Annotated in this window: 103 protein-coding genes, 3 pseudogenes and 1 riboswitch (1 of these 107 only partly in view); of the genes and pseudogenes, 62 read left to right on the forward strand and 44 right to left on the reverse strand. The window is 72.8% G+C overall.

Annotation, left to right across the window (positions count from 1 at the left end):
* The 4 genes from OJ997_RS05620 to OJ997_RS05635 all read left to right on the forward strand — a co-directional run.
* Positions 1 to 359: the 3' end of a plastocyanin/azurin family copper-binding protein gene (locus OJ997_RS05620; protein WP_270024071.1), read on the forward strand. The gene continues 1,408 nt to the left of window position 1, outside the view; 359 of the gene's 1,767 nt are visible here — the last part of the coding sequence; the start codon falls outside the window, past its left edge; the stop codon is at positions 357 to 359.
* Positions 356 to 1,834, forward strand: a complete 1,479-nt coding sequence (locus OJ997_RS05625; RefSeq protein WP_270024072.1) for a multicopper oxidase family protein — start codon at positions 356 to 358, stop codon at positions 1,832 to 1,834. Before OJ997_RS05620 ends, OJ997_RS05625 begins: the two co-directional genes overlap by 4 nt.
* A gap of 98 nt (positions 1,835 to 1,932) precedes the next feature.
* Positions 1,933 to 2,667 (forward strand): cupredoxin domain-containing protein, encoded by a 735-nt coding sequence (locus tag OJ997_RS05630; protein WP_270024073.1) that lies wholly within the window; start codon positions 1,933 to 1,935, stop codon positions 2,665 to 2,667.
* Positions 2,668 to 2,712: 45 nt separating this feature from the next.
* Positions 2,713 to 3,279 (forward strand): CYTH domain-containing protein, encoded by a 567-nt coding sequence (locus tag OJ997_RS05635; RefSeq protein WP_270024074.1) that lies wholly within the window; start codon positions 2,713 to 2,715, stop codon positions 3,277 to 3,279.
* A gap of 1 nt (position 3,280) precedes the next feature.
* Here OJ997_RS05635 and OJ997_RS05640 read toward each other — a convergent pair whose 3' ends face one another.
* Complete coding sequence (locus OJ997_RS05640; RefSeq protein WP_270024075.1) at positions 3,281 to 3,745, reverse strand: hypothetical protein; 465 nt, start codon at positions 3,743 to 3,745, stop codon at positions 3,281 to 3,283.
* Between the two features lie 266 nt (positions 3,746 to 4,011).
* Between OJ997_RS05640 and OJ997_RS05645 the strand changes: the two genes are divergently transcribed.
* The 4 genes from OJ997_RS05645 (at position 4,012) to OJ997_RS05660 (ending at position 7,082) form a co-directional block, all read left to right on the forward strand.
* Positions 4,012 to 4,953 (forward strand): hypothetical protein, encoded by a 942-nt coding sequence (locus tag OJ997_RS05645; protein WP_270024076.1) that lies wholly within the window; start codon positions 4,012 to 4,014, stop codon positions 4,951 to 4,953.
* Positions 4,954 to 5,141: 188 nt separating this feature from the next.
* Positions 5,142 to 5,429 (forward strand): hypothetical protein, encoded by a 288-nt coding sequence (locus OJ997_RS05650; RefSeq protein ID WP_270024077.1) that lies wholly within the window; start codon positions 5,142 to 5,144, stop codon positions 5,427 to 5,429.
* A gap of 11 nt (positions 5,430 to 5,440) precedes the next feature.
* On the forward strand, positions 5,441 to 5,797 hold the full coding sequence (locus OJ997_RS05655) for a hypothetical protein (RefSeq protein ID WP_270024078.1): 357 nt from the start codon (positions 5,441 to 5,443) through the stop codon (positions 5,795 to 5,797).
* 34 nt (positions 5,798 to 5,831) lie between these two features.
* Positions 5,832 to 7,082, forward strand: a complete 1,251-nt coding sequence (locus tag OJ997_RS05660) for a replication-associated recombination protein A (RefSeq protein WP_270024079.1) — start codon at positions 5,832 to 5,834, stop codon at positions 7,080 to 7,082.
* Here the strand turns inward: OJ997_RS05660 and OJ997_RS05665 are convergent.
* Positions 7,029 to 8,261: an MFS transporter gene (locus tag OJ997_RS05665; RefSeq protein ID WP_270024080.1), complete on the reverse strand. Its 1,233-nt coding sequence runs from the start codon at positions 8,259 to 8,261 to the stop codon at positions 7,029 to 7,031. The two genes, OJ997_RS05660 and OJ997_RS05665, sit on opposite strands and share 54 nt — an antisense overlap.
* Before the next feature lie 82 nt (positions 8,262 to 8,343).
* On the opposite strand from OJ997_RS05665, the gene OJ997_RS05670 reads away from it, so the two are divergent.
* Positions 8,344 to 9,252: a LysR family transcriptional regulator gene (locus OJ997_RS05670; protein ID WP_270024081.1), complete on the forward strand. Its 909-nt coding sequence runs from the start codon at positions 8,344 to 8,346 to the stop codon at positions 9,250 to 9,252.
* Here the strand turns inward: OJ997_RS05670 and OJ997_RS05675 are convergent.
* Positions 9,224 to 9,796, reverse strand: coding sequence for a TetR/AcrR family transcriptional regulator (locus OJ997_RS05675; protein WP_270024082.1), 573 nt, complete (start codon positions 9,794 to 9,796; stop codon positions 9,224 to 9,226). The two genes, OJ997_RS05670 and OJ997_RS05675, sit on opposite strands and share 29 nt — an antisense overlap.
* A gap of 88 nt (positions 9,797 to 9,884) precedes the next feature.
* Between OJ997_RS05675 and OJ997_RS05680 the strand changes: the two genes are divergently transcribed.
* The gene (locus OJ997_RS05680) at positions 9,885 to 10,403 is read left to right on the forward strand and encodes a cupin domain-containing protein (RefSeq protein WP_270024084.1); all 519 of its coding nucleotides are present in this window, start codon (positions 9,885 to 9,887) and stop codon (positions 10,401 to 10,403) included.
* Here OJ997_RS05680 and OJ997_RS05685 read toward each other — a convergent pair.
* Positions 10,400 to 10,897: a MarR family winged helix-turn-helix transcriptional regulator gene (locus OJ997_RS05685; protein WP_270024085.1), complete on the reverse strand. Its 498-nt coding sequence runs from the start codon at positions 10,895 to 10,897 to the stop codon at positions 10,400 to 10,402. The genes OJ997_RS05680 and OJ997_RS05685 overlap by 4 nt on opposite strands.
* 101 nt (positions 10,898 to 10,998) lie before the next feature.
* On the opposite strand from OJ997_RS05685, the gene OJ997_RS05690 reads away from it, so the two are divergent.
* Genes OJ997_RS05690 through OJ997_RS05705 form a run of 4 tightly spaced genes read left to right on the forward strand, consistent with a single transcriptional unit; the run spans position 10,999 to position 15,055 of the window.
* Positions 10,999 to 11,940, forward strand: a complete 942-nt coding sequence (locus tag OJ997_RS05690; protein ID WP_270024086.1) for an NADP-dependent oxidoreductase — start codon at positions 10,999 to 11,001, stop codon at positions 11,938 to 11,940.
* A 4-nt stretch (positions 11,941 to 11,944) separates the two neighbouring features.
* Positions 11,945 to 12,883 carry an alpha/beta hydrolase gene (locus tag OJ997_RS05695; protein WP_270024087.1) on the forward strand — a complete coding sequence of 313 codons (939 nt, stop codon included), beginning with the start codon at positions 11,945 to 11,947 and terminating at the stop codon, positions 12,881 to 12,883.
* Between the two features lie 39 nt (positions 12,884 to 12,922).
* A complete protein-coding gene (locus OJ997_RS05700) occupies positions 12,923 to 14,008 on the forward strand; it encodes a serine hydrolase domain-containing protein (protein ID WP_270024088.1) in 1,086 nt (361 codons plus the stop codon).
* Between the two features lie 9 nt (positions 14,009 to 14,017).
* Complete coding sequence (locus OJ997_RS05705) at positions 14,018 to 15,055, forward strand: ABC transporter substrate-binding protein (protein ID WP_270024089.1); 1,038 nt, start codon at positions 14,018 to 14,020, stop codon at positions 15,053 to 15,055.
* A 3-nt stretch (positions 15,056 to 15,058) separates the two neighbouring features.
* Here OJ997_RS05705 and OJ997_RS05710 read toward each other — a convergent pair whose 3' ends face one another.
* Positions 15,059 to 16,225: an FAD-dependent monooxygenase gene (locus OJ997_RS05710; protein WP_270024090.1), complete on the reverse strand. Its 1,167-nt coding sequence runs from the start codon at positions 16,223 to 16,225 to the stop codon at positions 15,059 to 15,061.
* A 6-nt stretch (positions 16,226 to 16,231) separates the two neighbouring features.
* A complete protein-coding gene (locus OJ997_RS05715; protein ID WP_270024091.1) occupies positions 16,232 to 17,773 on the reverse strand; it encodes an MFS transporter in 1,542 nt (513 codons plus the stop codon).
* A gap of 58 nt (positions 17,774 to 17,831) precedes the next feature.
* Between OJ997_RS05715 and OJ997_RS05720 the strand changes: the two genes are divergently transcribed.
* From OJ997_RS05720 to OJ997_RS05730, 3 genes are read left to right on the forward strand one after another with little or no spacing between them, the layout of a single operon-like run.
* Positions 17,832 to 18,272 (forward strand): MarR family winged helix-turn-helix transcriptional regulator, encoded by a 441-nt coding sequence (locus tag OJ997_RS05720; protein WP_270024092.1) that lies wholly within the window; start codon positions 17,832 to 17,834, stop codon positions 18,270 to 18,272.
* Between the two features lie 38 nt (positions 18,273 to 18,310).
* Entirely contained in the window at positions 18,311 to 18,802 is a 492-nt protein-coding gene (locus OJ997_RS05725) for a hypothetical protein (protein ID WP_270024093.1), read from the forward strand.
* A 54-nt stretch (positions 18,803 to 18,856) separates the two neighbouring features.
* Entirely contained in the window at positions 18,857 to 19,759 is a 903-nt protein-coding gene (locus OJ997_RS05730) for a hypothetical protein (protein ID WP_270024094.1), read from the forward strand.
* Here the strand turns inward: OJ997_RS05730 and OJ997_RS38060 are convergent.
* Complete coding sequence (locus tag OJ997_RS38060) at positions 19,701 to 19,826, reverse strand: helix-turn-helix domain-containing protein (protein ID WP_372517872.1); 126 nt, start codon at positions 19,824 to 19,826, stop codon at positions 19,701 to 19,703. The genes OJ997_RS05730 and OJ997_RS38060 overlap by 59 nt on opposite strands.
* A 180-nt stretch (positions 19,827 to 20,006) precedes the next feature.
* On the opposite strand from OJ997_RS38060, the gene rpiA reads away from it, so the two are divergent.
* Genes rpiA through OJ997_RS05745 form a run of 3 tightly spaced genes read left to right on the forward strand, consistent with a single transcriptional unit; the run spans position 20,007 to position 22,104 of the window.
* Entirely contained in the window at positions 20,007 to 20,663 is a 657-nt protein-coding gene (gene rpiA / locus OJ997_RS05735; protein WP_270024095.1) for a ribose 5-phosphate isomerase A, read from the forward strand.
* 26 nt (positions 20,664 to 20,689) lie between these two features.
* Positions 20,690 to 21,205: a CGNR zinc finger domain-containing protein gene (locus OJ997_RS05740; protein ID WP_270024096.1), complete on the forward strand. Its 516-nt coding sequence runs from the start codon at positions 20,690 to 20,692 to the stop codon at positions 21,203 to 21,205.
* 14 nt (positions 21,206 to 21,219) lie between these two features.
* Positions 21,220 to 22,104 carry a pyridoxamine 5'-phosphate oxidase family protein gene (locus OJ997_RS05745; RefSeq protein WP_270024097.1) on the forward strand — a complete coding sequence of 295 codons (885 nt, stop codon included), beginning with the start codon at positions 21,220 to 21,222 and terminating at the stop codon, positions 22,102 to 22,104.
* Here OJ997_RS05745 and OJ997_RS05750 read toward each other — a convergent pair.
* Genes OJ997_RS05750 through OJ997_RS05760 form a run of 3 tightly spaced genes read right to left on the reverse strand, consistent with a single transcriptional unit; the run spans position 22,092 to position 25,731 of the window.
* Positions 22,092 to 23,741, reverse strand: coding sequence for an SLC13 family permease (locus OJ997_RS05750; protein WP_270024098.1), 1,650 nt, complete (start codon positions 23,739 to 23,741; stop codon positions 22,092 to 22,094). The two genes, OJ997_RS05745 and OJ997_RS05750, sit on opposite strands and share 13 nt — an antisense overlap.
* A 37-nt stretch (positions 23,742 to 23,778) precedes the next feature.
* Positions 23,779 to 23,958, reverse strand: a complete 180-nt coding sequence (locus OJ997_RS05755; protein WP_270024099.1) for a hypothetical protein — start codon at positions 23,956 to 23,958, stop codon at positions 23,779 to 23,781.
* Positions 23,959 to 24,018: 60 nt separating this feature from the next.
* On the reverse strand, positions 24,019 to 25,731 hold the full coding sequence (locus OJ997_RS05760) for an MOSC and FAD-binding oxidoreductase domain-containing protein (RefSeq protein ID WP_270024100.1): 1,713 nt from the start codon (positions 25,729 to 25,731) through the stop codon (positions 24,019 to 24,021).
* A gap of 36 nt (positions 25,732 to 25,767) precedes the next feature.
* On the opposite strand from OJ997_RS05760, the gene OJ997_RS05765 reads away from it, so the two are divergent.
* On the forward strand, positions 25,768 to 27,306 hold the full coding sequence (locus OJ997_RS05765; protein WP_270024101.1) for an ABC transporter substrate-binding protein: 1,539 nt from the start codon (positions 25,768 to 25,770) through the stop codon (positions 27,304 to 27,306).
* Here OJ997_RS05765 and OJ997_RS05770 read toward each other — a convergent pair.
* Complete coding sequence (locus OJ997_RS05770; RefSeq protein WP_270024102.1) at positions 27,303 to 28,490, reverse strand: TerC family protein; 1,188 nt, start codon at positions 28,488 to 28,490, stop codon at positions 27,303 to 27,305. The two genes, OJ997_RS05765 and OJ997_RS05770, sit on opposite strands and share 4 nt — an antisense overlap.
* A gap of 128 nt (positions 28,491 to 28,618) precedes the next feature.
* Here OJ997_RS05770 and OJ997_RS05775 point away from each other — a divergent pair, with 128 nt between their 5' ends.
* Positions 28,619 to 29,044 carry a hypothetical protein gene (locus OJ997_RS05775; RefSeq protein WP_270024103.1) on the forward strand — a complete coding sequence of 142 codons (426 nt, stop codon included), beginning with the start codon at positions 28,619 to 28,621 and terminating at the stop codon, positions 29,042 to 29,044.
* Here OJ997_RS05775 and OJ997_RS05780 read toward each other — a convergent pair.
* From OJ997_RS05780 to OJ997_RS05795, 4 genes are read right to left on the reverse strand one after another with little or no spacing between them, the layout of a single operon-like run.
* Positions 29,041 to 29,823, reverse strand: a complete 783-nt coding sequence (locus OJ997_RS05780) for an ABC transporter permease (RefSeq protein ID WP_270024104.1) — start codon at positions 29,821 to 29,823, stop codon at positions 29,041 to 29,043. The genes OJ997_RS05775 and OJ997_RS05780 overlap by 4 nt on opposite strands.
* Entirely contained in the window at positions 29,820 to 30,761 is a 942-nt protein-coding gene (locus OJ997_RS05785) for an ATP-binding cassette domain-containing protein (RefSeq protein ID WP_270024105.1), read from the reverse strand. The genes OJ997_RS05780 and OJ997_RS05785 overlap by 4 nt, the downstream gene beginning before the upstream one ends.
* Positions 30,761 to 31,612, reverse strand: coding sequence for a DUF4097 family beta strand repeat-containing protein (locus tag OJ997_RS05790; RefSeq protein ID WP_270024106.1), 852 nt, complete (start codon positions 31,610 to 31,612; stop codon positions 30,761 to 30,763). The genes OJ997_RS05785 and OJ997_RS05790 overlap by 1 nt, the downstream gene beginning before the upstream one ends.
* Entirely contained in the window at positions 31,609 to 32,109 is a 501-nt protein-coding gene (locus tag OJ997_RS05795; protein WP_270024107.1) for a toxin-antitoxin system HicB family antitoxin, read from the reverse strand. The genes OJ997_RS05790 and OJ997_RS05795 overlap by 4 nt, the downstream gene beginning before the upstream one ends.
* Before the next feature lie 150 nt (positions 32,110 to 32,259).
* On the opposite strand from OJ997_RS05795, the gene OJ997_RS05800 reads away from it, so the two are divergent.
* The 4 genes and pseudogenes from OJ997_RS05800 to OJ997_RS38065 all read left to right on the forward strand — a co-directional run.
* A complete protein-coding gene (locus OJ997_RS05800) occupies positions 32,260 to 34,332 on the forward strand; it encodes a putative bifunctional diguanylate cyclase/phosphodiesterase (protein ID WP_270024176.1) in 2,073 nt (690 codons plus the stop codon).
* Between the two features lie 234 nt (positions 34,333 to 34,566).
* The gene (locus tag OJ997_RS05805) at positions 34,567 to 37,452 is read left to right on the forward strand and encodes a glycoside hydrolase family 3 C-terminal domain-containing protein (RefSeq protein WP_270024108.1); all 2,886 of its coding nucleotides are present in this window, start codon (positions 34,567 to 34,569) and stop codon (positions 37,450 to 37,452) included.
* A 120-nt stretch (positions 37,453 to 37,572) separates the two neighbouring features.
* A complete protein-coding gene (locus OJ997_RS05810; protein WP_270024109.1) occupies positions 37,573 to 40,245 on the forward strand; it encodes an OmpA family protein in 2,673 nt (890 codons plus the stop codon).
* Positions 40,246 to 40,509: 264 nt separating this feature from the next.
* Positions 40,510 to 40,581, forward strand: a pseudogene (locus OJ997_RS38065) (hypothetical protein); the annotation flags it as partial.
* Between the two features lie 25 nt (positions 40,582 to 40,606).
* On the opposite strand, the gene OJ997_RS37375 reads toward OJ997_RS38065, so the two are convergent.
* Entirely contained in the window at positions 40,607 to 41,188 is a 582-nt protein-coding gene (locus tag OJ997_RS37375; RefSeq protein WP_270024110.1) for a response regulator, read from the reverse strand.
* 17 nt (positions 41,189 to 41,205) lie between these two features.
* On the opposite strand from OJ997_RS37375, the gene OJ997_RS05820 reads away from it, so the two are divergent.
* Positions 41,206 to 42,234, forward strand: coding sequence for a sensor histidine kinase (locus OJ997_RS05820; RefSeq protein WP_270024111.1), 1,029 nt, complete (start codon positions 41,206 to 41,208; stop codon positions 42,232 to 42,234).
* A gap of 38 nt (positions 42,235 to 42,272) precedes the next feature.
* Complete coding sequence (locus tag OJ997_RS05825) at positions 42,273 to 42,737, forward strand: MEDS domain-containing protein (protein WP_270024112.1); 465 nt, start codon at positions 42,273 to 42,275, stop codon at positions 42,735 to 42,737.
* A gap of 323 nt (positions 42,738 to 43,060) precedes the next feature.
* On the opposite strand, the gene OJ997_RS05830 is transcribed toward OJ997_RS05825, so the two are convergent.
* Complete coding sequence (locus OJ997_RS05830; RefSeq protein ID WP_270024113.1) at positions 43,061 to 44,494, reverse strand: MFS transporter; 1,434 nt, start codon at positions 44,492 to 44,494, stop codon at positions 43,061 to 43,063.
* A gap of 90 nt (positions 44,495 to 44,584) precedes the next feature.
* Here OJ997_RS05830 and OJ997_RS05835 point away from each other — a divergent pair, with 90 nt between their 5' ends.
* Both OJ997_RS05835 and OJ997_RS05840 read left to right on the forward strand, forming a co-directional pair.
* Positions 44,585 to 44,986 (forward strand): MarR family winged helix-turn-helix transcriptional regulator, encoded by a 402-nt coding sequence (locus OJ997_RS05835; RefSeq protein ID WP_270024114.1) that lies wholly within the window; start codon positions 44,585 to 44,587, stop codon positions 44,984 to 44,986.
* Positions 44,987 to 45,149: 163 nt separating this feature from the next.
* Complete coding sequence (locus tag OJ997_RS05840; RefSeq protein WP_270024115.1) at positions 45,150 to 46,064, forward strand: helix-turn-helix domain-containing protein; 915 nt, start codon at positions 45,150 to 45,152, stop codon at positions 46,062 to 46,064.
* Here the strand turns inward: OJ997_RS05840 and OJ997_RS05845 are convergent.
* Entirely contained in the window at positions 46,061 to 48,154 is a 2,094-nt protein-coding gene (locus OJ997_RS05845) for an MMPL family transporter (protein ID WP_270024116.1), read from the reverse strand. The genes OJ997_RS05840 and OJ997_RS05845 overlap by 4 nt on opposite strands.
* Positions 48,155 to 48,262: 108 nt before the next feature.
* Here OJ997_RS05845 and OJ997_RS37380 point away from each other — a divergent pair, with 108 nt between their 5' ends.
* On the forward strand, positions 48,263 to 49,399 hold the full coding sequence (locus tag OJ997_RS37380) for a sensor histidine kinase (RefSeq protein WP_270024117.1): 1,137 nt from the start codon (positions 48,263 to 48,265) through the stop codon (positions 49,397 to 49,399).
* Positions 49,396 to 50,073 (forward strand): response regulator, encoded by a 678-nt coding sequence (locus OJ997_RS05855; RefSeq protein WP_270024118.1) that lies wholly within the window; start codon positions 49,396 to 49,398, stop codon positions 50,071 to 50,073. The genes OJ997_RS37380 and OJ997_RS05855 overlap by 4 nt, the downstream gene beginning before the upstream one ends.
* Here OJ997_RS05855 and OJ997_RS05860 read toward each other — a convergent pair.
* Together OJ997_RS05860 and OJ997_RS05865 are read right to left on the reverse strand one after the other, a co-directional pair.
* Positions 50,041 to 50,184: a hypothetical protein gene (locus OJ997_RS05860; RefSeq protein ID WP_270024119.1), complete on the reverse strand. Its 144-nt coding sequence runs from the start codon at positions 50,182 to 50,184 to the stop codon at positions 50,041 to 50,043. The genes OJ997_RS05855 and OJ997_RS05860 overlap by 33 nt on opposite strands.
* Positions 50,181 to 51,401 carry an MFS transporter gene (locus OJ997_RS05865; protein WP_270024120.1) on the reverse strand — a complete coding sequence of 407 codons (1,221 nt, stop codon included), beginning with the start codon at positions 51,399 to 51,401 and terminating at the stop codon, positions 50,181 to 50,183. Before OJ997_RS05865 ends, OJ997_RS05860 begins: the two co-directional genes overlap by 4 nt.
* 61 nt (positions 51,402 to 51,462) lie before the next feature.
* On the opposite strand from OJ997_RS05865, the gene OJ997_RS05870 reads away from it, so the two are divergent.
* The 3 genes and pseudogenes from OJ997_RS05870 to OJ997_RS05875 all read left to right on the forward strand — a co-directional run bounded on the left by OJ997_RS05870 (position 51,463) and on the right by OJ997_RS05875 (position 53,221).
* Positions 51,463 to 51,975: a winged helix-turn-helix transcriptional regulator gene (locus OJ997_RS05870; RefSeq protein ID WP_270024121.1), complete on the forward strand. Its 513-nt coding sequence runs from the start codon at positions 51,463 to 51,465 to the stop codon at positions 51,973 to 51,975.
* Between the two features lie 340 nt (positions 51,976 to 52,315).
* A pseudogene (locus OJ997_RS38070) lies at positions 52,316 to 52,471 on the forward strand (DUF6881 domain-containing protein); the annotation flags it as partial.
* Positions 52,472 to 52,729: 258 nt separating this feature from the next.
* On the forward strand, positions 52,730 to 53,221 hold the full coding sequence (locus tag OJ997_RS05875; RefSeq protein WP_270024122.1) for a hypothetical protein: 492 nt from the start codon (positions 52,730 to 52,732) through the stop codon (positions 53,219 to 53,221).
* 263 nt (positions 53,222 to 53,484) lie between these two features.
* Here OJ997_RS05875 and OJ997_RS05880 read toward each other — a convergent pair whose 3' ends face one another.
* Both OJ997_RS05880 and OJ997_RS05885 read right to left on the reverse strand, forming a co-directional pair.
* Positions 53,485 to 54,540, reverse strand: coding sequence for a calcium-binding protein (locus OJ997_RS05880; RefSeq protein ID WP_270024124.1), 1,056 nt, complete (start codon positions 54,538 to 54,540; stop codon positions 53,485 to 53,487).
* 340 nt (positions 54,541 to 54,880) lie between these two features.
* A complete protein-coding gene (locus tag OJ997_RS05885) occupies positions 54,881 to 55,453 on the reverse strand; it encodes a TetR/AcrR family transcriptional regulator (protein WP_270024125.1) in 573 nt (190 codons plus the stop codon).
* Positions 55,454 to 55,502: 49 nt separating this feature from the next.
* On the opposite strand from OJ997_RS05885, the gene OJ997_RS05890 reads away from it, so the two are divergent.
* The 3 genes from OJ997_RS05890 to OJ997_RS05900 are packed head-to-tail and all read left to right on the forward strand — an operon-like array spanning position 55,503 to position 58,561.
* Entirely contained in the window at positions 55,503 to 56,468 is a 966-nt protein-coding gene (locus OJ997_RS05890; protein ID WP_270024126.1) for a zinc-binding dehydrogenase, read from the forward strand.
* A 9-nt stretch (positions 56,469 to 56,477) separates the two neighbouring features.
* The gene (locus tag OJ997_RS05895) at positions 56,478 to 56,903 is read left to right on the forward strand and encodes a DUF1810 domain-containing protein (RefSeq protein WP_270024127.1); all 426 of its coding nucleotides are present in this window, start codon (positions 56,478 to 56,480) and stop codon (positions 56,901 to 56,903) included.
* The gene (locus OJ997_RS05900; RefSeq protein ID WP_270024128.1) at positions 56,900 to 58,561 is read left to right on the forward strand and encodes an FAD-binding dehydrogenase; all 1,662 of its coding nucleotides are present in this window, start codon (positions 56,900 to 56,902) and stop codon (positions 58,559 to 58,561) included. The genes OJ997_RS05895 and OJ997_RS05900 overlap by 4 nt, the downstream gene beginning before the upstream one ends.
* On the opposite strand, the gene OJ997_RS05905 is transcribed toward OJ997_RS05900, so the two are convergent.
* Positions 58,542 to 59,693: an acyl-CoA dehydrogenase family protein gene (locus OJ997_RS05905; RefSeq protein ID WP_270024129.1), complete on the reverse strand. Its 1,152-nt coding sequence runs from the start codon at positions 59,691 to 59,693 to the stop codon at positions 58,542 to 58,544. The genes OJ997_RS05900 and OJ997_RS05905 overlap by 20 nt on opposite strands.
* A gap of 42 nt (positions 59,694 to 59,735) precedes the next feature.
* Here OJ997_RS05905 and OJ997_RS05910 point away from each other — a divergent pair, with 42 nt between their 5' ends.
* Both OJ997_RS05910 and OJ997_RS05915 read left to right on the forward strand, forming a co-directional pair.
* A complete protein-coding gene (locus OJ997_RS05910; protein WP_270024130.1) occupies positions 59,736 to 61,109 on the forward strand; it encodes an NAD-dependent succinate-semialdehyde dehydrogenase in 1,374 nt (457 codons plus the stop codon).
* A 60-nt stretch (positions 61,110 to 61,169) separates the two neighbouring features.
* On the forward strand, positions 61,170 to 62,564 hold the full coding sequence (locus OJ997_RS05915) for an NAD-dependent succinate-semialdehyde dehydrogenase (RefSeq protein WP_270024131.1): 1,395 nt from the start codon (positions 61,170 to 61,172) through the stop codon (positions 62,562 to 62,564).
* On the opposite strand, the gene OJ997_RS05920 is transcribed toward OJ997_RS05915, so the two are convergent.
* The gene (locus OJ997_RS05920) at positions 62,561 to 63,133 is read right to left on the reverse strand and encodes a TetR/AcrR family transcriptional regulator (RefSeq protein ID WP_270024132.1); all 573 of its coding nucleotides are present in this window, start codon (positions 63,131 to 63,133) and stop codon (positions 62,561 to 62,563) included. The two genes, OJ997_RS05915 and OJ997_RS05920, sit on opposite strands and share 4 nt — an antisense overlap.
* Positions 63,134 to 63,221: 88 nt before the next feature.
* Here OJ997_RS05920 and OJ997_RS05925 point away from each other — a divergent pair, with 88 nt between their 5' ends.
* The gene (locus OJ997_RS05925; protein WP_270024133.1) at positions 63,222 to 64,130 is read left to right on the forward strand and encodes an NmrA family NAD(P)-binding protein; all 909 of its coding nucleotides are present in this window, start codon (positions 63,222 to 63,224) and stop codon (positions 64,128 to 64,130) included.
* A 40-nt stretch (positions 64,131 to 64,170) separates the two neighbouring features.
* On the forward strand, positions 64,171 to 65,559 hold the full coding sequence (locus tag OJ997_RS05930; RefSeq protein WP_270024134.1) for a fenitrothion hydrolase: 1,389 nt from the start codon (positions 64,171 to 64,173) through the stop codon (positions 65,557 to 65,559).
* Positions 65,560 to 65,592: 33 nt separating this feature from the next.
* On the opposite strand, the gene OJ997_RS05935 is transcribed toward OJ997_RS05930, so the two are convergent.
* From OJ997_RS05935 to OJ997_RS05955, 5 genes are read right to left on the reverse strand one after another with little or no spacing between them, the layout of a single operon-like run.
* Complete coding sequence (locus tag OJ997_RS05935) at positions 65,593 to 66,447, reverse strand: M56 family metallopeptidase (protein ID WP_270024135.1); 855 nt, start codon at positions 66,445 to 66,447, stop codon at positions 65,593 to 65,595.
* Entirely contained in the window at positions 66,444 to 66,818 is a 375-nt protein-coding gene (locus OJ997_RS05940; RefSeq protein ID WP_270024136.1) for a BlaI/MecI/CopY family transcriptional regulator, read from the reverse strand. The genes OJ997_RS05935 and OJ997_RS05940 overlap by 4 nt, the downstream gene beginning before the upstream one ends.
* Before the next feature lie 22 nt (positions 66,819 to 66,840).
* Positions 66,841 to 67,224, reverse strand: coding sequence for a hypothetical protein (locus OJ997_RS05945; RefSeq protein ID WP_270024137.1), 384 nt, complete (start codon positions 67,222 to 67,224; stop codon positions 66,841 to 66,843).
* A 60-nt stretch (positions 67,225 to 67,284) separates the two neighbouring features.
* The gene (locus tag OJ997_RS05950) at positions 67,285 to 68,121 is read right to left on the reverse strand and encodes an SDR family oxidoreductase (protein ID WP_270024138.1); all 837 of its coding nucleotides are present in this window, start codon (positions 68,119 to 68,121) and stop codon (positions 67,285 to 67,287) included.
* A 15-nt stretch (positions 68,122 to 68,136) separates the two neighbouring features.
* Entirely contained in the window at positions 68,137 to 70,152 is a 2,016-nt protein-coding gene (locus tag OJ997_RS05955) for a putative bifunctional diguanylate cyclase/phosphodiesterase (protein ID WP_270024139.1), read from the reverse strand.
* A 125-nt stretch (positions 70,153 to 70,277) separates the two neighbouring features.
* Between OJ997_RS05955 and OJ997_RS05960 the strand changes: the two genes are divergently transcribed.
* The 4 genes from OJ997_RS05960 to OJ997_RS05975 all read left to right on the forward strand — a co-directional run bounded on the left by OJ997_RS05960 (position 70,278) and on the right by OJ997_RS05975 (position 73,732).
* Positions 70,278 to 71,468 (forward strand): LLM class flavin-dependent oxidoreductase, encoded by a 1,191-nt coding sequence (locus OJ997_RS05960; RefSeq protein WP_270024140.1) that lies wholly within the window; start codon positions 70,278 to 70,280, stop codon positions 71,466 to 71,468.
* Positions 71,468 to 71,911: a MarR family winged helix-turn-helix transcriptional regulator gene (locus tag OJ997_RS05965; protein ID WP_270024141.1), complete on the forward strand. Its 444-nt coding sequence runs from the start codon at positions 71,468 to 71,470 to the stop codon at positions 71,909 to 71,911. Before OJ997_RS05960 ends, OJ997_RS05965 begins: the two co-directional genes overlap by 1 nt.
* A complete protein-coding gene (locus tag OJ997_RS05970) occupies positions 71,908 to 72,561 on the forward strand; it encodes a CE1759 family FMN reductase (RefSeq protein WP_270024142.1) in 654 nt (217 codons plus the stop codon). The genes OJ997_RS05965 and OJ997_RS05970 overlap by 4 nt, the downstream gene beginning before the upstream one ends.
* A gap of 70 nt (positions 72,562 to 72,631) precedes the next feature.
* Entirely contained in the window at positions 72,632 to 73,732 is a 1,101-nt protein-coding gene (locus OJ997_RS05975; protein WP_270024143.1) for an HD domain-containing phosphohydrolase, read from the forward strand.
* A gap of 102 nt (positions 73,733 to 73,834) precedes the next feature.
* On the opposite strand, the gene OJ997_RS05980 is transcribed toward OJ997_RS05975, so the two are convergent.
* The 4 genes from OJ997_RS05980 to OJ997_RS37385 are packed head-to-tail and all read right to left on the reverse strand — an operon-like array spanning position 73,835 to position 80,435.
* Positions 73,835 to 76,000: a winged helix-turn-helix domain-containing protein gene (locus OJ997_RS05980; RefSeq protein ID WP_270024144.1), complete on the reverse strand. Its 2,166-nt coding sequence runs from the start codon at positions 75,998 to 76,000 to the stop codon at positions 73,835 to 73,837.
* Positions 76,001 to 76,016: 16 nt separating this feature from the next.
* Positions 76,017 to 78,383: a response regulator gene (locus tag OJ997_RS05985; RefSeq protein ID WP_270024145.1), complete on the reverse strand. Its 2,367-nt coding sequence runs from the start codon at positions 78,381 to 78,383 to the stop codon at positions 76,017 to 76,019.
* A gap of 21 nt (positions 78,384 to 78,404) precedes the next feature.
* A complete protein-coding gene (locus OJ997_RS05990) occupies positions 78,405 to 79,853 on the reverse strand; it encodes an HD-GYP domain-containing protein (RefSeq protein WP_270024146.1) in 1,449 nt (482 codons plus the stop codon).
* Positions 79,854 to 79,892: 39 nt separating this feature from the next.
* Positions 79,893 to 80,435: a CGNR zinc finger domain-containing protein gene (locus tag OJ997_RS37385; protein WP_270024147.1), complete on the reverse strand. Its 543-nt coding sequence runs from the start codon at positions 80,433 to 80,435 to the stop codon at positions 79,893 to 79,895.
* 37 nt (positions 80,436 to 80,472) lie between these two features.
* Between OJ997_RS37385 and OJ997_RS06000 the strand changes: the two genes are divergently transcribed.
* The 4 genes from OJ997_RS06000 to OJ997_RS06015 all read left to right on the forward strand — a co-directional run bounded on the left by OJ997_RS06000 (position 80,473) and on the right by OJ997_RS06015 (position 83,475).
* Positions 80,473 to 81,468: an EamA family transporter gene (locus OJ997_RS06000; RefSeq protein WP_270024148.1), complete on the forward strand. Its 996-nt coding sequence runs from the start codon at positions 80,473 to 80,475 to the stop codon at positions 81,466 to 81,468.
* A 27-nt stretch (positions 81,469 to 81,495) separates the two neighbouring features.
* Positions 81,496 to 81,921, forward strand: a complete 426-nt coding sequence (locus tag OJ997_RS06005) for a MarR family winged helix-turn-helix transcriptional regulator (RefSeq protein WP_270024149.1) — start codon at positions 81,496 to 81,498, stop codon at positions 81,919 to 81,921.
* A gap of 79 nt (positions 81,922 to 82,000) precedes the next feature.
* Complete coding sequence (locus OJ997_RS06010; RefSeq protein WP_270024150.1) at positions 82,001 to 82,369, forward strand: VOC family protein; 369 nt, start codon at positions 82,001 to 82,003, stop codon at positions 82,367 to 82,369.
* Positions 82,370 to 82,449: 80 nt separating this feature from the next.
* The gene (locus OJ997_RS06015; protein ID WP_272599400.1) at positions 82,450 to 83,475 is read left to right on the forward strand and encodes an aldo/keto reductase; all 1,026 of its coding nucleotides are present in this window, start codon (positions 82,450 to 82,452) and stop codon (positions 83,473 to 83,475) included.
* Here the strand turns inward: OJ997_RS06015 and OJ997_RS06020 are convergent.
* From OJ997_RS06020 to OJ997_RS37390, 3 genes are all read right to left on the reverse strand, one after another.
* Positions 83,472 to 84,200: an SDR family NAD(P)-dependent oxidoreductase gene (locus OJ997_RS06020; protein ID WP_270024152.1), complete on the reverse strand. Its 729-nt coding sequence runs from the start codon at positions 84,198 to 84,200 to the stop codon at positions 83,472 to 83,474. The two genes, OJ997_RS06015 and OJ997_RS06020, sit on opposite strands and share 4 nt — an antisense overlap.
* Positions 84,201 to 84,274: 74 nt before the next feature.
* Positions 84,275 to 85,081 carry a glycosyltransferase family 2 protein gene (locus tag OJ997_RS06025; protein ID WP_270024153.1) on the reverse strand — a complete coding sequence of 269 codons (807 nt, stop codon included), beginning with the start codon at positions 85,079 to 85,081 and terminating at the stop codon, positions 84,275 to 84,277.
* 112 nt (positions 85,082 to 85,193) lie between these two features.
* Entirely contained in the window at positions 85,194 to 86,192 is a 999-nt protein-coding gene (locus OJ997_RS37390; protein ID WP_270024154.1) for a glycosyltransferase, read from the reverse strand.
* Between the two features lie 61 nt (positions 86,193 to 86,253).
* Between OJ997_RS37390 and OJ997_RS06035 the strand changes: the two genes are divergently transcribed.
* The 3 genes from OJ997_RS06035 to OJ997_RS06045 are packed head-to-tail and all read left to right on the forward strand — an operon-like array spanning position 86,254 to position 89,746.
* The gene (locus OJ997_RS06035) at positions 86,254 to 88,491 is read left to right on the forward strand and encodes an aminotransferase class III-fold pyridoxal phosphate-dependent enzyme (protein ID WP_270024155.1); all 2,238 of its coding nucleotides are present in this window, start codon (positions 86,254 to 86,256) and stop codon (positions 88,489 to 88,491) included.
* An 8-nt stretch (positions 88,492 to 88,499) separates the two neighbouring features.
* Positions 88,500 to 89,018, forward strand: a complete 519-nt coding sequence (locus OJ997_RS06040) for an RNA polymerase sigma factor (RefSeq protein WP_270024156.1) — start codon at positions 88,500 to 88,502, stop codon at positions 89,016 to 89,018.
* A complete protein-coding gene (locus OJ997_RS06045) occupies positions 89,015 to 89,746 on the forward strand; it encodes a hypothetical protein (RefSeq protein ID WP_270024158.1) in 732 nt (243 codons plus the stop codon). Before OJ997_RS06040 ends, OJ997_RS06045 begins: the two co-directional genes overlap by 4 nt.
* On the opposite strand, the gene OJ997_RS06050 is transcribed toward OJ997_RS06045, so the two are convergent.
* On the reverse strand, positions 89,743 to 91,140 hold the full coding sequence (locus tag OJ997_RS06050; RefSeq protein WP_270024159.1) for an aldehyde dehydrogenase family protein: 1,398 nt from the start codon (positions 91,138 to 91,140) through the stop codon (positions 89,743 to 89,745). The two genes, OJ997_RS06045 and OJ997_RS06050, sit on opposite strands and share 4 nt — an antisense overlap.
* Positions 91,141 to 91,149: 9 nt before the next feature.
* Here OJ997_RS06050 and OJ997_RS06055 point away from each other — a divergent pair, with 9 nt between their 5' ends.
* The 4 genes from OJ997_RS06055 (at position 91,150) to OJ997_RS06070 (ending at position 94,798) form a co-directional block, all read left to right on the forward strand.
* Positions 91,150 to 92,061, forward strand: a complete 912-nt coding sequence (locus OJ997_RS06055) for a LysR family transcriptional regulator (RefSeq protein ID WP_270024160.1) — start codon at positions 91,150 to 91,152, stop codon at positions 92,059 to 92,061.
* A 69-nt stretch (positions 92,062 to 92,130) separates the two neighbouring features.
* Positions 92,131 to 92,856, forward strand: coding sequence for an SDR family NAD(P)-dependent oxidoreductase (locus OJ997_RS06060; RefSeq protein WP_270024161.1), 726 nt, complete (start codon positions 92,131 to 92,133; stop codon positions 92,854 to 92,856).
* A gap of 8 nt (positions 92,857 to 92,864) precedes the next feature.
* Positions 92,865 to 94,115, forward strand: a complete 1,251-nt coding sequence (locus OJ997_RS06065; protein WP_270024162.1) for a flavin-containing monooxygenase — start codon at positions 92,865 to 92,867, stop codon at positions 94,113 to 94,115.
* A complete protein-coding gene (locus OJ997_RS06070; protein WP_270024164.1) occupies positions 94,112 to 94,798 on the forward strand; it encodes an SDR family NAD(P)-dependent oxidoreductase in 687 nt (228 codons plus the stop codon). Before OJ997_RS06065 ends, OJ997_RS06070 begins: the two co-directional genes overlap by 4 nt.
* Here OJ997_RS06070 and OJ997_RS06075 read toward each other — a convergent pair.
* Positions 94,795 to 95,409: a TetR/AcrR family transcriptional regulator gene (locus OJ997_RS06075; RefSeq protein ID WP_270024165.1), complete on the reverse strand. Its 615-nt coding sequence runs from the start codon at positions 95,407 to 95,409 to the stop codon at positions 94,795 to 94,797. The genes OJ997_RS06070 and OJ997_RS06075 overlap by 4 nt on opposite strands.
* 77 nt (positions 95,410 to 95,486) lie before the next feature.
* On the opposite strand from OJ997_RS06075, the gene OJ997_RS06080 reads away from it, so the two are divergent.
* Positions 95,487 to 97,589 carry an MMPL family transporter gene (locus OJ997_RS06080; RefSeq protein ID WP_270024166.1) on the forward strand — a complete coding sequence of 701 codons (2,103 nt, stop codon included), beginning with the start codon at positions 95,487 to 95,489 and terminating at the stop codon, positions 97,587 to 97,589.
* Here OJ997_RS06080 and sugE read toward each other — a convergent pair.
* The gene (gene sugE, locus OJ997_RS06085) at positions 97,586 to 97,903 is read right to left on the reverse strand and encodes a quaternary ammonium compound efflux SMR transporter SugE (protein WP_270024167.1); all 318 of its coding nucleotides are present in this window, start codon (positions 97,901 to 97,903) and stop codon (positions 97,586 to 97,588) included. The genes OJ997_RS06080 and sugE overlap by 4 nt on opposite strands.
* 30 nt (positions 97,904 to 97,933) lie before the next feature.
* A riboswitch (guanidine-III (ykkC-III) riboswitch) is annotated at positions 97,934 to 98,001 on the reverse strand.
* Positions 97,992 to 98,846, reverse strand: coding sequence for an NAD(P)-dependent oxidoreductase (locus OJ997_RS06090; RefSeq protein WP_270024168.1), 855 nt, complete (start codon positions 98,844 to 98,846; stop codon positions 97,992 to 97,994). It overlaps the preceding riboswitch by 10 nt.
* A gap of 91 nt (positions 98,847 to 98,937) precedes the next feature.
* Between OJ997_RS06090 and OJ997_RS06095 the strand changes: the two genes are divergently transcribed.
* Positions 98,938 to 99,789, forward strand: a complete 852-nt coding sequence (locus OJ997_RS06095; protein WP_270024169.1) for an alpha/beta fold hydrolase — start codon at positions 98,938 to 98,940, stop codon at positions 99,787 to 99,789.
* 68 nt (positions 99,790 to 99,857) lie between these two features.
* Entirely contained in the window at positions 99,858 to 101,531 is a 1,674-nt protein-coding gene (locus OJ997_RS06100; RefSeq protein WP_270024170.1) for an Ig-like domain-containing protein, read from the forward strand.
* Here the strand turns inward: OJ997_RS06100 and OJ997_RS06105 are convergent, their stop codons facing one another.
* On the reverse strand, positions 101,532 to 102,584 hold the full coding sequence (locus OJ997_RS06105; protein ID WP_270024171.1) for an NAD(P)-dependent alcohol dehydrogenase: 1,053 nt from the start codon (positions 102,582 to 102,584) through the stop codon (positions 101,532 to 101,534). It lies immediately after the preceding gene.
* 108 nt (positions 102,585 to 102,692) lie between these two features.
* On the opposite strand from OJ997_RS06105, the gene OJ997_RS06110 reads away from it, so the two are divergent.
* A complete protein-coding gene (locus OJ997_RS06110) occupies positions 102,693 to 103,556 on the forward strand; it encodes a helix-turn-helix domain-containing protein (protein WP_270024172.1) in 864 nt (287 codons plus the stop codon).
* 56 nt (positions 103,557 to 103,612) lie between these two features.
* The gene (locus OJ997_RS06115) at positions 103,613 to 104,767 is read left to right on the forward strand and encodes a patatin-like phospholipase family protein (protein ID WP_270024173.1); all 1,155 of its coding nucleotides are present in this window, start codon (positions 103,613 to 103,615) and stop codon (positions 104,765 to 104,767) included.
* Here the strand turns inward: OJ997_RS06115 and OJ997_RS06120 are convergent.
* The 3 genes and pseudogenes from OJ997_RS06120 to OJ997_RS06130 form a co-directional block, all read right to left on the reverse strand.
* Complete coding sequence (locus tag OJ997_RS06120; RefSeq protein WP_270024174.1) at positions 104,764 to 105,894, reverse strand: ScyD/ScyE family protein; 1,131 nt, start codon at positions 105,892 to 105,894, stop codon at positions 104,764 to 104,766. The genes OJ997_RS06115 and OJ997_RS06120 overlap by 4 nt on opposite strands.
* 47 nt (positions 105,895 to 105,941) lie before the next feature.
* Positions 105,942 to 106,361: a cupin domain-containing protein gene (locus OJ997_RS06125; RefSeq protein WP_270024175.1), complete on the reverse strand. Its 420-nt coding sequence runs from the start codon at positions 106,359 to 106,361 to the stop codon at positions 105,942 to 105,944.
* A 28-nt stretch (positions 106,362 to 106,389) separates the two neighbouring features.
* Positions 106,390 to 106,841: pseudogene (locus OJ997_RS06130) on the reverse strand (SARP family transcriptional regulator); the annotation flags it as partial.

The raw sequence follows: 106,841 nt of genomic DNA on the forward strand, positions 1-106,841 counted from the left end.
AGCCCAAGACGGCCCAGATGACCGTGGCCAAGTTCCTCGCGAACAAGCTCACGATCGACTCGCGCTGCGTGTCGGCCGGCACGGGGACGCTGACGATGACGATCGGCACCCAGCTCGCCGCCAAACGCCTGCGGTTGAAGAAGCGCCAGGGCTCGGCGGTCGTGCTGGCGACTGCAAACGCGACGTGCAACCAGTACGGCCGCTTCACGGTCAAGCTCAAACCGAACAAGAAGGCGCGTGACGCGCTCGAGGACTATGCCCGCGCGGTACCGGTGACGTTGACGTTGAGGCTCGCCGGCCCGCTCGGGACGACCACCGCAGTGCGGACGATCACGCTGAAGGGCAAGGGGCGCTCGTGACCGATTGGGAACGCGACGGCATGACCCGCCGCTCGGCGCTGTACTACGGCGTCTCGAGCTTGGCGCTGGTGTGCTCGTTCGACTTCGACAAGCGCGCGAAGGCCGCGCGCGGGAAGACGAGCGCCGCCGTGCGCTCGCAGCTCGCGAGCCCGTTCGAGCCGTTCCAGCGGGACCTGCCGCTGCCGCCGCTGGCCAAGCCGGTGCGGGCGAGCAAGAAGCTCGAGGAGTACGTCATCGACATGAAGCCCGGGACGGCGGACATCCTGCCCGGGCTCCAGACGCCGGTGCTCGGCTACAACGGCCTGTTCCCGGGGCCGACGATCCGCGCGCGCCGTGGGCGCGCCGTGCACGTCACGCAGCGCAACCAGAGCGGGCGGTCTCTGAACGTCCACCTGCACGGCGGCGTGACCGAGCCGCAGTTCGACGGGCATCCGCACGACGCGATCCCGACGGGCGCGGAGCGGCTCTACAAGTACCCGAACGTCGCCCACTCGGCGACCCTCTGGTACCACGACCACGCGCACGGCGAGACGGCGCAGACGCTGTTCGCCGGGCTCGCGGGCTTCTACATCCTCGACGACCCCGACGACAAGCACCTGGACCTGCCGCAGGGCGACTACGACGTCCCGCTGATGATCACGGACCGGTCGTTCAACCAGGACGGCTCGTTCCGCTACCGCTTCGACCTGGACCGCGGGTTCCGCGGCGACACGATCCTCGTCAACGGCGCGGTCGCGCCGCGGATGAAGGTGGAGCGGCGGCTGTACCGCCTGCGGTTCCTGAACGCCTCCAACGCGCGGGCGTACACGCTCAAGCTCGGCAACGGGCGCGAGATGATCCAGATCGGCTCCGACGGCGGGCTGCTCCCCGCGCCGGTGCGGCGCAAGGAGATCCCGATGGAGCCGGCGGAGCGCGTCGACGTGATCGTCGACTTCCGCCAGTTCGGCGTCGGGTCCAAGGTCATCCTCCACAACGAGGGCGGCGAGCCGTCGACGGACGCCGTGATGCGCTTCGACGTCGTCCGCGCCACCGGCTCCGAGGACGCGAAGATCCCGCAGCTGCTGCGCGAGGAGGAGGAGCTGCCGGAGGTCAACGCGGAGCGCTCGTGGCCGCTGACCTTCCAGGGCCTCGCGGGCGGCGCGTCGATGTGGCAGATCGGCGGCGGCGGGTTCAACGAGATGCGGATCGACTGCCGCCCGCGGCTCGGCTCGACCGAGCTGTGGACGTGGCGCAACCTCTCCCAGCGCACGCACCCGATGCACATGCATGGCTACCACTTCCGCGTGGTGAGCGTGAACGGCAAGCCGCCGCATCCGGGCGACCGCGGCTGGAAGGACACGGTCGCGGTGTATCCGAACGAGACCGTGGTCGTGCGGCCGTACTTCGACTACTTCGGCGGCCTGTACGTGTTCCACTGCCACGCCGCCGAGCACGGCGACATGTCGATGATGGGGCAGATGGAGGTCGTCGCATGACTCGCGCTTCGCGCTCGCATGCTTCGGCGGGAGCTCGCCGGGCGGCTCGTTCCCGCGGTGCACGCGTCCTTCTCGCGCTCTGCGGGGCGCTGGCCCTCGTGCCGGCGACCGCCGACGCCGCCGTCACCCGCTTCGTGCAGGCCTACGACACGCCGACGTTCAAGACCGTCTGGTGGCCGGCGGCGCTGCCGGCCCAGACCGGCGACACCGTCACCTGGCGGCTGACGCAGCCCGGCAACACGAACGCCGCGGTGCACGACGTCTGGCTCGTCCCGCCGGGCAGCACCGCCCCGGAGCGCCTCGGCGCGTCGTGGGAGACCGCGACGGCCAGCACCGTCGTCGCGGCGGCGGGCGCGTACCAGTTCTACTGCTCGATCCACGGTGGCCTCACGCCGGGCGGCATGAACGGCGTGATCAACGTCGGCGCCGCCGATCCGGGCGCGCCCTTGGACCCGGGCAAGCCGTGGGAGACGGGCGAGGAGCCGCCGGACCCGAACGCGCTGATCAACGACACGCTGCGGCCCCCGTTCTACGAGGAGGGCGACAACACGCCGCCCGAGCTGGAGCTGCTGAAGGCCACGCCGACCGCGAAGGGCGCCAAGGCCCGGGTCGAGGTCGCCGAGGCGGTCACGGTGACGGTGCGCCTGCTCAAGGGCCGCAAGGTCCTCGCCACCAAGCGCGCGGCGGTCGAGCCGGGCAAGGCGAACGTCGCGGTGGCGCTGCCGAAGCGGCTGCGGGACAAGGCCGCGCGCTACCGCCTGCAGGCGTGGGCGACCGACGGCGTGGACCTCGACTCCCCGATCGCGGCGGCCGTGATCGACTACACGCCGTAACACAATGCACCACTTAGGTGTCTGACCACTGTAGGCTCCGCGACCATGCCGATCGAGATCGAGCGAAAGTTCCTGGTGGACCTCGAGCCGGCTGCGTGGCCGGTGGAGCTTCTCGCCGCGTCGGCTGCGGACATCCTGCAAGGCTATGTGACGGCACCCGACGGCGAGACGGAGATCCGGTTGCGCCGGATCTGCGAGGTACCGGCGCCCGGAGGAGTCGAAGACGCGGAGCTCCCTCTGGCACCTCCGGTCTACAAGCTCGCGGTCAAGTACGACCTGCCGGGCTCCTCATGGAGCGGCGAGCGCCAGGAGTTGGAAGGCCGGATGACGGGCGAGGACTTCGAGAAGTCCTGGCCGTTGACCGCGGGCAGCAGCCTTGAAAAGCGTCGCGTCAGCTACGGATTCTGGCTGCCCAACGACAAGATGCTCGCCGTCGCCGTCGACACCTTCGGTGGACGCTTGTCCGGATTGCAGATGATCGAGGTGGAGTTCGAGACACGCAAAGAGGCCGAGGCGTTCGAGCACCCCTATTTCTTTGGACGCGAAGTGACCGACGACCGGCGCTATCGCAACCGCAACCTCGCGTCCGCGGACCGGCTTCCGTCGGATTAGCTCACCCGGAGACGGCCTCGAAGGAACCCGTGTCCGAGCCGCCTTCCGAGGCGGCCGGGGTGGCGGTCTTCGCCGCGCGGATCGCGACGATCAGGTCCGTCGCGGCCGCGATGACGTCGGTGGGCGTCTCGGCGATCTGATCGAGAGGGCGTTGACCCGTCGCGAAATCTCGGCTCGTGAACCAGCGTGCGACTCGGTCTGACGGCCACTCGCCGTCGACCAGCAACAGCAGCGCGACATAGCGCAGATCGTCGAGCGTGATCGCCGCGTCCGCGCGAGGCTCCGCCTGGCCGGAGGACCAGTTCCGCAACGTGCTGAGCTTGGCGCCGACGGCGTCCGCGAGCTTGTCGGGCGGGAGCCCGAGCGCGAGGAGGCCCTTGACGCGGTCGCTGGTGGTCGCCTCGACGCTGAGCATCTTCTGAAGCTCCTGGCCGGAGATCTTCCCCTGCCGAAGAGCATTGGCCATCGCCATAAAAGGGCCTCCTACGGGTGGGTCGGTTTCGATGAGACGGCGCTTGTGGTGCGAACTGGGCTGAAGGCTATGAACCAGACCGGACGGAAGTACGCCCCAGATATCGTCCTCGGAACGTCCCTAAGCGCGTGAAGACCGTAGCACCAGCCTGAACGTGCTGCCGGATTGCAGGACATCTGTATAGGCTCCTGTGCATTGCGGTCGCAAAAAGGATCGTATAAGCTCCCAAATAAGGACACTCTGAACTGAGAGGGGTCGGTGTGCGCACCTACGACGAGGACGACCTTGCACGTGACTGGCTCTACGGGGAGGACACGGAGCGAGCCGTGGGGCAGGCCAACCCCTATCTCGGGGCGGTGGTGCGAGGCGAGCGGTATCCGAGCGCTCGGTTCATCGCTCTAGCTCTGGATGCGGTGATCGACGGGCCGGGTGGCGAGCTGTGGCTCGCGGTGAACGCGATGCGGATGCGCAAGCTCGCGGCCCGCGAAGAGGAGGTCTCCATCGTCGATCCGCTCGGGCGGCTCACCCTTCGTGCTGAGCTCGTCGAGACGGAGGCGATGCTCAATCACCGGCTGGGCTACGCCCGTTCGGCGGCGGCGTCGGCCTACTCGATGCTGATGTACGTCGAAAGGAAGGCCGGTGGGGTCGACGCGCTGCGGCGAGCCTTGGCCAGTCCGGAGAGCAACGCGCTCGCTGAATGCGCCGTCCGTCACGCCGGCGTGTTCATGGCGGCCATGCGTCGGGCGGACTACGACGAGCACACCCGCGCGGTGCTCGCCGAGGAGTGCCGGCGGCTGTTTCGCGCGTACGCGTTCGGTGACGCACCGCCCCCGGAGCTGCGTGGGGCAGCGGTGGCGGAGTGGAACGCGGCGACGCGCAAGCCCGGAACCTTTGCGTACCGTCAGCCGGTGCGCTACCCGCGCAGCGACTCGCTCGCCGCACAGGCGTTCTTCATGCTCGCGCAGTCCGGGTGCCGGGACGAGAACACCGACGCGGCGTACCGGTTGGACTGCGAGACGCGCCCGCGGACGGCGCGCAGCCAAGCGACGATGTCCCTGGTGGAAGGGACGCAGGCGAACCTTCTCGGCGATGAGGCGACTGCACGACGGCACGACTCGAAGGTCCTGATCGCGCTGCAGTCCTTTCCGCTTCCTCGTCATCTCGCGGTGATCACGGCACAGGGTTGGGTCAGGGCGGCGTGATGTTCCATCCGGATCTCGCGGCGGCGGTGCCACCGGAGCGAAGTCGTGACCGTCCGCCGTCTGACATCGAACCGCGCCGCGATCGGAGGCGTGTGCGGTCTTGGTTGCGCCGACCCTCCGTGCGGCTGGTCGTGAGCGCCGTCGCGTTCGCCGGCGTCACGTGGGCGAGTGTGAAAGCGGGTGTCCCGGTGGACAAGGACGGCACCGAGAAGCTCCCGGGTGCCGCGCTCAATTGGGTACCGCTCTTTCACGTCCAGCGCGCAGGTGCGCTCCTAGGCGCCGTCGGGTTGGTCGGCTTTGTGTTCTGGCACACCTCACATGAGCGTCTGCCGCTCAAGGTGGGACCGATCGAGTTCGCCAAAGAGGCCGTGGGTGTGACCGCGGACGCGATCGAGAAGCTCAATCGGCGGATCGACCAGCTCGAGGAAGCGCTCGGCATCCGGTCACCCAGCGAACGTGGCAACGACGAGTCATAGGTCGGATCGACATGAACATCGAGACATACGGGAATCAGGTCGTCCTCGAGGTACTCGGCGACAACGAGTTCGAGTCGCCCGGTCGTGGCCGAGTGGTGTCGACCGGCGACCCGGCCTCGCGACTGCGCGAGGGGGACATCGTCGCATTCCAGCGGCCCGTGATCACCGAGGTCGCGCTCGATCACCGCAGGCTCGTCGTCCTCGACGAGGCGGACATCTCGTTCGCGCCGGACGCCCGAGGTCCGGAGATGCCAGTGAGCAAGCACATTCGCCAGGGCGAGGATCTCGACAACCTGCGCCGGCAGGCCGAGGTGCTCCGGGCGGGTGTCGAAGCCGACATAGACAAGTTGCGGCGGCTGGCCGGCTGAGGCGTCCGCGACGCCTCCTAACGTGCGCGGCGTGATGCTGTTCGACGACATCGAGCGAGCGGGTCCGTTCGCCCCGCTCGCGGAGCGGATGCGCCCGCGATCCCTCGAGGAGGTCGTCGGGCAGCGCGAGGTGACCGATCCGCGCGGGACGCTGCGGCGCGCGCTGGCCGACGGCCAACCGCACTCGATGATCCTCTGGGGCCCGCCGGGCTGCGGGAAGACCACGATCGCGAAGGCGATCGCGAGCGAGAGCTCGGCGGCGTTCGAGTCGCTGAACGCGGTCACGGACGGCATCGGCGAGCTGCGCAAGATCGTCGCCCGCGCGACCGAGCGGCGTGCGATGGGGCAGCGGACGCTGCTGTTCATCGACGAGATCGCGCGCTGGTCAAAGTCCCAGCAGGACGCGCTGCTCCCGCACGTCGAGGACGGGACGATCACGCTGATCGGCGCGACCACGGAGCATCCGGGGCACGAGATCGTGCGCGCGCTGCGGTCGCGGCTGAAGATCTATCCGCTCACGCCGCTGTCGGACGAAGACCTGCGCGCGGTGATCACGCGGGCGCTGGCCGACCGTGAGCGCGGGCTGGCCGGCTCGTACACGCTCACCGAGGCGGCGGTCACGCGCCTGCTGCTGCACGCCGACGGCGACGCCCGCTCCACGCTCAACGCGCTGCAGGACGCCGCGACCACGCTGCCCGACGGTGGCGAGATCGACGAGTCACACCTCCTCGCGGCGCTGGGCGCGCGGCCCGGCACCTACAGCGCCAAGGACGAGTACTACGCGATCATCAGCGCGCTGATCAAGAGCATCCGCGGGTCGAGCACCGACGCGTCGCTGTACTGGCTGGCCCGGCTCAAGCACGGCGGGGCCGACCCGAAGGTGGTGGCGCGCCGCTTGATCGTCGCCGCCGGCGAGGAGATCGGCACCGCCGCGCCCGGCGCGCTCGCGGTGGCGAACTCGGCCTTCGACGCCGTGGAGCGCGTCGGCGCGCCGGAGTGCTGGATCCCGCTCGCCGCGGTCACGAGCTACCTGGCGCAGTCGCCGAAGAGCTGGGCGGCGTACCACGGGCTCAAGGCCGCCGAGGCGCTGATCGAGGCCTCGCCCGCCTACCCCGTCCCGCCGCACCTGCGCAACGCGAGCACCTCGGTGGACTCGGAGCTCGGTCACGGCAAGGGCTACGTCCACGCCTCCCAGCCGGGCGGCGAGCAGGTGTCGTTCATGCCCGACGCGCTACGCGGCACGCGGCTGTACCACCCGTCGGGCACCGGCCGCGACGTCGGCTGAGCGCGCGTCGCGCAGGGCGAGCACGCACAGGCTCGTCGTGGCGCCGGCGATGACGAGCCCGAGCACGATCCAGCCGGTCGCGCCGGCGGCGAGGATGAGCGGCAGCGCGGCCAGCGGGCCGAGCACGCGCGCGACGGACGAGGACATGCCGTAGACGGCCTGGTACTGGCCCGGCGCCGTGGTCGGGATGCGGGTGAAGGCGAGGTGCCACATGCCCGCGCCGGCCGTGATCTCCCCCACGGTCAGCAGCGTGGTGCCGGCGAGCAGCGTGGCGGTGACCGCGCCGGTGGTCAGCGCGGCGGCGCCGATCAGGGCGCAGCCGGCGAGCAGCGTCGTGGCGCCGAGCGCGAGCGAGCCGGCGGCGCGCGTGTCGGACGAGACGCGCGCGGTCCAGCGCGTCTGGGTGCAGATCACCAGCAGCGCGTTGAGGCCGAGCGTGACCGGCGCCATCCAGTCGGGCGCGTCGAGGCGGTCCGTGATCCACAGCGGGAGCAGGACGGCGACGATCGGCATCGTCAGCAGCACGATCGAGGCGAGCCCGCAGATGCCGACGAAGCGGCGGTCGCGCAGCGCGATCAGACCAGGGCGCTGGCGCGGCGCGCCCTTGGTGCGCGCCGCGATCGGCAGGCGGGCGAGGATCGCGGTGCAGATCAGCGCGAGCCCGGCCGCGAACGCGAACGCGACCACGAACAGCGTGTCGCCGCCCGCGACCGCGGCGATCGTGCCGAGGACCGTTCCGAGGCCCATGCCGGCGTTGATCAGCGTCTGCATCACCGCGCGGCCTCGCACGCGCGCGTGCGCGTCCACGTTGTCGGCGACGATCGCCTGGCGGATCGCGCCGAGCCCGGCCTGGGAGACCATGAACAGGCAGGCGCCGACGGCGTACAGCCACAGCCCGTGGGCGACCGCGTAGGTGGCGAACGCGGCGACCACGAGCGTGCTCAGGGCGACCGCCGCGACCTTCAGGCCGATCACGTCGGCGAGGATCCCGATCGGCACGACGAGCGCGAGGGCCAGGAGTGTGGCCACGGTCAGCACGACGCCGATCGCGGCGGGCGCGAGCCCGACATGCACGCTGAAGTACAGGACCGCGGCCGAGAGCCCGACGCCCTCGATCGTCGAGCCGAGCCCCTGCGCGAAGTACACGCGCCGCAGGATGGTTCGTTGGTTGCTCTGCACACCTCCATCGTGGGCGCGGTTAGCGTGAAGTTCAAGCAAAGGTATCTGGACGACTCTTAAGCAGGGGCGTACAGTGCAAGTCGTGCTCGATCCTCGCCGGTTGCAAGCCCTGCACGCGGTCGCCACCACCGGGTCGGTGAAGGAAGCGGCGGCGGCGCTCGGCTATTCGTCCTCGGCGATCAGCCAGCAGATCTCCGCGCTGGAGCGGGAGACGAGCTCCGTGCTGCTCGAGCCGGCCGGCCGCGGCGTGCGGCCGACGCCCGCCGGCGAGCTGCTCTCACAGCACGCCGAGCGGATCTTCGAGCAGCTCGCCCAGGCGGAGTCCGAGCTGATCGCGCTCAACGCCGGCCAGCTCGGCAGCCTCCGGCTGGCCTCCTTCGCGTCCGCGGGCGCGGCGCTCGTCCCGCCCGCGCTGGCGCAGGTGCGCGCCGAGCTGCCCGCGCTGGAGGTCACGCTGCGCAACGCGGACCCCGAGGACGCGCTCGCGTTGCTGCGCCGCGGGCTCGTCGACGTCGCGCTGATCGAGCTGCACGGGCCGCCGGACGAGCACGAGGACGGCCTCGCCTACCACTTCCTGCTGCCCGACCCATACCGCTTGCTGCTCCCCAAAGGCCATCGGCTCGCCACGCGGGACGTCGTGCGGCTCGCGGACGCGCGCGAGGAGACCTGGGTCGACCTGCGGCTGCACAAGGGCTGCTGCCGCGTCGAGGCGCACGCGGCGTTCGAGCGGGCCGGGTTCACGCCGCACTGGGTCGCCGAGGCCGACGACTACTCACCGGCGCAGGGCTTCGTCGCCGCCGGCCTGGGCCTCGCGCTGCTTCCGTCGCTCGCGCTCGGCGTCCTGCGCGCGGACGTCGTCGTGCGCCCGCTCACGCCCGACAACGAGCCGCGCCGCGACGTCTACGCCGTCACGCGCTCAGCGCTGACCGGGACCACCGCCGTGCAGTCCATCCTCGCCGCGCTCACGGCCTCCGCGCAGCGAGTCCACTGAGCAGCAGGTCGATGTGGCGGCCCGCGCGCCGGTCCCAGTCGTCCACGGCGGGGAGCGGGCGTGAGAGCAGCGAGGCGCTGACGATCAGGTCCTCAGGGGTGAGGTCGGCGCGGAGGTCGCCCGCCGCCTGACCCCGGTCGAGCAGACCCTGGAGGTGGACGCGCACCTCGGCCTGCAGCGCGCGGATGGCGGGGTCGAACCGCACCGGGCCGCCGTGCAGCGGGAGGACGAAGCGGTCGCGGTCGCGCAGGGTGGCGGCGAGGAACGCGCGGACCCCGTCGAGCGCCGGGCCGGAGTGGGCGGCGGCCGCACGCGCGTTGGCGAGCGCCAGCTCGAACGACCGGTGCACCAGCGCGTGCAGCAGGTCCTCGCGGGTGGCGAAGTGCCGGTAGACGGTCCCGATGCCCACGCCGGCGTGGCCGGCGATGTCGGCCATCGGCACCTTCTCGCCCTCGCGCCGGACCAGCTCGGTCGCGGCGTCGAGCACCCGCTCGCGGTTGGCGGCGGCGTCCTTGCGTGGCTGGCGTGCGGCGCCCGGTGGCACGTCGGCGATTCTCGCAGCGACCCTAAACGGATGGTATCGTCCGGAACGGAAGCGGACGAAATCATCCGCAATACGACCGAGGACCTGCATGAGCGCCCTGCCTGACGACGATCCGACGCGCGGCCTGGCGGTCGCCCGTCCCGACGACCCCGACCTGCTGCACCTTGCCGTGGTCGGCGACACCTACACCGTGCTGTTGAGCGGCGAGCAGACCGCGGGGCGCTTCGCGCTGATCGACATGCTGATCCCCGTCGGCGCCGGGCCGCCGCCGCACCGGCACGACTTCGAGGAGTGCTTCCACGTGCTGGAGGGCGCGGTCGAGGTCACGCTCCGCGACGGCCCGCCGGTGCGCCTCGAGGCCGGCGGGACCGTGAACATCCCGGCCAACGCGCCGCACGCGTTCCGCAACGGCGGCGACGTCCCGGCGCGGATGCTGTGCACCGCGGTCCCGGCCGGGCTCGAGCGGTTCTTCGCGGAGTTCGGCGATCGCGTGGACTCACGCACGTCACCGGCGCCCGAGCTCACCGACGAGGAGCGCCAGGCACGGCTGCGGCGCGCGATCGAGCGGGCGCCCGACTACGGCATGGAGCTGTTGCCGCCGTCCTAGGTCCGTTTGCGCCGACGCGGAGCGGCCGACCGCGGCGGCGTCGCGCGCATGTGGTCGCGCACCGGCGTCAGCAGGCCGGCGAGCGTCTGCACGTCGTCGGCGGAGAGCGGCTCGAACAGCAGGCCCTTGACGATCTCGATGTGGCCGGGGAACACCTGCGTCAGCCGTTCGCGGCCGGCGTCGGTGATCGTGACCATCGTGCCGCGCTCGTCGTCCGGGTCGGGGGCGCGCGTGATCAGGCCCGACTTCTCGAGCAGGCCGGCTTGGTAGGTCAGCGCGCTGCGGCTGTAGACGACGCCGTCGGCCAGGTCGGTCATGCGCCGGCTGCCCGTCGGCGCGTCCCCGAGCGTGGCCAGCAGCTGGAACTGCACGTAGCTGAGGTCGCCCGCTTCGCGCAGCTGCTGCTCGACCGCGTGGCGCAGCAGGCTCGTCACCTCGATCAGCGCGAAGTAGGCGCCGAGCTGGGCGGGGTCGAGGGACGGCGAGTCGGCCATGACGAGAAGTGTACTTGCTTCAAATTTGAAGCAGTGCTACCTTGACCGAAAGATGCTTCGAATTTGAAGCACATCGAAACTCCACCGAAATGAGGCTCCCCATGAAGGCAGTGCGATTCCACGAGTACGGCGACGCCGACGTCCTCCGTTACGAGGACGTCGAGACCCTTGTCCCCGGCGCCGGCGAGGTGCTGGTCCGCGTCGCGGCGACGGCGTTCAACCCGGTCGACGCGAACATCCGCGCCGGCTTCATGCAGGGCCCGATCCCGACGACGCTGCCGCACACGCCGGGCTACGACGTGTCGGGCACGGTCGAGGCGCTGGGTGACGGCGTCGACGCCGTGGCGGTCGGCGACGCGGTCGTCGGCTTCCTGCCGATGACGGCCGACGGCGCCTCCGCCGAGTACGTCGTCGCTCCCGCCGAGAGCCTGACCGCGGCGCCCACGAGCCTGCCGCTGGCCGACGCGGCAGCGCTGCCGTCGGTGGCGCTCACCGCCGACCAGGCGCTGTTCGAGCTCGGCGAGCTGAAGGCCGGCCAGCGCGTGCTGATCACCGGCGCGGGCGGCGCGGTCGGCAGCTACGCGGTGCAGCTGGCCAAGCAGGCCGGCGTGCACGTGATCGCCACGGCCAGCCCCCGCAGCGCCGAGCGCGTCAAGGCGGCGGGCGCGGACGAGGTCATCGACCACACCACCAGCGCGCTGACCACGGCCGAGCCGATCGACGTCCTGCTCAACCTCGCCCCGCTCGACCCCGAGGCGTTCGCCGCGCTGGTCCCGCTCGTCCGCGACGGCGGCGCCGTGGTCAGCACGACCGCGTGGATGCCGACGCCCGGCGACGAGTCCCGCGGCGTGCGCGCCTCCACCGTCTTCGTCCGCAGCGACGCCGAGCAGCTCGCGCGCCTGGTGGCGCTGGTCGACGGCGGCGAGCTGCGCGTCGAGGTCGCCGAGCGCGTGCCGCTGGCCGAGCTGCCGGCGCTCCACGCGCGGGCCGCGGCGGGCGAGCTGCCGGGCGGCAAGGTCATCGTCGTCCCGGCCGGGGCCTGACGTCATGGCTTTCACCCTCGATCCCGAAGTCGCCGCGGCCCTGGCCCCGATGGCCGGCTTCACCCCTCCGCCGGTCGGCGACATCGCCGCCCGCCGGACCGTGTGGGAGCCGATCATCGGCGCCGCCGGCACGGCCCAGCCGATCCCGGCCGACGTGACCACGAGCGAGCACTTCGCCACCGCCGCGGACGGCACGCCGATCAAGCTGCGCTGGTACGTCAAGGACGGCGCGACGCCGGGACCGGCCGCGCTGTTCTTCCACGGTGGCGGCTACATCTTCGGGCACATCGACCTGTTCGACGGTCCCGTGTCCCGGTACGTGTCCGCCAGCGGCGTGCCGATGCTCTCGGTCGAGTACCGCCGCGCGCCCGAGCACCCGTTCCCGACGCCGCTCGAGGACGCGTACGCGGCGCTCCTGTGGCTGCACGAGCACGCCGCCGAGCTGGGCGTCGATCCCGACCGGATCGGCGTGATGGGCGACAGCGCCGGCGGCGGCCTGGCGGCGGCGCTGACGATCCTCACGCGCGAGCGCGGCGGCCCGATGCTCGCCCGGCAGCTCCTGCTGATGCCGATGCTCGACGACCGCACGCGGACCCCCGATCCGCAGATCGCGCCCTACGCGCTGTGGTCCTACGAAGACAGCGCGACCGCGTGGCCGGCCCTGCTCGGCGACGCGGCCGGCGGGCCCGACGTCCCGGCCACGGCGGCGCCCGCCCGGCTCGAGGACGCGACCGGCCTGCCACCCGCGTACATCGAGGTCGGCCAGCTCGACGTCTTCCGCGACGAGGACCTCGCCTACGCGACCAAGCTCAGCCGTGCCGGCGTGCCGGTCGAGTTCCACCTGCACCCCGGCGTCCCGCACGAGTTCGACTCGATCGCCTTCGACTCCGACGTCGCCCGGCGCGCGATCGCCGACCGCGTCCGGGTGCTCAAGTCGATCTAGAGTCGTGAACTTCTGAATCGCGACACTAGAGTCGGCGGGGTGCGGGACGTGCTGGAAGGCCTCGTCGCGGACGGCTCGCTCCCGGGCGCGGCCGTCGCCGTCATCCGCGGCGGCGACCGCGAGGTCGTCACGGTCGGGTTCGCCGATCTGGCACGCAGTGTGCCGCTGGGACCCGACACCCGGTTCCGGCTCGCGTCGCTCAGCAAGCCGATCGTCAGCGCGCTGGCGCTCGGGCTGATCGAGGATGGGGGCCTCGGGCTCGAGGACCCGATCGGGCGGTGGCTGCCGGAGCTCGCGGCGCCGACCGTGCTGCGTGGGGACGCCGTCGTGCCGGCGGCCGGGCCCGTGCGGGTCCGGCACCTGCTCGACGCAACCTGCGGCTGGGGCTTCCCGGGCGAGCTGACGGCGGGCTTCGAGCGGATGCTCGCCGCGGTCGGCGACGGGCGGCACCGCCACCGGATGCCCGTCCCGGACGTGTGGGTGGCGGCGCTCGCGAGAACGCCGCTGCTGTTCGAGCCAGGTGAGCAGTGGCTCTACGACACGTCGTACGACCTGCTCGGCGTGGTGCTCGCGCGCGCGGCCGGTCAGCCGCTCCCGGAGGCGTTGCACGCCCGCCTGCTCGAGCCGCTGGGGATGCGCGGCACCGGCTTCGCGGCGAGCGGGGCGCTGGTGGAGGAGGTCCGCGCGCAGGGCGGCGAGCTCGTCCCGGCGGGATACGACGAGGACGTGCGCCGGCTGCCGCGGTTCCCGTCCGGCGCCGGCGGGCTCTTCGGCACGGTCGAGGACCTCTCGCGCTTCGCGCACATGCTCGTCAATGGCGGCGACGGAGTGCTGGCCGCCGCTTCGGTCGAGGCGATGACCTCGGACCAGCTCGCGCCCGCGCAGCGCCGCGCGGGTGGCGCCTACCTCGCCGGGCAGAGCTGGGGCTACGGCGGTTCGGTCGACGTCGAGCCGACCGAGCCCTGGCACGCGCCGGGCCGCTACGGCTGGATCGGCGTGACCGGCACCTCGCTGCACGTCCGGCGCGAGGAGGGCACGGCGATCGTGGTCCTGACGGCGCGAGAGCTGCACGACGCCGCGGACATGGCGCTCATGGGAACGCTCTGGACCGCCGCTATAAGGTGACCCTAACTCGTGCCCTCATCCGTCGCCCGCCTGGCCGTCGCCGCGTTGTCGCTCGCGGCCCTCATCACCTTCAGCGCCTGCGGCTCGGACGCTGAGCGCCCGACCGCGAGCGCCGCCACGGCCACGCCGTCCGGCACGTTCCCGGCCACCGTCGAGCACAAGTACGGCACGACCACGGTCAAGCAGGCGCCCCAACGCGTCGTGGTCGTCGGCATCCGTGAGCAGGACGCGCTGCTCGCGCTCGGCACCGCCCCGGTGGCCACGACCGAGTGGTACGGCGAGGACCCCGGCGCGCTCGAGTCGTGGGCGAAGGCCAAGCTCGGCTCCGCGCCGCTGCCGACCGTCCTGCCCAGCTCGGACGGCATCGAGATCGAGCGCGTCGCCGCGCAGCGCCCCGACCTGATCGTCGGCATCGACACGGCGATGACCGACAAGGAGTACGCGCAGCTCTCGCGCCTCGCGCCGACGATCGCGCCGCCCGCCGGCACCGTGGACTACGGCGCCTCGTGGCAGCAGGACCTGCAGCTGGTCGGCGACGCGCTCGGCAAGCGCGCGGAGGCCGACAAGCTCCAGGCGCAGGTCGAGGACCAGATCGAGCAGACCGCCGCCGAGCATCCCCAGTGGAAGGGCAAGACGGCGATCAACGCGACGCTCAGCGACGGGTCCTTCTACGTCTATGGCCCCAAGACGGCCAACACGCAGCTCTTCGCGCAGCTCGGCTTCGCGTTCCCGCCCGCGCTGCGCGACGTGGGCGGCGGCGACGACTTCGGCGGCACCGTCTCCAACGAGCGCGCCGACCTCCTCGACGTCGACCTGATCCTCTGGGACCACCACGACGCCAAGGACCGCGCCGCGATCGGCAAGACGCCCGTCTATGCCGACCTGGCCGTGCACGAGCAGGGCCGCGAGGTGTTCGAGCAGGAGAGCTCCCCGCTCTACGACGCGCTGTCGAAGACGTCCGTGCTCAGCGTCCCCGTGGCGCTGAAGCTGCTCACCCCGCGCTTCGACGCGGCGCTCGACGGCGACCCGTCGACCAGCTCGGACTGACGCTCAGCGGGGCGGCGGCAGCTCGAGCTCGTCGATCGCGGGCGTGGGACTGCCGATCAGGCGCTGCGCGAGGTGCGCGAGCTTCTCGCCGGCGCGCAGCAACCGGACGCCGAGCCGGCTCTCCGGGAACGCGACGCGCGGCACGCCGGGCGGGAGCTGCTGCGCCGCCTCGACCGCCGGGCGCATGAACGCCTCGTAGGCCGCGAACGCGCGAGCGGGCTCGGCGTGCTCGGACAGCTCCCGCGCGAGCACGTACGCGTCGATCAGCGCCAGGCTCGTGCCACCGCCGCCCAGCGGCGTGACGCAGTGCGCCGCGTCGCCGAGCAGGACGACGCGCCCCTGGCTCCAGGACGGCGCGTGCACCATCGCGAGGTCCTCGAAGTAGAAGTCCGCGCCCTCGAGCGCGGCGAGGATCCGCGGGGTCTCCCAGCCGGCGTCGCCGAAGACGTCGCGCAGCAGCGCGATCTGCTCCTCGCGCGACCGCTCGTCGTGGCCGCGCTCGTCGGACAGGAACCCGAGCATCGCGCGGGTGGTGCCGAGGTTGTCCGGCCGCAGCGAGACCTGGCGGCCGCCGGGGGCGTGGTACCAGCGCCACGTCCTGCGGTCGTGCTCGGCGCGAGGGATCGTGGCGTAGGCGATGTACACGCCGAGCGGCTCGAGCGTGACGTCGCTGAACACGAGGTCACGGGTCGCGGAGCGCTGGCCCTCGGCGATGGCGACGACGTCGAACGTCCGCTCGTCCCCACCCGCGAAGCGCACGTCGACGCCGTCCGGCCGGCGCTTGAGCGCCTCGATGGTGTCGCCGAACCGCCACTCGACGATGTCCGGCGTGAGCTCGTAGAGCACGCGCGCGAGCTCGCCGCGCAGGACCTCGAGCTCGGCGGTCGGCCCGTCCTGCTCGCCGTCCTGGACGCCGAGCGCGGCCACGACCTCGCCGCCCGAGTCGACGAACTCGGTGCCCCGCTCGCCGGTGTTCGCCGCGCGGACCTCGTCCTCCAGGCCCATCCAGCGCAGGACGTCACGGCCGGCGCCGCGGACGTCGATGTTCTGGCCCTCCTCGCGCAGGGCGTCGGCGCGCTCGACGACCGTGACGTCCCAGCCGGAGGTGGCCATCCAGTACGCAAGGGCGGGGCCGGCGACGCTCGCGCCGGAGATGAGGATGCTGGGCATCACTGATCAGGTAGCCGGAACGGCGTCGGCGTAGACGGTGTCGGTGATCTCGGTCGCGCCCGATGGGGCAAGCAGCGCGCACGCCACGGCGCCGAGCAGGCCGGCGACGGCGCCGACCAGCAGCGCGACGTGGAAGCCGCCGATGTAGGCGTCGCGAGCGGCGGCAAGCAGGTCCGGGCCGGCCGGCCCGAGCTGACCGGCCGCGCTGCCGGCGCCGGCGATCCCGGCGGACGCCTGGTCGGCGACGCGCGCGGGGAGGCCCCGGAGCGCGCCGGCCAGGTCGGACTGGTAGGCGGCGATCAGGACCGCGCCGAGCACGGCGCCGCCGAGCGCGCCGCCGACTTCGCGCGTGAGGTCGTTGACGGCCGAGGAGACCGTGCGGCGGTCCGCGGGCAGGCCGCTGACGACGAGCGTGGTGCCGGGCGTCAGCGCCAGCCCGGACCCGGCGCCGAGCAGGACCAGGCCGACGGCGAAGCCCCAGAACCCGGCGTCGGGGGTGACCAGGACGAACACGACGAAGGCGGCGGCGAACACCGCCATGCCGATCGCGCCGACCCAGCGGGCGCCGAACGCGCTCATCAGCCGCGGGACGAACGGCGTGACGAAGGCGACCCCGATCGGCAGCGGCAGGAAGCACAGCGCGGTCTCGATCGCCGAGTAGCCCTGCACGACCTGCAGGTACTGCGGCGTGAGCAGGAAGAAGCCGAAGGCCGCGAAGAACTGGAGCGTGAGCAGCAGGCTCCCGGCCGCCAGCCCGCCGTTGCGGAACAGGCGCACGTCGAGCATCGGCTCGTCCGCGGCGAGCTCCCACGCCAGGAAGCCGCCGAGCGCGACCAGCCCGACCACGATCCCGGCGAGGGCCTGGGCGTCGCTGAGCGAAGCGTCGCCGGCGCGGATGACGCCGAACACGAGCGCGCCGAGCCCCACGACCGCCAGCGCGCCGCCGACGGGGTCGATCCGGATGGTGCGGTCGCCGCTGGGCCCGACGAAGCGCAGGACGCCCGGCACCAGCGCCAGCGCGAGCACGCCGAACACGACCTGGATGCCGGCCCAGCCCGAGATCTCCAGCATGCCTCCGCCGATGAACGTCCCCAGCGTCGCCGCCGCGCCGGTGACGCCCGCCCACACCGACACGGCCCGGGCGCGTCGCTCGGGCGGGAACGCGTCGATGAGCACGGACAGCGTGGCGGGGAACACGCCCGCGGCCCCGAGTCCGGCGACCGCGCGCAGGACGGCGACGAGCGTGGCGTCGTCGGCGAGCGCGGAAGCCAGTGAAGCGCCGCCGAAGACGGTGAGCCCGATGACGAGCGCCGGCCGGCGGCCGTACCGGTCCGCGGCCAGCCCCACGGGCAGCAGGACGGCGGCGAAGACGATCGAGTACGCGTTGAGGATCCACGTCAGCTGGGTTTGCGTCGCGCCGAGGTCCGCGGCCAGGTCGGGGAGCGCGATGGCGAGGGACGAGGTCGCGCCGACCACGAGGGCGAGCGCCAGGCACATGACCACCAACAGGGCGGTGAGGTGCTCGCCGCCGCGATCCTTAGTTTGCATTGTGATCAGGCTATCAAGTAGTTAGATAGTCTAAATATCAGCCAGATAGACTTGGCGCGTGCCCGACCCCTCGCTCGATCTCTCCGCCGTCACCCAGACGCTGCGGGAGCTCGTGGCAGCGTCCAACGAGTCGGCCTACCGGCTGGCGCGGGAGCGGAACTTCAACCTCACGGACTCGATGGCGCTCGAGGTCCTCGACCGGCGCGGCCCGCTCGGCGCGGCCGAGCTGGCGCGCAGCATCGGCATCCGCGCCGCGTCGGCGACGATCCTCATCGACCGCCTCGAGCGCGCGGGCCTGGTCGAGCGGCGGCGCGACCCCGGCGACCGGCGCCGGGTGACCGTCGTCGCGGTGCCGGAGGCGCTGGCCGAGAACCTCGCCCTGTGGGCGCCGGCGATCGCGGCCATCGACGAGGTCTCCCGCTCGCTCGACGCGGATCAGCAGCAGGTCGTGCAGGGCTACCTCGAGGCGGTCATCGCGGCGCTCGCGCCTGAGGGGTAGTCGCTCTAGACCTCCCGGCGGCTGCCGATAAGCAGACCATGCGGTGGATCGCCGTCCTCATCGCCTCAGGGCTGCTCGCCGGGTGCGGCGAGACCGTGGCCGAACCGAAGCCGCAGACCACCAGCTGGCGCATCGAGACGGTCGGCGACGCCGGCCCGCAGCGGAGCGTGGAGATCAAGCGCGTGGTCCGGGCGTTCGACCGCCACTGGCGGCGTGGCGACTACGAGCGCGTCTGCGCGCTGATGACGCCGGAGACCCAGGCGAACCTGGCGGCGTTGCTGAAGGCGCCGTCCTGCCTGCAAGCGTTCGGGAGTGAGCTGTACGCCGGTTCGGAGCCGCCCGCGGTCCGCCATGCCGCGGCGCGCGAGTACCGGAGCGTCCGCGTCGACGAGACCGGCACCAGCGCGACGATCACGTTCCCGGATTGCCGCACCTGGCGGCTCGTCCGGCGTGACGGCACGTGGCTGATCAACGACTTCCCGATCGTCCCGTCCGCGGTCCGCGTGACCGCGCCGCGCTGCGAAGCCTGATAGATCCGCTGCAGGCGTTGTCGCGCTCGCCTGGAGCGCCTAGGTTCTCGCGCCGTGCCGGGGATTCGTGAGTATTGGTGGGGCCTGCCCGCGCTGCTGGTCGGCGTGGTGGCGATGATCCAGGGAGACGTCGCGAGCTCCCGCCCGGCGGCGAACGTCGCGTTCTTCCTGCTCGGGTTCGGCGCCGTGCTGTTGATGCGTCGCGCGACGGTCAAGCCGGGAGCGTTCACCGGCGGCGTGCTGTGCCTCGTCCTGCTCGCGACCTTCCTGGGCGGTGGCAACGACGGCGTGCACCGCTGGATCGACGCCGGCCCGCTCTCGCTCGACGTCTCGATGCTCGTCGCGCCGTGGGTGCTGGCGGTGATGGCGCACCTGCTCGCGCGCGGGCGCGTGGCCGGGGCGGTCGCCCTCGCCGTGCTCGTGCAGCTCGCGCTCCTGCTGCAGCCCGACGCCGCGCAGGGGTCCGCGTTCGCGGCGGGCGCGGTGGTGCTGTTGCTGATGAGCGCGGAGCGGTCTGGCGTCGTCCTCACCGGCGTCGCCGCCGTGGTGGCGATGGCGCTCGGCACGTTCTCGCGCCGCGACCCACTGGCGCCCGTGCCGGAGGTCGAGGGGATCGTCGGGCTCGCGCGGGATGCCGCGCCGTGGCTGGGGGTGGCCGCCGTCGTCGCCTGCGCGCTGCTCGCCGTGCCGTTCGTGCGCGCGGCGCTGCACGGCCGCAGCGCGCGTGAGCCGGTGGTCGGCGCGGCGCAGGCGGCGCTGTGCGCGTACGTCGTCGTGCAGCTGCTCGCGCCACTCGGGCTGGACGTCCCGGTGCCGGTGATGGGCTACGGCGCGGCGACGGTGCTCGCCTACGCCGCGGCGTTCACGGCGAGCCTGGCGATGCCGCGGGACCGCGCGTTCAGCGGCCGGTCACGTGACCGGGCGGCTGTCCGGTCACGCGCCGGAACGCGGATGTGAACGCGCTCGGGTTGCGGTAGCCGACACGGCGCGCGACGGTCTCGACCGGCAGGCCGTCCGCGAGCATGCCGAGCGCGGCCGTCGAACAGCACCGCTTCGGCGCGGCGGCGCCGGGCCGGGAGCCACACTCGGCCACGAGGCCACCGAGCCGCTGGACGCCCGCACCGTCCCGTCCGCGGCAGGACGACGCGCGCGCGGCCGCGTTGCGAGGCGGTCGCCCAGCCCTGAGGCGTGCGACATTGTGGGGGTGAGCGTGACGACCAGCGAGGCGGAGAAGCACGCAGCCGCGACGTACGCCGCCGGCCTGGTGGAGGACGGGATGCGCGTCGGGCTCGGGACGGGCTCGACGGTCGCGCCGTTGATCCCGGTGCTCGCGGCGCGCGGGCTCAACCTGCGGTGCGTCGCGACGTCGGTGGCGACGGCGGAAGCCGCAGTCGCCGCCGGGCTGGTCGTCGAGTCGTTCGACGCGCTTCCCGAGCTCGACATCGCGATCGACGGGGCGGACCAGATCGCGCCGGGACCGTGGCTGATCAAGGGCGGCGGGCGCGCGCATACGCGGGAGAAGCTCGTGGCCGTGGCGGCCGCGCGGTTCGTGGTCATCGCCTCGCACGAGAAGCCGGTGCCGCGGCTCACGCCGCCCGTGCCGCTCGAGCTGCTCGCATTCGGGCTCGAGTCGACGCTGATGCGCCTCGGGCAGGCGACGGTCCGCGGTGGCGTGCTGAGCCCCGACGGCGGCATCATCGCGGACTGGACGGGCGCGTTCGACGATCCCGCGGAGCTCGCGCGCCGGCTGGACGCGGACCCGGGTGTGGTCGGCCATGGCCTGTTCGAGCCGGGCCTGGTCAGCGACGTCGTGGTCGCCACGGGCGCCGACGTCGAGCACACGCGGTTCGCTCGTCCGTAACCGGTATCAGCGCCTATGCTGGTGAGGTGACGCTCGAAGATCCTCGCCCGCTACTCGGCGAGCCGCTGCCGCTGGACCTGCTGAACACTACGTGGATGACCGAAGCCGGGCTGCGGGACCTGCTCGCCGACGCGGCCGGCACGCGCCGGTGGCTCGACCACCACGGCCTGCGGGACGCGCCTGCCGAGGCCGGCCCGCTGCGGGAGACGCGGGAGGCGTTGCGCTCGCTCCTGCTGGACCGCGACGCGGTCGCGGGCGTCAACGCGGTGCTCGCGCGGGGTGGCCAGCGGCCGGTGCTCCGCGCGGGTCACGTCGAGACGGAGGTGGACGCGGAGCCGCAGTGGCGGGTGCCGTGGACGTGCGCCGCGCAGCTCGTCGCGCTGCTCGAGGCCCACGGCGAGCGGGTGCGGCCGTGCGCGAACCCGGACTGCGTCCTCTGGTTCCTCGACACGTCACGGCCGGGAACACGCCGCTGGTGCTCGATGGCGGCGTGCGGCAATCGCGACAAGGCAGTTCGTCACGGCCGCGTGCGTCACCGGTAAATTCACTTATACTGGTGACCACGTGTAAGCTGGAAGGCATGGGCTATCACGCGGGAGAACTTGCCGTGCAGCGGCGGGCGGGCGTCACGGGCGTCCCCTTCGGTGCGGAGACCGAGCTGCCGGAGGTCGCGCGCGACTTCCTCGAGGAGCAGCTGTGGCTCGTGCTCGGCGCCGAGGACGCCGAGGGTCGTGTGTGGGCGAGCGTGCTCTACGGCTGGCCCGGCTTCATCTCTAGCCCGGAGCCGCACAGCCTCGTCATCGCCTCCGAGCCGCTGCCGGGCGATCCGCTCACCGGAGCGCTCGACGGTCCCGTGGGCGGGCTCGCGATCGAGCCGAGCACGCGCCGCCGCCTCCGGCTCAACGGGCGCGCCACGAGCGCGGACGGCGAGGTCACGATCGCGCTCGAGCAGGTCTACGGGAACTGTCCGAAGTACATCACCGCGCGCGACGTCGAAGCCGTCGTCGAGGCCACGCCCGCGCCACCCGCGGCGAGCGGCGCGATCGACGCACGCGCGCGGCAGCTCCTCGCGGCCGCGGACACCGCGTTCGTCGCCACGCGCGGCCCCGACGGCCTCGACGTCTCCCACCGCGGCGGGCGTCCCGGCTTCCTCCAGGTCCGCGACGAGCGCACGATCGTCTGGCCCGACTATCCCGGCAACCGCATGTTCAACACGCTCGGCAACCTCGCGGCCGACGGTCGGTTGGGGCTCACGGTCGTCGACCCCGAGGACGGCACGACGCTCTACGTGACCGGCCGGGCGTCGATCCTCTGGGACGAGGCGCGCGCGGTCGAGCTGCGCGTCGACGCGGTCGTGCGACTCGACCGGGCGGCGCCGCTCCGGTGGCGCTTCGAGCGCGCCGCGCGCAACCCGCCGCTCGAGACTGGTCAAGCGGCGTAGGCGACGGCGCAGCCCGTGATCAGGCAGCCGACCAGGATCGGCGCGCCGAACCGGGCGAACACCGCGCCCGTGTAGTTCCCCGGCCGCATCACCATCACGTTGGACTGGTGGCTGAGCGGGTTCAGCAGCGTCAGCGAGACGCACGTGCCGACGAGGGCGAGCACGGTCACCGGGTCCACGCCCAGGTCGGCGGCGACGGTGATCGCGACCGGCGTGAGGATCGAGGCCGTGGCGGCGTTCGTGACGAGGTTGGTCATCACCGTCGTGGTCACGGCGAGCACGATCAGCGTCGTGAGGCGGCCGCCTCCGGCGTCGGAGATCGCGTCGGCGATGGTGTCGGCGAGCCCGCTCCCGACCACGATCGCGCCGAGGCCGATCGACCCGGCGAGCAGCGCCAGGACCTTCGGCTGCAGCGCGTGCGCCGCCGTCCGCGGGCTCAGCACGCCGGTCAGGACCATCAGGATCGCGCCGCCGGACGCGGCCAGCTCCGCCGGGGTCAGCCCGAACGACGCGGCGACGATGACGCCCGCCAGGATCGCGAGCGCGACGCCGGTCTTGCCGGGCTGCGGGGCGCGGTTGGCGGCGTCCTGCCACAGCGCGACGACCGGGTTGCGGGTGATCGCGCCGGGATCGTCGGCCGCGACGAAGCACGTCTCGCCCGCGCTGAGGTGGGTCTCGTGGAGCGGGTCCTCGGTGCGGGCGGCGATGATCCGCACTGCCCCGTCGCGCTCGAAGTCGTGGAGCGTCGCCCCCTCACCCGCGCTGACGCTGGCCGCGTACAGCCGGTGCGACGAGAGGCCGAACAGCGGCACCTGCCAGAGCGCGGAGACGCCGGTCTCGGTCGCGGCGAACACGAGCACGTCGTCGGGCTCGATCGGCGTGTCCGGAGCGACGGTCGTGCCCCAGCGCTGGATCGCGGTTAGCTCGTAGTCACGGGTGTGCGTGAGGCCGAGGTCGGACGCCCGGCGCTCGACGGCCAGCGCGGACGCGCTGATCGGGATCTCCACCCGCCAGTGCTTGGCCTCGACGGCGTCGACCGACGCGCCGCGCAGCGCGCGCCCGGCCGTGAGGAAGATGATCACGGCGCCCACGAGCGCCACGGGCAACGCGACCACCGCGAACGAGAACATGCTCACGTCGACGCCGCGCTCGCCGGCGAGGCCCGCGATGACGAGGTTCGAGCTCGTGCCGATCAGCGTCACCGACCCGGCCAGGGTGGTGATGTGCGCGATCGGCAGCAGCACCTCGCGCGCCGGGATTCGCCGCGTCTGCTCGAGCTGCCGCGCCGCCGGGATCAGCATCGCCACCAGCGGCGTCGTGTTCATCAACGCGGAGGCGACGCCGATCGGCAGGGACAGCCGGCCGAGAGCGCCGCGCGCGCTGTGCGTCGAGGACAGCAGCGCCCACGTCACGCGCGCCACGACCCCCGTCTGGACGATCCCGCGCGCGATCACGAGCATCGCCGCCACGGTGATCACGCCCGCGTTGCTCAGCCCGGCGGCCAGCGCCTCCGGGGACGCGAGGTCGAGCACCCCCGCGAGCACCAACGCCGCGACCAGCGCCACGAGCGGATCGACCCGGCCCGAGGCCATCGCGACGAGCGTCACGACGACCAGCACCGCGGCCACGTAGATCATCGCCCGCACCGTACTCCTCGGTGCGGGCGAGGGAGCGCTACGACCCGTGGTTCGTGCCGATCGGTGGCGTGAACGGCTGCGCGTGGACCTGCCCGATCAGGATGGCGATGATCGCCGTGTCCGAGCCGGTGGCGGGCGGGCGTTCAGCGGCCGCGGCGGCGGCGGGAACGGCGGCCGCGGCGATCACGGCCAGCGTGCTGATGCGGATGAAGCGCATGGTTCCTCCTCGGTGGCGTCGCCAGCGAAGACGCTTCTCGCGGCGGGCTATTCCGTTCGCTCAGAGGTCGAGCACGACGCCGTCCCGCGGACGGGCGCAGCAGATGAGCGCGCGGCCGTCGCCCGGCGGCTCGACCGGAACCGGGTCGTAGTCGACGGCGCCGGCGATCACCGCCGTCTCGCAGCTGTGGCAGACGCCGGTGCGGCAGGACCAGCGGACGGGCACGTCGCACGCCTCGGCGAGCTCGAGCAGGCTCGCGTAGTCGTCGCTCCACGGGACGGACAGGTTGCTGCGCGCGAACTCGATCGTCGGGCCGGTACCGGGCTCGCCCGACGGGACGTGGGGCGCGCGGGTGGGCGTTGCCACGATGCCGGGCGTGAACCCGGCGGCCGGCCCGAACGGCTCGGTGTGGATGTGGGCGGCGGCGAACCCCAGCGCGGCCAGCCCGGCGCTCAGCTCGTCCATGAACGGGCCCGGGCCACACAGGTAGGCCTGGGCGTCGCGCGGCGGGTCGAGCGCGGCGAGCGCGGCGGCGGTGAGCCGGCCGCCGTGGTCGGGACGGCTGCGGAACACGTGCGCGTGCGCGTGAGGAAGGGCCGCGAGCAGCTCGCGCGCCTCGGCGGCGAAGGCGTCGTCGCGCGCGCCGTGGAGCCACCAGACCTCGCGCTCGGAGTGCTCGGCCGCGAGCGCGTGCAGCATCGCGAGGACCGGGGTGGCGCCGATGCCGGCGCTGATCAGCAGCACCGGCGCTTCGGTCTCGTCGAGGATGAACGTGCCGCGCGGCGCGGCGACCTCCACCGCGTCGCCGACCGCGAGCCGCGTGTGCAGGTACCCGCTGCCGACACCCTGCGGCTCGCGCTTGACGGTGATCCGGTACTCGGCCGCGCCCGGCGCGCTGGAGAGCGAGTAGTTGCGCAGCGCCGACGGCAGCCGCAGCGTCAGGTACTGGCCGGGCCGCGCGGGCGGCAAGGCCGCGCCGTCGGGGTCCGCGAACCGGATCGAGACCACGGAGTCGCTCTCGGGCTCGATCGCGGTGACCGTCAGCGGACGGAACCCGGGCCACGCGGGCGGCGGGCTCACCTCGACGAGACCGGCATTGCCGCCGCCCGCCTCGCCCTCGAGCATCGCCTTGAACGAACCCTGCCAGCCGGGGCTGAGCGCCGGGATGCGCAGGGCGCGGAGCAGCTGCTGGCGCGGGTGGCCGGGCAGGTAGAGGAGCGCGTCGACCTCGGCGACCGTCATCTGCTCCGGACCCGACGCGAGCTTGACGATCGCGTCCCCGGCCTCGACCTCGCCCTCCTCCAGCACGCGGAAGTAGAACCCGGGCCGGTGATGGGAGACCAGCAGCGCCGGCACGCGCGGGTCGTTCATCCGGAGGCCGACGCGGTAACACGTGACGCGCGGCTGCGTGACCTCGAAGACGGCGGTGCCGATCCGGTACCGGTCGCCGATGCAGACCTCCGCGTCGGCGAGCCCGTCGACCGTGAAGTTCTCGCCGAACTGCCCGTGGGAGAAGTCGTCGCGGCCGAGCTCGTGCTCCCAGTAGCGGTAGGACTCGGCCTGGTAGACGAACACGGCCCGCATCTCGCCGCCGTGGCCGCCGAGGTCGCCCTGGCCGTCGCCGTCGATGTTCAGCCGCCGCACGCGCCGCGGCCCGCTCACCGGCTCCTTGAAGACGCCGGTGAACACCGTCTTGCCCTGCCAGGCGACGTCCTTCGGCAGGCCGACGTTGACGGACAGGAGCGTCGCGGTGCTCTGGGGATGGTCGCGCATGGAGGTTCCCGCTCAGTCGTAGACTCGCGGGCACTGATGAGGAACGTCAAAGTGCTCGCGGGGCTCGTGCTCGCCACATTGTCCATCACGCCCGGCGTGGCGCACGCCGCGGCGGGCTCAATCACCGTCGGCACGACCGATCAGGTGGTGTCACTCGATCCCGCGGGGGTGTACGACCTCGGCTCGCAGCAGCTGATCGGCAACCTCTTCCAGAACCTCCTGAAGATCCCGGCGGGTGGCAACCAGCCCCGGCCGGACGCCGCCGAGCGCTGCGCGTTCAAGACCGCGAAGACGTACGTGTGCACGCTGCGCAGCGGGCTGAAGTTCTCCAACGGCGACCCGCTGACCGCGGCCGACGTGAAGTTCTCGCTCGACCGCGTGCGGAGGATCGCCGACTCCATGGGGCCGTACACGCTGCTGCGCAACCTCGACCGCGTCGAGGTGACCGGCACGAGGACGGTGACGATGCACTTGAAGAGCGCGGACGGCACGTGGCCGGCGGTGCTCACCCACACGGTCGGCGCGATCGTTCCGAGGCGGGTCTTCCCGGCCAAGCGCCTGCTGGCCGACCGCAAGGTGATCGGCTCCGGGGCCTACAAGCTCGACCGGTACGTCGCGCACCAACAGGCCGTGCTCTCGCGCAACGCGCGGTACTCGGGGACGAAGGCGAAGACCAAGCGGGTCGACGTGCAGTACTTCGAGCAGAGCACGTCGTTGAAGATCGCCATCGAGCAGGGCGACGTCGACGTCGCCTTCCGCGGCTTCTCCGCGGCCGAGATCGCCCAGCTGCGCACGCAGACGGCGGCGGGTGTGCGGGTGCTCGAAGGGCCGGGCTCTGAGATCCACTACCTCGTGTTCCAGACGGACAAGGCTCCGACGAACACCCTCGCCGTGCGCCAGGCGATCGCGCAGGTCGTCGATCGCGCCGCGCTCGCGAGCACGGTCTACGCCGACACGGTGACGCCGCTGTACTCGCTGCTGCCGGCGGCGCTCCACGGAGCCAAGCCGGTGTTCCAGACGGCGTACGGGGCGCCGGACGTCGCGAAGGCGCAGGCGATCCTCGCGGCCGCCGGAGTCACGACCCCGGTGGCGCTCGACGCCTGGTACACGCCGGCGCAGTACGGCCCTGAGGAAGCGGCCGCGTTCGAGGAGCTCCGCCGCCAGCTCGAGGCGAGCGGGCTGTTCACGGTCAAGGTGGGCGCAGAGGCGTGGGAGCCCTACAAGGAGTCGGCGTTCTCCGCGCACCAGTTCCCGCTCTACGGTCTCGGCTGGTTCGGCGACTATGTCGACGGCGACAACTACCTCTCGCCGTTCCTGCGCGACGGCGGGTTCATGGTCAACGGCTACGCGAACGCCGCCGTCAACGGGCTGCTCGACCGGCAGCTCGCGTCGCGCACGTCGAGCGAGCGGGCCGCGCTCTTCGGCCAGCTCCAGGACATCCTCGCCCGCGACGTGCCGGTGCTCCCGCTCTGGGAGCGCAAGCAGGTCGTCGTCGTCCGGGCCGGGGTGGAGGGCGCCGAGAAGACGTTCGACCCGGCGCTCCAGCTGCGGTTCGGGCTCCTGACGAAACGCTAGGCGGCGGCGTGCTGCTCGGCGTGCACCGCGTGCGCCTGACGCAGCAGGTCCATGAGCTGCTCCTCCTCGCGGATGCGCTTGCGGTACTTCTCGGGCAGCGTCTTGAGCTCGTTCTCCTCGGCGCACAGCGCGGCGAAGATCTTCTCGCGGTGCGGCAGGTCGTTCTCGACGACCTCCAGGTACTCCTTGGCGTGGCGGCGGGCGGCCGCGATCGTGTTCTGCGCGCGGCCCCAGCGACTCAGCAGCGAAGCCACGACGGTGATGATCAGCACGCCGAGGATCACGCTGAGCGAGAGGCCGGTGCTGATCTCGGTGACGTCGACGTGCTCGCCGTCGTTGATGAACGGCACGTTGTTCTCGTGCAGGGCGTGCAGGACGAGCTTGACGCCGATGAAGCCGAGGATCGCGGCGAGCCCGTAGCCGAGGTACACGAGGCGGTCGAGCAGGCCGTCGATGAGGAAGTACAGCTGGCGCAGGCCGAGCAGCGAGAAGGCCGTGGCCGTGAAGACGATGAACGTGTTCTGCGTGAGCCCGAAGATCGCGGGGATCGAGTCCAGCGCGAACAGGATGTCGGTGCCGCCGATCGCGACCATCACGAGCAGCATCGGCGTCAGGACGCGCTTGCCGTTCTCGATCGTGAACAGCTTGTCGCCGTCGTAGTGGTTGGTGGTGGGGAAGAGCCGGCGCGCGATCCGCACGACGATGTTGTCGCCCGACTGGCTGTCCGAGCCGTGCGGGCGCAGCATGTTGCCGGCGGTGATCAGCAGGATCAGCCCGAACAGGTAGAAGACCCACGCGAACGTGTTCAGCAGCGCCGCGCCGAGGAAGATGAACCCGGTCCGGGCGATCAGCGAGAACACGATCCCGAACAGCAGGACCTTCTGCTGGTCCGCCCGCGGCACGGCGAAGCTGGTCATGATGATCAGGAAGACGAACAGGTTGTCGACCGACAGCGCCTTCTCGGTCACGTAGCCCGCGAAGTACTCCGTGCCCATCGTCGTGCCGCCGAGGACCATGACGCCGACGCCGAACGCGATCGCGATCCCGATGTAGAGCGCCGACCACGTCGCGGCCTCCCGCAGCGTCGGCACGTGCGCTTTTCGCACGTGGAAGATGAAGTCGAACGCCAGCAGGCCGGCGATGCCGACGACGGTGAGGGCCCACGCGAGAAAGGAGACGTCCACACGCGCATGCTGTCAGTCCTCACGATCGGAGGGGGTCGAGGCGGTACGCTGCAAAGGGCACAAGCGCTCGGGCTCACCTCTTCTTCCTCGGCGTCTTCCTCTTCGAAGGGGTATGGAAGCGAGGCACCATGAAGTCCCCACGGAAGATGCTGCGAGACCTGGGCGGCGGTCGACCCGAGGCCCCCACGCGCGAGCAGGTGGTCTCGCGCGAGCAGGACGTCTCGCCGGTCACGCTCCCGCTCCCCCGCTACGACAAGCTGAGCGCCGACGAGGTGCTCGCGGCGCTGAGCGACCTCAAGCCGAACGACCTCGCCAAGCTCGGCCACCACGAGCGCACGCACCAGAACCGGACCAAGGTGCTCGCCGGGATCGACGCGTGGCTGGGCCACGAGCCGTGGCCGGGCTACGACGCGCTGGACGTGGACGGCGTGCGGTTCGGCCTCGACGGCGCGGCCCGCGAGCGGTTCGTCGTGGTGCTCGCGTACGAGCGGGCCCACAAGAACCGCGCCGGCGTGGTGCTCGCCGCCCAGCAGAAGTCCGGGCGCGACGCCTAGCGCACGGTCTTGCGCTCGTAGAGGAAGCGCGCCCAGAGCCAGCCGATCAGGCCGAGCACGAGGATCCAGACCAGGCTGAGCCACCCGTTCGAGCCGAGCTCGGTGTCGAACAGCAGCGCGCGGAGCGTCTCGATGAACGGCGTGAACGGCTGGTGCTCCGCGAACCACTGCAGCCAGCCGGGCATCGACTCGGTCGGCACGAAGCCGCTGCCCAGGAACGGCAGGATCATCAGCGGCATCGGCAGGTTGCTCGCGCTCTCGACGCCCTTCGCGAACACGCCGAACGCCGCGCCCAGCCAGCACAGCACGAAGCCGATCGCCGCGAGCAGGGCCGCGGCGGCCAGCACGTCCAGCACGGACGCGGGCGCGCGGAAGCCCATCAGCAGCGCGACGGCGGTGACGATCGCCGTGGCGAGCAGCACCTGCACGAGGTTGCCGAGGACGTGGCCCGTGAGCACGGCCGAGCGGGAGATGTCCATCGTGCGGAAGCGGGCGATGATGCCCTCCGTCAGGTCCTTGGAGACCGACAACGCGGGGCCGGTGACGCCGCCGGCGATGGTGAGCAGCAGGACGCCCGGCACGACGTACTGCAGGTACGCGTCCGTGCCCTCGCCGCCGATGCCCGCGCCGAGCGTGTCGCCGAAGACGTAGACGAACAGCAGCAGGAAGATCAGCGGCGTCAGGACCAGGTAGGTGATGACGGGGTAGCGGACCGCGTGCAGGAGGCTGCGGCGCAGCATCGTCCTGGAGTCCGCGACGGTGTGGGCGAGGGTGCTCATTGAGCGACCTCCTTCGGGGCGTCGTGACCGGTCAGCGCGAGGAACACGTCGTCCAGGTCGGGAGTGTGGATGGTCAGGGCGCGCGCTTCCACGCGGCCGGCTTCCAGGCGGTCCATCACGGTGCGGATGGAGGCGAAGCTGCCGTCGCTGGGGACGTCGAGCGCCAGCGCGGCGTCGTCGCGGGTGGCGTCCTCGAGCACGGCGAGGGCACCGTCGAACGCCGGCTGGTCCTCGAACTCGAGGTGGATCCGCCCGCCCGGCACGAGCCGCTTGAGCTCGGAGGGCGTGCCGTCGGCGACGATGACGCCGTGGTCGAGCACGGCCACGCGGTGCGCGAGCTGGTCGGCCTCCTCCAGGTACTGGGTGGTGAGGAAGATGGTGGTGCCGGCCGCGACGAGCTCGCGCACGATGTCCCACATCTCCGCGCGGCTGCGCGGGTCCAGGCCCGTGGTCGGCTCGTCGAGGAACACGATCTGCGGGCGCGAGACGAGCGTCATCGCGAGGTCCAGCCGGCGGCGCATGCCGCCCGAGTAGGTGGACAGCGGCTTGCGCGCCGCCTCCGCCAGGTCGAACCGCTCGAGCAGCTCCGCCGTGCGGCGGGCACCCTCCTTGCGGCCGAGGTGGCGCAGGTCGGCCATGAGCCGGAGGTTCTCCTCGCCCGTGAGCAGGTTGTCGACGGCCGAGAACTGGCCGGTGACGCCGATCAGGGCGCGGACCGCCTCCGGCGAGGCGACGACGTCGTGGCCGCCGACGCGGGCGACGCCGGCGTCCGGGCGCATGAGCGTGGAGAGGATGTGGACGGTCGTCGTCTTGCCCGCGCCGTTCGGCCCGAGCAGGGCGAACACGCGGCCGGCGGCGACGTCGAGGTCGAGCTGGTCGAGCACGACCTTCTCGCCGAAGGACTTGGTCAGTCCTTCGAGCTGGATGGCGGAAGTCATCAGGACCCTTCGGAGCGGTGGACGTCGATCGAGCCGTAGCCCGTGCGGATGTGGAGCTCGAGCGTGTCTTCGCCCGAGCCGGGACCGGAGTCGGCGGCGAGGTCGGTGCGCACGACGCCGTGCTGGGAGGTGGCGTCGAGCCAGACCGCGGTGCCGGAGCGCACACCGACGTCGACGCTGCCGTAGGAGCCGTCGATGCGGACGACGCCGCGGATCGCCTCGCGGACGTGGATGCCGCCGTACGCGGCGCGGATGGTGGCGTTGGCGGCGGTGGTGCCGATCTCCAACGAGCCGCTGGAGGTCTTGACCTCGGCCGGCCCGTCGACGCGGTCGACCGTGATCGGCCCGTCGGCGCCCGTCAGCTGCAGCCGGCCGCCGACGTGGCCGACGCGCATCATGCCGGACTTGAAGCGGAGGTCGGCGTCGCCGGCGACGTGGGTGACGCGGTAGTCGCCGTGCCCGCCCTTGAGCTCCAGCCGTTCGGCCGAGTCGACGGAGAGCTCGCCGAACGGCACCTCGGCGCGGACGGCGCCGAAGCGCCCCGCGAGCCGGGCGGAGCCGAACTTGACGACCGCCGCGACGTCGGACGCCTCGGGCACCTCGACGACCAACTCGACGGAGTCCTTGCCGGCGCCGAAGATCCTGGGCTTGTGCGGCCCGCGGACGACGATCTCCCCGCCCGTCTGGTCGACGCGGACCGCCTCGGCGGCCGCGCGGTCGCCGCCGCGGTTGGGGTTGCTGGGCGAGACGTCGACGGCCACGTCCTCGCGTGCACGCGCGATGACCCGGACGCTGCCGACCTCGATCTCGACCCGGACCGAAGCCGTGCCGTCGACGGAGTACGCGCTCATCGCACCCACCCCGTGAACGAGCTGCCGTGCGTCTGCGGGGTGCTGCGACGCGGCTCCAGCGCCGCGCCGACCGCGCGGACGAACCACGCGTTGAGCGAGATGCCGTCCGCGTTCGCCGCGGCCTCGGCGCGGGCCTTGAGCGAATCCGGCAGCCGGAGCGTGGTGCGGCTGGTCGATTCGTCGTCGGTGTCCTCAGGCGCGGGCGCGGGTGGGTCGCTCGCAGGTGACGTCACGGATGACACCACCGGTTCGCCGGTGGGCTTGGCGACGACGAACTCGACGTCGCGGCCACGGAGGCGCAGGTCCACGGACCCGGGAGCGAGTTCCCGCGTGATCTCGCCCGCCGCATCCGACAGCGCTTCCATGATCGCCAGGCGGGCGGCCGCGTCCAGCGCGACGGCCAGCCGGTCGGCGGTGGCCTGGGTCTCGGGATCTCCCGCCGCGGCGGCGGAGAGGAGCTGGCGCTGGAGCTCCTCGACGTACTGGCCGATCTGCATGGGCGTCAGTATGACACCACTCTGGTGTCATTGCAACACCACGGTGATGTCAATAGTTGACGCGTTCGCGTTCTGTCAGCCCGCGTACACCTGTAACGAATCCGGTATGACCCGCAGATCCTTCGCGAGTCGCCCATCGACTACGCCGCGCTGTTCTCGGCGGGGCCGACGCCGTGCCTGGTCCTCGACGCGGACTTCTGCATCTGCGAGGTCAACGACACGTACCTCGCGATGACCCGCCGCCGGCGCGAGGATCTGCTCGGGATCAACCTCTTCGACGCGTTCCCCGGCAACCCGGACGATCCGGAGGCCAAGGGGCAGCGCGACCTGCGCGCGTCGCTGCAGCGCGTGTTGCGGACCGGGCGCGCGGACACCATGCCGACCCTGCGTTACGACCTCGCGCAGCCGACGGCCGACGGCATGGTGTTCGAGGAGCGCTGGTGGCGCCCGAACAACACGCCGGTGCTCGGCGCCGACGGGCGGGTCGTCCTGATCAAGAACTGCGTGGAGGACGTCACCGCCACGCAGCGCGCGCGGCGTGAGCGCGAACGCAGCGAGCGCCGGCTGCGGTCGCTCGTCGAGCACGCCATGGACGCGATCCTGGTGATCGGCCTCGAGCGCGAGGTGACCTACGCCAGCCCCGCGACGAGCCGGTTCATCGGCCGGCGGATCGCCGAGCTCGACGACTTCCGCTGGGACACGTTCATCCATCCCGAGGACCTGCCGGCGGCGCTCGAGCTGCTCGACGCCGTGGAGGCGGTGGCGCGCGGGGAGACGGTCTCGGGCCAGCTCCGGGTCGTCCGGGCCGACGGCTCGGTGCGCTTCACCGAGGTGCGCGCCACCAACCATCGCGCGGACGAGGCGATCAACGGGGTCGTCCTCAACGTGCGCGACGTGACCGAGCAGCGCCAGGTCGAGCGCCTGCTCCAGCAGCAGGCGCTGGAGGACGTGCTGACCGCGACCCCGAACCGGCGCTGGTTCGTCGAGGCCGCCAAGAGCGCGACCGCGCGGTCGGCGCGGACGGGGCACCCGGTCGGCGTCGTGCTCGTCGACGTCGACCACTTCAAGCAGATCAACGACACGATGGGCCACCCCGCGGGGGACCGGCTGCTGATCGAGCTCGTCCGGCGGATGGCGAGCGCCCTGCGGCCTTCGGACACCGTCGCGCGGCTCGGCGGCGACGAGTTCGCGATCCTCAGCGAGGACCTGCGCTCCGAGCAGGACGCCTGGCAGATCGCGCACCGCATCGCCGCGGCCGCGACGGGCAGCTACGAGCTCGGGCCGGGGCTCGAGGCGCGCGTCACGCTGTCGATCGGCGTCTCCACCGACGAGGGCGGCGCGGACGCGGACACGCTGATCGCGCACGCCGACGCCGCCCTGTACAAGGCCAAGCGCGCGGGACGCAACCGCATCGAGGTGTTCGACCCCGAGCTGCGGCGCGCGCTGGTCGACCGGACGCGGACCGAGCAGGAGCTGCGCCGGGCGCTGGACGGGGACGAGCTCGTCCTGCACTGGCAGCCGATCGTCCGCACGAGCGATGGGGTCTTCGCCGGCGCGGAGGCCCTGCTGCGCTGGCAGCACCCCGACCGGGGCCTGCTCGTGCCGGCCGCGTTCCTGCCGGTCGCCGAGGAGGCCGGGCTGATGCACCGCGTCGGCGCGTGGGCGATCGAGCGGGCGCTGGAGCAGGCCGTCGCCTGGCAGCGCCTGGAGCACCCGCCGCGGGTGTTCGTCAACCTCGCCGCCGAGCAGCTGCGCGACCCGCTGCTCCCGGACGCGGTGAGCCGGCTCGCGGGCGTGCATGGCGTGCGGCCCGACGGCGTCTGCTTCGAGGTCAGCGAGCGCGTCCTCGCGGTCGACGTGGCCGCGATCCGCGCGCAGCTGCTCGTGTTGCGCGACCGCGGCTTCGGCCTCGCCCTCGACGACTTCGGGGCCGGCAACACCGCGCTCACGTGGCTCCAGCAGCTCCCGCTGGACGTGCTCAAGCTCGACCGGAGCTTCGCCGCGACCGCCACCGATCCGACCGCCCACGCGATCATCAGCGCGGTCGTCCAGCTGGCCCCGACGCTGGGCATGACCAGCATCGCCGAGGGGGTCGAGACGGCCGAGCAGCTCGCGACGCTCCGCGGCCTCGGCTGCGACTTCGCGCAGGGCTACACGATCGCCGAGCCGCAGGCGGAGCCCGCGGTGACGCCGCGGTTCCAGCGGCCGCTGTCGGCGCTCTGACCATCCCGTCCGCGCCGCCCGCCGCGCGGTGATCGACTGCCCGCGAGCAGTCGCCGCGATTGTGATGTTCGCGGTCAGGGACCAGCCCAGGGGAGGGCGTCCAGAAGGGCGGTAGGAATGCGGGGCAAGCTGGTGTGTGGCGCTCTGATCGGAGCGTTGGTGCTTCCGGCTGCGGCAACTGCGCAGCAGCCATGGGACGATCCGGCGCTCGGCCCGGACCGAAGGGCGGATCTGGTGATCGCCGCCATGACCCTGGAGGAGAAGGCCGAGCTGATGTCCACCAACACGGGCACGAGCTGGGCGTACTTCAACGCGGGCATCGAGCGGCTGGGGGTACCGTCGCTGCGCATGCTGGACGCGGGCGCGGGCCTGCGGCTGGGCGGGGTCACGCTGCCGGAGACCGAGAACCGGGCGACCGCGATGCCGTCGCCGCTGCTGCTCGGGGCGACGTTCGACCCGGGGCTGGCCGCCCGCTACGGGCGCACGGTGGCCGAGGAGGTCCGGCAGGTCGGCGGCAACGTCCTGCTCGGCCCGAACGGCGACATGATCCGGACCCCCTGGTGGGGGCGCGCGAACGAGACCGAGGGCGAGGACCCGTTCCTCACCGCGAGCCTCGTCGGCCCGTACGTGCGCGCGGTCAAGGACCTCGGCGTGATCGCGGACCTCAAGCACTACAACGTCTACACGCAGGAGATCAACCGCGGCGCGCCCTATGACGCCGTCGCGGACGAGCGCACGGTCCAGGAGATCTACACGCCGCCGTGGGAGGCGGCCGTGGACAACGGCCTGGGCTCGACGATGTGCTCGTTCAACCAGCTCAACGGCGAGTACGCGTGCCAGAACCGGCTGCTGCTGGTGGACATCCTCAAGCGCCAGCTGGGCTTCGACGGCTTCGTGATCACGGACTTCGGCGCCGCGCACTCGACCGTGCAGTCGCTCAACAACGGCCTCGACATGGAGACCGGCAACCGGCAGTTCTACACGCCCGAGACGATCATCGCCGCGGTCCAGTCCGGCCAGGTGACCGTCGCCACGGTCGACGAGCACGTGCACCGGATCCTGCGCACCATGTTCGAGCACGGCCTGTTCGAGGACGACCCGGAGCCGTCGGCGCTCTCGGTGGAGGAGCACGGCGCGGCGACGCGCGAGATCGCCGAGGCGGGCATCACGCTGCTCAAGAACAGCGACGCGGTGCTGCCGCTCAACGGCCGGCGACTGGGCTCGGTCGCCGTCATCGGCGGCGACGCCAACCGCGCTCGCGCCCAGGGCGGCGCGTCGCACGTCACGCCGACCTACGAGGTGTCGCTGCTGCAGGGCATCCAGGACCGCGCGCCGGGTGGCGTGGACGTCCGGTACGCCCCGGGCTCGGATCCCGTCGGCCCGACGTCGATGCTCGGCGGCCCGGCCGCCGCGCCGTCGTCGGTCTTCACGACGCCGACCGGCGCCGTGGGCCTGCAGGCCACGTACTTCACCTCCACGGACCTGACCGGCGCGCCGCTCGTCACGCGCACCGATCCGGGCGTGCGCTGGGACCAGGGCTTCATCGGCGGCGGGTCCGCCTTCGCGAGCCTCTACGGCTCGCAGCTCACACCGACCCCGGATACCGCCGGCTCGGGGCGCTTCACCGGCACGTTCACGGTGCCCACGACCGGCGCGTACACGTTCGCGCTCACGGGCTGGGGCGAGGCGCGGATGTTCTTCGACGGCGCGCCCGTCATCGACCTCGCGACCGAGGCGGGCGAGTGGGCGACGGAGAGCACCGCGACGCTGAACCTGCAGGCCGGCGAGGAGCACGAGGTCGTGGTCGAGTACCGCGCCACGCGGCCGTTCGTCGGGCTGGAGCCGGCGTCGCTGCAGCTCGGTTGGACGCATCCCGCCAACGCGTACGCGCCCGACGTCCGCGACGCCGTGGAAGCGGCGCGCGAGGCGGACGTCGCGGTGGTGTTCGCGGCGACGTTCGAGAGCGAGCAGCGCGACCGCTACTCGATGACATTGCCCAACGACCAGGACCAGCTGATCCGCGCCGTGTCCGGGGTCAACCCCAACACGGTGGTCGTGCTCGGCGCCGCCGGGCCGGTGCTGATGCCGTGGCTGTCGCGGGTCGACGGCGTCGTGGACTCCTACTTCGGCGGGCAGGAGCAGGGCAACGCGATCGCGAGCGTGCTGTTCGGCGACGTGAACCCGTCGGGCCGGCTGCCGATCACGTTCCCGCGCAGCGAGAACCAGCCCAAGCAGCTGGGGATCCGCAACCCGTGGGACACGCTCGACGACCTCACCGTGGAGCACGACGAGGGGATCTTCGTCGGCTATCGCGGCTATGACCGTGCCGGCCTGGACCCGCTGTTCCCGTTCGGGCACGGGCTCTCGTACACGAGCTTCACCTACCGCAACCTCGCGGTGACCCGCCAGGGCGCGAACGTGCAGGTGCAGTTCACGCTGCGCAACACGGGCGCGCGGACGGGCGCCGAGACCGCGCAGGTCTACGTCGGCCAGCTGCCGACGACGGTGCCGACGCCGCCGAAGCAGCTCGCCGGCTACGCGAAGGTGACGCTCGATCCCGACGGCCGCGAGCGCGTGACGGTGACGCTCGAGCGTCGGGCCTTCTCGTACTTCGACGAGGCCACCGGCGCGTGGGTCACCCCGGGCGGGCGCGTCCCGATCTATGTCGGGCGCTCCTCGCGTGACGTCCAGCTCACGGGCACGGTCACCGTGCCGGCCGCGCGCGAGGTCGTGTCGCCGCGCGGGCCGATCGTGGGGGTCGGCGGCAAGTGCGTCGACATCGCGGGCGCGAGCAGCGTCAACGGGGCGGCGGTCCAGCTCTTCGACTGCAACGGCACCGCCGCGCAACGCTGGAGCGTGACCGAGGACGGGACCGTCGAGGCGCTGGGCAAGTGCCTGGACGTCGCCGGCGGCGGCACGGCCAACGGGACCGTGGCGCAGCTCTTCGAGTGCAACGGGTCCGGCGCGCAGCAGTGGGTCGCGCAGGCGAACGGGACACTGCGCAACCCGCAGTCCGGGCGCTGCCTGGACGCCGCGGGCGGCGGCTCCGCCAACGGCACGCGGCTGATCATCTACGACTGCCACGGGGGCGCCAACCAGCGCTGGCAGTTGCCGTCGTAGGCCCGAAGCTCACGGGCGGCGCGCCGAAGCTCACGCGGACAGCGTCGGCGCGCCACGACCCCCCAGTTGGGTGAGGCAACGATCCCTAAACGGACGCGGCGGTCGAGTACGGGGGGACCTATGAACCGACGTCTCCGCCTTCCCGGGGTGCTCGTCGCGCTTGCCGCGGCCTGCCTTTTCGCCCCCTCCGCCGCAAGCGCTTCGCACATCCAGGGCGGTTCGATCAACTCCGAGATCACCGCAAACGGTCATCTCAAGGGCTTGGTCACGTTCCTCACGAGTGCCTACGGCTCGGCCTGCATCCCCGGTGAGCCCGCGGACGAGATGCCGAACATCCAGATCACCAACCCGAGCGGGCAGACCGCCGACATCTATCCCGACGGCGCGCTCACGCGCTGCCTGCCCAGCGTCTCGACGGCGACCGGCACGATCGACGTCGACCTCGTGGCCGAGTTCGGCTCCGCGGCGAACGGCGTCTACACCCTCAAGGGCACCGCGAGCGCGCGCGTGAACGGGATCATCAACGCGTGGGACCCGATGAACGGCGGCGAGGCGATCTTCAGCAGCCGCGTCACGAAGACAGGCACCACGCCCTCCTCCGCTCCGCGCATCAACTCCGCGGTGGCGAACGCCGTGGCCAAGAACTACGCCTTCAAGCAGAACCTCAACGGCGTCGACCCCGACGGCAGCGCCGTGACCTACTCGTCGCGCGCGACCGACCCGACCGGCCCGAAGTACGACGTGGTCACGATCGGCGCCAACGGCGTCGTGTCGATGACCGCGCCGCAGACGAACGCGTTCAACGACGGTGACTTCTTCTCCTACACCGCGCGCGTCACCGACGCCGCGGGTGACTACTCCGAGCGCGACGTGCTGCTCACCGTGACCGGCAACAACGCGCCGCCGTCGATCCAGGGCCTCCCGGGCTCCGCGATCGCCGCGACCGCCGGCGCGGGCGCGCAGAACACGAACTTCACCGCCACCGACCCGAACGTCGGCCAGACGGTCAGCCTCGCGGTCGCCGCCGGCGCCCCCGCCTGGGTCTCGCTCACCGCGCCCGCCGGCAACCCGGCGAACGCGACGCTGACGGTCAACCCGCCGGGCAACGTCCCGGCCGGGACCTACGCGTTCAACATCGACGGCGTCGACTCGCACCCGTCGGTCACGCTGTTCGCGTCCGAGCCGGTCGCGGTCACCGTGACCAACGCGGTCCCGAACACGACGGTCGGCACCAAGCCGAGCGCGGTCACGAGCGCGAACGCCGCGAACTTCACGTTCTCCTCCGACGAGGGCGGCGTCACCTACGAGTGCAAGCTCGACGCCGGCGCCTGGGCGAGCTGCGTCTCGCCGAAGGCGTACACCAACCTCGCCGAAGGCGCGCACACCTTCCAGGTGCGCGCGACCGACGCCGCCAACCAGACCGACGCCTCCCCGGACAGCTACACGTGGACGGTCGACACGACCGCTCCCGCCACCCCGGTGATCGCCTCCGCCCCGAGCGCGCTGGCGCAGAGCTCCACGTTCACGTTCACCACGCCCGGCGGCGAGACCGCCGAGTGCCAGGTTGACGGCGGCGCCTGGACCGCGTGCGCCTCGCCGTTCGTGCCCGCCGGGCTCGCCGACGGCCCGCACGCGTTCAAGCTGCGCATGGTCGACGGTGCCGGCAACCACTCGCAGCCCGCCGAGGCGAGCTGGACGCTCGACACCGCCGCTCCGGCCCCGCCGGCGCTGATCGGCGCGCCCGAGGGCACGATCACCGCCAAGACCGCCCAGTTCACCTGGACGGGCGAGAACGGCGGCTCGTTCGAGTGCTCGCTCGACGGCGCCGCCTTCACGTCGTGCGCTTCGCCGCTCGCGCTGACCAGCGTCGCCAATGGCAAGCACACGTTCCTCGTGCGCCAGATCGACGCCGCCGGCAACGTCGGCGCCAACCGCTCGATCGAGTGGACCGTCAAGGACGCGACCAAGCCGACCGACGACAAGCCGAAGGCCGAGGACCCCAAGACCGACGCGCCCAAGACCCCGACCACGCCGACGACGCCCGCGCCCGCGCCGGCCAAGGTCGAGGCCATCACCGGCACGAGCGCCTCGGTCGCCGTCCAGGGCGACACCGCCTCCGTCGGCTGCCGCGTCAGCGGCGGCACGCTGTCCTCCTGCTACGTCGACGTGTACGCGTACGACAAGGCGGACGAGGCCGGCGTGAGCGTCTCCGACAAGGCCAAGGCGAGCGCCGCCGCGGCCAAGAAGGCCAAGCTCGTCCTGATCGGCCGTGGCCACGTGAAGGCCGACGCCGGCGACAGCGCCAAGCGCCTCGCCGTCGACATCGAGCTCAACGCGGTCGGCCGCCGGCTGGTCGCCGAGCAGATCACCGGCATCAACGTGGTGCTGAAGATCGAGGCCCGCACGATCGAGGGTCCCAAGCTCAACACCCGCACGACCGCCAAGCTCGTCCCGCAGACGCAGCTGATCGTTCCCGAGAGCGGCCTGTTCGCCTCGGGCAGCGCCAAGATCGCCAAGTCCGGCACCAAGCTCGTCAAGTCGCTCGGTGACCGCCTCGGCAAGGTCAAGACCGTCACGTGCGTCGGGCACACCGACTCGGTCGGCTCCGACGCTGCCAACCAGCAGCTCGGCGTCGCCCGCGCGAAGGCCGTCTGCGCCGCGCTCAAGCAGCACGGCGCCCGCGGCAAGCTCGTGGTCGAGTCGGCGGGCGAGAGCCGCCCGCGCGCGACCAACGCGACGGACAAGGGCCGCGCCCTGAACCGGCGCGTCGAGATCAGCGTCCGCTACCGCTAGTGCGAGGGCGCGACCGGGTGACCGGTCGCGCCTTCAATCATCCGTTTGGGCGATGGCACGGGTCCTGATGCTTCATACGGTCCGGCGGTGCTCGCAGCACGCATCGACATCGTCTTCGCGGCCGCCTTCGCGGCCTGCGCCGATCACGAGGCCGCGGCCGAGGCCACCCGCAGGGTGCTCGTCGCGGACCCGGACGGCGCCCCCGACTCCTTAGCCGCCCGCGCCGCGCTGCTCGCCGCAGCGCGCGTCGCGGTCTACCGCCCGATGGATGCCGACGCGCGTGACGCGATCGTGCTCGCACGGGCGCTGGGCTGGACGACCGACCGGATCGCCGGCCAGCTCAACACCACCCAGGCGGACGTCAGGTCCCGAGTCGCGCGCGGGCTGCGAACGCTGCTGCCTCGGCCCGATTACGCAAGCGCAGCTTCTCCAGCACGTGCCGCACATGGGTCTTGACGGTCGCCTCGCTCACGACGAGCCGCTCCGCGATCTCCCGGTTGCGCAGGCCCTGGCCGAGCAGCTCGAGCACTTCGCGCTCGCGCACGCTCAGCGCGTCCGGCGGGACCTCGGCCGACGCCATCACCACGGGGGCGTCCGACAGCACCGCGGCGACGAGCGCGCGCGGCGGCATGTCCTTGAGCAGGTAGCCGCTCGCCCCGACCTTGAGCGCCGCGCGGACGTCGAGCGCGTCCTCGGACACGGTCAGCATGAGGACCCGCACGTCGGGGGTGCGGGCGCGGATCGCCGCGCACGCCTCGACGCCGCCGATGTCCGGCATCTCGACATCGAGCAGCGCCACGTCCGGGCGCACGCGCGCGGCCAGCTCGACCGCTTCCCGCCCGCCCGCGGCCAGGCCCACGACTTCGATCCGGGGCTCGGCGGCGAGCAGCGCCGCGGTCCCTTCGCGCATGAGCCGATGGTCGTCGGCGATGATGACGCGCACCGCTTTAGTATCGCGCTGTGATCGAGCCGGCGGTCCTCTCCGGCCTCGCGGCCGTCTCGCGCGTGTCGCGCGCGCTCGTCGCCCCGAGCGAGTTGCCGGTGCTCGCCGCGGCCGCGTTGCGGGAGATGCGTGAGGCGCTCGCGCTCGACCGCGCCGTCCTCTACTTACCCGACGCCGACGGCCTGCCCGTGCTCCGGCGCCTGGTCGGTGACGAGGCCGCGCCGGAGCTGAGCTTCGACGACGAGGCCTGGCGGCTCGCCACGGGCGCGCCGATCGTGCTTCGCGAGCCCGCCGGGTGGCTCGTCGCGAACCCGTTCGACCCGCCCGCGACCGACTGGGTGATCCTCCCGCTCGTCGAAGGCGTCGTGATCGCCTCCTCGCCCGCGCCGATCGCGCTCGACCCGCTCTCCAGCACCGTTCTCAGCCTGCTGTGCTCGCAGCTCAGCGCCGGCATCACCACCGCGCGCCTGCGGCGGGAGCTGCAGGCCGCGGCGATCGAACGCGAGCGGCGGACGCTCGCGGCCGAGGTCCACGACGGGCTCGCGCAGTACCTCGCGGTCGCGCAGCGGGAGCTCGCGCTGCCCGAGCCCGACCGCGCACGGCTGACCGAGGCCGTCGCGTCCGCGCACCGGCTGGTGCGCGAGCGGCTGCGCACCCTCGCCGACGACACGCCGACGAGCCTGCGGGCCGCCTTGGAGTCCGCCGCGCGGCGCGCGCGCACGCCCGTGCACCTGTCCGGCACCGGCGACGCCGGCGCCGAAGCCATCACGCTCGCCGCGCGCGTCGTCAGCGAGGCCCTGGCCAACGCCGACGCACACGCACGGGCGCAACGCGCCGAGATCGTCTACACCGCCGACGACGACGCGCTCGAGCTGACCGTCCGCGACGACGGCTGCGGCTTCGACCCCGCGCACGTGCTCGGCGTCGGCGACGGCCACCTCGGCCTCACCGTGATGCGCGAGCGCGCCCGCGGCTACGGTGGCGAGTGCACCGTGACCTCGACCCCCGGAACCGGCACGGAGGTGCAGTTGTGGCTTCCGCTCTAGAGGGCGCGATCGAACCGGGCGCCTGTCCCCACGTCGCGATGTTGCTCGCCTCGCCACAGGAGGTCGCACCCACCCTCGCCTCCTTCTACGCCCTCGGCGCCAAGCGCAACGGCTGGCTGTTCCACCGGTCTCTCGAAGGTGAGGCGGACGCCGACCGCACCGCGCTGAGCGCGGCCGGTCTGGACGTCGCCGGGTTGGAAGCCGCGGGCCGCATGGTCTTCAGCGAGATCTCGATCGGCATCACCGTCGAGGACTACGTCCACGCGTGGGAGCCCGAGTTCGAGGGTGCGCTCGCGCGAGGCTTCGACGCCGTCTGGTGGGCGCGGTTCCCGATCGGTCCGGACGCGGAGATCATCGACCGGTCCGTCGAGTACGACGCGGCGTGGGACGCGCACTTCCACGGGCGGCCGTGCGTGTCTTTGTGTCTCTTCATCGTGCGCGATGTGGAACGGGGCGCGCGGCGGGATCAGGTCGCGGTGAACCACGACGCGGTGGTGGGGTAACCGGTCTTCCGTCTTTGTGGGCCCGGGTGCGCGGCGGGTACTGCGGCCACCGAGGGGGAAGGGAGCTCTGGTGCCACCCGCGCGCCCGGGCTCAGCGCCTCCCGGGCTCCGCGCGGCGGTGAAGCGGCGCCGTGCAGGCCTACCGTCAAGTTACGGTCATCGAAGATCGTCCCTCGGCCGTCCCGCTTGGGCTCGTTGTGATCGATTTCCGGTCGACGAACGGGCGCGGAGAGGGGGTGCCGTCGGAACCTTTCGCATAGCGATAGTTAGCGACGGCACCCCCCTTTGTTCAGAGCGCGGTCGTGCGCGACCGTGGTTGAGATCTACGCCGCGCTTGCTTCAGCGACCATCGCCGCGTCCGGACGGATGCGCGGCGCGCGCACCGCCCCGATGACCAGGTTCGCCACCGCCAGCCCCGCGGCGATCAGCATCCCCCGCTCGAAGCCCCCGGCCAAGGCGTCCGTCTGAACCGCGCCGGCGGCCAAGAGATCCCCCGTCCGCGTCGTCGCCGTCGTCGAGATCAACGCGAGTCCCAACGCGCCGCCGACCTGGAAGGCGGTCGTGATCACACCCGAGGCCGCGCCCGCGTCCTCGTGCGGGACCTCCGCGACCGCGGCGATCTGGTTCGCGACGCCCACCAAAGGCAGCCCGAGGCCGAAGACGATCAGGCCCGGCAGTAGGCCGCCGGCGAACGTGGCGTCCGCGCCCGCCTGGCTCAGCAGCAACAGGCCGACGGCCCCGACCGCGCTGCCACCCAGGTACGCGGCACGCGTCCCGAAGCGCGTCACGAGCTGCGCGCCGATGACCGCCGACAGGATCGCCGCACCGCCCATCGGCAGGAAGTGCGTGCCGGCCTCCAGCGCGCTGTCGCCGTGCACCTGCTGCAGGTAGAGGGCGGTGAGGAAGAACATGCCCAGGAACGCGCCGCCGTTGAGGGCGAGGGCGATCGCGGAGACGCTCAGGCCGCGCACGCGGAACAGGCGGAGCGGGACGAGCGGGTCCTTGGCGCGGGCCTCGACGAAGAGGAACGCGCCGATCAACACGACGGCGGAGCCGAAGAGCGCGAGCACCTGGGTCGAGCCCCAGCCCGCCGCTTCGGTGCGGATCACGGCGCCGACGAGGGCGAACAAGCCGGCGGTGCCGAGGATGGCGCCCGCCACGTCGAAGTTGGAGTGCTCCCCCTGGACGCGGCGGCTCTCGGTGATGAACGCGGGCGCGGCGAGGATCGCGACCACGGCGAAGGGCACGTTGACGAAGAAGATCCACTCCCAGCCGAGGCCGTCGACGAGCACGCCGCCGGCGACGACGCCGAGCGTGCCGCCGATGCCGGCGAGCGCGCCCCAGACGCCGAGCGCGATGTTGCGGTCACGCCCGGCGGGGAAGATGACGGTCAGCAGCGCGAGCGCGGCGGGGGAGAGCAGGGCGCCGCCGATGCCCTGGATCGCGCGGATCGCGATCAGCGAGCCCTCGGACGTGGCGAACCCGCCGGCGAGTGAAGCGGCGGCGAACAGCCCGAGGCCGATCAGGAACAGGCGCCGGCGGCCGAGGATGTCGCTCATCCGGCCGCCCAGCAGCAACAGGCCGCCGAACGTGAGCGTGTAGCTGTTGACCACCCACTGCAGGCCCTCGGCGCTGAAGCCGAGGTCGGTCTGGATGGCCGGGAGCGCGACGTTCACGATCGTGACGTCGAGGACGACCATGAACTGGGCCAGCGCGAGCACCGCCAGCGCCAGCCATCTCGATCGTGAATCATTCATGCGGTGAACGGTCATGTCGGGCACTGTAGGTGTATCCTGTGAATCATTCAAGTCATGAATAATTCTTGTGAAGCACTACCCTCCGCTCCGGTGCTGCCCCGCGGAACGCTCGATCGCCCTGCCCTGCTGCTGGTCAAGATCGGCCACGACGTCGCGGCGCGTGGCGAGGACGCGCTCGCCGAGCTGGGCCTGAGCGGTCGCCAGTACATGGTCCTCGGGGTGCTGAGCGCGGACACGCCGCCGTCGCAGCAGGAGCTCGCGGGCCTCTGTGGGCTGCTGCCCGCGCAGGTCGTGATCGTCGTCGACGAGCTCGAGCGGCGCGGCCTCGCTGAGCGCCAGCGCTCCGAGACGGATCGCCGGCGCTCCGTGGTCTCGCTCACCGAAGCGGGTGCGACGGCGCTCGCGCGGGCGGACGAGCTGGGCAAGCGGCTCGTCGCCGAGCTCGACCCGCAGGCGCGGCAAGCCGCCATCGACGCCCTGTCGCGTCCGTAGTACGCTGCGCAGGCGGGCTCGCGTCGACTCCAGCGGGAGAGGCGGGCAAGCACGACAGAGGCGGCACGTGGTGCCTTCCCAACAGGGCTATCACCGGTCGCCGGTTCAGTTCGGCTGGGCGGACTCGATGTCGTTGATGTGCTTGTTGGACCTTGACCAGGATTTGGGTCGACTGCTCGATCGGGAGCGCTGGGAGCTCGCGCGGCACGCGATCCGCGTGCGCGTGGCGGCGCTGCCCCTCGGCGCGTGGGACATCCGCGCGCTCGACGAGGTGAGCCCGGCCAACGTCGGGCTGCTGGTCATCGACGGGGTGATCGCGCGCGAGCTCACGTTCGAGGGCGTCGTCAGCACCGAGCTGTTCGGTCCGGGTGATCTGGTGCGTCCGTGGGCGCTCGACGACTCCACCCGGCTGCTGGAGTCGGCGACGTGCTGGAACACGCTGGCGTCGCTGCGGGTGGCGGTCATCGACCAGGCGGTCGCGGCGCGGCTGAGCTCGTTCCCGGAGCTCAACGCCGTGCTCGTCGATCGCCTGAACGAGCGGGCGCGGCGGCTCGCGATGATGCAGGCGATCGCGCACCTGAACCGCGTGGACGCGCGCGTCGAGGCGGTGTTGTGGCTGCTCGCCGAGCGCTGGGGCCGCGTGACGTCCGCGGGCATCGTGGTCGACCTCACGCTCTCGCACCGGGCGCTGGGCCAGCTCATCGGCGCTCGCCGACCGACCGTCTCGACGGCGCTCGCGAGCCTGGCCCGGACCGGCCGCGTCTCCCGCCGGCCCGACGGGGCGTGGCTGCTCGATCCGGGGTCGCGCCCGACCGCCGGCCTCGCGACCGACGGAGCGATCCGCCAGCGGCGCCGCCTGTTCCCGGCCCCCGAGCCGGAGCTGGCGTTCGCGGACGAGCCGCCGGTGCCGATGGACGACGTCTGGTCGGCGATCGAGGCGCTCTACGAGAAGTCCCGCGTCCAGGGTGAGGACGTCGAGGCGCTCCGGGGAGAGATCGCGGCGCTCCGCCAGCGCGCCCGCCTCGCCGCGTCGCACGAGACCCGGCGCCGGGGCGCCGGATCTCGCGTGGCGCACTAGGCCGGCTGTGCGACGGGCCGCAGTGACGAGCCTTCGATGTCGACGTCGGGCAGTAGCCGGTCCAGCCAGCCCGGCAGCCACCACGCGCGCTCGCCGAGCAGCGCCATCACCGCGGGGATCAACGTCATCCGGACCAGGAACGCGTCGACGAGGATCCCGAACGCGAGCGCGAACCCGACCGACTTGATGATCGCGTCCTGCTCGAGGATGAAGCCGGAGAACACGGCGCCCATGATCAGCGCCGCCGCGGTGACGACGCGCGCGCCGTGGCGGAAGCCCTCGGTCACGGCGCGCGTCGGGGCGGCGCCGTGGACGTGCTCCTCGCGCATCCGTGAGACCAGGAACACCTGGTAGTCCATCGCGAGCCCGAAGAGGATGCCGATGACGAGGATCGGCAACATCGAGATGATCGGCGCGGCCTGCGCGACGCCGAGCAGGTCCGCGCCGAAGCCCTCCTGGAAGACCGCGACCAGCGCGCCGAACGTCGCGCCGATCGTCAGCAGGAACCCGGCGATCGCGGTGAGCGGGACGAGCACGGAGCGGAAGGCGACGGCCAGCAGCACGAACGCGATCCCGACGATCACGGCGAGGAACGGGATCAGCGCGGCGCCGAGCCGGTCGGCGACGTCGATGTTGACCGCGGTCTGCCCGGTCACGAGCACGTCGTCGCGCACGCGGATGCGCTCCACGAGGTCCTTCGTCTCCTGGGTCGAGGGCCCGCTGCGGGCGATCAGCGAGAGGATCGCGGTGTCGCCGGCGGGGTTGAGCGTGGGCTCGCCGACGCTGGCGACGTCCCGGTCGGCGCGCAGCTCACGCGCCACCGTCGTGGCGTCCGCGGGGTCGTCGACGACGATCATCAGCGGCCCGTTGAAGCCCGGCCCGAACCCGTCGCTCAGCAGCTCGTAGGCCTGGCGGTTGGTGGCGTCCGGCGCCGCGGTCGAGTCGTCGGGCATGCCGAGGCGCATGTCGAGCATCGGCAGCGCGCAGGCGCCGAGCGCGACGACGGTCAGCGCCACGGCGGGGATGCGGTGCCGGAGCACGGTGCTCACCCAGCGCGAGCCGACCGTCGGTCGCGCCGCCCGTGGACCCGTCTCGAAGTTCTTGCCCTTCGCCAGCCGCGTCCCCGCGAACCCGAACAGCGCCGGGACGAGCGTCAGCGCGACGAGCACCGCGACCGCGACCGTCGCGGCGGCGGCGACGCCCATCGCGGTCAGGAACGGAATGCCGACGACCGACAGCGCGGCCAGCGCGATCACGACGGTCGCGCCCGCGAACACGACCGCGCTGCCCGCCGTCCCGACCGCGCGGCCGGCGGACTCCTCCGGGTCCATCCCTTCGAACAGCTGCGTGCGGTGGCGGGAGAGGATGAACAGCGCGTAGTCGATGCCGACGGCGAGGCCGAGCATCAGCGCGAGGGTCGGGACCGCGTCGCTGAGGTCGACGAAGCCCGTCGCGGCGGTGATGCCGGCGAGGCCGATCCCGACGCCGAGGGCCGCGGTCAGCAAGGGCAGGCCCGCGGCGAGCAGGGTGCCGAACGTGAACGCGAGCACGAGCGCGGCGACGCCGAACCCGAGGAACTCGCCGATCCCGGACCCGCTCGCCTCGATCACGGCGTCGCCGCCGAACTCGACCTGCACGCCGGCCCGCTCGGCCTGCTGCGCGGCGCGCTGCACGGCTTCGAGCGAGCCGACCTCCAGGTCGTCGGCGGGCCGGTCGAAGCTCACCTGCGCGAGCCCGATCCGGCGGTCCTCGGAGAGCTGGGGAGCGCTCGCGTCGGCGACGTCGGGCGCCTTGGCGACCTGCGCGAGCGCCGCGTCGACGGCCGCCTTGCGCTCGCCGGTGAGCGCTTCCCCCTCAGGCGCGGCGAAGACGATCCGGCCCGAGCCGCCGTTCGCCTCCGGGAACCGCTGCGCGAGCCGGTCGATCGCCTCCTGAGACTCGGTGCCGGGGATCGTGAAGGAACCTTCGGTCGGGCCGCTGAGCGTCGCCGCCCCGAGGAAGATCGCGCCGAAGAGGGCGAGCCAGACGGCGAGGACGAGTCGACGGCGGCGGTATGCGGTGCGGCCGAGTCTGTAGAGCGCTGAAGCCATACCCAGAGCGTCGGGCGTGAGCGCCGCGTTGCCGAGCACCCCAGGACGCGATCGATCTGCGCCTTTAGGAGCAGGTGGCCGCGCGCACGGCTTCCTAACCTCTGCCACATGACCCGGGAGCGGCCGACCGCCGGCGACGTCATCACGACCGTCCTCGCCACGGCCGCCTGCATCGTCGTCACGCTGCTCGTGCGCGGGGACGTGGACGACACGCGGCGCGACGTCGACGCGCTCGCGGTCGCGCTCATCGTCGTCGGCTTCGCCCCGACCGTGCTCTGGCGGACCCGACCGATGGTCCCGGCGATCGCCGCGCTCGTCCTGCTGCTCGTGGGCACCGCGATCGGCTACATGTTCGTCGGCCCGATCGTCCTTGCCATCGCGTTGGTCGGGTGGGCGGCATGCCGCGCCGAGTCGTCGACGACGTGGTCGCTCGGCCTGTTCGCCGGCGTCACGTTCGCGGTGGTGATGTTCGTCAAGTCCGACCTGGAGTCGGTGCTCGCGGCCATCGGCGGGTTCGCCATCGGGATGGTGCCTGCCCTGGTCGGTGAGCAACTGCGCGCGGAGCGGCTCCGCGCGCGCACCGCGCAGGAGCTCGCGCGGCGGGTCGAGGAGCTGCGCGACGGAGACGTGCAGCGGGCCGTGGCCGAGGAGCGGTTGCGGATCGCGCGCGACGTGCACGACATCACCGGCCATCACTTGAGCGCGATCGCCCTGCAGTCGGCGGGCGCGGGGCGGATGACCAAGGACCCCGGCGCGCGGGAGGCGTTCGAGCGCATCCACGGTCTGACGGTCGAGGCGCTGGGGCAGACGCGGCGCTCGCTCGGCGTACTGCGCGCGTCCGAGCCCGCGGAGCTCGCGCCGCCGCCGCGCCTCGAGCACCTCGAGCAGCTCCTCGCACCCGTGCGGGCCGCGGGGCTGGACGTCCAGCTCGCGATCGAGGGCGACGTGCGCGCGTTGTCGGAGACCGCGGAGATGTCCGCGTACCGCGTCGTCCAGGAGTCGGTCACCAACGTCATCCGCCACGCCGGCGCCGACGCGGTGCGGATCGCGGTCGTCTACGGCTCGGCCGTGGTGACGATCACGGTCGCCGACGACGGCCGCGGTGGTCCGTCGGCGCGGACCGGCAGTGGCATCGAAGGGATGCGCGAGCGGGTCGCGCTGGTCGGCGGCTCGCTCACAGCGGGCACGACGAACGGCCACGGGTGGACGGTCCGGGCGACGCTGCCGCTCAAGGACTCCGCGTGAGCATCCGCGTCGTCATCGCCGACGATCAGGCGATCTCCCGCCAGGGCATGCGGATGATCCTCGAGAGCGCCGGCGACATCGAGGTGGTCGGCGAGGCGATCGACGGCCTGGACGCGGTCGGCCAGGCGGAGCGGCGCAGTCCCGACGTCGTGCTGATGGACATCCGGATGCCGCGGATGGACGGCATCGAGGCCACCCGCCGGCTGCGCGAGTCGCCGGTCGAGGTGATCATCATCACGACCTTCGACCTCGACGAGTACGTGATCGAGGCGCTGCGCGCCGGTGCCGTCGGCTTCCTCGTCAAGGACTCGCCGCCCGAGCGGATCATCGACGCGGTCCGCGCCGTCGCGCGTGGCGACGCGCTGATCGCGCCGGAGGTCACCCGCCGCCTGCTCGGCCGCTTCGTCTCCACGATGCCCGCGCGCGCCGGGGACCCGCGCCTCGCCCAGCTCACCCCGCGCGAGCACGACGTGCTGCTCGAGATCGCCGCCGGGCGCAGCAACGCGGACATCGCCGCGCGACTGCACCTCGAGGAGAGCACGGTCAAGGGCCACGTGCGGCGGATGCTGGCCAAGCTCGACCTCGCCAGCCGCGTCCAGGCCGTGATCTTCGCCTACGAGACCGGGCTCGTCGCGCCCGGCTCAGTGCAGCGGGCAGATGAGCTGCGGGACTGAGCCATCGGCGTCCTCGGCCATCGCCTCGTTCACCTGGTAGAGCACGCCGAGGAAGCTCACGCCCGTGATCAGCAGCCCGACGAGCAGGTAGATCACGCCCTGGCGGGTCATGCCGTGCTCGGCGCGACGCTGCCCGCGGCGCGCTCGCGGATCGGGAGGTGCACGAGCGCCGCGGCGACGCTCAGGACGATGCAGAGGATCCACATCAGGTCGTAGCTCCCGGTTGCCTCGTAGACCGTCCCGCCGAGCAGGGCGCCGACGAACGCGCCGACCTGATGCGAGAGGAAGACCACGCCGAACAGCATGCCCACGTGGCGCGTCCCGAACATCAAGGCGACGAGCCCGGAGGTGAGGGGCACGGTCGAGAGCCACAGCAGGCCGATCAGCGCGGAGAACACGAGCACGCTGCCGACGGTCACCGGCAGCAGCAGGAAGATCGCGAAGGCGACGGCGCGGCCCGCGTAGATCCCGCTCAGCAGCAGCCGGCGCGGATGGCGCCCGCCGAGGATGCCCGACGCGTACGCGCCGATCACGTTGAAGAGGCCGATCAGCGACAGCGACCACGCGGCCAGGCCCTTGCTCAGGCCCTGGTCGGTGAGGTACGGCGGCAGGTGCGTGGTGATGAACGCGATGTGGAAGCCGCAGACGAAGAACCCGCTCGTCAGCAGCAGGTAGCTCGGGTGGTGGACCGCGGCGCGCAGCGCCTCGCGGGCGGACACGGGCTCGACGTCGGGGTCGTCGACGTCGTCGCCCTTGCCGGACAGCGAGCGCGCCAGGATCGGGACCAACAGCAGCACGGTCGCGAGCAGGAAGAGCGCGGTCTCCGCGCCGTACTGGTCGATGAAGCCCTGGCCGAGCGGCGCGAACAGGAACTGGCCCATCGAGCCCGCGGCGGTCGCGAGGCCCATCGCCCACGAGCGCTTGGCCGGCTCGACGAGCCGCGCGAAGGCCGCGATCACGATCGTGAACGAGCCGCCCGCGACGCCGAGCCCGACGATCACGCCGCCGGTCAGCGTCAGCGCCGCCGTAGAGGTGCTCACCGACATCAGCGCGACGCCCGCCGCGTAGACGAGCCCGCCGAGCGCGAGCACCCGGCCCGCGCCGAAGCGATCGGCGACCGCGCCCGCGAACGGCTGCCCGAGGCCCCACAGCAGGTTCTGGACGGCGATCGCGAGCGCGAACGCCTCACGGTCCCAACCGCGCAGGTCCGTCAGCGGCGCCGTGAACAGGCCGAACGTCGTCCGGACGCCGAACGTGAGGATCGCGATCAGGCAGCCCGCGACGACGATGACCGTCGGGCTGCGCCACCAAGGACGGCGCGCAGACATGGGCGACGACGGTACCAGACTTGGTTCATTCAGTGAACTGACTCTGGTACCGTTGGCCTCGATGGCGCTGCCCCGCGAGTACGAGACCCAGGCCTGCGCGCTGGCCCGCGCCCTGGAGGTGGTCGGCGAGCGCTGGACGCTGCTGATCGTGCGCGACCTGTTCTTCGGCGTGACCCGCTTCACGGACATCCAGGCGCACCTCGACGTCCCGCGCGCGGTGCTGACCGCGCGCCTCGCGCTGCTCGTGGACGCGGGCATCGTCGAGCGCCGCCCCTACGCGCCGGGCCGCTTCGAGCACGTCCTCACCGACGCGGGCCTCGAGCTGTGGCCGATCGTGCACCAGCTGATGGGCTGGGGCGAACGCCACCTCGTCGACTCCGGCCCGGTGCGCCTCTTCGCGCACGCGAGCTGCGGCACCGACCTCGCGCTCGACGGCGGCTGCCCGACGTGCGCCATCGTCCCGCTCCCCGCGGACGTCGAGACGCGCCCCGGCCCGGGCACGCCGAGCGTGCGCCGCACGGACCCGATCAGCGTCGCTTTGCGCGAGCCGCACCGGCTGCTGCAGCCGGTCTAGCGCTCCGGGCGAGCGCGCTCGGCGTGCGCGGCGGCCTTGGCTGGCTCGGGCGTCGTCGCGCGTCGCGCCCAGCCCGGCGAAGTTCGACAGCCGTCTACAAGAGCGCTTATCCACGGAAACGCTCCTTCGATCGGAGTCGGAGTCGCGCTCTTCCGCGACGCGCCAGTCCGCTTCGTCGAACGCCGCGATCGCACGCCCGAACGTCCTCAGCCGTGGTCCCGCCGAGAGTGTTCCTCTTCGACGATGCGCCACGTCAGTCGGCTGCCGACTCGACGCTCGCCTTGCTGCAGAACAGTCGTGACCAGTCGCGGCGACTCCGACGGCTGGGAAGGTCGATGAGTACGCCGACGGGCGGTTGCACTTCGCTGACGACGTTCTCGAGGTAGGCAGCACGTGGCTGGCTGACCAGCCGGCCGATCTCAGCGTGGACGAGATCAATGCCCTGCCCGAGTTCGCCGCGAGATGGATCTCAATCGAAGAGCCGGTCGTCGAGTAGTCGCGAGAGGAGCTCAGGAAAGGTTCCTTGAGGTACCGCGTCCGTGAGGTCTCCGATCCACGGCACGAGGACAACGTGGCCTGTGACGTCAAAGGCGAGGTTCACGCTACGCGATCCGGGACGCGACCCGCTGTGGTCCTGTTCGACGCTCTCGCTCGTTCGACGGGCGGCCGATGGACTGAGTGCTCGCCGCTCCGTTCAGGCGAGTGCGGCAGTGTGCGAGAGCGTCGCTCTCACGGTGTGGGAAGATCAGTTCGCTTGTCTTCAGATGCGCAGAAGGAGTGGGAAGCCCTTTGGAACGTCGAGGGCCTGAGGACTGCACGCGAGGCGGCATATAGGGGCGCGCTCGCGCGGGTTCGGAGTCGAGGCGAAGCGGGCGAGGTCGGTCGCCGTCGGCCCGAGAACGAGGTTGTCACGCCAGAGCTTGCGCAGGCCGAGGTGATCTTCCTGCGCCAGGCGATCGGGTGCATCTGGGGTGGTCCGGCGAAGATGACCGACGAAGTCGCCGCGCTGCTGGGTTACGAGGACAAGGCGGCCTTCAATCAGGACCAGGAACGACTTGAGCACTGCGTAGCCGGCGCACTCCCCGCCAGCCGCGGAGATTGGCGCCGAGTTCTCCTGGCCGCCGAACTGGCCTTCGCCAGCTACGAGTTGGGCGGTGCGTGGGACTGGGAGACCGTGACCGGCATCAACGAGGAGGCCGCCATCCTCGTCCTGCGAGCCGTGCAGTCCAAGCTCTGGCTCCTCTAGCTCCACTTCCGATTTGGAGCTCGAACGATGCAGCGCGACTGGGGCTTGTTCGCCATTGGGCTTGGAATCGTCGTGCTGAGCGTGTCGGTCGCCGTGCCGGCGCTGCTCGTGTACGTCTCGTTCGCACTGTTGCTCGTCGCGCTCCTGGTAGTGCACCGCGGGCTCACGCGTCCCCGTCAGCGCTCAGAGCACCCGTGGGCTGACGCCGGAGAAATCCGTTCAAAGAGACCAAAGGACTGTCAACACCCCGCTGTGCCACCGCGTCAGCGCGCGACCTTCAGGATCGAGCGGACGGTCCGCGCCCCCTGCTCGCCGCGCTCGCGGATGCGCACGGTCGCAGTGCCCGGGCGCGCTGCGAGGCGGACGGTCGCCGTGCGCCTGGCCTTGATCGAGAACGTCTTCGAGCGAGGACGGCCCTTCACGGTCAGCGAGACCGTCCCGGCGCAGCGCGTCCGCGTCGTGCAGCGCACCTTCACGCCGGTCGTGCCTCGTCGTAGCAGCAGTGACCGGCTGACGAGGCGCGCGGCGGTCCGCTCGCCCTTGGGTGCACGGTCGACGGTCTGGCAGCCCTGGGCGATCAGCGTGGCGTCGTCGGGTGTGTCGAGCAGGTCGACGATTGCGGTGCTCCCGCGCCGGCTGGTGCCGTCGCCGCAGCTCACCTGCTCGCCGATGCCGTCGCGTGCGTCGATCAGGACCCGCGCACCGTTGGCGGCGAAGGAGTCCGTGCCGTCGCCGCCCGTCATCGTGGTGGAGGCATCGGGGTCGGCGGTCAGTGTGTCGTTGCCCGGGCCTCCGACCAGCGGGCCGGTGGTGCCGCCTAAGGCATGCAGCCGGTCGTTCCCCGTTCCGCCATCGATCCGTCCGCCGGTGCTCGAGAGGTCATCGTCACCGGACTGGCCGAGCACGGTGTCGAGCCGGTCCGCGCGCGCGACGTCCGCGCCCGCGCCGAGCGTGAAGACGTCGGGACCGATGCCGCCGTCCTGGACGTGGATCGGGTCCGGGAAATTCGGGTCGGTCACGAGCGTGTCGCGCATCGGGCCGAAGCTCACGTGGCTGACCACGGGGTTGATCCGGTCGCACAGGGCGACGTCGACGCCCTGCAGCGTGGAGAGCTGGGTGCAGCCGGGCCCGAAGCCGATCCCTCGGCCGCCGAACTGAGCCATCTCGACGCGGTACTTCAGTCCGCCGGAGTCGACGAGGGAGAGCTTTACGCGGTTGAGGATGTTGTCGGGCTCGCGCATCTGCAGGCCGTTCGCATCCGAGGAGACGACGAGCGCGCGGGCTTCCTGCGCGCCGGTCAGGCACGCGATCGCTGCCACGCCGGCCGCAAGGCCGAGCAGGCGGCGCTGACCCGTCCGGTCGAGGCCGCGAGCGGCTCGTGTCTCATGCGCTGAAGAACAAGGTTCCATGTGACGGCGCCGATCTCTGTCGTAACGGGGATGGGCTGCGGCGCAGCCCCGGTCCATTCCAAGACGCGGCGACGCGGGCGCGGCTTACGCTCCTTCGCGCAGTCCGTCGTCCGGCCGCGCCATCGCGCAGCGCACAACGGATCCGAGCCACCCCCGATCTCGGTGTTGGACATCGACTCAAGATCAACGAACCGGGTCAACCACCGACCAGCGGTACCTGCCGCTCGGCCTCCAAGGCGTGCCGGCCCGTCTAAGTCGACTGGAAGGCTTGGATCGCGAGCGTCGCGAAGCGCCGTGAGGCGGCGAGGCGGGCGTCCGTCGTGCCGGCGCGCAGGCCGCGGTGGGCGACCATCACCAGGACGAGGTCGTTCAGGGTGAAGTCGGACCGCAGCTCGCCGGTCGCCTGCGCGCGGCGCGCGAGCTCGGCGACGGCCTCCAGCGACGCGCGGCGGTCGGCGGCGAAGTCCATCGCGTCCGGGAAGGCGGACATGAACGCCGCCGGGAAGCCGCGGTCGCGGGCGTGCAGGTCGAACACCTTCTCGATCACGAGGCGGAAGCCGGCCCACGGGTCGGGGTCGGCGAGGCCTTCGTGGACGATCGCCTGGCAGGTGCGCGACTGGTCGAGGTAGACCGCGTGGGCGAGGTCCGTCTTGGTCGGGAAGCGGCGGTAGACGGTGGCGGGGCTGACGCCGGCCCGGCGCGCGATCTCGCGTATCGGCGCGTTGAGGCCGTCGGCGGCGAAGGCGGCGCGGGCCGCGTCGAGGATGCGCTCGCGGTTGTCCTGCGCGTCGGCGCGCAGGGTGTGAGGCAATTGCCCGGCCACGGCTCTCACTTTAGTTGCACGGGCGACGATCTGGGTCACCGTCGTCGGCATGAAGGCGATTGCGATCCAGGCGTTCGGAGGCCCCGAGGGCCTCGCGGTCATCGAGGTGCCGGACCCGGTGCCGGGCGACGGGCAGGTGCTGATCGAGACCGAGGCGAGCGGCGTCGGCGGGGTCGACCAGCTCATCCGCAGCGGTGTGCTCGGCGCCTACGGGTTCAAGCCCGGACACATCCTCGGGAGTGAGGTCGCGGGCACGGTGTCCGCCGTCGGCGACGGCGTGGATCCGGGCTGGTTCGGGCGGCGCGTGTGGGCGTTCGTCGGCCTGCAGGGCGGCTACGCGGAACGCGCGGTCGCGCCGGTGACCGCGACCGTGCCGCTCCCCGACGGCCGCTCGGCGGTCGACGCGGTGACGCTCGGCAGCTCCGGCGCGGTCGCGCACTTCGCGCTCCGCCACGCGCACTTCGCACCCGGCGAGTCGGTGCTCGTGCGTGGCGCGGCCGGGGGCCTCGGGACAATGGCGGTCCAGCTCGCGGCGCGCGGCGGTGCGAGCGCGATCGCGGTGACCACGTCGTTGGCCGAGCGCGGCGAGCGGTTGCGGGCACTGGGCGCGACCCACGTGCTGGACCGCGCCGGCGAGGCCGAGGACGCGCCAGAAGGCTTCGACGTGATCATCGACATCGTCGCCGGCCCGGACCTGCCGGCGTTCCTGGACAAGCTCAACCCGAACGGCCGGCTCGTGGCCATCGGCCTGATGGGCGGACCGCCGCCCGCCGACTTCGGCCTGCGCCTGTTCGCCGCCTTCCAGCAGTCGCGCTCGTTCGCGACCTTCAGCCTCGACACGGTCCCCGACGCCGACCGGTTCGCCGCCACCGCCGACGTGCTCGCCGGCGACCTGGAGGCGGTCGTCCACGCGGTACTGCCGCTCGACCACGCCGTGCGGGCGCACGCGCTCCTGGACGCCGGCGGCGTGTTCGGACGGCTCGCGCTGACGCCGCCGGGGCGCGATGGCGCTTAGGATCAGCGGATGGCCGACGCCGCTTCCCTCAGCCGGTTCGTCGACGCGCAGCGCGGCGTCTACGACTCAGCGCTCGCTGAGCTGCGCGCCGGCCGCAAGACGTCGCACTGGATGTGGTTCGTGTTCCCGCAGATCGCCGGGCTCGGCCGCAGCGCGATGGCGCAGACGTACGCGATCGAGTCGCTGGACGAGGCGCGCGCGTACCTCGCGCACCCGGTGCTGGGTCCACGCCTCGTGGAATGCGCGACCGTCCTGCTCGGCCTCGATGGCGGTGACGCTGAAGCCGTCTTCGGCGGCATCGACGCCATCAAGCTCCGCTCCTCGATGACCTTGTTCGCGCATGCGGCACCGGACGAGCCGGTCTTCCGCGCTGTGCTGGACCAGTACTTCGCCGGTGCCGAGGACCCCGCGACGCTCGAGCGCCTGGAGCGATGAGCGACGCGGACGTCATCGTCGTCGGCGGCGGGCTCGCTGGGCTCGTCGCCACCGCCGAGCTGGCCGACGCGGGCCGGCGTGTGCTCCTGCTCGATCAGGAGCCCGAGGCGTCGCTGGGCGGGCAGGCGTTCTGGTCGTTCGGCGGCCTGTTCCTGGTCAACAGCCCGGAGCAGCGGCGGGTGCGGATCAAGGACTCGCACGAGCTCGCGTGGCAGGACTGGCTCGGCACGGCCGGGTTCGATCGCGACGAGGACCTCTGGCCGCGCCGCTGGGCCGAGGCCTACGTCGCGTTCGCGGCGGGCGAGAAGCGCGCGTGGCTCGCGCAGCAGGGCATCAAGCTGATCCCGAACGTCGGCTGGGCCGAGCGCGGCGGGTACGGGGCGATCGGGCACGGGAACTCCGTGCCGCGCTTCCACGTCACGTGGGGCACCGGGCCGGGCGTGGTCGAGCCGTTCATCCGGCGCGTGCGGGCCGCGGCGGCCACCGGCCGGGTGCAGCTGCGGTTCCGGCACCGCGTCGACGGGCTCACGCTCACCGACGGCGCCGTCGACGGCGTGCGCGGCGCCGTGCTCGCGCCGGACCCCTGCGCGCGCGGCGTGTCGTCCAACCGCGAAGTGACTACAGAGTTCGAGCTGCGCGCGTCCGCGGTCGTGATCGCGAGCGGCGGCATCGGCGGCAACCATGAGCTCGTGCGCCGCAACTGGCCCACGCGGCTCGGCACCCCGCCCAAGCACATGGTCAGCGGCGTGCCCGAGCACGTCGACGGCCGCGGCATCGAGCTCGCGCAGGCCGCCGGCGGCGAGGTGATCAACCCGGACCGCATGTGGCACTACACGGAGGGCATCCAGAACTGGGCGCCGATCTGGCCGATGCACGGCATCCGGATCCTGCCCGGCCCTTCCTCACTGTGGCTCGACGCGACCGGCCAGCGCCTGCCCGTCCCACTGTTCCCGGGCTTCGACACGCTCGGGACGCTCGCGCACATCATGGGCACCGGCCACGACCACACGTGGTTCGTGCTCACGCAGAAGATCATCGAGAAGGAGTTCGCGCTCTCGGGCTCCGAGCAGAACCCCGACATCACCGGCAAGTCGATCCGCGAGCTGCTCAAGACGCGCGTCGCGTCGGGCGCGCCCGGGCCGGTGGAAGCCTTCAAACAACACGGCGCGGACTTCGTGGTGGAGACGGACCTGCGCCGCCTCGTCGAGGGCATGAACCGGCTCACGGACACGCCGCACCTGGACTTCGAGCAGGTCGAGCGCGAGGTCGTCGCGCGCGATCGCGAGATGGACAACCCGTTCACCAAGGACCTGCAGGTCACCGCCATCCACGGCGCGCGCCGCTACCTCTCCGACCGCATCACGCGGGTCGCCGCGCCGCACAAGCTGCTGGACCCGGCGGCGGGCCCGCTGATCGCCGTCAAGCTGCACATCCTCACCCGCAAGTCGCTCGGCGGGCTGCACACCGACCTCGAGGCGCGCGTGCTGCGCGCGGACGGCGAGCCGCTGCCCGGCCTGTACGCCGTCGGCGAGGCGGCCGGCTTCGGTGGCGGTGGGATGCACGGCTACCGCTCGCTCGAGGGGACGTTCCTCGGCGGCTGCCTGTTCAGCGGGCGCACGGCCGGGCGCGCGCTCGCGGCTACGTTGCGCGGCGCTTGATCACGGTCTTGCCGACGGCGATCAGCAGCGCGTCGTTGGCGCCCTCGCCGATCTGCGTCTGCGGCGCGTCGCGGCGCAGGCGCGTGAGCTCCTTGTCGCCCGTGTAGGAGCGGCTGGCGGCGAGCCGGGAGGCCTGCTCGACCGCCCACACCGCGCTCTCGGACGCCATCGTCTTCGCGGCCGTCGCGCGTTCGGCCGCATCACTGGCGCCCGCGTCGACCGCCTCCGCCGCCGCGCGGATCGTCGCCTCGATCACCAGCTGGCGACTGCGCAGCTCGCCGATCCGCAGCTGCGTGTGGCTGTGGTCGCCGAGCATCCCGGGCCCGATCGGCCGCTCGGTCGCCTCGTCGAGCGCGCACTCCAGCGCGCGGTCGATGATCCCCAGCCCGCGGCACGCGACGTTCACCCGTCCGACCGCGAGCACGTCGACCATCTGCCGCGCGCCCTGCCCCACGCCGGCCTTGCCGCCGAGGATCTCCGCGCCGGGCGCGTGGTGGCCGTCGAACGTCCACGTGGCCGACTCCACCCCGCGGTAGCCGAGCTTGTCCAGCGGCCCGGTCGTCCACGTCGCGCTGCCACGGCCCTCGGCGGGCAGCAGGAGGCACGACGGCCGCGACTGGCCCTTGACCGTGGCGAGGACGGCCGCGAGCGGGAACGAGAACCCGCCGGCGATCCAGCGCTTGCGGCCCGTGATCACGAAACCCGCGTCCACCGGCTCGACCACGGTCTCCAACCGCCGCAGGTCGCTGCCCGCACCCGGCTCGGTGATCGAGAACGAGGACCAGATCGCGCCCGTCGCGATCCCCGGCAGCCAGCGCTCCTTCTGCGCGTCGGTGCCGTAGCGGACGAGCAGCTGGGTGGCGAGCGCCGTGGTGTTGACGGCGCCGGTGATCGAGATCCAGCCCTGGGCGAGCGTGCGCCAGACGTCGACCATCGCGCTCACGGGCAGCTCACGCCCGCCGTAGGCCGCCGGGACGAGCGCGCCGGGCACGCCGAGCCGGCCCAGCTCGTCAAGGACGCCCTGCGGCAGCACGTCGTCCCGATCCCACTGCTCGACGTTCGGCAGGACGGTGTCGTCCACGAGCCGCCGCACCGCGTCGGCCATGGCCTGGTTCTCGAACATCTCAGGCATGATGGGTAGAGAGGATCGCTGAAAGCACAACCCGAGGAGACCATGAGCGCCACTACCTACGCGGTCGTCAACCCCGCCACGGGCGAGACGGTCAAGACCTACGAGACGATCAGCGACGACGCCCTGAAGGACGCGATCGGGCGCGCGCACGACGCGCACGAGGGTTGGGGCCGCGGGACGAGCGTCGAGGAGCGCGCGAAGATCATCGCCCGCGTCGCCGAGCTGCACAACGAGCGCCAGGACGAGCTCGCCGAGATCATCGTCCGTGAGATGGGCAAGCCGATCGAGCAGGCGCGCGGCGAGGTCGAGTTCAGCGCCGCGATCTACCAGTACTACGCCGACAACGGGCCCAAGCTGCTCGCCGACGAGCCGATCGAGCTGCTCGAGGGCGACGGCTCGGCGTTCATCCGCCGCTCGTCCGTCGGCCTGCTGCTCGGGATCATGCCATGGAATTACCCCTACTACCAGGTGGCCCGCTTCGCCGGCCCGAACCTGGTGACCGGCAACACGATCCTGCTCAAGCACGCGCCGCAGTGCCCCGAGTCGGCCGCCGTGATGGAGGAGATCTTCCACGCCGCGGGCGTGCCCAAGGACGCCTACATCAACGTCTACGCGACCAACGAGCAGATCGAGTGGGTGATCGGCGATCGGCGCGTGCAGGGCGTCTCGCTCACCGGCTCCGGTCGCGCGGGCGCCGCGGTGGCGGAGATCGCCGGCCGCAACCTGAAGAAGGTCGTGCTAGAGCTCGGCGGCTCCGACCCGTTCATCGTGCTCAAGGCCGACGACCTCGACGCGGTCGTCGAGCAGGCGGTCGGCGGGCGGCTGGAGAACAGCGGCCAGGCCTGCAACGCCGCCAAGCGCTTCATCGTGCTCGAGGACCTCTACGACGGGTTCGTCGAGAAGTTCACGGCCGCGCTGACGGGCGTTCAGCCCGGCGACCCGACCTCGAAGGACACCACGGTCGGCCCGCTGTCCTCGACGGCCGCCGCGGACCGGCTGGAGTCGCAGGTCAAGGAGGCGCTCGACAACGGCGCCGAGCTGGCCGCGGGCGGCGGTCGCGACGGCAACTTCTTCAAGACCGCCGTGCTGACCGGCATCACCAAGGACAACCCGGCCTACACCGAGGAGTTCTTCGGGCCGGTCGCGCAGGTCTACAAGGTCGGCTCGGAGGCCGAGGCGATCGCCCTGGCCAACGACACGCCGTACGGCCTCGGCTCGTACGTGTTCACCACCGACGACGAGCAGGCGCTGCGCGTCGCCGACCAGATCGAGGCCGGCATGGTCTTCATCAACGCGGTCGGCGCCGAGGGCGTCGAGCTGCCGTTCGGTGGCGTGAAGGCGTCCGGCTTCGGTCGTGAGCTCGGTCGCTTCGGCGCGGACGAGTTCGTCAACAAGAAGATGATCCGCGTCGGCTAGATCCGGACCGTCGCGTTCTATAGGCTCCTTCGGCAAACGTTTGCCGCGCTGGAGGAGCCTATGAGCGTCGAGTGGTCCACCGTCACCGTCGTCGATCCCGCGACCGGGGAGGAGCTGGCCGCCTACCCCGAGCACGGGCCGGCGGAGATCGAGGCCGCGCTGGCCGCTGCCGACGCGGCGTTCCGCGCGTGGCGGTCACGGCCCGTGGCCGAGCGCGCGCAGCTGCTCGACGCGGTCGCGCGCGTGCTGCGCGAGCGCGCCGACAACCTCGCGCGGCGGATCACGGCGGAGATGGGCAAGCCGCTGGCGGAGGCGCGGTTCGAGGTGGAGAAGTGCGCGTCGGCGTGCGCGTACTTCGCGGAGGCCGGCCCGGCCGCCCTCGCCGACGAGACGATCGACGCCGGCCCGGGCCGCTCGATCGTCACCTACGAGCCGCTCGGCGTGATCTTCGCCGTGATGCCCTGGAACTTCCCGCTCTGGCAGGTCATCCGCTTCGCCGGCCCGGCGATCCTCGCGGGCAACACGGCGCTGCTCAAGCACGCGCCCAACGTGTCCGGCACGGCGCTCGCGCTCGAGGACGTGTTCCGTGCTGCCGGTGCGCCCGCGGGCGTGCTCACGAGCCTGATCGTCGCGCCGCCCAACGTGCCGCGGGTGTCCGCGGACCTGATCGCCGACCCGCGCGTGGCGGCCGTGACGCTGACCGGCTCCGACCGCGCGGGCGCCTTCGTCGCGGCCGAGGCCGGTCGCGCGCTCAAGAAGAGCGTGCTCGAGCTCGGCGGCTCGGACCCGTTCGTCGTGCTCGCCGACGCCGACCTCGACGTCGCGGTCCACAACGCCGTCAAGGGCCGGCTGATGTGCGCGGGCCAGACCTGCATCGCGCCCAAGCGCTTCCTGGTCGACGCGACGATCGTCCGCGAGTTCGAGTGCCGGATGGTCGACGCGCTCGAGATGGTGCGCGTCGGCGACCCGCGCGAGGAGGGGACGCAGCTCGGCCCGCTCGCGCGCCTGGACATCCTCGAGACGCTCGAGCGCCAGGTCGCCGAGACCGTCGAGCAGGGCGCCGTGCTCAGGACCGGCGGCCGCCGGCTGGATCGGCCCGGCTACTACTTCCCGCCGACCGTCCTCACCGGCGTCCGGCCCGGGATGACCGCGTTCACGGACGAGACCTTCGGCCCGGTCGTGGCGATCACCCCGTTCGCGGACGAGGACGAGGCGGTCGCGCTCGCCAACGACACCCGCTACGGCCTCGGCGCGACCGTGTGGAGCACGGACACCGAGCGTGCGCACGCGGTCGCGCGCCGGATCGAGTCCGGCGCGGTCTCCGTCAACACGCTGGTCGCGTCCGACCCGCGGCTCCCGTTCGGCGGCATCAAGCGCTCGGGCTACGGCCGCGAGCTCGCCGCGGTCGGCGCGCGCGAGTTCACGAACATCCGCACCTACAAGCTCGCGGACTAGCTGGGGCTCAGTCCCGCCACGGTCAGCCGGAAGAGCCGGTCCGCCTCGCGGGCCGGATCGGCGTGCTGCTCCGTGGCGAGGACGATGCCGACCAGCAGCGTCACGAGGTCGGCGAACGTGACGTCGCCCGCAACCGCGCCGTCCTCGATGGCGCGGCGCAGCAGCGGGGTGCCCGCGGTCTCCAGCGCCGTCGCGCACGAGTCCGAGTTCTCGTACAGGTCGTCCGGCGGCGCGCCCTCGTAGGCCAGCGCCGCCGCCAGCCCGCGGGAGCGTGCGGAGGAGGCGATGACCTCGCCGAGCCAGTCCAGCAGCGCGGCGCGGCTGGACTCGGCCTCGCCGGCCAGCACCTCGGCGCGGGCGCACAGCACCTCGATCCGCTCCTTGGCGACCGCGTCGAGGAGCGCGCGGCGCGTCGGGAAGTGGCGGCGCACGGTGGCCGACCCGACCCCGGCGACGCGGGCGATCTGCTCGAGCGAGGCGCCGGCGCCGTGCACGGCGACCTCCTCCTCGGCGACGGTGAGGATGCGGGCGTAGTTCCGCCGGGCGTCGGCGCGTTGCGGTGCGGTCATGGCTAAGTGGCGGACCCCGCCATATAGTACCGTCGAGAAAACGGCGGGCCCCGCCGTTTATCTCCGACTCGACGCTCAAGGAGCTCCAATGTCCACGTCATCCGCACCCGTGCTGGTCACCGGCGCCACCGGCCGGCAGGGCGGCGCCACCGCCCGCGCGCTGCTCGCCGCGGGCGTTCCGGTTCGCGCCCTGGTCCGGGACCCCGACCGCGCCCGCGCCGTCGAGGCGCTCGGCGCCGAGCTGGTGGTCGGCGACTTCGACGACCGCGACTCGCTCACCCGCGCCGCGACCGGAACTCGTGCCGTCTTCTCGGTGCAGATGCCACGGTTCACCGGCGACGGATTCGACTACGACGGCGAGGTCCGGCAGGCCGTCAACCTGATGGAGACCGCCGAGGCGGCCGGCGTGCCGCAGTTCGTGCAGACTTCGGCGTCGGGCGTCGGCCGGCAGACCGAGCATCCCGACTGGCAGGACGGTCGCTGGCCGCTGATCGAGGCGTCGCTGGGCGCCAAGCAGGCGATCGAAGAGCGGCTGCGCGCGACCGGCTTCCGGCACTGGACGCTGCTCAAGCCGAGCTTCTTCATGGAGAACCTCGATCCGGGGATGGCGTTCCTGTTCCCGCGTGGCGTCGAGGGCGGGCTGGTCAGCCTGCTCAAGCCGGCGACGATGATGTCGCTGGTCGCCGCGCACGACGTCGGCGTCGCGGCCGCGGCGGCGATCGCGGAGCCGGAGCGCTTCGACCGGCTCGAGCTCGAGCTCGCGAGCGACTACCGGTCGATGACCGAGATCGCCGCGGTGCTCTCCGAGGTGCTGGAGGCGCCGCTCTCCGCGCCGGACATGAGCACCGAGGAGGCGCTCGCGGCCGGGATGCCGCTGATGGGCACCGGCCACGACTTCCTCAACGCCGGCCAGCCCGCCCGGCCGGAGTTCGCTCGCGAGCTGGGGATTCCGCTGACGCGCCTGGAGGACTGGGCGCGGGAGCACCTTCGGCCATAGACCGACTACACGCGTCGTAGATCGACTAGGCTGCGCGCCGATGTCGCCCCTGCGTCTGCTCAGGCCCGCGCTGGTCGCGGGCCTCGTCACCGCGCTGGCGGTCCCGGCGGTCGCGGAGGCGCACGGGCTCGTCCAGCGCCAGCAGCTGCCGATCCCGCAGTGGCTGTTCGCATGGTCGGCGGCGGCCGTGCTGGTGATCTCGTTCTTCGCGCTCGCGGTGCTGTGGCCGCAGCCGCGGCTTGAGCACACGGGCTGGCGGCCGCTGCCGGGTGGGCGCGTGCTTGCGGGTCGCGCGGTGCAGGTCGTGTGCGGCGCGGTCGGCGTGGCGCTGCTGCTCGTGACCATCGTCGCCGGCTACGCGGGCAGCGAGTCGGCGCTGGACAACTTCGCGCCGACGTTCGTGATGATCATCTTCTGGGTCGGGCTGGTGTTCGCCTCGATCCTGCTCGGCGACCTCTTCCGCGCGTTCAGCCCGTGGCGGGCGCTTGGCCGCGTGCTGCCGTCGCTGGACCGTCCCTACCCGGCGCGGCTCGGGCGCTGGCCGGCCGCGGTCGGGCTGTTCGCGTTCGTGTGGATCGAGCTGGTGTCGGGTTGGAGCGAGGACCCGCCGATGCTGGCGACCGCGATCATCGGCTACACGGTCGTCACGCTCGCGGCCCAGGTCGTCTACGGCGTCGAGACGTGGACGACCCGCGGGGAGGCGTTCGCCGTCTACTTCGGCCTGTTCGCGCGGCTGTCGATCTTCGAGACGCGCGACGGCGTGCTCGGCGTCCGCCGCCCGCTGACCGGGCTCACCACGCTCGACCGCGCGCCCGGGACGGTGGCGCTGCTGGCCGTGATGATCGGCACGGTCAGCTTCGACGGGCTGAGTCAGGGGCCGCTGTGGCGGGACGTGTCGACGAGCATCGTCGACGCGCTGGACTTCCTCGGCACGCTGACGGCGGCGAAGGTCGCGGGCACGCTCGGGCTGGCGCTCGGCGTGCTGCTGATCGCCGGCTTCTACCGGCTCGGGATCGAGGGTGCGCGCTCGGTCGGCGGGGGCTTCTCGGTCGACCGCCTCGCGAACGCCTTCGTGCACTCGCTGGTGCCGATCGCGGCGGTCTACGTCGCCGCGCACTACCTCACGTTCCTGCTCTTCGAAGGCCAGTCGGTGACGTACCTGGCGTCGGACCCGTTCGGGCGCGGCTGGGACCTGTTCGGCACCGTCGACGGCGGCATCGACTACACGATCTTCCCGCAGGAGGACACCTGGTACGTGCAGGTCGCGGTCGTCGTGCTCGGCCACGTGGCCGGCCTCGTGCTCGCGCACGACCGGGCGCTCACGCTCTACAAGGACCGCACGCTCGCGGCCCGCTCGCAGTACTGGATGCTCGGCGTGATGGTCGGGTTCACCTCGCTCGCCCTCTGGCTGCTGGCGCAAGCGGCCTGATCGCGCTGTGGCTGCTCTCCGAGCGGCTGAGGGTTAACCCTCGCGCAGGCGCCGCTCGGCCGCGCGCCCGAGCAGGCCCGCCGGGACGCACGCCGCGGCGAGGACGAGCAGCGCGAGCGGCGCGCCGAGCGCCGTCGACAGCGGCAGGCACAGCTCCGTCGGCACGGGGCGCAGCAGGTAGACGGTCGCACCCGCGAGCGCGAGCAGGATCGCGCCGGTGACGAGCAGCGACAGCGCGTGCGCCGGCCGCTCGATCTCGCCGAGCAGGAAGCGGACGCGCTCGGTGCTCGCTCCCGCGCCCGCGGTGCCGTGCGCCTCGAACGCCAGCAGCGCGGAGGCCAACGGCTGCGCGCCCGTGCGGCGCATGGCGAACGCGTCGGCGGCGAGCTCGGAGACGGTCGCGTGTGTGCGCGCGGTCTTGCGCAGCGCGGGGATGAACCACAGGCCGTCGGCGATCGCCTGCACGAGCGCGCGGCGGAGCGGGTCGCGCCGGCGCGCGTGGTGGCGCTCGTGGGCGAGGACGCACTCGAGCTCGGGCTCGCTGAGGAGCTCGAGCAGGCCCTCGCTGACGAAGATCCGCGGGCGCAGGAAGCCGAGCGTGAACGCGTGCGCGCGGCGGCTCGCGATGACCCGCACGTCCGTGCCGAGCAGCGTCCGCGGCGTGCTCGGCAGCCGCGCCGCGAACGCGCGCCGGCGCAGCACCTGGCGCGCGAGCGAGCCCGCCATCGCCGCGAGCACGAGCGCCTCGACCGCCAGCACGGTGGCCGCAAGGCCCGAGCCGTGGAACCGGAGCGCGTCGACGCCGATCAGCACCATCGCGGCGAGCACGGTCGCGCCCAGGGCGCAGACCGCGAGCTCGAGGCCGAGCAGGTGCCGGCGCGCGGTCACCGGCGCGCGCGGCGCTGGAGCGCTCGCCGGTGCGCCGGGTCGAGCTGCGAGAAGCGGCGCGCGAACTCAGTCAGCGCCAGGTCGCCGTAGGCGTCGACCAGCGCGTCCACCTCGGCCTCCGAACGCGCCTGCATGTACTCCTCGCGCGGGACCGCCGCGACGTAGATGTCCTTCTTGCCCTCGCGCCGGCGGCTGACGAAGCCCTTGCGGTCCAGCCGCTGCAGGACCGTGAGGATCGTCGTGTACGAGCGCGGCGGGTCGGCGTCGTCGGCGAGCGCGTCGGTGACCGAGCGGACCGTCGCCTCGCCCTGCGCCCAGACCTCGCCCATGATCTTCGTCTCGAGCTCGTGCAGCGCGGGGTGCGTCGGCATCCAGCGCCAGCGTACCCGCCCGTCAGTCGTCGCTGCCGCGCCCGCGGCCACGGCCGCCGTGGTCGTCGCCGCTGTCGTCGTCGGAGCCGCCGCCGTGGCTGCCGCCGCCGCCCGAGCGCTCGACCTCGACCGCGACCCAGCGGCCGCTGGAGCGGCGCACGATCGTCTCGACGTTGCTCAGCCCGGCGCGCAGGCCGGCGAACCCGTCGATGCGCTCGAAGCGCGTGCGGCTGGTGACGCGGACGCGGATCGTGCCGCGCTCGGAGTCGTTGATGCGGAACGTGCGGGCGTCGCGGTCGACGGACACGATCGTCCCCTCGTACTCGCGGGTCTGGGCGGACGCGGCCGGCGCGGCGATCCCGGACGCGGCCGTGGCGATGAGCGCGATGCGCAGCAGCTTCTTCATGCCCGTCACTGTGCGCGCACCCGGGTCCGGACTTCCATGGGACCTTCGTCGCCCCGCGGCTCAGACGTCGCGCAGGTACGCCTCGAGCGAGACCGGGTCGCGGCCCGTCAGGCGGCGCACGCCGTCGCTGACGCGCTCCAGGCTGCCGTCGCGGATCGCCCAGTACGAGCTCACCCAGCCGAGCACCTCGAAGTCGGGCGCGCCGTAGCTCGCGCGCGAGGCGAACGCCTCCTCGTCGGTCTCGTCGTGGAAGCGGACAGGCCTGCCGTCATGGGACATGAGCGCCGCGGCTTCCGCGAGCGTGAACGCCGACGGTCCCGTGAGGTCGTAGCTCTGGCCGTCGTGGCCGTCGCTCATCAACACCGCGGCGGACGCGGCGGCGACGTCGTCGCGCAGGATCGCCGCGAAGCGCCCGTCTCCCGCCGGACCGCGGATCACACCGTCGGCGCCGACCATGCTCGGCACGAAGTCCATGTACAGGTTCATCCGCAGGAACGTCCACGGCACGCCCGTGGCCAGGATCGCCTGCTCGGTGTGCCAGTGGTCGCGCGCGAGCGTGAACGTCGTGTCCGGGGACGCGCCGAAGAACGAGAGGTAGACGATCCGCCGCACACCGGCCGCGACCGCCGCGTCCACCGCGGTGAGGTGCTGCTCGACGCGGTCGGGCGTCTCGGACGCCGGCAGCAGGAACAGCACGTCGGTGCCCTCCAGCGCCGCGCGCATCTCCTCGCCGGCGCCGTAGCCGGACGCCTGGCGGACCTCTGCGCCGGCGAGCTCCGGTGCGCGCGCCGGGTCGCGGACGACCAGCCGCAGCTGCGCCCCGGCCGCGTCCAGCCGCGCCGTGAGGCGGGTGCCGACCGCGCCGGTGGCGCCGGTGACCGCGATCAGGGGATCCATGAGGTGCGAACGAGACTAGACGGGCGAGCCGACGCGGAGCGCGTGCGCGAGCCGGCCGGGCAGCGAGTCGCTCGGGCCCGGCCGGGCGAGCCCGTAGCCCTGCGCGGCGTGGCAGCCGGCGTCGCGGACCGCCGCGAGCTGGGCGGGCGTCTCGATCCCCTCGGCGACGACGCGGATGTCGAACGCGTGGGCGAGCCCGACGACCGCCTCGAGGATGCGCGCGCTGGCGGCGTCGTCGGGCAGGCCGGCGATGAACGAGCGGTCGAGCTTGAGCGCCTGCACGGGGAGGCGGTGCAGGTACGACAGCGAGGAGTAGCCGACGCCGAAGTCGTCGATCTCGAGCTGCACGCCGAGCGCGCGCAGGCGGGTGGCCACGGCTTCGCTCTGGTGCATGTCGTCCATCAGCACGGTCTCGGTGATCTCGAGGGTGAGCCGGTCGGGAGCGAGACCGCTCGCGTCGAGCGCGTGGCAGACGTCGGTGATCAGCTGGTCCGGGCGGGCGAGCTGGCGCGCGGAGACGTTGACGGCGACGCGCACGTCGAGGTCCCAACGGGCGCACTCCGCGCACGCCAGCGCGAGGACGGCGCGCCCGATCGGGGCGATCAGCCCGGTGGCCTCGGCGACGGAGATGGCGTCCTGGGCGGGGATCGCCGGGCCGCCCGGGCGTTGCCAGCGCAGCAGGCTCTCCACGCACGAGCGACCGCCGTCGAGCGCGACGATCGGCTGGAAGTGCAGGTGCAGCCCGTCGCCGCGCAGGCCGGCGCGCAGCTCGGCCTCGATCTGCGTGCGCTGCTGCAGGCGCGCGCGCAGGTCGTCGTCGAAGACCTCGACCACTCCGCCGCCGCGGGCCTTGGCGCGGTACATGGCCGCGTCGGCCGCGCGCAGGACCTGCTCGGGCCCCTCGTCGTCCTCGGGCTCGACGATCGAGACGCCGATCGACGCGGACGGGTGCACGCGCTCGTCGGCCGCGAGCGGCGCCTCCAGCGCGTGGCACAGCCGGACGGCGACGTCCACGGCTTCCTCACCCGTGTCGAGGCTGTCGCAGATCACGGCGAACTCGTCACCGCTGAGGCGGCTGACGACGTCGCTCGGCCGGACCGTCTCGCGCAGGCGCACGGCCACCTCGCGCAGCAGCGCGTCCCCGGTGTCGTGCCCGAAGCGGTCGTTGACGGACTTGAAGTGGTCCAGGTCGATGTAGAGCACCGCCGCGCAGTGCCGGCGCCGGGTGAGGATCGCGTTCAGGCGTTCCAGGAACACGGCGCGGTTGGGCAGCGCGGTCAGCGGGTCCACGGACGCGGCGCGGCGCAGCGCCGCCTCGGCCGCCACCTGGATCGACAGGTCGTCGACGACGCCGATCCACTCCTGCACGGCGCCGTCGTGCCAGACCGGCACGCCGTGCATGCGCAGGTGCATCCAGTGCCCGTCGGCGTGGCGGAAGCGGCAGGTGTGGTCGAGCTCCGTCGCGGTCGTCAGCGCGATGCGCCACGCGTCCGAGAGCGCGTCGACATCCTCGGCGTGGACCACCTTCCGCCATTCGGGTGCCTCGCCCGGAGCGATGGGGTGGCCGGTCAGCCCGGCCCAGTCGACCTCGCGGGTCGGCTGGCCGGTCGCGTCGGAGTGCCAGACCGCGGTGCCCAGCGCGTGCGCGAGCACCCGGTACCGGCGTTCGCTGCGGGCGAGCTCGAGCTCGCTGCGCTTGCGGGCCGAGACGTCCTGGATGATCGCGATCAGATGGGTCGGCGTCGGGTGCAGCCGGACCTCGAACCAGCCGTTCAGCGGCGCGACCTCGCCCTCGAAGGTGATCGCGGTCTGCTCCTCGATCGCGCGTCGGCAGGTGAGGTGCAGCGGCGTCCCGGCGGCGTACGGGAACAGCGTCAGCAGGCTCTGGTTGAGCACCGTCTCGGTCGGGCGGCCGAGCCGGTGCGCGGCGCTGCGGTTGAGGTAGACGCAGCGGAAGTCGTGGTCCAGGACCAGCAGGGCCTCGCTGATCCGCTCGAGGATCCCGCGTAGGACGGGCGGATCATCGGTCATCACTTCTCGATCGATCTGCCGACTCTATGTGGCGGCGACCAGCGGCGACACGCCAAGCCGAAATTGCATGACGAGTCATGCAGTTTGCGCTATAGTTGCCCTAGCAACGAACTAAGGCGGACACCATGCAGTTCGGAATCTTCTCGGTCAGCGACATCTCAAAGAACCCGGTCACCGGCTACACGCCCAGCGAGGCGGAGCGCATCGACGCGAGCGTGCAGATCGCCAAGCGCGCGGATGAAGTCGGGCTGGACGTGTTCGCGATCGGCGAGCACCACAACCCGCCGTTCTTCTCCTCCTCGCCGACGACGCTGCTGGCCAACATCGCCGCGCAGACGGAGCAGATCGTGCTCAGCACGGCGATCACGCTGATCACCACGAACGACCCGGTGAAGATCGCCGAGGACTACGCGATGCTCCAGCACCTGGCCAAGGGCCGGATGGACCTGATGCTCGGCCGCGGCAACACCGTGCCGGTGTATCCGTGGTTCGGCCAGGACATCCACAAGGGCCTCGAGCTCGCGCTGGAGAACTACAACCTGCTGCACCGCCTCTGGCGCGAGGACGTCGTGGACTGGGAGGGCAGCTTCCGCACGGCGCTGCAGGGCTTCACGTCGGTCCCGCGGCCGCTCGACGACGTCCCGCCGTTCGTCTGGCACGGCGCGATCCGCACGCCCGAGATCGCCGAGCAGGCGGCCTACTACGGCAACGGCTACTTCGCCAACAACATCCTCGCCCCGAACTTCCACTTCCGGCCGCTCGTCGAGCTCTACCGTCGCCGCTACGAGCACTACGGGCACGGCACGGCCGACCAGGCGATCGTCGGGCTCGGCGGGCAGACGTTCATCGCCAAGAACTCGCAGGACGCCGTGCGTCGGTTCCGGCCGTACTTCGAGGGCTCGCCGCTGTACGGCACGAGCTACCGGCTCGAGGACTTCATGCACGGCACGCCGCTCAGCGTCGGCAGCCCGCAGGAAGTGATCGAGAAGACGCTGACGTTCCAGGCGGGCTTCGGGGACTACCAGCGCCAGCTGTGGGTCGTCGACCACGCCGGCCTGCCGCTGGAGGAGGCGCTCGAGCAGGTCGAGCTGCTCGGCACGGAGGTCGTGCCGGTCCTGCGCAAGGAGATGGAGTCGCGCCGCGCGCCGGGCGTCCCGGACGCGCCGACCCACGCGACGCGCGTGCGCGAGAAGTACGGCGACGCCGAGCCGCGTCAGCCGCGCCCGAACCCCAACCGCGGCGACAACGTGACCGGCACCTCGCCCTACCAGGACACCGACCCGTCGATCGTCGCCGACCTGCCGCTGGTGGGCTGATGTCCCCGAGTCGTACTCGCGTCGCCAACGAGGCGTGGGAGGCGCTCTTCCGCGCGCAGTCGACGGTGATGCGCGAGCTCACCGCCGCCGACGTGTGGGAGGGCGTCAGCCCGAGCGAGTACGACGTGCTCTACACGCTGTCCAAGGCGCCGGACGGCCTCCGGATCACCGAGCTGACGCGGGACATGCTGCTCACCCAGGGCGGCGTGTCCCGCCTGGTGGCCCGGCTGGAAGCCACGGGGCTGCTGGAGCGCGTGGCCGACCCGGCCGACGGGCGCGCGTCCCGCATCCGCCTGACCGAGGCCGGCGCGAGCGCCCAGCGCCGCGTCGGCCTGCGTCATGGCACCCACGTCGCCCAGCTCATGACCTCCACCTTCAGCGTCGAGCAGCTCGAGCAGCTGCGGACGCTCTGCGAAACCCTGACCGAAAGCACCCGAACATGAAGCGTCTCGTCGTTGTTAGCGCCGGCACCGGCAACCCGTCCTCGACGCGCCAGCTCGCCGACCGGATCGCGCAGAAGAGCCTGGACCGGCTCGAAGGCGCGACCGTGAGCGTGATCGAGCTCGGGCCGCTCGCGGTCGACACCGCACGCGCCGCGGTCGCCGGCTTCCCGGGCGCGGAACTGCAGGCGGCGATCGACAAGCTGGCCGCCGCCGACGCCGTGATCGTCGCCACCCCGATCTACAAGGCCGGCATCAGCGGGCTGCTGAAGACGTTCGTCGACGTGCTTGACAACGATCTGCTCGTCGCCAAGCCGGTCCTGCTCGCGGCCACGGGCGGCTCGCCGCGCCACGCGCTGGTGATCGACGACCAGCTGCGGCCCCTGCTGGCCTTCATGCGCGCGTTCACGCTGCCGACCTCGATCTACGCCGCGCCGGAGGACTGGGGCTCGAGCGAGCTCGGCGCGCGGATCGAACGCGCCGCGACGGAGCTGGCCGTGCTCGTCGGCGCGGGCGTCGAGGCCCAGGTCACCGACACCGCGTGGTCGGGCTACCAGCATCAGTTCGGCGGCAACGCGCGCCGCGCCGAGCGCACCGCGGCCGACGTCGACTTCGACTCGCCATTGATGCGCCTCGCTACGGGCGGCGCATAGGCGACGATCACCAAATCATCCGGGTGAACGGTCCCGGGCCGGGGGTTGGCGCTTCTACGGTCGCCGCCCCTTGCCCGAGCCGCGCGCCCATCTCCACCGGATCAGCCGGTACTGCGCGCTGCTCGCGGAGCCGCTCGGCCTCGATCCGGAGCTCGTCCGCGGGGCGAGCTGGCTGCACGACATCGGCATGGCGGGCCTGCACTTCGCGCGCCGGCCCGGGCCGCTGAGCGTCCTCGAGCGGCGGGCGCTGGAGCGCCACCCCGAGCGCGGCGCGGTGCTGCTGCGGGCGAGCGGCTCCGAGTTGCTGGACCTGGCGGCCGTGATCGCCCTCACGCACCACGAGCGCTTCGACGGCGACGGCTACCCGCAGCGGCTGGGCGGCGAGCAGATTCCCCTCGTCGGCCGGATCGTGGCGGTCGCCGACGCCTACGACGCGCTCACCACGGACCGTCCGTACCGGCTGGCGATCCACCCGGAAGGTGCCGTGGCGGCGCTGCACCACGAGCGCGGCCGGCAGTTCGATCCCGCGGTGCTCGACGCGTTCCTGGAGCGGCTCGACGCGGTCGAGGCGATCCGCGCGCGGCACCCGTCCCCGCCGCCGCAGCTGATCACGCCGGAGGAGGCGGGCGCGCTGCTCGGCTGGTCCCCGTCGAAGCTGCGCCGCGCGGCGAACAGCGGCCGGTTGCCGGTCACGCGCACGTCCGGCGGTCACCGGCGCTTCGTCCTGGAGACGATCCTCGAGCTCGTCCGGACCGCGGGCGCGCCGGAGGTCCGCCCGCTCGACCCGCCGACCGTCGCGTTGCCCCAGCTCGCGCGGCTGCTGGACGAGCTGGGACCGGCGCTGTGCGCGCACGCCGCGGGGGTCGTCTACGGCGACGGGCCTCCCGGCTGGTTCGCGTCCCGCGGCGCCACGCCGACGCTCGTCGCGTGGCTCGAAGCGCTCGCGCACGCCTGCGCGACCGGCGTGTACGCGCCGGTGCACGCCGCGACCCGGGCGCTGATGACCCAGGCCGAGGCGCACACGGCCACGCTGCTCGAGCGACACGCGTTTCTCGAGCGCTTCGGCCAGCTGCTCGCGCGGGCACTGCACGGGCGGGGGGAGACCGCCGAGCTGGCGGACGCGCGGCGGCTGATCGCGGCGCTGCAACAACGCTTGCTCGCGGAGCGCTAGGCGCGACGCGGCGAGGGCCCCTCGGGGGACGCCGAGTGGAGCGGCGACGAGGGGCGGAGGGGGCGGGTGCACGGCGGCGGGGCGATGAGGAGCGCCCCGCCGTCACGCCTCGTCGAGCACGATCAGGCCGAGGGCGTGCGCGCGGGCGAGCGCGTCTTCGCGCGTCGCCACGCCGAGCTTGCGGTAGATCGCGCGGATGTGGGTCTTGACGGTGTTCACCGACAGATAGAGCGCGGCGCCGATCTCGCGGGCGGTGCGGTCCTCGCCGAACGCCAGGAGCACGTTCAGCTCGGCCGGTGAGAGCGGCTCGACGGGCGCCGGGCCGGCTTCGCGCAGCGCCGCGACCTCGCGCCCGGCGTGCTCGACGCGGGCCGCGACCGCGCCCGCGTCCCGACAGACCGCGAGCACGGCCTGCGCCTCGACGAGCGAGCGCTCGGCCTGGCTGAGGCGGCCGCGGGCGGCGAGGATGCGCGCGACCGTCGCCAGCTGCCAGGCGTGCAGCGCGCCGCCCTCGATCGCGGGCTCCATCTTGCGGGCGCGGCGCAGCGCACGTTCGGCGTCGGCTGGGCGCCCGTCGCCGAGCGCGCCGAGCGCCGCGCCGAAGTGCGCGCAGCCCGCCGCGGTGCTCTCGAGCACGCCGGCGCGGCCCGCCTCGTGCAGCGCCTGCACGGCGTAGCGCTCCGCCATCACCGGGTTCGCGCGCTCGGATGCGACGATCGACTGCACCGCCAGCGCGCCGACGACGCCGAACGGCCGCGCGGCCGCGTCGGCGCGGACCACCGTGTCCTGCGCGATCTGCCACGCGGGGTCGAGGTCGCCCGCGAGCATGTGCGACCAGGCGAGCATCGCGAGCGCGGGGGCTTCGAGCGTGTGCGCGTCGGCCCGCGCGAGCTCCACCGCGCTGCGGGAGAGCGCGAGCGTCGCGGCCACGTCGTCGTCGCCGTAGAGCGCCGCGAGCAGCAGCCGCGCGGTCTCGTGGAACTCCGTCCAGCTCGGGTCCAGCGTGCGGACGCGGTCGGCCTGGGCGAGCACGCGGCGCATGTCCACGCGGGCGTACGCGATCCCGCCCGCGGTGAGCGCGGCGGCCGTCAGGATCTCCGGCCGGCTGCGGATCAGCTCGCGCGGCAGCAGCTCGAGCCAGCGCCGGATCGTCCCCGCGCGGCCCGACCGTGACATCGGCAGCTGGTGGCGCTCCAACGCCCGCGCGATCAGGTCGAAGTCACGGGCCGCGGCGGCCTGCTCGACGGCGTCCTCGATCAGCCCCTGCTCCTCGAACCACTCCGCGGCGCGGCGGTGCAGCGCCTCGGCCGGCCCGAGCCGCGAGCGCAGGTACTCCGCGAACAGCGCGTGGTAGCGGAACCAGCGGCCCTCGTCGTCGAGCGCGACGATGAACAGGTTCGCGCTCGCGATCTCGGCGAGCCAGGCGGCGGAGTCCGTGCGCTCGAGCACGTGGTCGCACAGCTCCGCGCTGAGCCGCGGCAGCACCGAGCTGCGCAGCAGGAAGTCCTGCTCGACCGGGTCGAGCGCGCCGACGACCTCCGCGGTCAGGTACGCCGCCACGTCCTTCCGGCGGCCCGTGACCGGCGCGCCGTCGCCGCGCAGCGCGCCGAGCTGGAGCGCGACCGGCCAGCCTTCGCTGCGCTCGTACAGCTCCTGCGAATCCGCGGCGCGCAGCAGCGCGGCGGCCTCCTCGCGCGTGAACGCGAGGTCCGCGTCCCGCAGCTCCGCCAGCAGGCCGTGGCCGCGCATCCGCGGCAGACCCCGGAGCGGCGGGTCGACGCGCGTGACGAGGATCAGCCGCACGTTCGGCGGGAGCCGCTGCTCGGCGTAGTCGATCGACTCCAGCGCCCGCCGGTCGGTCAGGGCGTGCAGGTCGTCCAGCACGATCGTCAGCGGCTTGGGCTGTTCCGCGAGCGCGGCCAGCAACGCCTCGATCGCCGGTTCGGCCGTGCCCTCCGCGTCGCTGACGCGCCGGCTCGGCTCGTCGTCGAGCCCGCGCAGCGCGAGCTCGGCGGCACCGATCACGTACATCCACAGGTGCAGCGGGTCGTTGTCGTGTGCGTCGACGGACACCCACGCCGTGTTGATCCGCCGCTCGGCGAGCCACGTCGCGACCGCGATCGACTTGCCGTAGCCGGCCGACGCCGACACGAGCGTGAGCGGCTTGCGCGCCGCCGCGTCCAGCAGCGCGTGCACGCGCGGGCGGACCACCGGCGCCGAGGGCAGCCGCGGCGGCGTGATCTTGCTGCGCCGGACGATGTCGATCATGGCGACATCGAGCGGATCATCGCGCACTGGCCCGCAGCAGCGCCTCCCCGGTGCGCGCGAACGCGTCGACGAGCGCTTCGACGTCCGCGGGCTCGCGCGTCTGCTCGAGCCGGGTGGCGATCACGGTCATCGCCTCGGCCCCGACGTTGCGGCAGCTGCCCTTGACGTTGTGCGCGGTCCGCCGGATCGCCTCCTCGTCGCCGCGGTCGACGGCCTGGCGCAGCTCGTCGAGCAGCGGCGGCGTGGTGCTCAGGAAGAGCTCGACGAACTCGTCGAGCGCCGGCCCGAACTCGGTGCGCAGCGCGGCGATCCGCGCCTCGTCGACGAGGGCCTCGGCCGGGGCCGGAGCGGGCTCGGCCACCGGGGCGGCCGGCCCGGGCGCGTCGTCGTCGAGCAGCCGGGCGAGCGCCGCGCCGAGCCGGTCCGGCCGGAGCGGCTTGGTCAGGTAGTCGTCCATCCCGACCGCGAGGCAGCGCTCGCGGTCGCCCTTGGACACGTTGGCGGTCACCGCGACGATCGGGAGGTGGGTCGCTCCGGTCTCGCCCGCGCGGATCGCGGTGGTCGCCTCGTAGCCGTCCATCACGGGCATCTGGCAGTCCATCAGCACGAGCGCGTACCGCTGGCGCTCGAGCATCGCGAGCGCCTCGCGGCCGTCGCCGGCGACCGCCACCTGGTAGCCGAGGTGGTGCAGCATCCGCTCCGCGACCCGCTGGTTGACGAGGTTGTCCTCGACGACGAGCACGACCTCCTCGCGCTCGCGTGCGGCCGCGGGCGCCGCCTCGGGCGCGGGCGCCGCCGCGCCCATGACCTGCGCGATCACGTCCAGGAGCCGCGCGCGGCGGATCGGCTTCTGCAGGCAGTGCTGGATGCCGGCCGCGCGCGCCGCGCTCCGCTGCTCCGGGGCCGAGGTGAGCATGATCATGCGCGTGTCCGCCAGCTCGGCGTCGGTCCTGATCCGCTCCGCCAGCTCGTAGCCGTCGATCTCCGGCATGTCGCCGTCGAGGAGCACGAGCGCGAACGGCTCGCCGCCGGCGGCCGCGGCGTGGAGCAGCTCGAGCGCCCGCCGCGCGCTCGGCGCCGTCGCCACCGCGGTCCCGACCCCGGCCAGGTGGGCCTTGATCACCGCGCGGTTGGTGGCGTTGTCGTCGACGGCCAGGACCTTCAGCGACGCGGGGAAGACGTGCGGCTCGCGCTCCGGGGCGGACGCCGCGACGACCAGCGGGACGGTGAACGAGAACGTCGAGCCCTCACCGCGCGCGGACACGACCTCCAGCCTTCCGCCCATCAGCTCGACGAGCTGGCGGGCGATCGTGAGGCCGAGCCCGCTGCCCCCGTAGCGACGGGTCGTCGAGCTGTCGGCCTGCGTGAACGGGTCGAACAGGTCGTCGATCTGCTCCGGGTCGATGCCGATGCCCGTGTCGGCGACCGCGACGTGGATCACGTCCTCGAACGTGCGCACGCGCACGCTGACGCCGCCCTCCTCGGTGAACTTGATCGCGTTGTTGATCAGGTTCGTGAGGACCTGCCGCAGCCGTCCCCGGTCCGCGTGGACCGCCGGCGGAACGCTCTCGTCGATCCACGAGGACAGCTCGATCCCGCGCTGGTGCGCGTGCGCCGAGAGGACGTCGCACACGCCCTCGACGAGCTCGTGCAGGTCGAAGTCCTGCGGGTCGAGCTCGAGCCGGCGCGACTCGATCTTCGAGAAGTCCAGGATGTCGTTGATGACCTCCAGCAGCGCGTCGCCGGCGCTGGACGCGGTCTCGGCGAACTCGCGCTGCTCCTCGGTCAGCGGGGTCCGCAGCAGCAGCTCGGTCATCCCGATCACGCCGTTGAGCGGCGTGCGGATCTCGTGGCTCATGTTGGCCAGGAACTCCGATTTGGCGGCCGACGCCTCCAGCGCCTGCGCGAGCGCACGGTTGCGCTCGGTCACGTCGTTGCCCATCGTCACGATCGCGACCACGTCCCCGTCGTCCCCGAGCAGGGGGAACTTCACGAGCTGGTAGACCTGCCCGTTGGGCACCTCACGCTCGTACTCGAGCCGCTGGCCGGCCAGCACGCGGGCGTCGGAGCGCTCCGTCGGCTCGGCGATCTCGAGTGGGAACAGCTCCCGGTCGGTGCGGCCGATCAGGTCGACGCCCTCGTTCGCCGTCGCCCACCGCCAGACGTCGTTGACGAGCACGTAGCGGCCCTCGACGTCCTTCACCGCGACCGACGCGGTCGTGTGCTCGAGGATCCCGCGCAGCCGTGCCGTCTGCATCCCGAGCTCGGAGCCGCGCACGTCGAGGGCCCGGCTCATGCGCGTGTTCGCCGCACGCAGCCGGACCGCCAGGAGCCCCACCGCCACGGCGACCGCGATGGCGACGCACAGCGCCACGGTCAGCACCACTGGAGCGTACTGCTCCTCCTACACGGTGCGCGGCACGCGGGGCTGCGACTGCTCGAGCGCGGCGGCGAGGTTCGCGCGCCAGCCGACGACGTCCTGCTCGGGCGCGACGACCGCCTTCAGCGCCGCGACGCAGTAGCCGTCGAACGCGGTGCCGGTGTCCTCGTCGAGGATCGCGAGCGCGCGGTCGGTCGGCCACGCCTCGCGGTACACGCGGTCGGCGGTCAGCGCGTCGTAGACGTCCGCGACCGTCAGGATGCGCACCTCGAGCTCCAGCCGCGCGGCGGTGGCGCGGTTCGGGTAGCCGCGCCCGTCGAGGCGCTCGTGGTGGCTCTCGACGAGGTCGAGCACGAGCGGCGGGAAGCTGCCCAGCTCGGTCAGCAGCTCGCGCCCGGCGCTCGGGTGGCCCTTGATGACGTCGAACTCCTCGTCGGTGAGCTTGCCGGGCTTGTTGAGGATCGCGTCGGGGATCGTGAGCTTGCCCATGTCGTGCAGCAGCCCGCCGAGCGCCAGCAGCCGCAGGCGGGACGCGGGCAGGCCGAGCTGCTCGCCGATCTGCACGGCGAGCGTCGCGACGCGCCGGGTGTGGCCCTCGGTGGAGCCGTCCTTCTCCGCGAGGCGGTGCAGCAGCGCGTGCACGCGGCCGCCGAGGAACGTCTCCTCGTCGGCGACGAGGTGCTCGGCGCGCAGGTCGCCGACGAGCGGCCGGGAAGCGGTCGCGTGGCGCAGGTCGAGCGCGGCGGGGATGCCGACGAGGCCGATGCCGGCGACCTCGAACGCGTGCGCCGTCCACCAGCCGAGGTCCATCATCCCGTACCGCAGCAGGCCGAACTCGGCGCCCGCGAGCAGCACGACGCCGAACGCGACGACCGCGTCCGAGCGCCGGCGGGTGAGCAGGAACGTGCGCGCGGCGCGGTGGCCGAGCAGCGCCAGCAGCGGCGCGGTCGCCAGGAAGATCAGGGTCGCGACGGTCGTGCCCGGGCGCGGGACGGCGGGGATGAGCCCGGGGTTCAGCAGCGCGGCGCCGCCGGCCACGGCGAGCACGGCGAGCGTCACGAGCTGGAGCTGCAGGAGCTGGAGCGCCTTGAGCGGGCGGCGCAGGCTCGGCAGGGCCGACGCGCACAGGATCAAACCGCCGATCGGCACGTTCAGCGCACCCGCCGCCTGCACCAGGCCGTTGTCGTCCACGAGCACGCCGGGCGTGGCCAGCGCGTGCAGCAGGAGCAGCATCGCCATGACCGAGAACGCGAACCCGAGCAGCACCGCGCGGCCGTCGTTGAGCCGCACGCCCACCACCGACATGGCGACGGCGGCGCCACCCGCCAGCGCGCCCGCAACGGCGACGACCACGAGGTGGACCGTCATCGGCACGTGCACCATCACGCCGGCTCCGGCGAGGTAGACGACGACCGGGAGCAGGGCGGCCACTGCGAGCGCGGCGACGCTCGGCCAGGAACGACGGAGGGGCATACCGGGGTACTCGGCCCGGCGCGGCGATCTTTGAGGTACTCAGGTGTCCGCGCGCTTGCCGCGGGCGCGGTAGGCGGCGACCGCGTTGCGGTTCGCGCAGGTGGTGCTGCAGTAGCGCCGCGAGCGGTTGCGCGAGAGGTCCAGCACGAGGCACTCGCAGTGGCCGTCGACGCACACGGAGAGCCGCGAGAGCTCGTCCGCGCGGATCACGTCGATCATCGCCATGGCCGCCTCGACCGCGACGCGGCGGTCGAGCGGAGCGTCGAGCGGGACGGCGTGGATGTGCCAGTCCAGGCCGTCATGGCGCTTGAGCTGCGGGAGCGCCTGCGCGTCCGCGAGCAGCCGGTTCACGAGCCCCGCCGCGTGGTCACGGTCGGACGTGAGCAGCTCGCGCAGGACGGGGCGCAGCGCGCGCAGCGCCTCCAGCTCGGCCGCGTCGGAGTCGTGGCGGCCGCTGAAGTTGTGCTGCTCGAACCACGCGTCGAGCTCGGCGACGTTCGTGAGCGTGTCCGGCTCCTCGGCCGTGTTGATCAGCGCCACCGCGGCCCGGAGCGACCATTCGGTGTCATTGGCAAAGAGCACGTTGACATCTTACGCAACTCGGGTAAGGTCATTGCCCATGGCGGCGATGACGAATGACACACGGGTGGGCTCCGACCTTGGCGTCGGGTTCGCCTTCGCGATCGCCTCGGCGGCGGCGTTCGGGCTCTCCGGCTCGTTCGCGCGTGGGTTGCTCGACGCGGGCTGGTCGGCGGGCGCGGTGGTGCTGGTGCGCCTCGCGGTCGGCGCGCTCGTCGTCCTGCCGCTGGTGATCCGGGCCCTGCGCGGTCGCTGGGGCGCGCTGCGGGCGAACTGGAAGTTCCTGCTGGCGTTCGGCGCGATCCCCGTCGCCGGCGCGCAGTTCGGCTACTTCTCCGCCGTCCAGCGGATGGACGTCGGTCCCGCGCTGCTGATCGAGTACACCGCGCCCGCCGCGGTCGTCCTCTGGCTCTGGCTGCGCAACGGCGAACGTCCCGGTCGGCTGACCGTGGCGGGCGCCGCCATCGCCGCCGTGGGCCTCGTGCTCGTGCTGGACCTGCTGTCGGGCGCGGACCTCGCACCGCTGGGCGTGTTCTGGGCGCTGTTCGCGATGGTCGGGGCCGCTACCTACTTCGTGCTGGCCGCCAAGCCGCACGCCGACCTGCCGCCCGTCGCGCTCGCGGGCGTCGGGCTCGCGGCCGGTGCGCTCGTGCTCGCCGTTTTGGGCGCCGTCGGCCTGCTGCCGATGGAGGCGAACACGGACTCGCCCGCCTACTCGGGCACCGAGGTCGCGTGGTGGTTGCCGCTGCTCGGGCTCGGGGTCGTGACGGCCGGGTTCGCCTACTGCACCGGGATCGCCGCGAGCCGGCGCCTCGGCTCACGGCTGTCGTCGTTCGTCGCGCTGCTCGAGGTCGTCGCGGGTGTCACCTTCGCCTGGCTGCTGCTCGACCAGCTGCCCGGCCCGCTCCAGCTCGTCGGCGGCGCGCTGATCATCGCGGGCGTGGTCGTCGTCAAGCTCGGGGAGCGCCCGCCCGCCGTCGAGCGACCGGCGGCGCCCGCGCTCCAGCTCAAGCCGCTGGCTCAGGAGTCGGCGTAGGCCGGTTGCGCATGTCAAGCTCTTGACGTGCAGCGAGTTGATGTCGACACCTCGATCGGCTACGCGCTGAAGCGGACCGCCACGGCCCTGCGGACGGCGATGGAGGCCTCGCTCCGGTCGTTCGGGCTGAGCGTGCCGCAGTACTCCTGTCTGGAGATCCTCAGCGCCAAGCCCGGCATCTCGAACGCGGATCTGGCTCGCGGCGTGTTCGTGACGCGCCAGGCGATGCATCAGCTCCTCGGTGGCTTGCAGGACGCCGAGCTGGTCAGCGCCGACGGCCACGGGCGCGTCCAGCGCTACTCCCTGACCGAGGAAGGGCAGCGGCTCATCGTCGCGGCGTCCGCGGCGGTGGCCGCGGTGGAGGAGCGGATGCTGTCCGGCCTGCAGGTGCCGGAGCGGCAGCGGCTGCTGGACGACTTGGAGCGGTGTACGGCGGCGCTCGCCGAAGGGTGACGCCTACGTCAAGACCTTGACAACTGTCAAGGTCTTGACGTAGGCTTGATCGAGTGAACCCCTTCTCGAGGAGCCTCTGATGCCCGCAGTCGGACCTGACTTCATCTCACTGCAAGTGCGTGACCTCGAACGCTCCGCGGCGTTCTACGAGCGGTACCTGGGGCTGGTCCGCAACCCCGCGGGTCCGCCTCACGCCGTGGTCTTCGACACCAAGCCGGTGGCCTTCGCCGTCCGTGATCTGCTGCCCGGGGTCGATCTGAGCGCCGTCGAGCAGCCGGGGCAAGGGATCGCGGTGTGGATGCGTGCGCCTGACGCGCAGGACATCCACGACGCGCTGGCCGGGGCCGGCGTCGCGATCGTGACCGAGCCCTTCGATGGGCCGTTCGGCCGCACCTTCGCCTTCGCCGATCCGGACGGCTACCAGATCACGCTGCACACCGACGGCTAAAGCTCGGCCTCCGGTGTAAGCGGACAGGGTATCCGCTACTCTTGTGGACACCCTCTCCGTTTCTTTGATTGGAGCACCGCATGGAGTACCGACCCCTTGGGCGCACCGGCGTCCACGTGAGCCAGCTGACCCTTGGCGCGATGATGTTCGGCGCCTTCGGCAACGCCGATCACGACGACTCGATCCGGATCATCCACGCGGCGCTCGACGCCGGGATCAACTTCATCGACACCGCCGACTTCTACTCGGCGGGTGAGTCGGAGGAGATCGTCGGCAAGGCGCTCAAGGGGCGCCGGGACGACGTCGTGCTGGCCACGAAGGTCGGCCTGCCGTTCGGCGAGGAGCCCAACCACCGCGGCACGTCGCGGCGCTGGATCACGCGCTCGGTCGAGGACTCGCTGCGCCGGCTCGACACGGACTGGATCGACCTCTACCAGGTGCACCGCTTGGACCCGACGACGGACATCGACGAGACGCTCGGCGTGCTGTCGGATCTCGTGCACGCCGGCAAGATCCGGGCCTTCGGCGCCTCCACCGTGCCGGCGTCGCAGATCGTCGAGGCGCAGTGGGTGGCCGAGCGTCGCGGCCGCGAGCGCTTCCGCACCGAGCAGCCGCCGTACTCGCTGCTCAACCGCGGCATCGAGCACGACGTGCTGCCGACCACCCAGCGCTACGGCATGGGCGTGCTCGTCTACAGCCCGCTCGCCGGCGGCTGGCTCTCCGGCCGCTATCGCAAGGGGCTCGAGATCGAGGGTCCGACCGCCGCGGCGCGCCAGCGGTTCGCGGCCATGTACGACACGAGCTCGCCGGCGAACGCGGCCAAGCTCGACGCGGCCGACGCGCTCGGCGCGCTCGCCGACGAGGCGGGCCTCACGCTGATCCAGCTCGCGATCGCGTTCGTCACACGCCACCCCGCGGTGACGTCGGCGATCGTCGGGCCGCGCACGATGGCGCACCTCGAGTCCTACCTGGCCGCCGACGGCGTGACCCTGTCGGACGAGCTGCTGGACCGGATCGACGCGATCGTCCCGCCCGGCGTGACGCTCAACGTCGCGGACAACGGCTGGACGCTGCCGACCGCTCCGGAGCGGCGCCGGTCCGCTTAGGCGGCGGTGCGCCCGCCGTCGACCGCGAACGTGCCGCCGGTCGCGTAGCTCGCGCGCGGGGAGGCGAGGAAGACGATCGCCTCGGCGATCTCGTCCGGGTCGGCGACGCGGTTGAGCGGGAGCGTCGGCGCGTAGGTGTCCATGACCTCGCGGGTCGCGGCGGCGGTGTAGGTCGGGCCGGGCGCGACGCTGTTCACGCGCACGCCGAACGGGCTGTACTCGGTCGCCCACGCGCGGGTCATCGACTCCAGCGCCGCCTTGGTCGCGCCGTAGGCGGCCGAGCCGGGCAGGCCGACGCTCCCGGCCATGCTGCCGAGGTTGACGATGCTGCCGTGCCCGCGGACCGCCATCCCGGGCGCGAACGCGGCGACGAGGAAGAACGGGCCGCGCACGTTGGTCGCGAACAGCGCGTCGAACACCTCGACGGTGACCTCCGCCGTCGGCCCCCACACCGCGAGGCCGGCGTTGTTGACGAGGATGTCGATCTCGCCCGCGTCCTCGGCGAGCACGCGCACGCTGTCCGGGTCGCTGACGTCGGCGGTGATGAAGCGCGCGCGACCGCCCGCGGCGTGGATCGCGGCGACGGTCTCGGCCCCACGCGCCTGGTCACGGCCGACCGCGATCACGTCCGCGCCCTCGGCCGCGAGCCGCAGCGCCACCGCGCGGCCGATGCCGGAGGTGGCGCCGGTGACGAGCGCGGTGCTGGAAGAGAGGTCCTGGTTCATGGCGAGGCGAAGCTACCGGCGCCCGCGCCGGGTGTCGTACGCCATTGGTTGCGCGCGTGTCCTCCTTCTGGTGCTCAGGTGAGCACCCAGCGGTCGGCCGCGGCGTCGCGGCGGACCAGGCCGCGCTCGGCGAACGCGGACAGCCAGCCGCCCATCGGCCACCAGCCCCAGCGTCGGTGGAACAGCGCGCCGTTGCGGACGATGTCCGCGAGGTGCTGGACCGGCGGGGACTGTGTCGCGTGGTGCTGGTGGTAGGCCCAGGCGCCGCCGACCCAGACGAGGTCGACGCCGGCGCGCGCGGCGAGCTGCCCGAAGTCGGTGTCCTCGCCGCCGTAGCCGACGTAGGCCTCGCAGAACCCGCCGATCCGCCGCCAGGTGGGCGCGGTGACGGCGAAGGAGAGCGTCCAGAACAGGGTGTGGTCGCCGCTGCGCTGGACCCCGTCCTCGGGCGGGACGGGGCGCGCGGGATGCGGCTTCGCGAGCGCGTCCAGCCCGGTCGACGGGTAGCCGCCGGGCGGCGCGGGCGGAAGGTAGCTCACCGGCCCGCAGAGCAGCGCGGGGTCGTCGTCGGCGACCGCCGCGTAGCGCTCGAGAAGCGCGGCGCCCGGGATGCAGTCGACGTCGAGGAAGACGAGCAGCTCCGCGCCCGCGGCCAGCGCGTGCTCCGCCCCCGCGTTGCGCGCTCGGGCGAGTGGCAGCCCGTCCGGCTCGGCGTCGACGCCGATGACGTCGCTGGCCTCGCCGAGCAGCGCCCGGCAGCGTGCGGCCTCGCCGTCGCCCATCGCCACGACGACATGGTGGACGCCGTCCGAGAGCGCCGCGCGCTGGCGGACGAGGTGCTCGTGGCGCCCGGCGACGAGCGTGATCACCGCGGTGCGCACGCGCGCTCCTCGTCGGCGCGGCGGCGCCGGGCGGCAGGCGCGGTCAGCGTGACGCGCACGCCAGCTCCCGCAGCATCGCCGCCGCGCGTTCGGCACCGGGCGGCCGGCGCGGTCAGCGTGACGCGCATGCCAGCTCCTGCAGCACCGCCGCCGCGCGTTCGGCGCCGGTTCCGGTGCGCCAGCGCGACCAGCCTTCGCCGCCGAGCTTCAAGGCCGCGGCGAGCACGGCGTCCCACTCGTGCGGCTCCGGCCAGCGCGTGCGCACGACGGCGAGGCGCGCCTCGTCCAACACCCGCGCGGTCGCGTGCTGCTCGTCGTACGGGCGCGGCTGCGGGATCACGACCGCCGGGCGACCGCTCGCGGCGACGTCGGCGATCGCGTTCTGCCCCGCGTGCGTGACGATCACGTCCGCGGCGCACAGCAGCGGCCACGGGTCCTCGACCCAGCGGTGCGAGGGTGGGCCGAGTGCGGTCCACGTCCAGCCGGGCGTCGCGGCTTCCGCGGCCGTCAGCTGGTCGAGCGTGAGCTCGGTGCCGCCGCGGCCCGAGAGGACGACCACGCGCGGCGGTCCCTGACCCGCGGCGACCCGCGAGCGCGCGTCGAAGCGCGAGATCGCCCCGACCGCGTGGACCTTCGCCGCCCACGGCTCGGCGCCGCGCAGCACGCCCGCCCACTCCGGCCAGGGCGCGATGATCGCGTCCGCCAGCTGGAAGCCGAGCTGGTGCGCACGGTCCTCGCGCACGCCCGGCATGCCCATCACGATCGTCGGCACACCCATCGTGCGCGCGAGGACGGCGACCTCCACCGACACGTCGACCACCAGCAGCCGCGGCGTGTACGTCGCGATCCACGCGGCGAGCTGCGCCATCCGCTCGCGCAGCCCCGGGTGTCCGGTCGGCGCCCAGTGCAGGGTGCCGCCGGCGGTCGGGTGCGCGTCCTCGGCCGGCGCGGGATCGTCGTCACGGGCGAGCTGCACCCACATCCCGGGCCAGCGGTCCGGTCGCGGGCGGGAGCTGAGCCCCGTCACCACCTCGTCGCCGAGGTGGGCGGCGATCGAGCAGGCGCGTGCCAGGTGTCCGTCGCCCTGGTGGTGCACGTAGTAGCCGATCACGCTCGGTTGCTCTCCACCACGGCGCGGCGATCAAACACCGCGTCGCGTAGCCTCGCGACTCGTGGACCGAGTGCTGACCGGTGCGACGCCGAACCTGACGACCGAAGACGCCGTCGAGATCGCCGCGACGCGGTTCGGGGTCCGCGCGCGCACCGCGAAGGACCTCGGTAGCGAACGCGACCGCACGTTCCGGCTGGAGGCCGACGGCCCCGTGGCGATCCTCAAGGTCTCCAACGCCGCCGAGGACCCGGACGTGCTCGACATGGAGGCCGCGGCCGCCCTGCACGTGACCGCGGTCGATCCAGGGCTGAGCGTCGCGCTGCCACAGCACCCGGGGGACGACGCGACACAGCTGCGCGCGCGGTGGCGCGAACACTGGGTGCGGCTCTATGACGTGCTGCCCGGGAGCAGCCGGATCGCCGCGACCGACCTCTCCGACGCCGCGCTGGCGCACTGGGGCGAGACGACCGCACGGCTGGGGCAGGCGCTGCGCGGGTTCACCCACCCGAAGGCCGTCCGCGTGATGCCGTGGGACGTTCAGCACGCGCTCCGGGCGCGCGCGATGCTCGGCGACGTCCGCGACCCGCGCGCCCGGGCGACGGTGGAGCGGGTGCTCGACGCGTTCGAGGAGCGCGCGACGCCGCGCTGGCCGCTCCTGCGCGCACAGGTGGCGCACACGGACCTGACCGTCGACAACGCGCTGACCGACGACGCGGGCCTCATCACCGGGATCATCGACTTCGGCGACATGAGCCACACCGCGCTCGTCACGGACCTCGCCTCCGTGCTCGACTCCGTGTGCGGCGGCCGTGAGGGCGACGAGCTGCTGCGCGCCGCCCGGCTCGTGCTCGACGGCTACCAGCGCCGCGTCCCGCTCGAGGACATCGAGCTTGAGGTGCTCGGCGTGGCCTGGGCCGCGCGCGCGGCGCTGACGATCGCGATCAGCTCCTGGCGTGTCGCCCAGGGCCTGGAGGACCAGGCGTGGGCCGAGCGGTACAACGCGCTCGCGCTCGGCGCGATCGAGACGCTGGAGACGACCGGCTGGGATGCGGTCACCCGCGCGCTGGGCGGCGAGGGAGCGCGCGCGCCCGACCCCTCGCTCCAACCACGCCGCGCCCAGGCCTTCGGTCCCGCGGTCGACCCGCTGTTCTACGCGGAGCCGATCGAGGTGCTGCGCGCCGAGGGCGTGTGGATCACCGACACCGCCGGGCGCACCTACCTCGACGCCTACAACAACGTGCCGTGCGTCGGGCACGCGCACCCGCGAGTTACGACCGCGATCGCGCGCCAGAGCCGCCGCATCAACACGCACACGCGGTACCTGCACCCGAACGCGATCGAGCTGTCCGAGCGGCTGATCGCGACCTGCCCGCCGGAGCTCGACACGGTGCTGCTCGTCAACTCCGGCTCGGAGGCCAACGACCTCGCGTGGCGGATGGCGACGGCCGTGACCGGCAACCGCGGTGGGCTGTGCACCGACTTCGCCTACCACGGCATCACCGAGGCGATCGCCGCGCTCTCGCCCGAGGGCTGGTTCGGCGCGCCCGGCCCGGACCACGTGGCGACCTGGGCGCCGCACGAGGCGCTCGACGCCGCGATCGAGACCCTGCACGCGCGCGGCCACGCGCCCGCCGCCGCGATCCTCGACGGCGTCGTCACCAGCGACGGCATCCACGACCTCGACCCCGCGCACGTCCGAGGCCTCGTCCAGCGCACCCGCGCTTCCGGCGGCCTGTGGATCGCCGACGAGGTCCAGTCCGGCCACGGCCGCACCGGCAGCCACCTGTGGTGCTTCGAGCGGTTCGGGATCGTCCCGGACTTCGTCACGCTCGGCAAGCCGATGGGCAACGGCCACCCGGTCGCGGCGGTGATCACGCGCAGCGAGATCGTTGCGCAGCTCGTCGGCCGCACGACGCTGTTCAGCACGTTCGGCGGCAACCCGGTCAGCGCCGCCGCCGCGCTCGCCGTCCTGGACGTGCTCGAGGACGAACGCGTGCTGGACCGCGTCCAGCGCACGTCGAAGGCACTGCTCGACGCACTCGAAGTCATCGATCACCCCGCGATCGCCGAGGTGCGCGGGGTCGGCCTCGCGGTCGCCGTCGAGCTCGACACCGAAGCGCGGGCGAAGGCGGTGCGCGATGAGATGCGCCGCCTCGGCGTGCTCATCGGCACCACCGGGCGCGGGGGCAACGTGCTCAAGATCCGCCCGCCGCTCGCGCTCGACGAGCCGCACGTCCCGACGCTGACCGACGCCCTGGCCCGCGCGCTTGCAAGCATTCAGGGAGGCCCGCGCTCTTAAGGAAGTAGATGTCGGACACGGACGCCCAGGCCCTTCGCGCCCTCACCCTCGCCACCCGCACGGCGGTGGCGATCCTCGGACCCGGTGACCAGGCGCGCGAGGTCGCGCAGGAGGTCGCGATCCGGGTCCTCGAACGCCGGACGCAGCTCCGCGACCCGGACAAGTTCGACGCGTGGGTGCACCGGATCGCGCTCCGCGAGACGTTCCGCGCCCAACGCGGAACCCGCAGGCGCCGGGCCGCAGAGGCGACCCTCGACGACACGGCACTGGAGCTTCCGGCGCCGGCCACCGACCACGCCGGCCAGCTCGACGCGGCCGCCGCCTCCCGGCTGGCCCTGCAGCGGCTCGGCGAGCGCGAGCGGATGGCGATGGTCCTGCGCTACGTGCACGACCTCCCCGACAGCCAGATCGCCGCGGTGCTCGACTGCCGCCGCGGCACCGTCAACTCCCTGATCTCCCGCGCGCGGACCCGACTGCGCGCGATGCCTGACCTGGAACGCCTCACGACCGCGGGGGAGCCCCGATGACCGCTGACCAGCCCGTGGTCGACTACCTGCAGACGCTGCGCGACCTGGACCCCGACCCGGCCGCGATCAGCGCGCTCCGGGCCGTGAAGCCGCGCCGGCGCCGGCTGCGCAACGCGCTCACGCTGTCGCTGGTGATCGTGGCGGGGAGCTCCGCGCTGGCCGCCGCGACCGGCGTCCTGTCGCGCAACCCCGACCCGATCCCGCCCGCGCGCGTGGTGCACAGCTCCGTGCCCGCGGAGGTCACGGCCGTGCTCTCGGTGTTCGACCGGCCGCAGGATCGCTCGGCCGAGGCGCGCATCGCGCTCACCGCCCTGCGCAGCCCGTTCGTCGTCGACGCCGGGTCCATCCGCGCGGTCGGGGACACGGCGTACGTCGCGTTCGCGCGTACCGACCTCGACGCGCTCCCGCCGAAGCTCCGTCAGCACGAGCCGCCGGGCGGCACCCAGGGCGTCTACGTCGTCGCACGCGACGGGGTCGGCGACGGGCCGTTCCCGCTCGCGGACATCGAGCGCGGCACCGCCTGGGGCATCAAGGAGCTGCCCGCCGGCGGCCGTCGCTTCACGGCCGTCGTCCCGGACGGCGTGGCGCGGGTCGAGCTGCGGCTGGAGAGCGGGACGCGCACGACGCACGCCGTCCAGGCCAACGTCGTGCTCGCCCCGGTCGACGCCGAAGGGCTGGACGGCTGGAGCTGGCTGGACGCCGACGGCAGGACGTTGCGCAGCTTCTAGCCCAGCCCGATGGTGATGCTCTTGCGCTGCGTGAAGCTCTCCAGCGCGCCCTCGATCGAGTACTCCGAGCCGAGGCCGGACAGCTTCTTGCCGCCGTAGCTCATCCCGGGCAGCTGGCCACCGCTGCGGTTGACCTGCACCCACCCGGCCTCGATCGCGTGCGCGGCCCGCAGCGCGCGCTCGATGTCACGGCAGAACACGAACGCGGCGAGCCCGTAGTGGGTGTCGTTGGCCCAGCGGATCACCTCGGCCTCGTCCTCCCACGGCATCGCGACCAGCACCGGGCCGAACACCTCCTCGCGCGCGACGCGCCAGGACTGCTCGACCCCGGTGAGCACGGTCGGCGGGAGCTGGTAGCCGGGGCGCGAGCCCGGCAGGCCACCCGTCAACGCCACCGCGCCCTGGTCGAGCGCTTCCTGCACGAACCTGCAGACCCGCGCGTCCTGCGTGCCGTTGATGAGCGAGCCGATGTCAGAGGCCTCGTCGAGCGCGTCGCCCACCACGAGCGTCTCCAGCGCCGCGGCCAGCTTCGCCGTGAACGCCTCGAAGATCGACGCGTGCACGAACAGCCGCGAGCCCGCCGTGCACGACTGGCCCTGGCGGGCGAAGCGCATCGCGGTGATCACGTGCTGGACGGTCGCGTCGTCGTCCGAGTCGGGGTAGACGATCGCGGGTGCCTTGCCGCCGAGCTCCAGCGATACGGGCAGGATCCGCTCGGCCGCCGCGCGCATCGCGATCCGGCCGACCTCCGTCGAGCCCGTGAACGTGATCTTCGCGATCCCCGGGTGGTTGAGCAGCGCGCCACCGGTCTCCTCGCCGTAGCCCGTGACGACGTTCAGCACGCCCTCGGGCAGGTGGCGCCAGCAGACCTCGGCCATCTTCAGCACGCCGAGCGGCGCGTCCTCCGCGGGCTTGAGCACGAGCGTGTTGCCGGTGCACAGCGCCATCGCGACCTTCAGCGAAGCGAGCAGGACCGGCGCGTTCCAGGGCACGATCGCGGCGACGACGCCGAGCGGCTCGCGCAGCGTGTAGCTGAACAGGCCGTCGCCGAGCGGCAGCGTCTCGCCCTTCTGCTCGCTCGCGACGCCGCCGAAGTAGCGGAACACGTCGGCGGCGGTGGCGGCCTCGCCGCGCGCCTGGGTGCGGATCGCGTTGCCGGTCTCCTCCGCGATCGTCCGCGCCAGCTCCTCGCCGATCGCCGACAGGTCCTCGGCGATCCGCAGCAGACGTACGCCACGCTCGAGCGCCGGGAGCGCGCGCCAGGCTCCGAAGGCGGCCGCGGCGGCGCGGACGGCACGGTCGACGTCCTCGGCGCCATGACGCGGCACCGTGCCGATGACTTCACGCCGCGACGGGTTCTCGACCTCGATGACCATCCCCGCAGTATCGGGCATGCTTGGCGCGTGGTCGTCACGCTCCAGCAGCTGCGGTACTTCCTGGCGGCGGTGGAGCGCGGGTCGGTGTCGGCGGCGGCCGAGGCGTGCTTCGTCTCCCAGCCGAGCCTGTCCGACCAGCTGCGACGGCTCGAGCAGGGACTGGGCGTGGCGCTGTTCGTGCGCACGAACCGCGGCCTCGTGCTGACGGACGCGGGCCGGCTGCTCGTGCCCCGGGCCGAGCGCGCGGTCGCCGCGGCGCGCGACGCCGAGGAGGCGGTCCGCGAGGCCGGCGCGATCGTCTCCGGCACCGTCGCTTTCGGGACGTTCTCGACCGCGCACCACCACGTGATGACGGCCGCGATCGCCGCGTTCCGGCAGCGCTATCCCGGCGTCCGGCTGCGGGTCATCAGCCGCAACTCGACCGAGACCGCCGACGCCGTCCGCCGTGGCGATTTGGAGGCCGCGCTCGTGGCGCTGCCGGTCGACGGGCGCGGGCTCGTGGTCGGCGAGCGGGTGTGGACGACCGAAGCCGTGTACGTCACTGCCGACCGTGGCCGGCTGCGGGGTGAGCCGCGCTCGATCCAGCAGCTCGCGGCCGCGCAGCTCGTGCTCCCCGAGGTGTTCTCCGGCGACGCGGACCCGACCCGCCGGCAGCTGCGCGAGCGCGCCGACGACGCGGGCGTGCGGCTCGCGCCGGTGGCCGAGGTCGAGTCGCCCGAAGCGGCGCTGGACCTCGTGCTGAGCGGGGTCGGCGACTCCGTCGTCTCGCTCGCCCTCATCCGCGAGCTGGGGCTGACCGACCGGCTCGCGTGGGTCTCGCTGGAGCCGCCGCTGCACGAGCGCTACGCGTTCATCACCCGCCGCGGCGCGCCGCCCTCGAAGGCGATGGCGGCGCTGATCGCGATCGTCGAGGAGCAGCTCCGACTCGACCCGGTATAGGCGCAGCCGATAGCCGGAGGCGAAGATCGGCAATGGTCAGAAGGCCGCGCACGGTGCACGCTTCTGGGCATGAGCAGGCTCTCCGGCCGAGTGGCCATCATCACCGGCGGCGCCCGCGGTCAGGGCGCCTCGCACGCCGAGCGCCTCGCCCGCGAAGGCGCGAAGGTCATCACCGGCGACGTCCTCGACGACGCCGGCGAGGCGACCGCCGCCCAGCTGCGCGGCGAGGGCCTCGACGTCACCTACCGCCACCTCGACGTGACCGAGCCCGCCGACTGGGCCGCCGCGGTCAGCAGCGCCGACCGGCTCGACGTGCTCGTCAACAACGCGGGCATCATCCACGTCAACCCGCTGGTCGAGGAGACGCTCGAGGCCTGGAACGGGCTGCTGGCGGTCAACGTGACCGGCACGCTGCTCGGCATGCAGGCCGCGATCCCCGCGCTGCAGCGCGCGGGCGGCGGCTCGATCGTCAACGTCGCGAGCATCTTCGGCGTCACCGGCTCCGAGGGCTACGTCGCCTACACCGCGAGCAAGGCGGCGATCATCGCCATGACCAAGACCGCGGCCCTCGAGCACGCGGTCGACAAGATCCGCGTCAACGCGATCTGCCCCGGCGGCGTGTCGACGCCCATGAACGAGGACGAGCCCGAGGGCGGCGTGGTGCCGCTCACGCCGCTCGGCCGGCGCGCGCACGTGAGCGAGATCTCCGGCGCGGTCACGTACCTGGCCTCTGACGACGCGAGCTTCGTCACCGGCACCGAGCTGATCATCGATGGGGGGTATCTGGCGCGATGAAGGTGTGCGTGATCGGAGCCGGCGCGGCCGGCCTGGGTGCGATGGAGGTCCTGCAGCGGCAGGGCATCGCGTTCGACTGCTTCGAGGCGACGGACCGCGTCGGCGGCCACTGGCACACGGACTACGAGTCCCTGCACCTGATCACCTCGCGTGACCTGTCGGGCTTCGCGGGCTACCCGATGCCGTCGAGCTATCCCGTCTACCCGAGCCGCGACCAGATGCGCGACTACCTCGAGGGCTTCGCCACCGAGACCAGCGTGCGGGCGCACGTGCGCTTCGGGGTGCGCGTGGAGCGGATCACGCCGCTCGGCGCGGGCGGCCAGGACGGCTGGCGCGTGCAGACCGACGACGGCGAGACCCGCGAGTACAGCGGCGTGCTCGTCTGCAACGGGCACCTCCAGCACCAGCACGTCCCCGACTACCCGGGCGAGTTCACCGGTCGTCAGATCCACTCGGGCGCGTACCGCTCGATCGACGACATCGAGGGCACGCGCGTGCTCACGGTCGGCGCGGGCAACTCGGGCTGCGACCTCGCCGTCGACGCGGCCAACGCGCGCTTGCAGTCGACGATCTCGATCCGGCGCGGGCAGATGTTCCAGCCCAAGGCGGTGTTCGGCCGCCCGCGCGCGGAGATCGGCTGGCTCGCGAAGCTGCCCGTGAAGGTCAACGAGCGGATCGCGCGGCTGCTGTCGGACATCGTGATCGGCCCGCCCGAGGGTTACCGCGGCCTGCCCAACCCGGCGACGCGCAACCTCAACGAGCAGCCACCGGTGGTCAACAACCTGCTCCCGTACTGGATCCAGCACGGCCGGATCGACGTCGCGCCCGGCATCGAGCGCCTGGACGGCAGGACCGTGCACTTCACCGACGGCACGAGCCGCGAGTTCGACACGATCCTGTGGGCGACGGGCTTCGACGTGACGCTGCCGTTCCTGGACGCGGAGCTGATCCGCTGGCGCGACGGCGCGCCGCTGCGCACGGCTGGGCTCACCCTCCCGGTCGGCGTCGAGAACCTGTACTTCATCGGGCTCGCCGCGCCGCGCGGGCCGCAGCTGCCCGTGTACTCGACGCAGACCGAGCTGGTCGCGCGGATGCTGCGACTGGAGCCGGAGCGCCGGAGCGCACTCGCCGCGCACTTCGCGGAGATCGACGTCCCGGACGCGCGGATCGACATCGTCCGCGCGCTCTGGAACCGGCAGATGAAGGACGCGCACCGCGCGCTCGACGCCGCCGCGAAACCCGTCCCGGTCGGGCGATGAGCGTCGCGATCGTCACCGGCGCCGCGAGCGGGATGGGCCGCGCGTGCGCCGAGCGCTTCCTCGCGGAGGGGTACGAGGTGGCGGCGCTCGACCGTGCGGAGGCCGACTCCGGCGAGGCGCTCGCGATCGAGCTCGACGTCACGGATGCGCCGGCCGTGACCGCGGCGGTCGCGCACGTGGCCTCCGAGCTGGGCCCGATCGACGCGGTCGTCAACGCCGCCGGCATCTACCCGCCGACCACGCTCGAGACCGCGACCGTGGAGCTCTACCGCCGCACGTTCGACGTCAACGTGCTCGGCACGCTGCTCGTCACGCAGGCCGCCGCGCCGCACTTCGCCGACGGCGCCGCGGTCGTCAACTTCGCCTCGATCGACGCGTTCGTGCCCTCGCCGGGGCAGTTGCTGTACTGCGCGTCGAAGGCGGCGGTCGTCGCGCTCACCCGCTCGCTCGCGCTGGAGCTGGCGCCGCGGGTGCGCGTGAACGCGCTCGCCCCGGGCTGGGTCGACACGCCCGGCAACCGCACGACCGGGCGGATGGAGGAGGCGCTGGCGGCGGTGCCGCTCGGCCGCGCCGCGACGCCGGAGGAGATGGCCGACCTCGTGTGGTTCCTGGCCGGCGGCGGCGGGGCCGCGTACGTCACCGGCGAGACGCTGACCGCCACCGGCGGCAGCGCCTTCCGCTAGCGGCGACGCACCGCCGCGATCCCCGCTTCGGCGAAGGTCACCGCTTCGCCGAGCAGCTCGGCGAACTCCGCTGGGGCGAGCTCCCGCCGCTCGTCGCGCATGCGCCGGGCGGCGGTCTCCTCCGCGGTGCTGACCGCGGCCATCAGCGCCGCGGCGGCCAGCGCCGCCGCGAGCCGCTGATCGGGCCCGAGCTCCGCCTGCAGCGCCTCGGCGACGACCCGCTCGAAGTCCCGGTGGAGCGCGAGCCGGTGGGCGCGGACGGTCGGCACCTCGTCGGCGAGCTGGAGCTGCAGCACGAGCTCGGGCTCGATCCAGCCCCCGAGCTCCGCGAGGCCGAGTAGCCAGTCGCGGAACGCGGCGGCCGTGCCGACGCCTTCCGGGCGTTCCGCAAGCGCGGCTTCGAGCGCCGGCACCGCGGAGGGCGCGTCGCCGAAGACGATGTCCTCCTTGGTCGCGAAGTAGCCGAACACCGTCGCCCGCGAGACCGTGGCGGCGTTCGCGATCTGGTCGATCGTCGTCGCCGTGAAGCCCTGCTCGGCGAACAGGCGCATCGCGGCGTCGCGGATCGCGATCCGGGTCGCCTGCTTCTTGCGCTCACGAAGACCAGACATCTGGAGCAAAAAGTAGCACTCAGGCGAAAATTAGATGCAGTTGATTTTTAGACTGAGTCTATGTACCTTGCCGAGCTATGACCTCCCTGCTCTCCTGGCTCGCCAACGTGATGGGGCGCCGTCCGCGCGCCGCCACCCTCGCCGTCCTGCTCGCGCTCGTCGCCGTGATCGGCGGCGGGGTCGCCGCGGGCGGCGCCTTCAAGGACGACTTCACGGTCCCGGGCATCGAGTCCCAGACCGCGCAGGACCTGCTCGCAAAGCGCTTTCCCGCCCAGTCGGGCACGAGCGCCGTGGTCGTCTTCAGCGCGCGGGACAAGCTGGAGGCCAAGGACCTCCAGGGCGCGCTGCGGACGATCGAGCGCCAGCCGCACGTGGTGGCGGTCGAGCCGCCGTTCGACACGCCCGACCGCGTGTCCGAGGACGGCCGGACCGCGTTCGCGACCGTCAGCTACGACGAGGACGCGACCGCGCTCGGCGGCGACGCGCGCACGGGGCTGGAGCGGGCCACCGCCGCGCTCCCGAAGGCCGGCGTGCAGGTCGCGATGGCGGGCGAGCCGATCGACGGCGCCGCCACCGGTGGGTTCCCGATCGGCGAGCTCGCGGGCCTGCTGATCGCGGTCGCGCTGTTGATCGCCGTGCTGCGCAACCTGCGCGCCGCGCGCAACGCGCTCGGCACGGCGCTCGCCGGTGTCGCGGCCGGCTTCGGCGTGCTGCTGTGGGTCGCCGCGCTCACCGAGGTGCCCGGCCTGGCGCCGACGCTCGGCGGCATGCTCGGCCTCGGCGCCGGCATCGACTACGCGCTTTTGATGACCGCGCGCCAGCAGGAGGAGCTGCGGGCCGGGCACGAGCCTCGCGAGGCGGCGCGGCGGGCCAACGCGCACGCCGGCCACTCCGCGCTGACCGCCGCCGGGATCGTGCTCGTCTCGATCTCCGGGCTGCTCGTCACGGGAATTCCCTTCGTCGGGCGCGCGGGCGTGGCCGCCGGTCTGGTCGTCCTGGTCTGCGCCGTCGTCTGCGTGATCCTGCTCCCCGCCCGCTTCGCCAAGGCCGGCGATCGCCTGATCCCCAAGCGCGAGCGCAAGGCCACCGAGACGCGCCCGGCCAAGCCCGTCAAGGCGCCGTGGGCGACGAAGCGCCCCGTGTTCGCGCTGCTCGCCGCCGGCCTCGTCACCGCCGCGCTCGCCGCTCCCGCCGCGGGCCTGCAGCTCGGCCAGCCCGACGACCGCAACCTGGGCCCGGACGCCACCCAGCGCCAGGCCTACGACCGCCTCGCGGCCGGGTTCGGCGCCGGCGTGAACGGGCCGCTCGCGGTCGCTGTCTCGCTCCCCGAGGACGGCGACGAGGCTCCGCTGCAGGCGCTCACCGGCAAGCTCGAGGCCGACCGCGAGGTCGCGCGCGTGGACGAACCCGTCGTGAACGAGGCCGGCGACACGGCCGTGATCACCGTCGTCCCCAAGCACGGCCCGCAGGAGGACGCGACGCGGGCGCTCGTCGAGCGCATCCGGTCGTCGGTCGTTCCGGCCGCGCTCAGCGGCACCGGTGCGCAGGCCTACGTCGGCGGGCGCACCGCCCGCTACGGCGACGAGGCGACCAAGATCGCGTCGCGCATCCCGGTGTTCGCGGGCACGGTCGTCGGCCTGTCGCTCCTGCTCCTGCTGCTCGCGTTCCGCTCGTGGCGGATCTCGCTCATGTCCGCCGTCTTCAACCTGGCCTCGATCGCGGCCGCCTACGGCGTGATCGCCCTCGCGTTCCAGACCGAGACGGGCGCCTCCCTGCTCGGCGTCGAGCAGCAGCCGGTCGTCCCGTACGTCCCGCTGTTCATGTTCGCGATCCTGTTCGGCCTGTCCACGGACTACAACGTCTTCCTGCTCTCACGCGTGCGTGAGGAGTGGGACCGGCACACCGACCACCGCGCGGCGATCGCCGCCGCCTGCGCCGGCACCAAGCGCATTATCACCGCCGCCGGCGCGATCATGATCGCGGTCTTCATGGGCTTCGCCACCGACCCCGACCCCGTGATCAAGATGACCGGCGTCGGCCTGGCCACCGCCGTCCTCGTCGACGTCACGCTCGTGCGCCTGTTCATGGCCCCGGCGGCGCTGACGCTGCTCGGCGACAAGCTGTGGCCGGCGCGCCGGCGCCGCACGGCACCCGTCTACGCGCGGACGGACGCCGCCTAGGCCTCGGCGAGCGCCAGCCACACGATGCCGACGGCGATCAGGCCGATCGGCAGGAGCCGCGTGAGCGCGGCGGAGTCGCCGAGGAGCACGATCCCGGCGACCGCCGCGCCGACGGCGCCCGTGCCCGTCCACACCGCGTAGCCCGTGCCGACCGGCAGGTCGCGCAGCGCCCACGCGAGCAGGGCCATGCTCACGAGCATCGCCGCGCCGAACACGAGTGACGGGCCGAGCTTCGTGAAGCCGTCGGACTGCTTGAGGGCCAGGGCCCAGACCGTCTCGAACAGCCCGGCCACCAACAGCACTACCCAGGACATGCGCACCTCCGGATGAGATCGAACAGGGGGTGCGCGTCGTCTTGTCGGTCCCGGGTACGGCGCGCGTCTCGTCCGGTACTTGCTCTTCTCAGCCTAGCCGGATCACGTTGCGCAGCGGCCCGCCCGCCACATACGTGCGCAGCTGGTCCACCGCCAGCTCGACGGCGCGCGCGTCCGCCGCGTGGCTGTCGCCCGCCTGGTGGCTGGTGATGGCGAGCACGCCGGGCGCCGCCCACAGCGGGTGGTCGGCGGGCAGCGGCTCGGGGTCGGTCACGTCCAGCACGGCGCGCAGGCGCGGCTTCGTCAGCTCCTGCAGCAGCGCGTCCTGGTCGACGGTGCCGCCGCGGCCCGCGTTGACGAACAGCGCGCCGTCGCGCATCGCGGCGAACGCGTCCGCGTCGAACACCTCCCGGCTCTCTTCCGTGAGCGGCACGAGGTTGACGACGACGTCCGCCCACGCGACCCGGCCCGCGAGCTGCGCCATCTCCCCGCGGCCGATGCCGATCACGGTCGCGCCGAGCGCGGAGAGCCGCTCCTCGGCCGCGCGCCCGATCGAGCCGTGGCCGACGATCAGCACCCGCGACCCGTGCACCTCGGCGGGCGGGCGGTGCTCCCAGCGCGGGTCCTTCGCGCTCGCCAGCAGGCCGGTCGCGGCGCCGAGGACCGCGCCGACGATCCACTCGGCCACCGGGATGTCGCGCGCGCCGCGACCGTTGCACAGCGTCACGCCCTCCGGGACCGCGTCGTCGATCCAGTCCGTCCCGGCCGACATCACCTGCACGACCTTCAGCGCCGGCATCGCCGCCAGGTCCGGCACCTGGCCCCACTGCGGCACGAGGAACTCGACGTCGTCCAGGCGCTCGTCGTCCAGGCGTCGCAGCTCGACGCCCTCCAGCTCCCGGCCGGCCCGCCGGACGCTCTCCGCTACGGCTGCGACGATCACGGCCCGTCAAGCTACTGAGCCGTGCGGACCGCCGGAGTGCAGTAGCGCCCTACGGATGCGCGCACCGCCCCGCGCCGACAGGCTTCAGAGCATGGCTACGACACAGGATCTCGAAACGCGGTTCACGGCCTCCGGCGTCCGGCTGCGCGCACGCACGCGGCGGCCCGGCGACGTCGACTGGCTGTTCCTGCCCGGTGGGCCCGGGATCGGCTCCGAGAGCCTGCACGAGCTGGTCGACGCGCTCGACGTGCCCGGCACGTGCTGGCTGGTGGACCTGCCCGGCGACGGCTCGAACACGGACGCGCCCGGCGCGCCCGCGGACCCGTTCTCGGCCTGGCCGCACGCGGTCGTCGAGGCCGCGCGGGCGGTCAGGCGGCCGGTGTTCCTCGGCCACTCGACCGGCGGGATGTACCTGCTCGCCACGCCCGAGCTGGAGGAGCTCCTGGAAGGGCTCGTCCTGATCAGCACCGCACCCACCGCCGACTGGATGCCGGCGTTCATCGCGATGACTGAGACCAACCCGCTGCCGGCGGTGACGGCCGCGACCGAGCGCTACGAGGCGGACCCGAGCGACGCGAACCTGCGCGAGATCGCGGTCGAGTCGGCGACCTGGAACTTCACGCCCGAAGGCGTCGAGGCGGGCGCGGAGCTGCTGGGCCGGATGCCCTACAACGGCGCGGCGGTCGCGTGGTCGGACGCGCACTTCGACCACACCTACGAAGCGGCGTGGTTCCCGGAGGAGCTGCCGACGCTGATCGTCAGCGGCGGCGCGGACCGGATCGTCACGCAGCGGTTGTGGGACGAGCCGCAGTACGACGGCGACCACGTCCTACGGCGGCGAATCGACGGCGGGGCGCACTTCCCATGGATCGAGCGACCGGACGCGATGAAGAAGGCTTTCGCTGACTTCGCGGTCCACTTGTCGACCTGGACTTCTGGCTGAACTTCCGTCTAGGCCAACGAATGTTCAGGTCGTCAACGGCCTGAGCGCGTGCCACCGTGGCTGGACCGATGTCCAAGCTCTCCACCACGGTCCTGCTCTCCCTCGCCGCCGGCCTTGCCGTCGCGACGCCCGCGTCCGCCGCGCAGGTGCGGTTCACCTATGACGTCCGCGGCGACGTGTCGATCCCGGTGCCCCTGGGCGTCACGAGCCTCGACGTGCGCCTCTCCGGCGCTCCCGGCCGTGACGGCGAGTCCGTGGCCGGCGAGGCGGGGAACGGCGGTCAGGGCGCGCTCGTCAGCGGCCGGTTGGACGTCACGCCCGGCACGCCGCTGGTCTTCCGCGTCGACGGCGGCGCCGCGCGCGCGGCGACGGGTCAGCAGGGCGGCGCGGGCGGGCACATGGCGGCGCTGCTGGTCGGCGACACATACCTGGTCGCGGCCGCCGGTGGCGGTGGCGGCGGTGGTGGCGTGGACGGCGGCGACGGCGGGAACGCCGGGGTCGCGGGCGCAGGCGGCACCAGCTTGCAGGAGAACGCGGGCGGCGGTGGCGCCGGCTCGGCGACGTTCGGCGGCGCCGGTGGCGTGCTCTCCACCGGTGGCGCGGCCGGCGCGGCCGGTGTCGCGAACGCCGGTGGCGTCGGTGGCGCGGCGCCCACGCTCACGTCCGGCGCCGGTGGCGGAGGCGGCGGTGGGATCTTCGGCGGCGGTGGCGGCGGCTCGACCTCGGGGCCGACCAAGGGCTCCGGTGGCGGCGGCGGTGGCGCGAGCTTCGCCGACCCGCAGCGGATGCACGACGTCACCCAGGGCATCTCGCCCGACGAGGAGGCGTCAATCAAGATCACGTACAACGACGCGACGGCCCCGCAGCCGACCCTCGCGCCGATGACCTACAACCCGTCCGCGCTGACCGGCACGGCGGGCACCGACTTCGGCGACGCCACCACGGTCAAGCTCAAGCTCTCGAGCGGCCAGACGCTCACGGCCACGGTCCGCTCCGACGGCACCTACTCGGTCGCGGTGCCGTCGCTGGCCGACGGGTCCTACTCGGTCACGGCCAGCCAGAACGACGTCGTCGACAACACCGGCACGACCGCCGGCACGTTCATCGTCGACACCACCGCACCGACGATCGACACCGGCTCGGTCCGCGCGACCTACACGCGCGGCGAGCTCGCGACCACCGGGTTCACGTGCGCCGACGCGAACGCCGTCGCCGCGTGCGACGGCCCCGCGACGGTCGACACGACGAGCCTCGGCGACAAGCAGCTGAAGTTCACCGCGCGTGACGCCGCCGGCAACGAACGCACCAAGACGGTCGACTACACCGTGACCGCCCCGCCGCTCGTCCTCGACATCTCGCTCGGCGAGGCGCCGCGCTTCGCCTCGTTCCTCGTCGGCCAGGCGCGCGACTACACGGCGACCGGCACCGCGACGGTGACGAGCACGGCCCAGGCCGCGACGTTCAGCGTCGTCGACTCGACCACCAACCACCCCGGGCACCTCGTGAACGGGACGTACGCGCTGGCCTCGCCGCTGCAGATCCGGGCCACGAGCGCGGCCGGCACCTCCACGGGCGCCGGCGCGCTCTCCGGCACCCCGCGGACGCTGCTCGACTACGCCCGCCCCGTCGGCGCGGACGCCGTCACGCTGAGCTTCACGCAGCACATCGGTGCGGGCGATCTGCTGCGCACCGGCAACTACGCCAAGACGCTCACCTACACGCTGGCCACGACGACGCCGTAGCTAGAGCGTGGAGTTGTCGATCACGAAGCGGTAGCGGACGTCGGAGGCCAGCACGCGCTCCCACGCCTCGTTGACCTTGTCCGCCGGGATCACCTCGATCTCGGCGGTGATGCCGTGCTCGGCGCAGAAGTCGAGCATCTCCTGGGTCTCGGCGATCGAGCCGATCCCGGAGCCGGCGAACGTGCGCCGCTGCATCAGCAGGGCGAACACCGGGACGGGCAGCGGCTCACCCGGCGCGCCGACGTTGACGAGCGCGCCGTCGGTCTTGACGAGGCTCAGGAAGCGGCCGATGTCCAGCGCCGCGCTGACCGTGTTGATGATCAGGTCGAAGCGGTGCGCGAGCTGCTCGAAGGTCGCGTCGTCGCTGGTCGCGTAGTAGTGGTCGGCGCCGAGGCGCAGGCCGTCCTCCTGCTTGCGCAGCGACTGGCTGAGCACCGTGACCTCGGAGCCGAGCGCCTTGGCGAACTTGACCGCCATGTGGCCGAGCCCGCCGAGGCCGACGACCGCGACCTGCTTGCCGGGGCCCGCGTTCCAGTGGCGCAGCGGCGAGTAGGTCGTGATGCCGGCGCACAGGAGCGGCGCGGCGGCGTCGAGCGCGATCCCGTCCGGGATCCGGAGCACGAAGTGCTGGTTGACGACGACGTGGTCGGAGTAGCCGCCGTACGTCGGCGTGCCGTCCTTGTCGACGGAGCCGTAGGTCTGCGTGTTGCCGGGGATGCAGTACTGCTCGTTGCCGGCCTTGCAGTTCTCGCACTCGCCGCACGAGTTGACCATGCAGCCGACGCCGACGCGATCGCCGACGGCGTACTTGCTCACGTTGTCGCCGACGGCGGCGACGATGCCCGCGATCTCGTGGCCGGGCACCGCGGGGTAGGGGATCTCGCCCCACTCGCCGCGGGCGAAGTGGATGTCGGAGTGGCAGATGCCGCAGAACTTGATGTCGATACGGACGTCGTCGGGGCCGATCGCCCGGCGCTCGATCGCGAGCGGCTCGAGGGCGGCGGTCGCCGAGGGGGCGCCGACGGCCTTGGAAGTGGTGGTGGTCGCAGTCATGTCTGCGAGGCACTATGGGGGTGGCCGCGGGGCGATAAAAGGACCCTGCGAGAGGGGTACTCGCAGGGCACCCCCGCTTCGCGTGCGCGACGCCTAGAGTGGGTAGCCATGGGTGTCTCGTCGAATGAGCTGGCGCAGTTCCTGGCCACGCGACGGGCGAACGTCACCCCCGCCGACGTCGGGCTCCCGGTCCACGGCCGGCGCCAGGTGCGCGGGCTGCGCCGCGAGGAGGTCGCCTCGCTCGCCGGCGTGAGCGTCGAGTACTACAAGCGGCTCGAGCGCGGCCAGGCGACGGCGCCGTCGGACAGCGTGCTCGCCGCGCTCGCCGAGGCGCTGCGTCTGAACGACGCGGAGCGCACCCACCTGTTCGACCTCGTCCACGCGTCCGGGCCGTCGGCCCGTCGCAGCCTGCCGGCGGAGCCGCACCAGATCCGACCGGCCGCCCGGCGCGTCCTGGACTCGCTCGGCGCGCCCGCGACGATCACGAACGCGCGCGGCGACTACCTGGGCGCGAACGCGCTCGGCCACGCGCTCTTCGCCCCGCTCTTCGAAAGTCCCGAAGGCCCGCCCAACGGCGCCCGCTTCACGTTCCTGGACCCTGCCGCGCGCACGTTCTGGCTCGACTGGGAACGGGTGGCGAAGGACATCGTCGGCACGCTGCGCAGCTACGCGGGCCGCAACCCGTACGACCGCGAGCTGTGCGCGCTGGTCGAGGAGCTCTCGGCCCGCAGCGAGCCGTTCCGCACCTGGTGGGCGGCGCACACCGTGCACGCGCACCGCGCCGGCGTGAAGGCGATCCGCCATCCCATCGTCGGCGAGCTCGAGCTCACCTTCGAGATGGTCACCTTCACCGCCGACGAGCTGCCGATGGCGATCTTCACCGCCGCGGCGGGCAGCCCCTCAGAGACCGGGCTGAACCTCCTCGCCAGCTGGGCCGCGACGCCCAGCGAGCGCTCACCACTCGCCGGTTGACGAGTCCTCACCGTCGGCGGTAGCGTCGGCGCCTCAGGCGGCGAGAGGAGAGCGTGATGCCCGCAGCGCCCGCACGTGCCATGCCGGTCCGCGAGATCCCGACGGACTCCGGCCTCGATCCCGACTCCGGCTCAGGGCTGTGCCTCTCGGGCGGCGGCTACCGCGCGATGCTGTTCCACCTCGGGACGCTCTGGCGGCTCAACGAAGCGGGTCGGCTGCGCGGGCTGGACCGCATCTCCAGCGTGTCCGGCGGGTCGATCACGGCCGGGACGCTCGGCCTGCGCTGGAGCAAGCTGGACTGGCAGGCCGACGTGGCGACGAACCTGGTGGCAGAGGTCGTCGAGCCGGTGCGCGAGCTGGCGCGGCACACGATCGACGTGCGGTCCGTCCTGAGCGGGCTGCTGCCGTTCGACACGATCGGTGGCGAGATCGCGAAGGCGTACCGCAAGCACCTGTTCGGCGACGCGACGCTGCAGGCGCTCCCGGACGCCGGCGCCCCGCGGTTCGTGCTCTGCGCGACGAACCTCGAGTCCGGCGTGCTGTTCCGCTTCTCGCGGCCGTACATCGCCGACTGGCGCGTCGGGATGATCCCCGACCCGGACACGTCGCTCGCGGACGCGGTCGCGGCCTCGTCCGCGTTCCCGCCGGTGCTGTCGCCGTTCACGCTCGACCTCAGCGACGCGCAGTGGGAGACCGTCGAGGGCAACGACCTCGCCACGCCCGACTACCGCGGCAAGATCGCGCTCACGGACGGCGGCGTCTACGACAACATGGGCCTCGAGACCGTCTGGAAGGTCTGCCGCACGGTGCTCGTCTCCGACGCGGGCGGGCAGATGGCCGCCGACGACGCACCGCCGTCGCTCTGGCCGACGCAGATGCTGCGCGTGCTCGCGGTGATCGACAACCAGGTGCGCGACCTGCGCAAGCGCTGGACCGTCGACTCCTACGTGCGCCAGCAGCGCGAGGGCGCGTACTGGGGCATCCGCTCGCTGGTGCGGGACTACGGGTTGCCCGACCCGATCGTCGATCCCCCCGACGCCGCGGTGCTCGCCCTGGCGGAGGTCCCGACCCGGCTCGCGGAGCTGCCCGACGAGACGCAGGAGCGCCTGATCAACTGGGGCTACGCGATCTGCGACACGGCGCTGCGCCGGTGGGTCGATCCGCAGATCCCCCGTCCGGCGCAGCTGCCGTACCCGTCAGCCGGGATCTAGCGCAGCGGGAGCTTGACGATCTCGCCCGCGCCCGCCTGGTCGCCCTTGTTGGAGACGTAGGCGAACTTGTCGTGGACGGCGAGGCCGGTCGGGGACGTGAGCGTGCCCGGCGCGATCTCGGTGCGCGCGCCGCGCTTGGGGACGCGGATCAGCTTGCCGGGCGTCGGCGGGCCGATCAGCGTCGCGCTCGTCATCTGCAGCACGTAGAGCGTGCCGTCCTTGCCGAACGCGAGGTCGTTGATGGTCGTGAACCCGGTGGCGTACTCGGTCGGGGCCTGGCCGGGGACGATCCGCCAGACGCTCGCGCCGCCGGTCGGGAACGGGAAGCCGGTGAGCTGGCCGACGTAGTAGGCGCCGTCCGGGCCGCGCACGATCGAGGTCGGGACGGACTGGGTCGGGATCGGCGTGCCCGGCGGGACCGGGAAGTCGGGGATCTCGGGCGCGGGGCTCATCTTGAACGGGATCACGCCGAGCGTCTCCGGGCCGCGCAGGCCGTAGCGGATGAGGCTGTTGCCGCCCGCGTCGGCGACGGTCACGTGCAGGCCGGTCGCGTCGACCGAGTTCGGGTTGGAGTCGACCTCGGCCGTCGGCTGGCCCGAGTCCGGGTTGTTGGCCGCCTCGTAGGCCGCCGGGTCACCCGCGGTGCCCAGGACGTGGCCGGTCGGCAGCAAGCGGTAGAGCTTGCCCATGCCCGCGGTCTGCGGGTGCTGGTCGCGCAGCGCCGGGTTGGCGCCGAGGCCGACGGTGAAGTAGCCGAGCAGGCCGCCGAGCGTGAACGAGATGTCGGACGGGCCGCTGGCCTCGCCGCCGGTTTGCGAGGCGACCGACGGCAGGTTGGCGACGACCCGCTTCTTGTTGCCGCGCTTGTCGATCTTGGTGATCGCGCCGGTCTTGCCGAAGCAGCCCGGCTCGCCGCCTTCAGGGCTCTCGAGGCTGCAGTCGGTGCCGCCGCGGCCGGCTTCGGCGACGTACAGCTCGCCGCCGAGGCCGAAGTCGAGCCCGCGCGGGTTGTCGAGGCCGCTCGCGATCACCTGCGGGCCACCGCCGGTCGCGGCCGCCGTGGCCGGGGTCGCGGCGACGATCAATCCCGCCGCGAGCACCAGGCACTTGCGCATGTCGATGGTCATGGCCGCGACGCTACGGACGCGCCGCGGCCGGTTGATCAGGGAAACCCCTAGCGTCGGGGCAAGTGGGGGAGCGCGTCGAGCTCCGGCAGCGTCACGACGCTCTCCTGCTCGTTCGGGTCCGTGCGCGCGAGCACGACCTCGAACACGTCGGGGCCGGGGTTGTACGGCACGTGCGGCACACCCGCCGGGATATGGATGTAGTCGCCGGCCTCGACCAGCTCGTGATGCTCGAGCTCCGCGCCCCACCAGAACTCGCCCCGGCCACGGACGACGAAGATCGCCGACTCGTGGTCCTCGTGCAGGTGCGCGACGGCGCGTGCGCCGGGTGGCAACGGCGCGCGGTGCAGGCACAGCGCCTTCGCGTTCGAGGTCGCGTTCGAGATGCCATGGTCGTAGTCGTATCCCTGGCGCCCGGTGTAGCTGAGGCCGGAGCGAACGACCGTGCAGGCTTGCGTGTCGACGTTCATGCGACGCCAGACGCCGCCCGCGCGGACCTCATTCCCCGAGGTAGTGCGCGACCGGCCCGAAGCTGAGCACGCCGCTGCCCGCGCCGGCGAGCTCCTCGGCGGCGGGCGCGAGGTGCGCGCGGGCGCGTTCGAGCGTGCGGCGGTCGTTCAGCGCGGCCGCCGTGCCTGCTGTGAGCGCCCACAGTGCTTCCTGCAGCAGGTCGGCGGGCGGGTCGGGCACGTCGTTGAGCGCGGCAACGGCGCGGCCACGTTCCCCGCGTGCGAGGTGGACGTGCGGTCGCGCCCACGGCTCGTACGGCCCGAAGTCGCCCTCCACGACGCCGACGGACAAGAGCGCGAGGGGAAGCAGCCCGCGCTCGAGGCCGGGCATGCCGGCGCCAGGAAGGAGCGAGGCGGCCGCGCGGTAGGCCGCCACGGCGGGCGCGGGCGACGACGCGTCGGGCGGCGGCGGCCCGTCCGGGGACGCGGCGGCCGGCGGCG

The organism is Solirubrobacter phytolaccae (genome assembly GCF_027587195.1).
GTDB classification, from domain to species: domain Bacteria; phylum Actinomycetota; class Thermoleophilia; order Solirubrobacterales; family Solirubrobacteraceae; genus Solirubrobacter; species Solirubrobacter phytolaccae.

Excerpts from the sequence above, each read along its gene's own strand:
- OJ997_RS05635 (WP_270024074.1), top strand. The coding sequence starts at position 2,713 with ATGCCGATCGAGATCGAGCGAAAGTTCCTGGTGGACCTCGAGCCGGCT.
- OJ997_RS05640 (WP_270024075.1), bottom strand. The coding sequence starts at position 3,745 with ATGGCCAATGCTCTTCGGCAGGGGAAGATCTCCGGCCAGGAGCTTCAG.
- OJ997_RS05655 (WP_270024078.1), top strand. The coding sequence starts at position 5,441 with ATGAACATCGAGACATACGGGAATCAGGTCGTCCTCGAGGTACTCGGC.
- OJ997_RS05660 (WP_270024079.1), top strand. The coding sequence starts at position 5,832 with ATGCTGTTCGACGACATCGAGCGAGCGGGTCCGTTCGCCCCGCTCGCG.
- OJ997_RS05680 (WP_270024084.1), top strand. The coding sequence starts at position 9,885 with ATGAGCGCCCTGCCTGACGACGATCCGACGCGCGGCCTGGCGGTCGCC.
- OJ997_RS05685 (WP_270024085.1), bottom strand. The coding sequence starts at position 10,897 with ATGGCCGACTCGCCGTCCCTCGACCCCGCCCAGCTCGGCGCCTACTTC.
- OJ997_RS05690 (WP_270024086.1), top strand. The coding sequence starts at position 10,999 with ATGAAGGCAGTGCGATTCCACGAGTACGGCGACGCCGACGTCCTCCGT.
- OJ997_RS05695 (WP_270024087.1), top strand. The coding sequence starts at position 11,945 with ATGGCTTTCACCCTCGATCCCGAAGTCGCCGCGGCCCTGGCCCCGATG.
- OJ997_RS05710 (WP_270024090.1), bottom strand. The coding sequence starts at position 16,225 with ATGCCCAGCATCCTCATCTCCGGCGCGAGCGTCGCCGGCCCCGCCCTT.
- OJ997_RS05715 (WP_270024091.1), bottom strand. The coding sequence starts at position 17,773 with ATGCAAACTAAGGATCGCGGCGGCGAGCACCTCACCGCCCTGTTGGTG.
- OJ997_RS05725 (WP_270024093.1), top strand. The coding sequence starts at position 18,311 with ATGCGGTGGATCGCCGTCCTCATCGCCTCAGGGCTGCTCGCCGGGTGC.
- OJ997_RS38060 (WP_372517872.1), bottom strand. The coding sequence starts at position 19,826 with ATGCTCGCGGACGGCCTGCCGGTCGAGACCGTCGCGCGCCGTGTCGGC.
- OJ997_RS05750 (WP_270024098.1), bottom strand. The coding sequence starts at position 23,741 with ATGATCTACGTGGCCGCGGTGCTGGTCGTCGTGACGCTCGTCGCGATG.
- OJ997_RS05755 (WP_270024099.1), bottom strand. The coding sequence starts at position 23,958 with ATGCGCTTCATCCGCATCAGCACGCTGGCCGTGATCGCCGCGGCCGCC.
- OJ997_RS05760 (WP_270024100.1), bottom strand. The coding sequence starts at position 25,731 with ATGCGCGACCATCCCCAGAGCACCGCGACGCTCCTGTCCGTCAACGTC.
- OJ997_RS05765 (WP_270024101.1), top strand. The coding sequence starts at position 25,768 with ATGAGGAACGTCAAAGTGCTCGCGGGGCTCGTGCTCGCCACATTGTCC.
- OJ997_RS05775 (WP_270024103.1), top strand. The coding sequence starts at position 28,619 with ATGAAGTCCCCACGGAAGATGCTGCGAGACCTGGGCGGCGGTCGACCC.
- OJ997_RS05780 (WP_270024104.1), bottom strand. The coding sequence starts at position 29,823 with ATGAGCACCCTCGCCCACACCGTCGCGGACTCCAGGACGATGCTGCGC.
- OJ997_RS05785 (WP_270024105.1), bottom strand. The coding sequence starts at position 30,761 with ATGACTTCCGCCATCCAGCTCGAAGGACTGACCAAGTCCTTCGGCGAG.
- OJ997_RS05790 (WP_270024106.1), bottom strand. The coding sequence starts at position 31,612 with ATGAGCGCGTACTCCGTCGACGGCACGGCTTCGGTCCGGGTCGAGATC.
- OJ997_RS05795 (WP_270024107.1), bottom strand. The coding sequence starts at position 32,109 with ATGCAGATCGGCCAGTACGTCGAGGAGCTCCAGCGCCAGCTCCTCTCC.
- OJ997_RS05810 (WP_270024109.1), top strand. The coding sequence starts at position 37,573 with ATGAACCGACGTCTCCGCCTTCCCGGGGTGCTCGTCGCGCTTGCCGCG.
- OJ997_RS05825 (WP_270024112.1), top strand. The coding sequence starts at position 42,273 with ATGTTGCTCGCCTCGCCACAGGAGGTCGCACCCACCCTCGCCTCCTTC.
- OJ997_RS05830 (WP_270024113.1), bottom strand. The coding sequence starts at position 44,494 with ATGAATGATTCACGATCGAGATGGCTGGCGCTGGCGGTGCTCGCGCTG.
- OJ997_RS05845 (WP_270024116.1), bottom strand. The coding sequence starts at position 48,154 with ATGGCTTCAGCGCTCTACAGACTCGGCCGCACCGCATACCGCCGCCGT.
- OJ997_RS37380 (WP_270024117.1), top strand. The coding sequence starts at position 48,263 with ATGACCCGGGAGCGGCCGACCGCCGGCGACGTCATCACGACCGTCCTC.
- OJ997_RS05860 (WP_270024119.1), bottom strand. The coding sequence starts at position 50,184 with ATGACCCGCCAGGGCGTGATCTACCTGCTCGTCGGGCTGCTGATCACG.
- OJ997_RS05865 (WP_270024120.1), bottom strand. The coding sequence starts at position 51,401 with ATGTCTGCGCGCCGTCCTTGGTGGCGCAGCCCGACGGTCATCGTCGTC.
- OJ997_RS05870 (WP_270024121.1), top strand. The coding sequence starts at position 51,463 with ATGGCGCTGCCCCGCGAGTACGAGACCCAGGCCTGCGCGCTGGCCCGC.
- OJ997_RS05890 (WP_270024126.1), top strand. The coding sequence starts at position 55,503 with ATGAAGGCGATTGCGATCCAGGCGTTCGGAGGCCCCGAGGGCCTCGCG.
- OJ997_RS05895 (WP_270024127.1), top strand. The coding sequence starts at position 56,478 with ATGGCCGACGCCGCTTCCCTCAGCCGGTTCGTCGACGCGCAGCGCGGC.
- OJ997_RS05900 (WP_270024128.1), top strand. The coding sequence starts at position 56,900 with ATGAGCGACGCGGACGTCATCGTCGTCGGCGGCGGGCTCGCTGGGCTC.
- OJ997_RS05905 (WP_270024129.1), bottom strand. The coding sequence starts at position 59,693 with ATGCCTGAGATGTTCGAGAACCAGGCCATGGCCGACGCGGTGCGGCGG.
- OJ997_RS05910 (WP_270024130.1), top strand. The coding sequence starts at position 59,736 with ATGAGCGCCACTACCTACGCGGTCGTCAACCCCGCCACGGGCGAGACG.
- OJ997_RS05915 (WP_270024131.1), top strand. The coding sequence starts at position 61,170 with ATGAGCGTCGAGTGGTCCACCGTCACCGTCGTCGATCCCGCGACCGGG.
- OJ997_RS05920 (WP_270024132.1), bottom strand. The coding sequence starts at position 63,133 with ATGACCGCACCGCAACGCGCCGACGCCCGGCGGAACTACGCCCGCATC.
- OJ997_RS05925 (WP_270024133.1), top strand. The coding sequence starts at position 63,222 with ATGTCCACGTCATCCGCACCCGTGCTGGTCACCGGCGCCACCGGCCGG.
- OJ997_RS05930 (WP_270024134.1), top strand. The coding sequence starts at position 64,171 with ATGTCGCCCCTGCGTCTGCTCAGGCCCGCGCTGGTCGCGGGCCTCGTC.
- OJ997_RS05940 (WP_270024136.1), bottom strand. The coding sequence starts at position 66,818 with ATGCCGACGCACCCCGCGCTGCACGAGCTCGAGACGAAGATCATGGGC.
- OJ997_RS05945 (WP_270024137.1), bottom strand. The coding sequence starts at position 67,224 with ATGAAGAAGCTGCTGCGCATCGCGCTCATCGCCACGGCCGCGTCCGGG.
- OJ997_RS05950 (WP_270024138.1), bottom strand. The coding sequence starts at position 68,121 with ATGGATCCCCTGATCGCGGTCACCGGCGCCACCGGCGCGGTCGGCACC.
- OJ997_RS05955 (WP_270024139.1), bottom strand. The coding sequence starts at position 70,152 with ATGACCGATGATCCGCCCGTCCTACGCGGGATCCTCGAGCGGATCAGC.
- OJ997_RS05960 (WP_270024140.1), top strand. The coding sequence starts at position 70,278 with ATGCAGTTCGGAATCTTCTCGGTCAGCGACATCTCAAAGAACCCGGTC.
- OJ997_RS05965 (WP_270024141.1), top strand. The coding sequence starts at position 71,468 with ATGTCCCCGAGTCGTACTCGCGTCGCCAACGAGGCGTGGGAGGCGCTC.
- OJ997_RS05970 (WP_270024142.1), top strand. The coding sequence starts at position 71,908 with ATGAAGCGTCTCGTCGTTGTTAGCGCCGGCACCGGCAACCCGTCCTCG.
- OJ997_RS05980 (WP_270024144.1), bottom strand. The coding sequence starts at position 76,000 with ATGATCGACATCGTCCGGCGCAGCAAGATCACGCCGCCGCGGCTGCCC.
- OJ997_RS05990 (WP_270024146.1), bottom strand. The coding sequence starts at position 79,853 with ATGCCCCTCCGTCGTTCCTGGCCGAGCGTCGCCGCGCTCGCAGTGGCC.
- OJ997_RS06000 (WP_270024148.1), top strand. The coding sequence starts at position 80,473 with ATGGCGGCGATGACGAATGACACACGGGTGGGCTCCGACCTTGGCGTC.
- OJ997_RS06010 (WP_270024150.1), top strand. The coding sequence starts at position 82,001 with ATGCCCGCAGTCGGACCTGACTTCATCTCACTGCAAGTGCGTGACCTC.
- OJ997_RS06015 (WP_272599400.1), top strand. The coding sequence starts at position 82,450 with ATGGAGTACCGACCCCTTGGGCGCACCGGCGTCCACGTGAGCCAGCTG.
- OJ997_RS06020 (WP_270024152.1), bottom strand. The coding sequence starts at position 84,200 with ATGAACCAGGACCTCTCTTCCAGCACCGCGCTCGTCACCGGCGCCACC.
- OJ997_RS06040 (WP_270024156.1), top strand. The coding sequence starts at position 88,500 with ATGTCGGACACGGACGCCCAGGCCCTTCGCGCCCTCACCCTCGCCACC.
- OJ997_RS06045 (WP_270024158.1), top strand. The coding sequence starts at position 89,015 with ATGACCGCTGACCAGCCCGTGGTCGACTACCTGCAGACGCTGCGCGAC.
- OJ997_RS06050 (WP_270024159.1), bottom strand. The coding sequence starts at position 91,140 with ATGCCCGATACTGCGGGGATGGTCATCGAGGTCGAGAACCCGTCGCGG.
- OJ997_RS06060 (WP_270024161.1), top strand. The coding sequence starts at position 92,131 with ATGAGCAGGCTCTCCGGCCGAGTGGCCATCATCACCGGCGGCGCCCGC.
- OJ997_RS06070 (WP_270024164.1), top strand. The coding sequence starts at position 94,112 with ATGAGCGTCGCGATCGTCACCGGCGCCGCGAGCGGGATGGGCCGCGCG.
- OJ997_RS06075 (WP_270024165.1), bottom strand. The coding sequence starts at position 95,409 with ATGTCTGGTCTTCGTGAGCGCAAGAAGCAGGCGACCCGGATCGCGATC.
- OJ997_RS06080 (WP_270024166.1), top strand. The coding sequence starts at position 95,487 with ATGACCTCCCTGCTCTCCTGGCTCGCCAACGTGATGGGGCGCCGTCCG.
- sugE (WP_270024167.1), bottom strand. The coding sequence starts at position 97,903 with ATGTCCTGGGTAGTGCTGTTGGTGGCCGGGCTGTTCGAGACGGTCTGG.
- OJ997_RS06095 (WP_270024169.1), top strand. The coding sequence starts at position 98,938 with ATGGCTACGACACAGGATCTCGAAACGCGGTTCACGGCCTCCGGCGTC.
- OJ997_RS06100 (WP_270024170.1), top strand. The coding sequence starts at position 99,858 with ATGTCCAAGCTCTCCACCACGGTCCTGCTCTCCCTCGCCGCCGGCCTT.
- OJ997_RS06105 (WP_270024171.1), bottom strand. The coding sequence starts at position 102,584 with ATGACTGCGACCACCACCACTTCCAAGGCCGTCGGCGCCCCCTCGGCG.
- OJ997_RS06110 (WP_270024172.1), top strand. The coding sequence starts at position 102,693 with ATGGGTGTCTCGTCGAATGAGCTGGCGCAGTTCCTGGCCACGCGACGG.
- OJ997_RS06115 (WP_270024173.1), top strand. The coding sequence starts at position 103,613 with ATGCCCGCAGCGCCCGCACGTGCCATGCCGGTCCGCGAGATCCCGACG.
- OJ997_RS06120 (WP_270024174.1), bottom strand. The coding sequence starts at position 105,894 with ATGACCATCGACATGCGCAAGTGCCTGGTGCTCGCGGCGGGATTGATC.
- OJ997_RS06125 (WP_270024175.1), bottom strand. The coding sequence starts at position 106,361 with ATGAACGTCGACACGCAAGCCTGCACGGTCGTTCGCTCCGGCCTCAGC.